The sequence below is a fragment of the Bacteroides parvus genome (genome assembly GCF_017309675.2).
Lineage (GTDB): Bacteria > Bacteroidota > Bacteroidia > Bacteroidales > Bacteroidaceae > Bacteroides > Bacteroides uniformis.
The window spans coordinates 3,690,979-3,806,321 of record NZ_CP084680.1 but is presented as its reverse complement, the minus strand read 5'-3'; the positions used below and the strand labels follow the sequence as shown (position 1 = coordinate 3,806,321).

Below are 115,343 nucleotides of genomic sequence, written 5' to 3'. Positions count from 1 at the left end.
AGACACCCATTGCCGAGATGCGAGAATTTTGAACAAGTTGGCGGTGTCCGCACCGCCAACACTTAAAACCCTAAAACAACGGATATGATAGCACAGACGATATTACAGCAGATAGGCGGAAGACGCTTCACCGCCATGACGGGAAGCCGTGACTTCATAGATATGGGCAACGGCTTACGGATGAGCCTTGCAAGGAACAAGACAAGTGCCAACCGCCTTGACATCATCTATGATGCAGGGGCAGACCTCTACAATATGCGTTTCTACCGCAGGACATTCAGCAAAAAGACATTCGAGAGCAGAACAAAGGACATTGCCATACACGAGGGCATCTATTTTGATATGTTGGAGGAAATGTTCACGATGGTGACGGGACTTTACACACGCTTTTGAGTGGAGGGGCGGCGAGAGCCGCCCTACTTTCTTTCAGTGAGCATGATGGCGGACAAAGAAAGTAGCAAAGAAACCTTTGTTTCAATCGCTTGTTAGCGATATATAAAATATTATGAGTATCTTTGTAAAAGTATTGATACTCATAATCATAGTAATATTATGTGTGAATTAACAATAAGTCAAAAGCACATCATAACAGAACGAAATAATAGTAAAGGTGAATATCAGCCGGCGTTTATGCAGATTCGTATTCACAATTCTTTTGATGGAAACATCGATGAACTTGATGTCCCAACATTAGGAACTCTTGTTCATGAATACATCCACTTTCTTCAAAATGTATCAACTCCGTGGGGACTATATGATAGTATGGTTCGATATAATATAATGGCGGAAACATATGCTTTTGTAGAAAATGCTACATCTACTATCACTCTCCCATTAAATATTGATTATTCTCAAGGATTGAAGAATAAAATGGATATTGTAGAATGTGGAACAGGATATTGCCCACTTTCAGATACACGGAGAAATAATTTTAAAATAGATGTAAGTGAACGGATTTGCATCCATAGAAACTATAAAAAGGTAAATAATAGAAATTTACCAATAATAACATTAGATATCAGTTTTACGGATGGTTCAAAACAAACCATTGTTTTGGGTGCTAACATTATTAAGGAGAGTATGGCAGCATTGTATCAAATGCTCATAGATGAAACTGCAACTCATGAAGAATTTGACCTCCCATATAATTTAATTAAGATTATTGCAGAACAACATTTTTCTGCAATAGCATCTGATAATATAAAACTGATAACTATTTGCTATATATCTTTGTTTAGCCTTTCTCCTGCTGAAGTTCTAATAGATAACTTAGCATACGCGAATGAAAATCCGGATTTATCTGCAATAGAATTGTTTGAACGGTTCGTCAATGAAGATAAAATATACATCAAGGGAAAAGCAATGTCAGTTTGTGACTTTTTTGATACTCTTATAGACACATTCAAACAAGTCTTTTTTAAAAGTGTCCGAGTCGGAATCGATTATATTGGCGAAGTTTTGGAACGAATTCGTCCTGCCAAAGGATTTGTTCCTATCTTAACTTTGATTACTGATTACCAACCCTTATCTAAGGAACGAATTAAAACGTTAATAGATTTTTTAGGAATGCCTTATAGCTATACAGACAGTGGCGATTTTAATCCACACCTTCATCCTCAATAGATTCCGAAAAATTATCTGATGATATGTTGGCACTAATAGGGCACAATGCATTATTTTCATATTTAACGAGATTGCACAAATATGGTTATGTATGCCCATTGCATTCGTTTTGTGAAAAAGAAAAGTATGATAAAGATGAATGTTATGATGAACCTTGGAATGGGAAAATGTGCCCTATGACGATTATGGGAGATGTGATACATATTAAAGAGAAAGAAGTAAAAATTCAATTTTAACAAACCGGAAAACCTCCGATGAAGTTGTGGTTTCATCGGAGGTTCTTTTGTCTATTTACATTTATGGGATATACAACAGCGCAAACTCCGCTTTTCTCCGTTTGAGCAGCATGGCGTGGCGTTTACCCTTGTAGTTGCAGAAGGCGATATACTCACGGTAAATGTTCCTGTCGCCAGCTTCCAATTTCTTGATTAAGGTACTTTTGGGGAGTGTCTTGCTGCCTAACAGCTTCGCCGGTCCCACATTGTAAGCTAACGTGCCAAGCAAAGTCGAATCAACTCCGAATTTACGGAACATGGCGACAAATTTGCGCAGGTCTTTCCGCAAAAGTTCATCCGCGTCCCATTTTGTCATGGTTCGTGCTGAATACTTCTCGTTTGGCAAAAGTTTGTGACCCCAACCCACGTATGGATGGTGTTTTTCTGAGTGCCAGCCCTCAAAATAGCGACAGCATAAAAAAGCCCGTTCCATAAGTGGCAGACGGTAGATTGCCGCCTGCCCGTCCGTTTCCTCTTGGCGGCTGGTCCGTGCAGATACGGAACAGACCGCCAGAAGCGAACAGAGCATTATCATGAATACACGCATCATTTCAACAAGGGGCTGAAGTTGCCGATGGGAACGATGGTCAAACCGTCATCCTTTACATTCCGGTTGTTGAAGTCAAATTCCAACTCGAAGGAGTTGCCGAAGTTGTCCTCCACCACCACGATGAAGTTGTGTGCTTCTTCACCCTCCGCCGTGTAGTACAGACGGAACTTCCCGTTCTCCAGCAGGTAGCGGTCGTTGGGCAGGAAGGTGATGCCGTTGTCCATTTTCAACTTTCCTTCTCCCTCAAACTGAAAATAGCGGATAGTGTAAAGCGTGTTAGCGAAGTCGCCCTTCTTTTTCAGCTCACAGCGGATTTCCACCGTCTGCCCCTTTGTCACCTTGTTCGGCACGGGCATGACCTCCACCGTGAAGGGATAGGACTGTTGAATGTCCATGTCGTCGTCGCACGATACGAGGGTGAATGACACGGCGGCTATCAGGCATAACGCCACCGCCTTGAAGATGGATGTTCTCTTGTTTCTGTTGTTCAGTATGTTCATTGTTCTTCGATTTTTAGATGGTTGTTTTTTAATTTTTCGTTGTCAGTTGCAGGTACTTGTTCAAGTCCTTGCAACCGTCATAGAGGGAGGAACGGTCGGTGACACGCTCCCCGTATCGCCCCACAAGTGCGGCAAGCGTCCGCCGTCCGGCTTCGTCACGGTCAAGGAAACAGTCGATGCGCCCGTAGCCGTCCAGCAATCCCGCCGCCTTCTCCACGTTGGCGACGGAGTTCAGCACAAGGCAGTCAGCGTTACCGGTTACGCCAAGCGTCACCGCAGAAAGGAAGTCCATGAAGCCCTCGAACACGAGGCATTCGTCAGCCGGAATTTCTTTAGCCATTACCAAAGACATATCTTTTGGCGGGATGCAACCCTTGAAATATCGGCTTCTGACTTCATAGCCACCTGCCATGTTCGGGAAGCCGACGGCAAAATACCGTTTCCCACGAACGCCGTAGTTAAGACGGCAACAGTGACGGGATGCGATGGCGTAAGGGATGCCCCGTTCTGCCAGATACTCCGTCAGCGGTGAACGAAACAACGGAACTGCCTCCACATCCTCAAAGACGGGTTCAATCGGCTTCGGGAGATAGGCGGGTTTTTCCCATCCGGTCACCGTCATGTTGGCGGCTTCCGCTATGAACTTCGCCTGCGTCCTAAAGTCATCGCTTTGCAGAAACTCCCCGGCAAGCGTGAAGATGTCGCCGCCCTTGCCCAAACCGAAGTCGTACCAGAGCTGTTTCGCCACGTTCACACGGAAAGAGGGTGTGCGCTCGCCCCTGTACGGGGCAAGATACCACAGCTCGTTACCGCTCCTTCTAACAGGCTCATGCCCCAGCCGTGCGAGAAAATCCGCAAGCGGCATCCTTCTGACAGCATCTATTTCCGTCCTTTCCATGCCCGTGTCAGTTGATGATGAACTTGATACCGACCCCGAACTGCGTGTGAAACTTCCGCGTGTCGCCACCCCAAAGGCAACGCTCCCGCAGATTGGCAAGCAGGGCTATACGGTCTGCCACGTAGCATTCCACATCGAGCGTCAGCGCGCCGCCGTAGATGAAGGCGTCCCGGTCGTGCAGCGTGGAGCCGTCATGCAGCATTTTCTTCCCCCAATTCACAGACTCATATCCGGCGAGAGCCGAAGCCCCAGCATAGACGAACACGATTTTTCGGGCGTCCGACAGTATCTTGAAGTAATATCCGCCATCCGCCGTGAACTGCGCCACGGGTATCTTGGTGTCCTTATAGGGGTTGTTCTTCAGGAGGTATTCGCCACCGAACACCCACTTGTTCCCCTTCTTCGTGTAAGTGGAGAGTGCCGCCCCGAAACTGTACCCGCCATCCTTGCCGCCGGGATTAAAGCCATCCGCCATATCCGCCCTCACCTCGATACCCTGCATTTTCGGCAGGCATCGCTGGGCGTGCGCCTGCCCCGTGAAAAGGGCAAGCGACGCGATGATTATTGCGATGTACTTTCTCATGGTCAGCGTACTTGAAGTTCGTTGATGGTACCCGCGCGTACCAAATCCTCGTTCTCAATCACGAAGGACTGGTGACGGCCGCCGTTCTTCTCGTTCAGTTCCACCACAAGGCATTTGTCGTCGGGGATGGTGAACTTAGCCATCGTGAAGACCGTGCGTTCACTTTTCTTGCCCGGCACGAGGGTGGCGTAGTTCTGCGCTCGGAGCGGCAGGATGATCTGCTCCTGCATGGCGGTACGCTTCGCCACCTTCTTGTCCACGATTTTCCATGTGATATAGTCCACATCGAAAGGCACGTTGCTCTGGTTCTTTATCTCCGTGTGGAAATAGAGCAATCCGTTATGCGTGTAGATGCCTTTGAGAAGATACTGGATGCCGAAACGCTTGCAGCCGATATGCTTCACCTCCCGTTTGTTCTGTTTGTGGATGGACTTCATGATAAGGCGCACCAGCATCGGGCTTTCGCTGCCCAGCTCTTTCAGATAGATTTCCTGCGCGTTGTTCGGGCGGTTCACCGTGCTGCCGTCATGGATGAAGTCGCACATCTCCACGTTGAGCAACAGCGGTTCGGCGGCGTACTTCACGTTGAAGGTGTAGAAACTGCCGTCTTCCGTGATGACGGACATATTCGTTTCGTTGGGAAAATTTCTCACGGTAGCCTTCACGCGGATGACGTTCTCCGCTCCGTCGGCTTTCCCGGCAATCAGGTCGGGCGAGCCTAAATCGACATAGCGCACCTCCGCCGGAAAGATGACGTGGACAGTCTTGTCGTAGGTCACTTCCAGACCGTGCGGCGGTATCATGCGGTCGAAGGTCAGCTTGCGTGACAGCCCGTGATACAGGTCGCCGTCCGCCTCCTTCTGCGGATAGACCTCCTTTGTCAAGGTCGGCTGTTCATTACTTCCGTTGGTTGTTTCAACGGTTACATTCTCCTGCGCGTGGGCAGATGCGATGCCCATAGCGAGGGCAAACATGATGATTACTTTTCTCATTACTTTTGGATTTTTAGTGGTAAATGTTTTTTTGATTGATTATTGTTTTCAGTCCTTTTCCTGATAGAGCATAACCCTGTACCCGGCTTTCAGATGCACCTTTACGGTTCGCATTTTCTTGGCTATGTACTGGCTTGTGCCTTGTATCAGCCCCTTGCCCAAGTCGGAGGCGAGCTGCGCCCCGGCATTGGTGGAGATGTTGATGCTGCTACCCAACGAACCTCCCATGTTGGCGGCGACCTCCCTGACGGCGTTCATCTCCATCGAGTTCGGGATGAAGATGCCGGGCTGTCCGTCCGTGTCATAGACCGCAAGCTCCACGGGGATAATCGTACCGTCATATTCCAGCGAGGTAATCTCGATGTCGAGCCGTTCCCCCTGTATCTTGCCCGTGCCGACCACCACCGCATTGCGGGGGATTGTCCTGCCCGCCACCGCCATAGGCTCCAGCAGGCGAAGCCTTACTGTCTGCCCATCCGTCACGCTCTGCGCCCCATGCACACACGCCGGTATGGTGTTCCGGTCCGATACCTCTGTAGTGCCGACAGCCGTGTTGAACCCCCGGTTGCGTTCCTGCGAGAAGGTGGCGACAAACTCCGCGTTGCTCATGGGCTGTGCAAGGAAGGAAACGATTTGGCGGGTCACTTGCCTTACGGGTGTCGCCGTGTTCTTCTTTCCCTTCTGCACGGTGGAAGGCTCTGCCGCCTGTTCCGGCTTTCCTCCGTTCTGACCGCCCATGTACTTTGCCGCCAGCTCATAGGACTTCTCCATAAGTGCCACCTGTTCGTCCATAGATGAAGTCCTGCCTTTTTCGCTTTCCAGTTCCGATTCCAGCGAGGCGATGCGCTCCAACAGCTCATCCATCTCGGCATTGTCGTTCTTCGGCTGTTCGTAGAAGTTGCCGAGGGTGGCGTTCAGGTCACGGTAGGCGGCAGCGGAGGATTGGATAGTCTGCGGTGCGGCAGGCTGTGCCTTTTCCTCCTTGCCGCCCGGATTGGCGAGGTCGAAGTTCGTTCCGTCCTCCGTTCCCGCTATCTCGCGGTCGAACATGTCGCTCAACTGCCCGATGGTACGGTTGCGGCTCTCCTGACGCTCTTCCATCTCCCCATGCTCGTAGGCTTTCAACTTGTCGCCGATAATCTGCTTGTTCGCCTTGTCAGCGTCGGGCATTTCGGTGTTGTATCCGTCCGTTCCCGGCGGTTGTTCCTTGCCGGAGGACGGGGCGAATATCAGCCACATCGCCCCAATGAAGACCAGCACCATAGCGGGCAACACGATCATCTTCTGCCGTTTCAGCCGCTGAGCCTCTGTCAGCGGTTCGCGCCCCTTTTTCGGCTTTCCCGTGTCGGGAGCGGCTTTGTTCTCTTTCGTCGGTTCATTCTTCGTCTGTTCCATATGAATAAGGTGTTAAGTGATTGTCTGTTTCCACCGGGGTCGGCAGTTCCACCCGTCCGGCGTGTCCCGTTTCCATGCGTGAGCCGTCGTTTCTGCCGATGTCATAGACGGCTCTGCCGAAGGTATAGAGGGCAAGCACCGCGAAGGCGGCGAGCATCCCCAGCATGATGCGGCGGCGTGTTTCCGGCGGCAAACCGTCCAAATACCCTTTGAGCCTTGCCACCAGCCGTTTCCGTTTGTCGTGGAGCTTCCAGTATGCGCCCCACATTGTTTTTCTGATACTTTTTACTTTCCGTTTCATAATCCGTTACCGTTTGATTGTCTGTAAATCCTTGTTCTCGATGATGGTGAAGCCCTCGATGGTGAAGCCATTGGGGTTGTCGTCCGACCGCGATGCGTTCAGCAGGCGGCAGGTAGTCACGAGGCTGCGCTCGGTGACGTTGCTCTGCCGGATGATTTTCTGCGTGGCGTAAGTCACGGCACGGTAGGGATAGGCGTTGAAGTCACACACCACGCTGTCCACCTTCAACACTTGGTTGATGTTCCCGGCGATGATGCGGTTGTAGTACCCCTTCTCGGCGAAGTCCGAATAATAGTGGTACACGCTCTTGTCTGCCAGCAGCAAGGCACGTTTTACGTTGTGTTCAATCGCGCTTTTTTCAGGTGACAGCGTGAAGAAAAGCTCGTGGAAGCGGCGCACATGCTCCCGTGCCTCCGCTGGACGGTTCTGCGACAGATCCTGCGACAGCGCAAGCATCAGCGATTTGCCGTTGTCCAACACATAGATTTTCTCCCGTTGCTTCTCCGCGAAACGGTAGGAGTTCCACACGCTCCACACCGTCACCACGGCGCACAGCGAGAGGAAGACGATACCGAACAGGCGTATCTGCCTGAACGATGATTCGATGTTTTTAAGTGACTTAAATTCCATTGTTGTTTATTCGTTTTTAATTGTCAGTTGATTATTTCAGCAGTTTCCCGGCACGTCCGACCACGTTTCCTGCGGCTGCACCCGCCACGCTGCCCGCCATGCTTCCGGCTCGTCCCGCCATCTGGTTCACGTTGCGACCGTAACCGCCCATGCCTCCGGCTTGGATAATCCAGCCGGCAACGGTGGGAATGGTGAAGTAGCCGATGATGCCGATGCAGAGGAACACGATATACACCCCGTCGCTCGAATCCAGCGAGAAGTTCGGGTCTGCCTGCATCCGCTCGATGTCGCTTTGCAGCATCAGCACCTGTATCTTCGCCAGTATGGTGCTGAACATGTCCGACACCGGAAGCCACAGATAGACCTGTATGTAGCGGCATATCCACTGCGTGAGCGTGCTTTGGAAACCGTCCCATACCGACAGGGCGAAGGCTATCGGACCGAGTATCGCCAGCACCACGAGAAAGAAGGTGCGGACGGTGTCTATCACGAGGGCGGCGGCTTGGAACAGCAGTTCCAGTATCTCGCGGAAGAAGTCGCGGATGCTCTTCTTCATATTGTACATTCCCCGGTCGATATACATTCCCGCCATCGTCACCATGTCGGAGGGCGACCAGCCGAGTTCCTCCAGTTGCTTGTCAAATTCCTCGTTGGACACGAGGTAGGCGGTTTCGGGGTTGCGCACCATCGCCTCGTATTCCAGCTTGTCCTTCTGCTCCCTGTATCGGTTCATGTCCAGCGTTTCCGCCTCCAGCATCTTTGCCGTGCCCTGTACAACGGGTGAGAGGATGCTGTTTATCGTGCCCAGCACCACAGTCGGGAAGAACATGATGCACAGACCGATGGCAAAAGGACGGAGCATCGGGAATACGTCTATCGGTTCGGCTCTCGCCAGCGACTGCCATACCCGGTAGGCGACGTAGAACAGCGCACCCAGCCCGGCGATGCCTTTCGCCACACCCGCCATGTCCCCACATAGCGGCATCATCTGCTCATAAAGTGAGCGTAAAATCTGATGAAGGTTATCGAACTCCATAGGCTTACCAGTATCTTTCGTTCATGTTCCCGTACAGCCCCATGATGCGGTCGAGGTCGTTCTTTTTCTTTGCACGCAGATAACTCACGGAGATGTTCTTGTTGGTGTAATAGCTCACAAGGTTGCGGTAACGCTTCATTTTGGAGTAGCAGCGTTCCACCACGTCCATGCGCTCCTTGTCGGTCATGGAGAGCGTGGTGATGTTCACCACATTCTTCAGTTCCGTCAACACTTCGTTGCTCTCTTCCAGCAGTTTCGTGTAACCGAAAGCGATTGCCGACAGCTCTTCTGGTCTGAAATTTCCATCACGGAGCATCCTTTGGAAACTGTTTACATAAATGTCGGTGATGTCGCCTACCATCAGGATGGTCTGCTGCACCTTGCGGGCGTCCTTGACGAGATTGTTCACCGATTTGAGGGCATCGTAATACTTTTTGCCCTGCTGATAGATTTTCACCGTTTCCTGAAAGTTGCTCACCATGTTCGTGGCAGTCTTGGAGGTATGGATGATGTTTTTGGAGGCATTGATGATACCCTGCGCCAGATTGCCCGGATCGCTTACGACCCACTGTGCGCTTGCCCTGCCTGCGAAAAGCAGGCACAGGCAGATAATCATTGTTATTCTTGTTCTCATGTTACTTTGGATTTTAGTGGTTGTTATTCTTCTGTCGGGTGTCCCGGCTGCGGTTTCACCCGCACATAGTCGCCGCCCGGCGAGAAGGTCAGCACGTCCGTGGCCTCGTTGTAGGACACGTCGATGCGGAAGCCGGTGTTCATGAACAGGTTGCCGTTTTCCTCCTGCAAGAGATAGGTTTCCGGTTTCAGCTTGCGGCGCAGACCGCTCCGGCGGAACACCGTCACCTTGTAGGCTTCGCCCTCCTTGTAGATAAGCACATCGGGCTTCCCCTCCACGCTCTCCCAGTTCCCGCACAGCATATCACGGAGGTTGTCGGCCACGTCGCAGGATTGCAGCATCATGACCGCCAATCCGATCAGACACTTGCTGACTTGCAGCATTTTCACTGTCTGTAAATTCATACGCATTTTTCTTTTTTCGTTGATAAATTCATTTTTAATTGTTGGTTGTTTCCTTGTTTCTCCGCTTCTCGGCAAGTTGCCGGATGGCGGCTTCGATGTCGCCGCCCAACTTCTCCGCCAGATGGTAAACCTCCACTTTCTCCGTTTCCTCGGTGGTGTACGCCAGATACTCTTCTGCACTGACCTCGGTGGCATAGACCGCCGATTGTGTGCCACCCAAGCCTATCCACACCTCTTTGTAGAGCCGTGAAGGGTTGTTCGCCATGTTGATGGAGAGTATCTGCGACTTCTCCTTTTCCGTCAGTCCGAGCAACGCCTGTATCTGGTCGAACTTGTTCATATATTTCCTTTGGTCAAGCAGGATTTTACAATCCGAGTTGTTGATGATGCTCTCTTTGACCACCGGAGAACTGATGATGTCGTCCACCTCCTGCGTCACCACGATTGCCTCGCCGTAATATTTTCTGACTGTCTTGTACATATAGCGCAGATATTCAGCCATGTTCGCTGAAGAGAGAGCCTTCCAAGCCTCTTCCACAATAAGCTGTTTCCGTACCCCTTTCAGTCGCCGCATCTTGTTGATGAAGGCTTCCATGATGATGATGGTCACGACGGGGAACAGTTCGCGGTTTTCCTTAATCGAATCTATCTCGAAGACAATGAACCGCTTGCCGAGCAGGTCGATGTTCTCCGTGGAGTTGAGCAGGAAGTCGTAGCGTCCGCCCCGGTAATACTGCCGCATGGTGGTGAGCATGTTGTCGATGTTGAAGTCGGACTTCTCCACCTTGATGTCACGCTGTGCCAGTTCCTTGCGGTAGTCGTCACGCATATACTCGTAGAAGGTGTTGAACGACGGCACGATGCTACGGTCGGATTGGATGCGCTCAATATAGGCACTCACGGCACTGCCCAGCTCGCCGCTCTCCGTCTTTGTCACCTTGTCGTCCTCCGACTTCCAGAGCGTCAGCAGCAGGGTCTTGATGCTGTCCTTCTTCTCCACGTCGAAGATGTAATCGTCGGTGTAGAACGGGTTGAAGCTGATGGGCTTATCTTCCGTGTAGGTGAAATACACACCGTCCGCTCCGCCTGTCTTGCGTCGGATCATGCCGCACAAGCCCTGATAGGAGTTTCCCGTGTCCACCAATACCACATGTGCGCCTTGCTCATAATATTGGCGCACGAGGTGGTTCATGAAGAAAGACTTGCCGCTGCCCGAAGGACCCAGCACGAACTTGTTGCGGTTGGTCGTGATACCCCGCTTCATCGGAAGGTCGCTGATGTCGAGGTGCAGCGGTTTCCCCGTGAGCCTGTCCACCATCTTGATGCCGAAGGGCGAGAGCGAGCTGCGGTAGTTGGTTTCCTCTGTGAACAGGCACACCGCCTGTTCGATGAAGGTGTGGAAACTCTCTTCCGCCGGGAAGTCCGCCGCATTGCCGGGTATCGCCGCCCAGTAGAGTGTCGGGCAGTCGATGGTGTTGTGGCGCGGCACGCATTCCATGCTTGCCAACTGGCTGCCCACGTCGTTCTTGATATGCTTCAGTTCCTCCGCATCGTCGCTCCACGCCATGACGTTGAAGTGTGCCCGTACCGAGGTCAGTCCGTAGGAATGGGCTTCGTTCAGGTATTGGTCTATCCACTCGCGGTTGATGCTGTTGCTCCTTGAATAGCGAGATAGCGACTGCATGTTACGGGCGGACTTCTCGAACTTCTGCAAGGTTTCCTCACTGTTGTCTATCAGCACATACTGGTTGTAGATATGGTTGCAGGAGAGCAGAAGCCCCACCGGGGAGGCGAATGACAGTCGGCAGTCACTCCGGTCGGTGGAGAGCTTCTCGTAACGGGTGTCGGTAGCCACCTTGCCCGGCAGGTCTTCCGCGTCGGAGAGGGTGTGCAGACACAGGCGGTTGTCGCCGATGCGCATCTCCCTTGCCGAAAGCTCGATGTCCTGCAAGGTGGTGTCACCTTCTGGCATGAGCGAGAAGTAGCGTTCAATAAGTCCCGCCTTACCCTCCGTCCCCACGATCTCGTCGGTGGAGAAGCGGCGCAGCCTGACAAGCCCGCTGTCGTTCATGATACGCTCGAACTGTTCGCAGGTTTCCAAGAACTTGGTCGTGGTTTCCCTGTCCAGCTCCATCGGGATGATATGTCCCCGGCACAGCGTGCTGAAATTGCTCTGCATCCGGTTACGCTCCTTTGTTGTCTTGGTCAGGTAGAGGTAGCAGGTGTGTTTCAGGTACGGACGCTCGTTGAAGTGACGCTCGAAAGAGCGGCTTAAAAAGCTCATGTCGTCCTTCTGAAGCTCCGGTTTGTAGCGTTCCTTGATGAACCAGTCCTGTTTGTGTACGACGGAGTAGTCCGGCAGCACCTTGATAGCCTTGCACCAGCAACTGTGTATCGCCTCGTACTCCGCACCCGTCACGGTGTAAAGTTCCGGTAGTTCCACCTCGAAAGCCACCGTGATGTCGGCGTCCTTTGAGATGATGCAGCCATGCTCCACCGCTAAAAGTGGGAACCTGTTTTCCAGTGTTGTCATTTTCGATGTATTCCTCATTGTCTTTCTTCCTTTCGTTGTCGTTTGAACAGACGGGTTATCCGCCGCCGGTTGATAAGGTATCGGGGATGGCTCCGTGCCGCTCCTAATTTCATCAGCCCGTGTTCGCCGTACCGGGCGTTCAGCGCGAAGGTCTGCCATACAAGGAGGGAGGACGATGCCGCGCCGAAGCCGATACATATCCACTGGTCGATACCGACCATGTAGAGGATGACGAACAGGACGAAGAGAGCCAGCAGACCTCCGCAGAAGATGAAGAGGTACTGTGCCTTCAAGCCCTTGAACTCTACCGGACGGCCGATACCCTTGTTGATTGGGTATTCAGCCATACATTATTTATTAAAGGAAGAATGAGCGCAGGATGGTGGCGGCAACAATCAGGAAGATGCACGCGCCGAACCACGAGGCGGCTGTCTTGCTGGTGTCGGGGTCGCCCGATGAAAACTTGCCGTACACTTTTACGCCCCCGATAAGCCCGACGACTGCACCGATGGCGTATATCAGTTTAGTTCCGGGGTCGAAATAAGAACTCACCATAGAGGTGGCTTCGTTGATGCCCGCGATGCCGTTTCCCTGCGCGAAAGCGGAGGCGGTTGCGGCGATGACAAGTGCCGCGGAGAGGATTGCTTTTCTGTTTTTCAAGATGTTCTTGTTCATAAACTGTTCTTGTTTTTTGCCGTCAAAAGGGTGGATGGTCCTTTGTCGGGCGGTTGATACTTTGTTTCTTTACTTTGGTTTTAGTGGATGCCCGTTTGTTTCCACGGACGTGGGCGTGTCCGTTGCGGATGGGGATGCGCCTTGCGTTTCCTCGCCGCGTGGGTTGATGTCATTCTTTCATGTTCATTTCTTTTATTGTTGTCATACATAGTTGCGAATGTCGAACTCCTCGATGTTGTCCGGCACGACGAACTCCTTTTCAGATTTCTTCAGCCGAATCTCGATAAGCCCCTTGATGCGGATGCCTATCTCCGAAGAGCCTTCCATCATTTTCTCGTACAACTCCGTGCCCTCCATGTCGGTGAACACCTTCGCCGCCTTTTCACGTTCCGCCTGTGTCGCGTCCGGGTTTTTGGCGGTCTTGCAGGCGTCGTCAATCTCGTCAAAGCTGCTGCCCGAAGCCCGTGGCGTGTCCGAGGCGTCCTCTTCCGGTTCGTCGTCCCCGTATCCCAGTTCCTCCGGCGGTATGCTCGTGAAGGTCTCATCGAGTTTTTCCTCCGGGACTTGTGCCGGGCGGGATGCGTTTCCCGTTTTTCCGTCGTCAAAAGTAGCCTCTTCCTCCGACAGCTCAATGCCTTTTTCCGAAGTGGCGGCTTCTTGCGTCGGTATGGCAGCGGTTGTCCGGGTGGATGCCATCCTGAAACGGCTCTCGCCGATGATGTCCGCCTTTTCCGCAGGGACTTCCTCGTGTGCCGCTATGCGTTTAGCCTCATTCCCGTCCAGTGACCGCCATAATCCGGCAATGCCCTTGAAGAAGCGGACAATCCGCGTGTCCATGATGCGCTCGTAAAGGAGCAGGAACAGGAACCAGAGGTTGCAGCCGACCGATACCGCCAGCAGAATGTCTGTCATGCTAATTGTGTAATTCATATCCTTCCGTTTTGGTTAGAATACTGAATTGTAATTTCGGGCATAAAGGCTCTTTATCGCATCCTCGCACTGGTTGAAATGGTACGTCAGCACATGGTCGATATAGGCGGACAGCGTAAGCCGGTCATGCCCGATTACACGGGTGATGCGCATGATACGCTCGTGGTACTCCGGGCGCACATACGCCATTTTCCCCTCACGTGCCTTTACTTCCGGGTCGCGGATGAACAGACGTTCATAGTCCTTCTCGCAGCATTTGTCGGTTACCGGGACAGGCGACAGTATTTCCACACTCGCCTGCACTTGGGCAAACATACCTCCGCAGTCTTGCTGTGGTCTTTTTTCATTCGGTGTCATTTCTTTTTCCATTTTCAAATCAGATCTTCACGTTGTTTCTTGTACAGTTCGTTGATTCTCTCCTTGTGCTGTTCCAGATGCTGGCGCAGCACGGTATCCACATATCCGCCTACTGAGATTTCCCCTCCGGCGATGTCGTTCACGATTCTGAGGATCTTGCCGTGGACGTCACGGCTGATATAGACACATTGGCGGGTCTTTATCTCGTTGCGGCGCAGGAACAGCTCGTTGTAGTCCTCGTCCTGCCTTTTCCGGCGTCCACTTTCCCTCTGCGCTTTTTCCCGTGTTACGGGTTGCACAGGAGATGGTTCCGGTGCGGCGGTGTCCTCTTCGGTCGGTGCAGCTGCGGGTACTTCCTGTGCGGGGCGCAGTGTCCCGTCCTGTGTGCGCCGCCCGATGGAGGCTAACAGCAGTTCCTCGTCGATGCCTTCCGTGTTCACTTTCCTGCTGCCCATGCTCACTGCGGTCTGATGATGTCGCTTATCTCTTCGGAAAACTCCCGGATGCCACTCCCTTTCAGCAGTGCCGTGTCCATCGGGAAGATGGTGGAGCGGAAAACGCTCTTGCGCTCTTCCGAAAGGTCACGGCGGAACTTCTTGCTGTCGGGCAAGCGGGTGGAAAGTACCGGAAAGCCCATTTCGGCTATCACTTCCTCGTAGATGCCGTACAAGTCGTTCCTCTCCCTGCCGTCCACCATCGTCCAGAACAGATGCAGCCCCTTTGTTTTCGCCTGTCCGGTAGTCATCAGCCTGTCGCGGAACATCGTGACGAATTTCAGGGTACTCTCCACGACAAAGCGGTCGGCACTCAGCGGAGTGAAGATGTAGTCCATCTGCGAGAGCGTCTTTATCACGCCGTTACTACGGAGCGTGCCGGGCATGTCGAAGAACACCACGTCGGGTTTCATGTCCTCAGTGGCAATCATCCTCTCGGCATCGTCGAGGGCGTTCACCGCATTGCTCTTGACGATGGTGTAGGCGTTCTTTTTGATCCGGCGGAAATGGTCGCAAGCGAGAGCCTTGAAGTAGGTGCTGCTGTCGATAAGCCCCATTTCGTGTTCGCGCAGCCCGTGGATGCTGTGCTGCGGGTCGTCGCAGTCCACGACGGCGACATTGTAGCCTTTCACGTTGTGCAGGTAGCTGGCGGCAAGTGCCGTGACAGTGGATTTGCCGATGCCACCTTTCTGTGTTGCGAATGCAACGAAGATTTCCTTACTCATAGTTCCATTTATTTTAATTGTTGAAGATTTCTTTTTCTATTTATATGCGGATTTGGTTGCTACATTATCCGCTTCAGTGAACAGACACACGGGCGGGTCATCGCGTATCCGGTTCTGTGGTGAAGCGGTGCGGCGAACAAGTGATGAATGACGACACTGCGTCATGAAGTCATTGAATCCGTACTTCACCGGATTGTCGGATAACCGGGGTTCCGACGGTTCGGGTATCCGCTTCGGCAAGTGTCCGAAGAAGCGGTTTTCCGGGTATTTGAATGTTCCGTTTCTCATATCTTCAAATCGTTGGTTCCTTGAATCATGCTGCAAATAAACAAGTATATTTTGGAACTTGTATCACTTCCCAAGCAATTGGCAGCACGTTGCGCCGGTTGGCAGTCATTGACCGGGTCAAGCGTCTGTCCGATACCGCTTTAAGGACGTAACTTTGCCCCCGGACAGCAGGGTTCGCCGATGGTGGCACAGCCGGAGTCCTGAAAGGTATCTTCCCATCCGTCCCCTGACGGATTTTTATGTTCACCTGAACATAGCAAGGTATGTTTTCAGCCGCTCAAAATATTTTGAGCATCCCGGAAAACGCCTTGCCCTTGCAGGGGGCGGGCTTTCCCTCCGAAGTCGGGAAGCCTTTCAAAACTGCGGTGCTGTAATCCGAAGCGGCGGCTTATGCCGTCAATCCGCTAAATCCAAAGTAATATGAAAGAGAAAAGGAAAAGCAAATCAGGGAGAAATCCCAAACTTGATCCGGCGGTGTACCGTTACACCGTCCGTTTCAATGAGGAGGAACACAACCGTTTCCTCGCCATGTTCGGAAAATCGGGTGTCTATGCACGGTCGGTTTTCCTCAAGGCGCACTTCTTCGGACAGCCGTTCAAGGTGCTTAAGGTGGACAAGACGCTGGTGGACTATTACACCAAACTGTCGGATTTTCATGCACAGTTCCGTGCCGTGGGTACGAATTACAACCAAGTCGTGAAGGAACTGAGGCTGCATTTTTCAGAGAAAAAGGCGATGGCGTTGCTCTACAAATTAGAGCAACACACCGTCGAACTCGTGAAACTGAGCCGCCGGATTGTGGAACTTTCAAGGGAAATGGAGGCGAAATGGTCGCAAAAATCAGTGTAGGAAACTCGTTGTACGGCGCGATTGCCTATAACGGGGAGAAGATTAACGAGGCGCAGGGGCGGTTGCTTACGACCAACCGCATCTACAATGACGGTTCGGGAAAGGTGGACATCAACAAGGCGATGGAGGGTTTTCTCACCTTCATGCCGCCACAGATGAAGGTGGAGAAGCCGGTGGTGCATATTTCGCTCAACCCGCATCCGGAGGATGCGTTGACCGATGCGGAATTGCAGGATATAGCCCGCGAGTATCTGGAAAAACTCGGTTTCGGCAACCAGCCTTATCTTGTTTTCAAGCACGAGGACATCGACCGCCACCACCTGCACATCGTGACGGTTCGGGTGGACGAGAACGGGAAATGTATCAGCGACAAGAACAACTACTATCGTAGCAAACAAATCACCCGTGAGCTGGAGAAGAAATACGGGCTGCACGATGCGGAGCGCAGGAACCGCCGTCTTGACACGCCGCTAAGCAAGGTGGACGCATCGGCAGGCGATGTGAAGAAACAGGTAGGCAACACCGTGAAAGCTCTGAACGGGCAGTACCGTTTCCAGACGATGGGCGAATACCGTGCGCTCCTTTCCATCTATAACCTGACGGTGGAGGAAGCGAGGGGTAACGTGCGCGGACGGGAATATCACGGGCTGGTCTATTCCGTCACGGACGGCAGGGGCAACAAGGTGGGCAACCCGTTCAAGTCCTCGCTCTTCGGGAAGTCCGCAGGCTATGAAGCCATGCAGAAGAAGTTTGTACGTTCCAGATCGGAGATTAAGGACAGGAAACTGGCAGACATGACGAAACGTACCGTTCTTTCCGTGCTGCAAGGCACTTATGACAAGGATAGGTTTGTTTCCCAACTTAAAGAGAAGGGCATCGACACCGTACTGCGCTACACGGAGGAAGGGCGCATCTACGGGGCTACCTTCATCGACCACCGCACGGGGAGTGTGCTGAACGGTTCGCGCATGGGCAAGGAGCTTTCGGCGAATGCCTTGCAGGAACACTTCACCCTGCCATACGCCGGACAACCGCCGATACCGTTATCCATCCCTATGGATGCTGCGGACAAGGCACACGGACAGACCGCATACGACCGTGAAGACGTATCGGGCGGAATGGGCTTGCTCACTCCCGAAGGTCCGGCGGTAGATGCCGAGGAAGAGGCTTTCATCCGGGCGATGAAGCGCAAAAAGAAGAAAAAGCGCAAGGGCTTGGGTTTGTAATCGGAGTATCAACAATTAAAAAATCAATGTATGTCACAACAAGAAGACGATTTGAGGGCATTGGCGAAAATCATGGATTTTCTGCGTGCCGTGAGTATCATTTTAGTGGTCATGAACGTGTACTGGTTCTGCTACGAAGCCATCCGGCTATGGGGCGTGAACATCGGTGTGGTGGACAAAATCCTTCTGAACTTCGACCGCACGGCGGGGCTGTTCCATTCCATTCTGTACACGAAACTGTTTGCCGTCCTGCTGCTTGCCCTGTCCTGTCTGGGTACGAAAGGGGTCAAGGGCGAGAAAATCACTTGGGGAAGAATATGGACGGCACTCGCCGCCGGATTCGTGCTGTTTTTCCTCAACTGGTGGATACTGGCTCTGCCGCTGCCGGTTGAAGCGGTGACGGGCTTGTATATCCTTACCATCGGCACGGGCTATGTCTGTCTTTTGATGGGCGGGCTGTGGATGAGCCGCCTGTTGAAACACAATCTGATGGAGGATGTTTTCAACAACGAGAATGAGAGTTTCATGCAGGAAACGAGGCTCATCGAAAGCGAGTATTCGGTCAATCTGCCCACACGCTTCTATTACAAAAAGCGTTGGAACAATGGCTGGATCAATGTGGTGAATCCCTTCCGTGCGTCCATCGTGTTGGGTACGCCGGGCAGCGGCAAGTCATACGCCGTGGTAAACAATTTTATCAAGCAACAGATTGAAAAGGGCTTCTCGATGTATGTATATGACTTCAAATTCAGTGACTTGTCCACCATAGCCTACAACCATTTGCTGAACCACCCGGAGGGCTACAAGGTGAAGCCGAAATTCTATGTGATCAATTTCGACGACCCGCGACGCTCACACCGTTGCAATCCCATACACCCGGATTTCATGGAGGATATTACGGACGCTTACGAGAGTGCCTACACGATAATGCTTAACCTCAATAAAACTTGGGTGCAAAAGCAGGGCGACTTCTTCGTGGAGTCACCTATCATTTTGTTTGCCAGCATTATCTGGTATCTCAAAATCTATCAGAACGGGAAGTATTGCACGTTTCCCCATGCCATCGAGTTTTTGAACCGCCGCTACGAGGATATTTTCCCGATACTGACCTCTTACCCGGAGCTGGAAAACTACCTTTCCCCGTTCATGGATGCTTGGCTCGGAGGGGCTGCGGAGCAGCTCATGGGGCAGATAGCGTCGGCGAAAATCCCGCTTTCGAGGATGATTTCCCCGCAGCTCTATTGGGTGATGTCGGACAGCGAGTTTACGCTGGACATCAACAATCCCGAAGAGCCGAAAATCCTATGCGTGGGCAACAATCCCGACCGTCAGAACATCTACGGGGCGGCTCTCGGATTGTATAACTCCCGTATCGTGAAACTCATCAACAAGAAGGGAATGCTGAAGTCATCGGTCATCATCGACGAGCTGCCCACGATATACTTCAAGGGGTTGGACAACCTTATAGCCACCGCCCGAAGCAACAAGGTTGCCGTGTGTCTGGGATTTCAGGATTTCAGCCAGCTGGTGCGCGACTACGGTGATAAGGAGGCGAAAGTGGTGATGAATACGGTCGGTAACATTTTCTCCGGGCAGGTGGTAGGTGAAACGGCAAAGACACTATCGGAACGGTTCGGTAAGGTGTTGCAGAAACGGCAGTCTATCTCCATCAACCGGCAGGATGTTTCCACCTCCATCAACACGCAGATGGATGCGCTCATTCCGCCGAGCAAGATTTCCGGTCTGACGCAGGGAATGTTTGTCGGTTCGGTGTCCGACAACTTCAACGAACGTATCGAACAGAAAATTTTTCACTGCGAGATTGTGGTGGATGCCGAGAAGGTGAAGCGGGAGGAACGTGCCTACAAGAAAATTCCGGTCATTACCGATTTCACGGACGAGGACGGCAACGACCGCATGAAAGAAACGGTGCAGGCGAACTACCGGCGTATCAAGGAAGAGGTGAAGCAGATTGTGCAGGAGGAACTGGAGCGCATCGCGGGCGATGATAACCTGAAATATCTGTTGCAGCAGAAGTAAATAAAAAAATGAAGAAAGGCTTACCATAAACCTTTCTTCATTTTTTTAGAACTTAAGCATTATCCATACTTACTAAGATTCCGTTTTCCAAAATTTTTTGCAATGGAATTTTCTTTAAGATTTCTTGATAAGTGCTATAGAAGTCATTATCAAGTCCTATATAAACAATATTGTCATGTAATTCTTCTATAACACTAATATGTGAATGCAATTTGCACTTTTTATCAGAACAATCTGATACGATACTTTTAATTCGTTCCAACTTATTTAATAAATCATCATATTGAGATAACCCTTTTGTAGTTGGTTGTATTTGATAATTAGTTTTCTTTGCCGGTTGTATATTATGTTCAGGATCTAATAATACTATGTGAAATATAGAAGAATCCCGATCAAAATAACCTACAATACGCCCCGTACTTTTTGTTATCGAAAATTGCATTATTGGAAAATCTGTCTCATTGTCCAATATTTCTTTTGGTAGCCAATCTAAATCTTTTCGTTGAATAGGAATGTTTTTAGCACTCCAATCTATTGGATGACATCTTAATGCAATACTACCTCTATTTTCTTCTAATACTTCTTGCGGTGTCATAGTACCCAAAGCACCTAATCTTTCAAGAAGCCCAATATGCCATCCCTTAGAACACTCTCCAATCTGAAAATTAGGTATCTGCTTAAAGTAAGAGAAGGAAAAAGTTATCTTCCTTCTCTTTAACTCATTTTCTTGTTCTTTGGTAACTAATGATTTGTTTCCGTATTTAGGAGAATCTGAATTAAGATTTAATAGTTTCCCATTTTTTCCCATAATACTCAATCATTAGTTCTGGAGTAATAACCTTGTCACAACGCTCATTTACATTTAAATCTCCACGTGTTTCAATCCAAGGCATCTCATTGTGGGACAATCGTTCTAATTCAGCACCGCTATATTTAAGATAATTCTCCAATATAAAGTCAATGAATTCAGCGTCTTCTGATGATAAACTCACATTGTGATTCATGCAATCATCAATATTGATTTCTGAATAGAGATATTTTGTAGAATTAAATCGATTGTAGATTTCTCGATTTACCGGACCATGAATCCATGCTTCAAACTCGCCGTCAAACATAGGTTTTTTATTGATACCATAAGACCATGCTTGAACATAATACAATAACTTCTGCAACTTTAAATTTATTAAAGACGCAAATCTATCTTCCGATTTTACTCGTAAGATAATGTAGTCTGTTATATCGTGTATTGAGTTCATCTGAATTATGACTATATCAATTTCAATGCAAAGTTAATATCTTTTTCTAATATAACAAAATAATGAATTGAATTGATGTGATTTATTCTAATGAATTTGTTTTTTATCTCCTCATACGATCCAACTCATCATCGCGCAGCATCCTCTCGTTCAATTTCTCCTGCATTCTGTCAAGGAAGTAGGTGCGGCTTTCGTTCTTCCGGCGTTTGATATCGGTGTAGAAACGGTAGCAGTCCTTCGACTCAACCCCGAATATCTTGTAAAGGAGCGGGGCAAGCTGTTTGAGCGGCATGTTGCCGTTGTTGATGCAGCCCATCTCGTCGATGCCGTAGATAAGTTCCACGAGGTCGATGGCATTGCCCGTCCATTGCAGGAGGCTGGTGGCGGTTTCTGTTGTGTTGTTGGCGGATATCAGTGGCGGCACTTGGGGCGTGGCAAGGAATTTCTGCATCTTCCTCACGAAAGACAGGGCCTTGCTGACATAGGCGGCAATCTCTCTCTTTTCTTCTGACAGGTTGCGCACGGGATGGTGCTGCAACTCGATTTCGATGTAGGCAAGCGCGATGACGGTAAGGTTCGCGTCCATGCTACCGTTACACAGTTCGATCACTTGGGTGGCAAAAGCCGTGTATGCCGTTTCCATATTGCAGTCACCGGCTTCGTTTATCAGGCGGAAAAAGTCGGTTTCCGCCAGCAAGAAATAATTCATGGTTCTGTCAATTTTGAAAATTACACTTTGTTTTCTGCGTGCGCACATGAATATAATTGGCAAAAAACGCGGCAGAAAATAAAAAATCCAACACTCAATTTTACAAAGTACTGGATTTCAGAGGTATAAAATTCAATATTTTTTCACAAGGACAAATTATCTCCGACTTAAATTGTTTGTAATCAGAACATTTATTCTATTCCTGAAAATAGAAATGTATGCTTGCCGCACATTTTGGCTATCTTGCTTTTTTATCAAGGATATAGATAATGCGACATACACCGTTGGAATAGCTTTTCAAGGAGGAAAGCGTCCAGTGTTGCTCTGGCAGAGCCGACTTAAAAAAATGTCGTCCGCTTCCGGATATGAAAGGAACGGTGTATAGTATGATTTCATCCACAGCGTGCATACGCAGTAGTCCGTTTATATAATCTGCCGTATCCAGTGTGGCTTCCGCGAGGTAACGGATGTTTGTGCCGTCTTTTCTCCATTCGTGCAGCATTGAAATGGAATAGTCCGGTGTCACACGGTAAAGGGCTTTCTTCCTGATTTCATCAAGACCGCAACGGTCAAGGCACAAATCCTGATGTGCTTTATCATATAACTCTGAAGAAAGACATCCGTCCATCGTCAGTACGGCGAGAATCTGAACTTTACCCATAATCGTTTCCTTTCGTTAGGCAAGGGTAAAAAAGTAGCGTGCAATTCACACTACCTTCAAGCGATGGCTCTGGTAAAGCCTTTACGGAGAGTACGTGAATGCACGCTATGCGTAAGCATAGCATAAGCATCACGCAATCGTCTCCGTAGTTCCAATTTACCAGATTTTCGCTTGAAACGCCTTGCGGTCTTATCCTATATGTTGGCGGCGAAAAGCTCCTGCCAATCGCCGTTTTTCTCAAATGTTATGCAAAGATAGCCAAATTCAGTGAATTACGGGCTATGATTGCTTGAATTTATATTTAAGTCCATACTCTTCAAGTTTGCTGTATAGTGTTGTCCTGCCTATGCCGAGCAGTTCTGCGGCGACACTCCGGTTGCCGTTTGCCTGTTTCAACGCACGCAATATCCGCTCCTTATCCTCCGCGTCATTGCGCAAGGCGAAGCTGACAGTAGAGGTCGGTTTCGTCACGGCAAGTTCCAGATGCTCTTTCATGACAACACCTTCCTGCGCCTGCAATACAGCACCCATAACTTTCTGCCGAAGTTCCCGCACGTTGCCCGGCCATGCGTGTGTCAGCAACGCTTTACGTGCTTCGGAACTGAACCCGCTCACGCTACACTCCAGCTCTCTGTTTGCCATATCACGGAAGAACTCTGCCAGCGGCATGATGTCTTCCTGACAGTCACGCAACGGAGGAACGGTTATCCCGAAGTCGTGCAGGCGGTACAGAAGATCCTGCCGAAAACGCTTTTCATTCACCGCTACTTCCAAATCTTCATTGGTAGCAGCGATGATGCGGACATTGAAATTCCGGTCTGCCTTGTCTCCGACCGGGCGATACCGCCTCTCCTGTATGGCGCGGAGCAACATCTGTTGGGTTTCCAACGCGAGGTTTCCTACCTCGTCCAGAAAAAGCGTGCCGCCTTCCGCCTCATGGAAATATCCTTTCTTGGCATTGTCCGCACCTGTAAACGCTCCCTTGACGTGTCCGAAGAAAGCCGACGGTGCAAGCTCTTTGGAGAGTGAACCGCAGTCCACCGCCACAAATGGCTTGCCTGCACGTTTGCTCTTGTCATGCAACAGATGGGCAATATGCTCCTTACCCGTGCCGTTCTCACCAAATATCATCACGCTCATGTCGGTGGCGGCTACCAGCCTTATCCGGTGCATGATTTTCTGAAAAGCGGAACCTTCACGGGCGAATACAGGCATACGGCGTTGTCCTGCCTGACGTTCTTTCAGTATGGAACGGATCAGGGGGACAAGTTTATCCTCCACAAGCTGTTTGGGAATATAGTCTATCGAGCCGAGTTTCATGCTTTCCACGGCGGTATTAACTTCGGCGTAGTCGGTCATAATGATGAAGGGCTGCATCTTTCCCTCCTTTCGCATCCAGCACAAAAGGTCTATGCCACTGCCGTCAGGCAGACGCAGGTCGGCAACCACGATATCATTATCTGTTGCCTGTTGCAGATGTTTCTTCGCGGTTGAGAGGTGGTAAGCCTTCATATTGCGGTAGCCCTCCCGTGACAGCATATTGCAGACATATTCGCAATACACGATGTTGTCTTCCACCACAATTATTTTTGTCTTATCCATCTTCGTATTTTCTCCTTTCCTCTTCTGCCAACCGTATTATTTCCACTCCCTTATCCAGCACAGCAGTCACGGCATGGCTTAACGCTTCACCATCCGGGAGAGCATCGCCACGAAGCAATCCGTAAAGTACATTCAGCGGTTGGTCGGCACGGAGCACCTCCCACGAACTGCGCAGGTGGTGGATCAGGGAATCCAGCTTTTGCAGGTCTTTTTCTTTTGCTGCATCCCGTACCGCCTGCATTTCCTTTTCTGTTTCAGTTATCAACTTTTCCAGCATGACGGCTTCATTGCCATAGGACAATAAGGCGGAAAAGTCCGGTTTCCCGTCCGGTGTCGCTTTTATGGCACACCTGTCGGAAACCTCCATCAGTTCCGATATGGAGAACGGCTTGAACAGGCATCCGGCAAAGCCTTTTGCCAATAGTTCCCCTTTGTTACAACTGCCCGAAGCGGTTGCCACAACCACCGGGATTGTTGGTGAATTGCCCACGTTGGACGAACGCAACAGTTCCAGCAATTCGAAACCGTTTATACCAGGCATATTCAAGTCTGTCAGCAACAGGCTGTATTCTTTCTGGCGTATCATTTCCATCAGTGCCGCAGCATCGGTGCAAGTGTCGCAGTGTATTCCTTCTTGGGAATACATCTCTTTCAGCATTAGAAGTAATACCTCATCATTGTCAATGGCGACAACATCATGGAATTTATTGTTATGATAAACAGGTGTATTGCTTGTATATCCAAGCTGTTCTTCAGCTTCCTGCATAGAAATTTCAACTGTGAAACGACTGCCTTTCCCTTTCTTGCTGTCCAAACGGATTGTTCCGCCAAGCATCGACACAATATTACGCATTATGGCAAGCCCAAGCCCGAAACCCTCCTTTGCAGCGGCATTTGATAGACGTTCAAACGCACCGAACGCTTGTTTCTGTTCCTCTTCTGTCATGCCTGTACCTGTATCTTCAATGACCAGTGTCAGAACTCCATTATCATATTCAGTAATCAAAGAAACACCGCCTTCTTCTGTGAACTTGACAGCGTTTGACAGCAGGTTATTCCCGATTTGTATTATTCGCTCTTTGTCGGTCAATACAATGGCATCGTGTCCAGTCTTCACGGACAAGGACAACCCTTTGTTCACGGCAACAGGCATGAACTCCGTTTCAAGTGTGTGCGTGATTGCAGAAATCCGGCAGGGTGACAGACGGGGCTGTTCCTTGCCGTTGTCCAGGCGGAAGAAGTCAAGCAAAGTGTTGAGCATATCCCGCATACGGTCGGAGGATTGCAGTATATTTTGGATATATTGCCCATTATTACCGCTATTGCATTCTTTCCGCAAAAGTTCGGTATAGCCGGTTATTGCCGTCAGTGGTGTACGCAACTCATGGGTAATAGTATATACCGCTTTCTTTCGGGAGGTTATGAGTATCTCATTTTGTTGCACGGACTGTTCCAATTGCTCGATCAAATCCGTTGTCTTGCGTTTGTATCGTTTAATGTTCTTTGCATCACGGTGTATGATGATATAGGAAATGACCAACAGCAAAAGAACAAATCCCATCAAGCCGCCTATCTGCATAAATGATTTTTTACGCATGGCTGTTATCTCGCTTTCTCTATTTTGTAAATCAGATTGCACCTTCTTTTCGATTTGGCAAATCAATCCTTGCAGTTGTCTGTTAAGTTCTGCATTACGGGCAGCAAGACTATCGGCTTGTTCTGACAATCGACGGCTCTGCGCATTCTGTTCGTTGACCATGTTTCTATTGGATGAACGGAGCGTAGTCGTTGTTGTCGTTGGCTTCGTTCCCTCTTTTTTGCCGAAGATGCTCAAGAAACCTTTTCGTTTTGGCTTTTTGGACTGTTCCTGCACACTTTTCTGCACAATAACCGGAATTTGATTGGCTATCTTCTTGTTAATAGATTGTTGTTCATCCATTAACCGGACTATCTGGAACATCTGTCGTTCCTTATCCTCTAAAAGACTGCGCACACTATCGATGCGCTCTGCTGGATAGGTGGCCTTGAAACGGCAAAGCATACTGTCCATTGCCATACGCCGTGCATGGTAATGCTCGATATCTTTATCGTTCCATTCCAGTATTGTTTCACCCAATAGAGAAAATTTTATCATTTGAATATTGATATTGTTTATTTCTTTTCGGAGCTCGTCTATTTTTTTATTGCCAAGTTCTAATGCTTCTATCTCCTGCCATTCATAGAGGCTATTATATGCCATACATCCGATAAGAATGGAGATAAGTATATATCCCAACTGTATTGCCTTATAGAAATTTCCTGACCGCTCCATTATTTTGATGACATTGATTTTTGGAACATGAATAAAAGTTTATCTTTTTCGTTCATGCGGATATTATCAGAATAACCGCCTTTTGTTATTTGATACCCGCATGGCTTAACCATAAAAATGCCTAAGCCCTTAGTGTATGAACTTACTTCTGATGCATAGTCTTTACTTGTATTTAATGGAACTTTCCCTTTAATATGACACCACTCATTATTGCAACTGATGTCTTCAATCTCAGACATCATTTTTTGCAAATCTGTAATAGCTTTGGAACTTGCCGCTTGGGGTATCTGCAACTCAAAATAGAGCATCGGTTCGAGAATGTCCACACCTGACTGTTGCAAGGCCAGCCTGAAGACATAAGGGGTCAGCTGTCTGAAATCAGCAGGTGTACTTACCGGGCTATAATACTCGGCTTGAGTAAAAGTTACTTTCAGATCAGTCACTTCCCATCCATGTAACCCGGATTGGCAAGACATACGAATCCCTTCAAAAACGGCATTTTGAAAAGAATGGTTCAGATAACCATAGGAGATGTCACTTTCGATTTGCAACCCTGTCCCTAACGGTAAGGGTTCAAGAGTCAGCCCTATTGTGGCCCAATAAGGGTTGGGCGGCACTTCGATCTGAATAATCTTATTGACCTTTTTTACAGGTCGTTCTTTGTATATAGTCTTGATCTCATCAAAATGGACCTTTACGGAAAATCGTTCTTCCAGCAATGTCTGTATGATTTCCTTTTGGGTTAAACCATATAACGAGATTTCCAATTCATCACTATATGAGTTTATGGAAAAGGACAAAGACGGGTCTTCAATCCACAATGTATTCAGAGCGGATATCACCTTGCTTCTCTCTTCGGGCCTGTCTGGCCGGACGGAGGATTTGAGAGCGGGATGCTGATGCGATAATCCTTGAATCAAACAAGGTTCAGCACCTAAATAATTTCCGATTCGAAAATCATCCATATCCTCTACAATCGCGATATCATTGGCGCCCACTTCATCAACATTTATCTCTCTGCCCTGATTGATAGTTTTTAGATTTTTAATCTTGATGAATTTTTCCGAATCGTTGATTCTTACAACGTCTCGAAGTCTCAGACTTCCGTCAATTATTTTTAGAAAACTTCTTTTATGTCCTTTGGGGTCATGCTCTATCTTATAAAGATAAGATGAAAGTCTGTTTGAGACCGATGCCGGAGGAAGTATAAAAGAAGTGATGGCGTCCAACAACTCATTGATACCGATATTGAACATTGCTGATCCATGTAGCACCGGATAGACTTTGGCTTTTGCCACAAGAGCGATTATCGTATTCCAATAATCAGCCGGTGAAATTTCGCTATCCGCCAAATATCGTTCTAATATATTGTCGTCATGGTTGCATACAAATTCTTTGTATTCTTCCTTTATATATGTTTGGGAGCAAACCGGATAAACCGATCCATCGACAACATTTTGCATAAACAGGACATCTTGAGACAGATTTGCTTTTATATCCAGATACAAACGCTCCAAATTCACACCGGCTCGGTCAATCTTATTGATAAATATAATTGTCGGGATTTGCAGCTTCTGTAAAGTATTGAACAGCAACTTTGTCTGCGCTTGTATGCCTTCCTTTGCGGATAAGATGAGGACTGCTCCATCAAGCATTTTGAATGTCCGCTCCACTTCCGCAATAAAATCCATGTGTCCCGGAGTGTCAATGATATTGCATTTCACACCATTCCAGATAATAGATGTCGTAGAAGCCCGAACAGTAATTCCTCTACGTTTCTCTATATCCATAGAGTCCGTTATGGTGTCACCATTATCCACACAGCCGCACTTTTCCGTTGCTCCACTGGCAAACAGCAGATTCTCGGTTACGGAAGTTTTTCCTGCATCAATGTGAGCAAGAATTCCTAAATTTATAATATTCATTTGGATTAAGCAATAATATACTACAATAGATGCATTGTCGAAACGCACCTTTTAATACCTCCTCGTAGCATATGAGAACTACAGGATTCCTAACTCGTATTAATATGTATATTATTACTGCCGCATAACGATTACAAAATTACACAAAAAAATATATCTAACAAAAGTAGGAGGATTTTTTAACTTTTTACCATAGACATTTTATTAGGGAAACGTAGGTTCAACTGGTAAGTACAAATAAGTAGAAATGTTTGAACAACACTGTTTTAGGAAGTTGAAAAATCAAGTTTCTCTCTCGGTATAGCGTTTATTTTGGCCAATATCTTCTTTAGTTTGGCATTTGAGTATTTCCCATTCGTGTTCTATTTAGCTCCTTATTATGAGTATGTAGCAAGTTGCTTATCAAATTCAGCCTCTTTGAGGGTCAAATATGGTTTTGCAAATGGTGACTGACAAGACATAAACAAGGTCAGCAGGATTTTTTACATAAATGGACATGAATGTATATAACCTAAAATAAGAATAAATTTTAATAAGGGCTGCCCAAAAAGAAAAAAATGCAGTTGCCATCCTACAGATACTTGCAGAAAGGATAAAATTTACTTTTAGACCTTTTGGGATAGCCCTTATTAATACTTCAGATAAAATTCCTAAGGTTATATTTTCAATCCTTTGAACCGGGTTTCCTCCTTGGCATACAGTCCCGGACGCCCGATTATGACATGGTTGGCAACGATACTATCCGCCGGACTGCGTATCTGCGGCGGTGCATTTTCGGGATATTGCGCCTGCCTGTTCCTCACATCTTCCGCTTCCGGCTTGACCTGTTGCCCTTCTTTCTCCTTTTCGGCGACTTCGGGCGTGGGCGGCGCAAGTTCCAGCTGTATTTTTCGGTCAAGGGCGGCAAGTTCGGATTTCAGCTGCTTCAGCTCGTCCTCCTTCTTCCACACCTTGCCCGCTATCTCCTGCAACTGCGGTATCTCCCTCTCCAGCACCTCGTTCTTCGCCTTGTACTGGTCGATAATGGAGGGTATCCTCTCCATCGCGTTCAGGAAGTTTCGGGCGGCAGCCATCGGATCAGCCATTGCCAGATGTCCGTTGTTATAGGTGTACTTGTAGTTCCCCTCTACCACGAAGCGGTTGTCGGTAAACTCCAATCCCTCTTTGAGTATCCTCTCGCTCACCACCTTTATCGGAAAACCGTACAGTTCTCCGACCTGTGTGTAAAGCCCGCCCGTAGTGGCGTTTTTCGCTATCTCCTGCAAACGCTTTCCGATAACCTTCTCATCGGCGGAATCCACACCGTCCACCTTTATTATATTAAGGCGGTTGCCCTCCCTGTCGGTCTGCGCCACCGAAAGGAAGCGGTTCCAGTCCTCCGTCATGGCATCTATGAAAGCCGTGTTGTTACGCAACTCGCCCGTCTTCGACTCTAACTTGAACTCCGAATCACGCTTGCCCTTGTTAAACGACTTGCGTTCCCCTTCGAGCGAGGCGATGCGCTTTTCAAGTTTCGCCTTGTCCAGCAGGTCGGTGTTGCCGGATAGCAACGCCATATATTCCGAAAAGTTCATGCCCGATTTCTCGTCCACTGCCCCCTCGTCGATGGTACGCGCCCCCATAGCACCGCTTTTGAGCTGGCTGATGAAAGTCTGCTTGCAGTGCAGGAGGTTGAACTTGTAGCTGTCCAGTGACTTCTCCACCGCGTAGATGATTACGTCCACGTTGTTCCCGGCGAAATGCTTGGCAATTTCGTTTCCGGCTCTAACTCCGCGTCCGTCACGCTGTTGCAGGTCGGACGGTCGCCACGGCGTATCGAGATGATGAATTGCCACACACCTTTTCTGTGCGTTCACACCCGTTCCGAGCATGGAGGTGGAGCCGAACAGAACACGCACCGTTCCGGCATTCATGGCGTCTATCACCGCCTTCCGAGCCTTGTCGGTCTTGCACTCCTGAATGAAGCGCACCTCGCTTGGCGGTATGCCGTAATCCTCCGTCAGCTTGCGCTTGATTTCCGAATAGACGTTCCACCCGTCGCCCGGCTGATATGTCCCCAAGTCCGAGAAAACGAACTGCGTGCCTTTCTGCGCGTCGTATTTTTGGTAATACTCCGCGATCATCTTGGCACAGTGGCTCGCCTTGTTATCGGGGTGGTCTTCATAATGCGGGTCTATCATGCGCATGTCGAGTGCCATCTTGCGGGCGTAGTCGGTGGCGATAAGCATCTTCGCCTTTTCCTCCGTTTCCGAAAGCGGCAGCCTGCCCAGAAGTGTGGCATCGCCAGTCTTGGCGAACTGCATCAGCTTCTGTATGAAGTCCTCCTGCTCCGGCGTGGGCGGTATGTGGTGCAGTATCTCATTCTTGTTGGGACGATCTACGCCCACGTCCTCTGCCGTGCGGTAGTCCGTGATTTCATTATAGAAGGCGGCAAGTTCCGGCACCTTGATGAAGTAGCGGAAACGCTCCTTTTGAACCACGTTGTTCGTCACGTTAAATTCAAAATCCGTCGTCTTCTTGGCGAATATCGCCGCCCAAGCGTCGAAACATCGGATGTCCTGCCGTTCCAGCTCCTTCGGACGCAAATACTTGAACAGCAGATACAACTCCGTCAGCGAGTTGCTGATGGTAGTACCCGAAAGGAAGGTCGCTCCCAAGTCTCTGCCCGTGCGCTCCTGTATGGTGCGTATGGCAAAGAGCATGTTCAGTGCCTTCTGGCTTCCCTCGCTGTTGCCCAGTCCCGCCACACGGTCATGGCGCGTGTTGAACGTCAGATTTTTGAACTGGTGGCTCTCATCTATGAAGATGTGGTCGATGCCCATCTGCTTGAAATCCACCACGTCGTCCGTGCGTGACTTTATGGCATGTTCCACCTTCTCCAGCTTCGCTTCAAGGTTGTGTTTGCGCTTCTCCAGACCTTTCAGCATAGCCCGCGACACGTTCTTTCCCTGCTGCCGCAGCACTTCGAGGTTTTCCTCCACCGTGTCAAGCTCCGCTTGCAGGATGCGCTGCTGCAACTCCGGCGACTGCGGTATCTTGCCGAACTGGTCGTGCGACATGATGACACAATCGTAGTCGTTGTTCTTTATATTATTGAAGAAGCGCACACGGTTGGCGGTCGAAAAGTCCTTCTCCGAAGCGTACAGAATACGTGCGTTGGGATATGCCGCCTGATAGGTGGCGGCAATCTCCGCAACGTTGGCTTTCAGCCCGATAATCATCGGCTTATGTGCCAATTTCAGACGCTTCATCTCATGCGCGGCGATGCACATTATCAGCGTCTTGCCGGTTCCCACCTCGTGGTCGCAAATTCCGCCGCCGTTCTGTTTCAGCATCCAGACGCAATCCATCTGCGAGGGATAGACGCTCTTGATACCCCGGCTTGCCAAGCCTTTCAGATTGAGGTCGGGGAAGGTCTGGTGCGAGCCGTCATACTTCGGGCGCACGAAACAGTTGAACTTGCGGTTATACATTGTCGTCAGCCGTTCCTTGAACTGCGGCGACTGTTCTTCGAGCCATTCGGAGAAACCGTTGCGGATTTCATCAATCTTGGCGTTGGCGAGCTGTATGCCCTCGCTGTCGCGCACCTTGATGTCGTTGCCATGCTCGTCCTTGCCGATGGACTTCATCATGTCGGGGCAGGTGTTGTGCAGGGCGTGTTTCAAGAGGTGCATACCGTCATAGTTCCGGTAATACCCCTTTACCAGAAACTCGTCCGTGATTTTCATGGTGCGGTAGCCGCACGCAACCGAAAACTCGTCCATGCTTGCGGAATAGGCGATTTTCACCTCCGTGTCGAACAGCCGGCTCATGTAGGCGGCATAGACACCCGTCGGAATCCAGCGTTCCCCGAAATTGAAGTCCAGATCCTCGAAGGCGATACGCGGCGGTTCGGCATCTTTCAGAGCCTCCAACGCCTGTTTCACTTCCGGCATACGCTCACTTTCGGGGTTTTCGCCCATCCAAGCCTCTATGCGTTCCGCCTTCTCTATCACGTTCCCGGCTATGAAGCGGTCTTTGATTTCGTAACCGGTCACGAGCGGATTGTAATAGATGCGTCCTTGCAGGGCTGTGAGCAACTCCTCCGCCGTGCTGTCGGTTATCTCCCGCATATAGTCGAGATTGACCGTGCCATATTTGTTGAGCGACGCGGACAGGGCTTCTTCGGGAGAGCCTACGTTGGCATGGCTCTCCACGGAGAAGGAAACGGGATGCTCGAAGATGTCCGCCTTGACGAACTTTCCGTTCTCCACCCGTTCCAGCGAAAGGATGTCACGCCCGCCCGCGTCCATCATCACTAACTTCACGTTCTGCTTGGCGTTGAGGTTGCCGTAGCGCATGACAAACTCATCGTAACAGGTATTCAGATGCTCTCGCCACGGAACATTTGCCTCGCGCCGGAGCGATTCATAACGGTACAGACGCTCGTAGGCGTCACGCAGCGACACATACAACAACGCCTTTTCCTTCTGGTATCCTTTCAGGTCGAGCGGCTGGAATGTAGCCCCGTATGGCGTGATGTCCTTCAGATAGCCGATGTTATGACGCCCCCGGTCAGCCACCAGCGAGCCTTCGCGCAGGTGCATCTCCGGCGTGCGATGGTAGGCACGCGGCGTAAGGTCCGCGACTTCCTCCTTCGGCTTTTCCGGTTCGATGTCGGGAAAAAGGGAAGTAGCCACCGTTTCCGGTGGAGCATCGGTAACAGCAGGTGCGGCGACTGCTTCCGGCTGTGTTTCCTCCTGCCGGGGTTGTTCACGTGGTACTTCCGGCGTGATCGTCGCAACCGTTCTGTTTTCATGTTTTTCATTATGCTGCCTTGCCAGCTCCCGAAGTTCCTTCCTGCGCTCCGGCGTGAGTTCCATCATCATCTCGTAGAAGCCGTTGATGGGAGGATTGGTTTCCCAGTCCAGCTTTGCATAGATGTCGTCCGGGTCGGCAGGCTTGGCGGTGTTCTCCGCTTTCACCTCCTTATTCTCCATAGCGGGTTTTGCAGTTGGAGCTGTCGGTGTAACCGTGACTTTCGGTTTGGGCGGAGTGGACTTTGCCGTAACTGCCTTTTTCACCGTCTTTTTCTTTTTGGAGGTTTTCGGTTGGCTGACCTCTTCCGTCATCCCCCAGAGGTTGAGCAAGGAGAGCTGCACCCCGTCAGAATATTTCGGACGTGGCTCTATCTCCGGTTTTTCCTCAACGGGTTGCGGTTTTTCCGTCGGAGTTTCCACCGTCTGCGCCGAAGATACCGTTTCCAATTTTATAGCAGGACGCTCCGCCTCCTTTTGAACGGTAACCTTTTCTTCCGTTCCCGACTGCCAGATTGTTCCCGAATACAGACGCATGGCGAGCCTGTAATGGAAATCCTCGTTGAGCATCCGGCGCAAGTCCCCGGCGATACCTGCGGTCTTGCCCTCGTGCAGATAAACCATAGCGGGCTTCCCGTAGGGGTCAGTGTCAAGTTTCGACGTCGTATGCACGATGCGTTCCGGGTGGTGGATGAAATAGGCGTTGTCGGTCAGGTCGGTTTTCGTGTCCGTCTGTATCACGGTCATCAGCCGCTCGTCCTGCGACATTTCCTTCTTGCTGAGGTTCTTTTGCAGGACAATCAGGTCGCTGCCCACCTCCGTCCCCGCGTTGTCCGTGAACAGGTTGTTGGGCAGGCGTATCGCGGATACCAGATTGGCCTGACTGAACAGCTCGTTACGCACGGAGGTCTTGGTGCTATTCAATACCCCTTGCGAGGTGATGAACGCCACGATACCGCCGTCACGCACGGCATCCAGTCCTTTGAGAAAGAAATAGTTGTGGATGGTTTTCTGGGCGGAGCGTCTGCCGAAAGAGTCGCTCCGCTGAAACTCCGCGTCGAACACGGCAATGTCACCGAACGGAATGTTGGACACCGCCAAGTCGAAATAATTGTTGAACGGTCTTTCGATTTTCTCAAAACCGCAGGTGCGCATTTTCTGGTCGGGATAGAGATGCCTCAAGATTGTACCCGTGAGCAGATCCTTCTCGAAAGCCATCACATCCGCATTGGGGCTGTGCCGTAGCATGGAATCCACGAACACGCCGACACCTGCCGACGGTTCGAGCATACGGGCGGGGCGGACGCTGTAATCTGCCAGCACGTCCGCGATGGTGTCGGTTATCTCTTTGGGGGTGTAGAAAGCGGTCAGCACGGACGCTTTCAGCGAATCCACAAACCGCTTGTACTCTGTTTCGTCCTTGCTGTTCTCACGGATAAGCCTGTGCAGCTCCACCGTCGGGGCGAACAGTTCGAGGTCGGATTTCGCCCACCGGACGGCATCCGTCAGTTCCTTTGCAGGGTTGAGGATACATTTCAGACCGCCGAAACCGCAGTACCTTTGAAGTATGGCACGCTCTTCGGTTGTCGCTGTCCTGTTTTCCCTGTCAAGGATGAATGCCGTCCGTATCGCCTCGATGTTGTCCCGCAGTTTCTGTTTGCGGTTAAACGCCATATTCGTCTAAGTAAAGGACGGTTGCTCCCGTCAGCTCCGTGTAGAGCAGGTCGTAATCGGAAGACAGGGCGAAATTGTCATCCGAGAGGTCATAGACGGAGAACACGTTGCCGACAAGCGGCAGCAGTTTCAGGACAAAGGCTTCACGCTTCTCTTCCGGCACTTCATCGGCAAACTCGTTTTCCACGACTTCGCGGAGGATGGCGTAACGGGAATAATGCAGCCCGCGCAGCAGCGTGTCCATCGCCAGTTCCTGCGCACCATCGGCGGGATAGCCTTCAAGCCGTGCCCTCTCATACGTTTCGGCGGCACGGTCGGCCCGTTCCCGTATGAAAGCGGTGTCGTCAGCCTGTTCAAACTTGTTCGTGCGGAGATAGTCCAGCAGGTACAGACCGTAATAGGAAAAGTCGGTCTGACCCTCGTTTTTCTTCTTGTTGTTCATTACTTTGGATTTAGCGGATTGATAATTAACGGGATAATCGGTTGGAAAAAGGAAGAAAAAGGCACTCGGTATCCCTCCGAGTGCCACCACTAAATCCAAAGTATGAGTGTAATCCGGTATCGAAGAACAATTCATTACTCTGAACAAGTGGCAAAGTTAATACTATTTCTTCCGTCCTGAAAATTTCTTGCCCTTTTTAGCCTCCGGGAACACAAAAGTCGTGTTATATTCCCCGTCAAAGGCGACAACAGCATCGAAACTCTTGCCCTGTTTGCTCTTGAACCCTTTGAGCAGCTTGGTATGCCCTTCGGTGAGCAGGTCTTTGATTTCATCGTCGGACAGGGTGCGTCCCGCTTTCAGCCGGAACACGGGCAGTCCGCACTCCGTGTTGTCGCAGCGTACCACCTTGCCGTAGAACCGCATCCTGCCCGTGCCACACTTGGGACACGCGCAGCCGGAGTCACGGCTGCCGAAGAGCTTGTCGCACGAGAGCAGTTCGGAGGTTATCTCACGTGTGTACGCCTCTATCTCCTTGCGGAAGGTGTCGGCGGACAGTTCCCCGCGCTCGATACGCGCCAGCTCCTTTTCCCATTCGCCCGTCATGGCAACATCGGCGATGCGCATCGTCTTGACGACGGAATTGAGGGCAAGTCCTTTTTCGGTGGGAACAAGCGACTTCTTGCAGCGTTCCATGTAACCGCGCTTGAAAAGCGTTTCGATGATGGAGGCGCGTGTGGCGGGAGTACCGATGCCACAGTCCTTCATCGCCTGCCGCAGTGCGTCGTCCTCAATTTCCTTGCCCGCCGTTTCCATTGCCGAGAGCAGGGTGGCTTCGGTATGCAGCGGCTTGGGTTTGGTCTTTCCTTCGGTAATGGACGAGCCTTTCGGTGTCAGCGTGTCGCCTTCCTGCCAGCCGGGGATGGTAATTTCCTCTTTTTCCTCGCCATAGACGGCACGCCATCCGGTTTGCTTCACGACGCTGCCTTTTACGGTAAACTCCACTCCGGCACATTCCGCCGTGACAGTGGTCACATCCTTGACGCATTTCTCAGAGAATGCCTCGACCATGCGCCCGGCAATCATCTGATAGATGGTATTGTCCTCTTTGGAGAGGAAGAGCGGTTTCTCACCCGTGACGAGCAGGGCATGGTGGTCTGTCACCTTGCCGTCGTCCACGCTGCGGCGTGTCGGGGCGGCTTTTGCCCGCACCTTGTCTTTCCATTCGGGCTGTGTGCCGATGAAAGCGAGCAGTTTGGGAATTTCGGCAAACACGTCTTCGGGGATGTAGCGGCTTCCCGTTCTCGGATAGGTTATCAACTTCTTTTCGTAGAGTTTCTGCGCGATTTCAAGCGTCTGTTCCGCCGTGAAGCCGTGCTTGGCGTTGGCTTCTTTCTGGAGCGTGGTCAGGTCGTAGAGCAAGGGAGTTTCCTCCGTCTTCTCCTTGCGCTCGGCTTTCGTGACAGTGGCGCAACCTGCCGCCTTTACCTTATTATATAGTTCCATCGCCGGTTCTTTCTCTTTCCATTTCTCGGAGGATGAGAATTTCACGACTTCGCCGTCGCAACCGTCCGTTGCGATATGGAGCAGCCAGAATGCTTCGGACGTAAAGCGGCGGTTCTCCCAGTAGCGTTCACATACCATAGCCAACGTTGGTGTCTGCACCCGCCCCACGGAATACGTGCCGTGTCCGGCGGCGATGGATAACGCCTGTGTGCCGTTGATGCCCACGAGCCAGTCGGATTCGCTCCGCGCTTTGGCGGCGAGGTAGAGGTTGTCGTATTTGCTGCCGTCTTCGAGTTTCCGCAGTCCCTCACGGATAGCTTTGTCGGTGAGAGAGCTGATCCACAGGCGCACGAAAGGAGTGGTGCAACCCGTATAGTGGTAGAGGTAGCGGAAGATAAGCTCTCCCTCGCGTCCGGCATCGGTCGCCACGATGATATGTTCGCTTGTGTCGAACAGTCTTTTGATGACTTTTATCTGCGACACCACGCCGCTGTCGGGCTTGTAACCTTTCTCCGTCCTGACCTGACGGGGGACGAGCGTGAATGTGTCGGGAATAATCGGGAGGTTGTCACGGACAAATCCGCGCACGCCGTAGCCGTCGGGCATGGCAAGCTGAACGAGGTGTCCGAATGCCCATGTCACGGCATAGCCGCCTCCCTCGAAATATCCTTCCTCTCTCTTTGTCGCGCCCACGATGCGGGCGATTTCACGTGCCACGGAGGGCTTTTCTGCAATGATTGTCTTCATGTTTTCTTGCTTTTTTGTTGATACTTTGGATTTTATTTTGGATTCAGTGGCGGACACGGGATTACATTTTCATGCCTTTGTTGTTCTTCTTTTTCGGCTTCTCCTGCTGCTGTTGCTGGCGGTCGTCCTTCGGGGCGGTCTGACCTTTCTGCAAAGGCTCTTTCAGGTTCTTTGTCGCCTCGTTGGTTTTGCCCTCGTTGTTCACCGCCACCTGTGTGCGGCTCTCGTTGGACGGGGCGACCTGCTGGGCGTTGTCGGGGTTCGTTTCGTAGCGGTACGGGCGGCCCTTCTCCGGGTTGAACTTGATATACATCGTGGCATGGAAGCCCTGCTTGTCGGTCACGTTCTCCAGTTTCACGGCTTTACCCGCCACGTAGTCGGCTTTCTGCTTGTCGGTGAAGTTCACGCCGCTCCATTTGCTGATGGGGCGGATGCTGCCGTCCTCGTTCATCCACGTGTTGCGGCGTTGCTCCTTCTTGGTCTGTGCGGCATTTTCCCCGCCTTGCGCCTGACTTTTCGAGGTGTCACCTTTGGCTTCCTGCGTCTGTGCGGTACGGGGCGACCTTCCGGTTCCCGGCACGAACTCCACGCCGCGCTGCTCCACGTTCACTTGAAGGGTGGTGACGAACTTCCTGCCGTCGTTGCGCTCGATGAGCTTGTCGCGCACGGGCAGTCCGGCGCGGAGCATGTCCTGCTCCTGTTTGGTGATTTCCGTCTTGCCGATGCGCTCCGGGATGCGCACCTTGTTTGCCGGAATGTCCGTGATTTCATTCGTCTTGCGGTCGATGCTGATGTAGGAGGGGATGATTTCGCCCGTTTCCCTGTCCTCAATGTCCACGACCCTGCCGAGGTTGCCCGTTTCGCGCAGGTTCTTCCGGTCATCGTCGGAGAATTTGTGTTCCTTGTACTCATCTAACTTCTGCTCCTTGCGGATGAAGTGCGGCACGAGGCTGACATTTCCCTCACCGTCCTTCTTGAAGGAGAGGCGGGCGTCCAGCTCGAATGATTCGCCGCCGAAGGTGGGCTTGACCTTTACCAAGTCGGACTTGCCGTAGTGGAGCATCTTCGTAAGGTCTCCGGACTTTTCAAGGTCGTCACGCTTCACGCCCCATCTGTCCTCCAGCTCCTGCCAGTTGATTTTGCTCTCGTTGATGGGTTGGTAGCCCTGTCTGCCCTGCGTCTGTTGCGGGCTTTCCTGCTGTTCTTTCTGTTGTTCCATGTTTTCCTGTTTTTGAGGTTCTTGTTTCTCTGTCTTTTGTGCCGCCATCTCTTCCTGCACCTGCTGTTGATAAGGGAAGGTGTCGATTTTGTGCGGTGCAAGGATTTGTTTGTTCTGGTACGGATGCTGAAGCAGGTCTTTCATCACGCCAAGCATGGAATCCACTTGGTCTGCCGCGATGCGGTAGAAACCGAAGCGGCTGGGTTCCTTGCACTGCCGGAAGAAGTTCTTGAAGAAGTTGTCCAGCACGTCGCCTTGTCGGTCGAATTGCAGGAAACTCTGCGCGTTCTCAGCTTTCGCAGGGGTACGCTTAGGTGTGCCGTCTGCATTCAGCCCGGCTACCACGCTGATCTCGCCCGTCTTCTCATCACGGACTACCAGCACGTCCTTTTCGTCTTTTTTCTTTGCCATTTGAAAAATGTTTTAATGGGTTATTTATGAAAGAAATTATGGATACGAGCCTTGTAGAAGGCTATATCTTCTTTTTTGAAGTCCTTGATATGGTTGGAAAGGAATGTCAGCACATCCTCCTCGCTGTAATAGGTTTTCTTGCCCAGTGTCTTGTAGGGCAATGCGCCGACACTGCGGTAGCGTTGCAGTGTGCGCTTGCTTATCTGGAGCAGCATGCACAAATCCTGATTGTCGAAAAGGCGGATGCTTTCCGTGATAGTAGGCTGTTTCCCCTCAGCCTTCATCGCCAGCAGCAGTTCGTCCTGACGGTCGAGCCGTTCCATCAGCTTCTGCATCCAGCCCTCGAAGTTGTTTCGTGTGAGCAGTTCCATGACCTATGTCCTCCTTCCTTTTGGTTTGCCGCCAGTGCGCAGCGTGTGGTTGCGTTTCAATTCCTGCGGTGTCGCCGCGTCCTCGTTGACGGCACACGCTTCAAGCAGGCGGTCTATTTCCGACTGCCGGTAGCGGCATTTACCGCGAAGCACGACATAACCGATGCGTTGCTCGCTGCGCATACGCTGGAGGGTGCGGGTACTCACGTTAAGCAGGTGCGCCGCCTCGCGTGTGGTGAGCAACCTGTCGGGCGATGCCGCTTTCTTGTCGCCGGAGGCGGCACGGACGTGTGCCGCAATCTCCGCTATCTGTTCCGTCAATGACCGGAAGGCGGAACTTTCCATCGTTATCACTTTCATATTCAGTCCTTTCTTTTTGTTTCTGCAGCAAAAATCGGCAATAAACAAAAGGGGCTTTAACAACTCACTACGTGACTCACGTAAGATTTTTACGGAAGATGGCTCCGTAACCCGGTCAAACGGCGCAACAGGCAGCCTTTCAGCGGAAAACGGCACGTGTTCAGGACCGTACCGTTACCTTTGCGGGCAAACCGATAATTGCATGAATATGGAAATAGTATCTATCGAGAAAAAGACTTTCGAGATGATGGTGGCGGCATTCGGCGCACTCTCGGAGAAGGTCGCCGCCCTGAGGCGCAAAAGCGACACGAGGCGCATGGAAAGATGGCTCACGGGCGAGGAAGTCTGTAGGCAGTTGAGAATAAGTTCGCGCACGTTGCAGACGCTGCGCGACAGGCGGCTTATCGGCTACTCGCAGATAAACCGCAGGTTTTATTACAAGCCGGAGGAGGTGAAGCGGCTGATACCGCTTATCGGCACGCTCTATCCGCACGGCAGATGATTTGATTTATTCACCCACTGAATCCGAAGTTATGATGAACGAGAACAACGATGTTTTTACGATGGAAGACGAGCCGATAGCCTCTGTGGTGCAGGATATGCGCAAAGGCTCGAAATGGCTGTCCGCCTTTCTGGAAAGTTACCGTCCTCTGCTGGACGGGGAACGTTACCTGACGGACGGCGAGGTGGCGGAACTGCTCCGCGTAAGCCGACGCACATTGCAGGAATACCGCAACAACCGCGTGTTGCCCTTCATACTTTTGGGAGGGAAGGTGCTTTACCCGGAAACGGGGCTGCGTGAAGTGCTGGAAGCAAATTACCGCAAGCCGCTGGAGTGAGCGCGGTTGGCAAGAAAAAAGGAAACGGGCGACACTTTTTGTGGTGCTGCCCGTTTCCTTGTCTTATGTGGTATGCGCAATCAGCAGTACCCGGCTTTTCCGTTCTGTATGAACATCACGTATGCCTGCCGTTTCTCTTTGGCGAGAGCTTTTCCCACCAGCCATGTGCGGAACAGGTGGGTGTTGTAGGTGTTCAGCCGGAAGGCGACGGGGATGATGATTTCAAGCGCGTACACATCTGCGTACAGTCCGTTTTCAAGTTGCATGTAGCGGCACACCTCGTAGTCGTTAAGCACGTCCGACTTGCGGATGGCTTTGATGGCGGCGTTCACTGCCGGGACGGTCGTATGGAACAGTCCGGCGATTTCGGTGGCGGTCATCCACACGTCGTTACCGGTTACGCTGACCGCCTTGTCCTCTATGATGATTATGTCACGTTTCATGGCTTCTCTTTTTTAGATGGTGCAACCTGCAAATTCCTCAACACTGTTCAACCTTGCGGCAAGGTTCTTCATGTCCTGATTGAGTTTTTCTTTGGTTATCTTCGCGTAAATCTGCGTCGTCTTTATGCTCTTGTGTCCGAGCATGGAGCTGACGGTTTCGATAGGTACGCCATTAGAGAGAAATACCGTCGTGGCTGCCGTGTGGCGGCTCTGATGCCACGTGATATGCTTGGTGATGCCGCAACGCTTGGCGACGGCACGGATACCGGCAAGGCACGTGTTATAATGCGGGACGGGGAATATCTTGCCGTTCTCGCACAGCCCACGGTATTTGCCGATTATGCGGTTGGCGATGTCAAGCAGGCGGATGTTGGACACCACGCCCGTTTTCTGGCGGTTGATGTTTATCCACTCGTGTTCGTCGAAGTAGGTGCGGATATTCTCTTCCGTGAGGTTGCGCATATCCGAGAACGACAACCCGGTGAAAGCGCAGAACAGGTAGAGGTCACGGTACAGTTCCTGTTTGGCGTTTTTCAGTTTCCCGTCCATCAGCAGGCGTATTTCCTCTTTGGTCAGAAAACTGCGTGTTGTTTCCTCCTTCTTGATTTCATACTCGCGGAACGGGTCGCGTGTCAGCCACTCGTTGTTGATGGCGATGAACACCATCGTCCGTAGCGGGCAGACGTACAGCCACACGGTATTGGTGCAGCAGTGTTTGTCCGTGCGCAGGAACATCTCGAAGTCGGAGATGAAAGCGGGGGTAAGCTCTTTCAGTGCGATGTCCTTCACATGGTAGCGGATGTCGAGGAACTCTTGCAGGTGCTTGTAAACGATACGGTACTTTTCCAGTGTACCTTTTGCTTTCATGCCTGCTTCCACCTGTTTCTCATAGTCCTCATTGTGACGACGGTACACCTGCATCAGCGTGTGGTAGCGGTGTTCCAGTCCGAGAAAAGCGTTCTTCACCTTCTCAGCCGTGACGAAGTTGTCACGTTCCATGATTTCCTGATAGTGCCTATTGATGCGCACCCGCATCTTGTCAAGCATACGGTTCGTTTCGAGTGCCGCCGCGCTTCTGCCTGTGACACGTCCACCTTTGGTGTCCCACAGTTTCGGATCGACTGTCAGCTTGCAGCTGAACTGCGTCTGGCTGCCGTCCACCGTGATGCGTCCCATGACGGGTACTGTCCCGTCCTTTTTCACTACCTGACGCTTGAGGTAATAGATTACTGAAAATGTACTCTTCATCGTCCTTAATTTTTTGGTTTCAAAATTAGTTGGTGAAGAGTCCGGTGTCGGTACGCAAAACGGGGAGGAACGGAGCAATCTTTTTCCGTAACCGAAATTTTTGCGTGAGTTATCGGTAACTCACTATTCCTTAACGTATTGTTTCGCTATCCGTACCCGTTTGTCGCATTTTCGGGCATGGTTACGAACAAGTAACGTTGCGGCGTCAGGATTTGGCTTCGGCAGGGATTGTAATGGCTTCACGAATTATCGCCACTTCAACTAAAACCCTTGTAACTCAATTCTATCACTATAACTTTCCGCATTTCACTTTTTTGTAGTAACTTTGTATGACAATATAGAGGTAATTCCATTCGGCAAAATAGAGAGATTCTTCAATGAACATCTTCGATGACCGCCTTTAATGTGTTAGGAACCAGACATACCTTTCTTTAGCCTGGTTCAGCAATTCCTCTTTCAGGCAGATATCTTTCCGGAAAAGCGAAAGCTCCGGGAAGATTTCTTTTTTCTTGGACGCCTTGTTCCAATTTCCTACTACATGCCCCTTATAGAGAAGTACCGGAAAGAACAATCCGTTGTTGGTGAAAGCTTTGGAATAGTCTTCTTTGGGTAGGACGTTCGTCCGGTCCTTGTAGCCTATCAGGTATTCATCGTAGGAGGGAAGAAGGTGCAGGCTGTCGGTCGCCTTTCCTAATGTCCGGCAGGAGTCATGGATGTACCATGTCTGGCTGTGCCATTGTTCGGACATCAGTTCCGGTTCTATCAGAGAAATGGCTTGCCTTGCTTCCGTTAAAGGCAAACCGGACCACCAGGAGAAGTCTTGCAGGGTAGCGGGGGCATGGCTGCGGAAATAGGCTGTAGCCAGGCGGGCCAACGCTTCTTCTTTCGTTAGTTCGGGGGTAGGTGGAACTCTTTCGTCCAGAAGGGCATAGGTGTGTTGCCGTCCACGGCATTCTCCGCTGCACACAATGCCTTCGACTTCGGCACGCGACATGAAGCGGGTCATGTGGTAGTTGTCTGCAAGCAGTCCCGAATGTTCAAAATGTTCCGCAATCTCTTGTTTCGTCAGGCTTCGCTTCCCGCTGAGGATATTCCCAAGTATGGTGTAGCTTCTTTCATATTGCTGTTCCGTGATTTCCAGACCATGCCCTTTTGCATAGGAATCATTGGCAGATTTGATGCGTTGTGCAGAGAGTTTCAGCATCCAACGAATGTCTTCTGCTGCTACCAGGTGCCATGTGGGGCGCATTACGTGGGTTCTCAGTATTTCCCCTTGATGCAGGGCTTTTTCCACAGCTTGAATTCCCGGTGACTTCAGCCTTATACCTACGGCCCATTTCACCATTGTATAGTCTTGTGCCTGCATGGCGCCCATCCAGGAGACCAGTTCTTTCGGGTGGCGGAAGAGTGGAGTGGACAGTTGCTGGTTCTGTAAGCGTATTTCAGGGATTCTCATGTCGGTATGGTATTCGTTTGTATCAATAGGAATCGCAAAGATAAGAAAAGCAGGTCATTGTAGGGTATATCGTGTCCGCAATTATATTCTTTTGTTTCTTTTAACACCAGCTAATATAGCTATCTTTTATTTTTGTAACGCACAAATTGGGAAAATATTCATAATAAAACAACCATAAGAACTTTTTTATGACTATGAGAACAAATTGTATTTTATTGTTAGCTATTTTGTTGGGAGCTTTTCCCTTAAATCGTGTACATGCCGATGAATCTGGAAGCATTATTCTGTACACTCCTTACACAAAAATTTCCGTGACGCCCGGAGCGTCCATTGATTACAGCATTGATTTGATTAACAATACGGACGGGATTACAAATGCAAATCTCTCGGTCAATGGATTGCCGGGCAGTTGGAAGCATGAAATCAAGTCAGGCGGCTGGACCCTCAGCCAGCTTTCTGTACTGCCCCAGGAAAAGAAAACGTTCAATTTGAAAGTGGAAGTTCCTCTAAAAGTAAATAAAGGAAGTTATCATTTCACAGTATTTGCCGGAGAAACCAAACTGCCGCTGGAGGTGGTCGTGGCCCAGAAAGGAACTTACCAGACCGAGTTCACTACCGACCAGCCCAATATGCAGGGCAATTCCAAGTCCACCTTTACCTTCAATGCCACTTTGAAAAACCAGACGGCCGACCAGCAGCTGTATGCGCTGATGGCCAATGCCCCCAGAGGCTGGAGTGTCGTGTTCAAGCCCAACTATAAGCAGGCCACTTCTGCCCAGGTGGAAGCGAACAGCAGCCAGAATGTGAGTATAGAGATTGTCCCTCCCGCCAATGTGGAAGCCGGCAATTACAAGATTCCGGTACGTGCGGCTACCGGTACGACTTCTGCCGACTTGGAGCTGGAAGTTGTTGTCACGGGTTCCTACGAGATGGAATTGTCCACGCCCAGAGGATTGTTGAGTACCGAAATCACAGCGGGAGATGTGAAGCGTATCGAGTTGGTGGTCCGGAATACCGGCTCTTCATTGTTGAAAGATATCCAGCTTTCTGCCAATAAGCCCGTGGACTGGGAAGTGTCTTTTGAGCCTTCGAAGATTGATATGCTGAAGGCGGGGGAAACGGCCAATGTCGTAGCTACCATGAAAGCATCCAAAAAGGCATTGCCCGGAGATTATGTGGCTACCATGACGGCCAAAACTCCTGAAGTGAATACAGACGCCCAATTCCGCATTGCCGTGAAAACCCCGATGATATGGGGATGGGTGGGCGTTTTGATAATAATCGTTGCCATAGGTGCCGTATGCTATCTGTTCCGTAAATATGGAAGGAGGTGAGCATGGACGAGCGAGTGATTGCATTGACAGACTTGACCAAGCAGTATGGGCGCTTCACTGCCGTAGACCGCATTTGCTTGACTATCCGTAAAGGGGAGATTTTCGGATTATTGGGGCCAAACGGCGCCGGCAAGTCAACTACCATCCTGATGATGCTGGGACTGACGGAACCCACTTCCGGCTCTGTGGAGATTTGCGGTATCGACTCTACCAGGCATCCTATCGAGGTAAAGCGGAAGATAGGCTATCTGCCCGAAGATGTGGGGTTTTATGATGACATGACCGGTCCGGAAAACCTTATATATACTGCGCGTCTCAATGGCATTTCGGATGCCGAAGCGAAAGTCAGGGCGCTGGAGCTGATGGAGCATGTGGGGCTTGCCGGACAGATGAAAAAGAAGACCGGGAAATATTCGCGCGGTATGCGCCAGCGATTGGGACTGGCGGACGTGCTTATCAAAAATCCGGAAATTATAATCCTGGATGAACCTACTTCGGGAATAGATCCTGCCGGTGTTCAGGAGTTCATCGAGCTCATTAGGCAGTTGAGCCGGAAGGAGGGACTGACCGTCTTGTTCTCTTCCCACCACCTGGACCAGGTGCAGAAAGTTTGCGACCGCGTGGGACTGTTCAACAGTGGGAAGCTGGTCACCTTGATTGATATGTCTGATTTGAAGGACAAGCATCAGGAATTGTCTGATATTTATAGCCATTATATGGAGGAAGGAGGGGAAAGGCATGAATAAAGTCAATTATCCTTTTTGGGTAGTCGTTAACAAGGAAATATCCGACCATGTGAAAAGTTGGCGGTTCATTATCTTGATGGGAATCATTTTGCTTACGTGCATGGGCTCACTCTATACCTCGCTTACCAACATAGGTGCCGCCATCAAGCCCAATGACCCGGACGGTTCGTTCCTTTTCTTGAAGTTGTTCACAGCCTCGGACGGCACATTGCCTTCTTTTGTGCAGTTTATCAACTTTCTGGGGCCGTTGTTGGGGATTGCGCTGGGATTCGATGCTATAAATTCGGAACAGAACAAGGGGACGTTGAGCCGTATGCTGTCACAGCCCGTTCATCGTGATTGCATTATCAATGCCAAGTTCGTGGCTGCATTGATTGTGATAGGTATAATGCTGTTTGTACTGGGATTCCTCGTAATGGGCTGCGGGTTGATAGCGATAGGCATTCCTCCCACAGCAGAAGAATTTTGGAGGATTGTATTCTTTCTCATAATCAGTGTATTCTATGTGGCATTCTGGCTGAATCTGGCCATTCTGTTTTCGCTTTGCTTCCGTCAGGCGGCCACCTCGGCATTGGCTTCGGTGGCGGTATGGTTGTTTTTCAGCGTGTTCTATACGATGATTGTCAACCTGGTTGCCAAGGCGTTGAGCCCCTCGCAGCTGGCATCTCCTTATCAGATAGTCAGTTACCAGAAATTTATTCTCGGTCTGATGCGTCTGGCACCTAGCGAACTGTTCAATGAGGCGACTACAACACTGCTGATGCCTTCCGTCAGAAGTTTGGGGCCGCTCACTATGGAGCAGGTTCAGGGGGCCATTCCCAGCCCGCTGCCATTGGGACAGAGTCTTTTGGTGGTGTGGCCGCAGCTCACCGGACTGATTGCAGCTACTGTTATCTGTTTTGCCCTTTCGTATGTCATATTCATGAGACGGGAAGTCAGATCACGGTAATGATAAGTATGTTTTATTGAGTGTTGAAAGTCCGTTCCGGCATTGGTTGCTTGAACGGACTTTTAATATTATTTGCCCGAACATTTGGTAATTCCAAAAACTTCCCTTACTTTTGCGCCCCGAACAAGGAGAGGTGCTCGAGTGGTTGAAGAGGCACGCCTGGAAAGCGTGTATACCCCTAAAGGGTATCGGGGGTTCGAATCCCCCTCTCTCCGCAACAGTTCTGAATAAGATGAAAAACTAGCGGGTAAAGGTCTACAAATCTATGATTTGTAGACCTTTTTTGCTTGTCCTCCGTTTGCTTTGAAAGACTTGGAAACTACGCCTTTGTAAATTAATTATAGATAATGAAAGCTGGATGACATCTCCTTTCATAATAAGGCGATGGGATAATGCATTGCCACTGCAAAGCAAGTGCATGCTTTTTACAGTGCTACTGCATTCAGCTTTGCAGTGGCGCTGCAACACATATGCAGTGTCACTGCAGCATATATGCAGTAGCGCTGCAACACGTTTGCAGTCACACTGCAGCAGATGTGCAGCGACGCTGACCCGGTAGGTGTGTACGGGATTGTATCATGTTTCGTTAAGAAGATATTATAAACTATCCTTTGAATGTCGTATTTTTGTCTATCCGTAATTTAGAGTAGTCAAAGAAAGCTATGAAACACACTCGTATGAAACTAAAAACAGTGGTAAAGAACCTTCATGAAGGCTGGAAATTCCGGCAGGCGAGACTGACCAATTGGTATCCGGCTACAGTTCCGGGAGTAGTCCACACGGACTTACTGCAGAACAAGATTATTGAAGACCCGTTTTTCCGGTTGAACGAACGAGGATTGCAATGGATTGACAAGGAAGACTGGGTTTATGAAACTTGCTTTACTCTTGCTGCCGGCATGATGCGGAAAGAGAATATGGAGCTTGTGTTCGAGGGGCTGGATACTTACGCTGACGTTTATTTGAATGATGAATGTATACTGAAAGCGGACAATATGTTTCGCCGCTGGTCTATCCCCATCAGGCAGTACATCAGGGAGGAGAATAATATACTGAAGGTGTACTTCCATTCGCCGATAAAGATAGACGTCCCCAAATGGGATGCACTTCCCTACCAGTATCCGGCATCCAATGACCAGTCTGAAAACGGGGGCTTGTTCAACAAGAAGATAAGCATTTTTGCCCGTAAGGCGGGTTATCATTATGGCTGGGACTGGGGCCCACGTCTGGTTACCTCCGGCATCTGGCGTCCGGTGTATATCAGGGCTTGGAGCGATTTGAGAATCAACGATGTGTTTATCGAGCAGAAGGAAGTCGGTGCAGGCAGGGCCGTGATTGCCGGACATGTGGAGCTGGATGCCGATAAGGATATGGACGGAGTGCTGGTCACGATAACAGACGAGGCTACCGGAAGAGTGCTTGGCGAGTGGCAAGCGGATTTGAAGCGAGGCACCAATCGGGTGACCGTTGATTTTGTCCTTCACAAGCCGAAGCTGTGGTGGAGTAATGGACTGGGGGAGCCTTTCCTTTATCGTTTCCGTACGGATATCATTGCAGGTGGGGAATTGTTGGACTCTAAAACCGAAAGGGTGGGCATACGCTCTTTGAAGGTGGTACATCAGCCGGATAAGGACGGGCATACTTTCTATATAGAGCTGAACGGGCGTCCGGTTTTTGCCAAAGGAGCCAATTACATCCCTTCGGATAACTTCCTGCCGCGCGTCACTCCCGAGAATTATAAAAAGACGATTCTCGATGCCGCCGGTGTAAACATGAATATGTTACGCGTCTGGGGTGGAGGTATCTATGAGAACGATGTTTTCTATGATTTGTGTGATGAGTATGGAATCATGATTTGGCAGGACTTTATGTTTGCCTGCAGCATGTATCCGGCAGAAGGCGCCCTGCTCGATAATATCCATCAGGAGGCGGTGGACAATGTGAAACGTTTGCGCAATCATGCTTGCATTGCTTTGTGGTGTGGAAATAATGAATGCCAGGATGCCTGGCTGGGCTGGGGCTGGAAGCGTGAGATAGAACGGCAGAACAAGGAATATGCCGACAAGATTTGGGCACAGTACCGGCAGCAGTATCATGTCACCTTACCCGGGGTGGTCAGGGAGTATGCACCCGGAACCTTCTATTGGCCTTCTTCTCCGTTCGCATTCGAGGGAGAGATGTCCGGTACTACTGACGGGGACCGCCACTATTGGAGTGTCTGGCATGGTAAAGCACCCATTTCTGATTATGACAGCGAGAAATCCCGCTTTTTCAGCGAGTACGGCTTTCAGTCTTTTCCAGAGTTCGACTCCGTCAAGCGCTATGCTCCTTACCCCGAAGACTGGGATATACGTTCCGAGGTGATGATGTCCCATCAGCGTGGTGGCGACCATGCCAACGGGCTGATTGAGACTTACCTGTTGAATGAATATAAAAAACCGCGTGATTTCCGGGCATTCCTTTATATGAACCATGTGCTGCAGGGAGATGCCATCAAGACGGCCATCGAGTCGCACCGCCGCCAAATGCCGTATAATATGGGGACGCTTTTCTGGCAGCACAACGACTGTTGGCCCGTAGCTTCCTGGGCGAGCCGTGACTATTACGGACGCTGGAAGGCGCAGCACTATTATACTCGCAAGGTCTATGATGACATCCTGATTTCTCCGGTAGTGGAGGGGGATGATTTGAAAGTATATGCAGTGTCCGACCGCTTGGAGAATACTTCCGGCCGGCTGCAGCTCCAGGTCTGCCGGTTCGACGGAACCGTGGTTTATCACTGGGACAAATCTGTCGGCATTTCCGGTAATGACAGCCGTGTCTGTTTTTCCGCACCGTTTGCCAAGCTGCTGGAGGGGGCAGGTAGAGGAATGGTATATGTCCGCGTAGACTATACGGACAAATCGGGCAGGGTGTACCATAACAACTACTGTCTGGACAAGCAGAAGAATATGAATTATCCGAAAGTGGATTTGCAGGTCGAAGTCCGTTCCATTGAAGGCGGATATGAAGTGACGGTTTCGGCAGACAAGTTTGCCCGTGCCGTATGCTTGTCCGTTGCTGACAATGAAAGTGTATATAGCGACAATTATTTTGATGTCCAGCCGAAGAGCAGCGTGCAGGTACAGGTCAGGACGCGATTGTCTGCCGAAGCGTTCAACGCTTCGTTGAGGCTGACTTGCTTGAACAATGAATTCTGATAAGTTATGGAAAACAAAGCGGAGCAACATATTGAAATGTTACTCCGCTTCTCATTGAGATGTTGAAAAATGTGTTTTCAGGAGATTTAGTTGTTTTCTTTTTTAATGTCTATGGTCATGAACCGTTCACCGTCATATAGACTTTTGACGCGGATGTTCAGTCCTTTTTTCTCTTTTAGTTGTTCCGCTATATTGTCCAGCTTGAAGGAGGCCAGTCCGGTGCCCAGTGTGAGCTGGCTATCATTGTAGGCATTGTGGCGGAATTCGAGATTGACGTAATCCGGTTTGTCGTTCTCGCCGGTGGATGCTTCGTTGATGACCAGGTTCAGCATGTGCTTCTTATCTTCGTTGTTACTGTGGTAGAATTGATACTTGATGTTCAGATACTCACCCGTAATCCATAAATCCGTGGCGTTGATGTTGTCGTCTCCGATACTGTCCGCCTTTTCGGCAGGCATGGAGTAGATGTCTTTGGTCAGAATATTTTCGATGTGCTTTATTTGGGCATTGTATTCGTAGCCTGGAAGTTTCTCTTCCAGTTCGCGGAAGTAGATGAAAGCCCTCTGGCCGTCTATTACGGCATAGTTGTGAACATAGGTTGTGTCACTGGGATATAGTTTACTGCCTTCGTCCAGTGAGAAATAGTAGTCTTTTCCTTCGATGACCTTCACCGTACCTACGGCGAACAAAGTGTCATATTCGTCATCCCAATCGTCCAGGCATGATTGCAATACAATGGCAGTCAGGAATAAAAGCATGGATGCTGCCAATGTCATTCTCAGTTTCTTCATAAGTGGTAGGTTTTAGCTCTTTTTCTGTTTAAAACTTATTTTTGCATTCAGAAAATGCGGTGAAAAGCTAAATACTGCGTAGTATACTGTTAAAGAAATAAAAGTGTGATTTTCTTCTCTGCCTGATGCAGTATTTTTGCGCCAGTTGCATTTTTAAGGTAAACACGTGTTAAAAGAGAGAATGGAAGAACAGGAATTGGCAGAACGCTGTAGGCAAGGGGACAACCTTGCCCGCAAAGAACTGTATGAGCGCTATGCGGGACGCATGCTCAGCGTATGCCTCCGTTATGCAGGTGACCGGGAGACTGCCCAAGACCTGATGCATGACGGTTTTCTGAAACTTTTTGATTCTTTCGATAAGTTCACTTGGCGGGGAGAGGGCTCTCTGCGGGCATGGATGGAACGCGTAATGGTGAATACGGTATTGCAGTATTTGCGGAAAAATGATGTGATGAATCAGTCATCGGCCTTGGAGAATGCACCCGAAGCTTATGAAGAACCGGAAGGTTCGTCGATAGATGTCATTCCTCAAAAGGTGCTGATGCAGTTTATCAGTGAATTGCCTGCCGGTTATCGTACTGTATTCAACTTATATATTTTTGAAGAGAAATCCCATAAGGAGATTGCTCGACTATTGGGAATTAATGAAAAATCCTCTGCCTCGCAGTTGACGCGTGCTAAGGCGACTTTAGCGGCAAAAGTACGTGAGTGGATGAAAAGAAATGATTAAATGAAGGAACGTATGGAAGATGAATTGTGGTTGAAAAAGATAAAGGATAAGCTGGAAGACTATTCCGAACCGTTGCCGGTTGCCGGATGGGAGCGGTTGGAAAAGGAATTGTCCCTTTCCGGAACTCCGATAACCGGATCGCATAGGATGATGCCTTTCCGTCGCTGGGCGGTGGCTGCGGCAGCTGTGCTGCTGGTGGCAGTATCGTCCGTCAGTCTGTGGCTGTTGCAGAGTCCGGTAGGGAATGAAATGCGGCATACGTCAGTGCCTGCTTTGGCTGTGGCTCCGGATGTCTTGCCGGAACAGACGGTACCTGCCGTACGGACTAATCCCATAGAGCCTGCCTATCGGGCACATGGAAATGCATCGGCACCCAATAGGGAGGCAAGTCGCCCTTTGGTTGCACAACATATCAGAATATCGGTTGACGATGAGCGGCAGGAGGAAATGTTGCCGGTTGAAACTGCAGATGAGGCTGTCGGTATTGGGCAGCAGGCGGAAGAGCCGGTAGTGGAAGATACGGACCATGAGACCACAATGCAGGCAGAGGAACCGGAGAGAACAAGGAAAGACCGCTATCGTCCGTCAGGCCGAGACAAACTGCATCTTCCGGAAAGAAACAGTTCTGGTAGGGATGCTAAAGGATGGGCGGTTGGCTTGTCCGTAGGAAATACGGGAGGTTTTTCATTGGCGAATGAAGGGGAAGCGAATGTCATGTCGGACTACATGCCTGGAAGTCCTATTTATGGCGGTAACGTAGATTTATCCTCTACGGCCAATGGTATTGTCACCATTCCCGACGGGCAGGAACTGGTTTTCAAGGATGGTATGCCCTATCTGCAAAGACGCGAAAAGGAGATTGCGGATATAGACCATAAACAACCGCTCAGTTTCGGTGTTTCGGTGCGGAAAAACTTGGCGAAGGGTTTCTCTGTGGAAAGTGGGCTGACGTATACCTATCTTGCTTCTGACGTAAGGTATGAGGGCAGCTCGGAAAAGATAAGCCAGAAGCTGCATTATATTGGTATTCCGGTACGGGCCAACTGGAACTTTGTGGATACAAAGAACTTTACGATGTATGTTTCGGCGGGGGGGGCCATTGAAAAATGTGTGTATGGCAAGATTGGTACTGAGAGTGAGACTGTGAAACCGGTACAGCTTTCTGTCATGGGTGCTGTCGGTGCCCAGTATAACATAAGCAATAGGGTTGGCTTGTATGTGGAACCGGGAGTATCCTATTTCTTTGATGACGGTTCGTCGATACAGACTATACGCAAGGAGAACCCGTGTAACTTTACGTTGCAGGCCGGCATACGTCTTACTTATTGATGGCAGGACAGACATGTTTTTGTCCACTTTCTTGTAGATTCTGAATTTTCTTAATAACTTTCGGCCGTGTTTCTTCGTTGGTGGATGAAGGGACACGGTTTTTTATTGATTGAGAAGAAAGAAAGTAGGTCGGGACATGCCCGGCAATATAACAAACACGTAGTAAAATAGACAAAATGAAGATTAAAAAGAAAGTAGCCTTAAGCGGGCTATTGCTTTGTTGTGCAATCACGGCAAAAGCACAAGTGTGTATTACTCCCCAGGCGGAACAACGTGCCAGGGAGTTGGTTTCTCAAATGACTCTGGAAGAAAAAATCGATTACATTTCCGGTCCCAAATCTTTTTATATCCGTGCTGTGCCCCGGCTTGGTATACCCGAAATCAGGATGGCCGATGGTCCGCAAGGCATACGTAACAATACTCAAAGTACCTTGTATCCTTGTGGCATCTTGTCGGCTTCGACATGGAACCGTAAGTTGGCCAGAGAACTGGGACATGGTTTGGCCCGGGATGCAAAGGCCCGTGGGGTAAGTATTCTGTTAGGGCCCGGAGTCAATATCTACCGTTCTCCTCTATGCGGGCGAAACTATGAGTATTTTGGTGAAGACCCTTATCTGACGGGCGAAACAGCTAAAGAATATATCTTGGGAGTGCAGGAAGAGGGAGTCATGGCTACGGTGAAGCATTTTGCAGCCAATAACCAGGAGTGGAGCAGACATCATGCCAGCTCGGATGTGGATGAACGCACGTTGCAGGAAATTTATTTTCCCGCGTTCCGAAAAGCTGTGCAGGAAGCAGGAGTAGGAGCGGTCATGGATAGCTATAATCCGCTGAACGGGGTGCATGCCACCGAAAACAGCTGGCTGAACATTGATGTATTACGCAAACAGTGGGGATTTAAAGGTATCCTGATGTCCGACTGGACATCTGTATATTCCGGTGTGGGAGCCGCTAATGGAGGGTTGGATTTGGAAATGCCCGTCGGTAAATTCATGACCAGGGAAATTCTTATTCCGGCAATAGAGAATGGTATCGTGAAGGAAGAGACCATTGACGCCAAAGTCCAGCATATACTCCAGACATTGATTGCTTTTGGAGCACTTGATACTCCGAGAGAAGATAAATCTATCGATAAAGACAATGCACAGTCTAAGGAAATTGCACTTGACTTGGCGAGGGAAGGAGTAGTGTTATTGAAAAATGACAACGGTACGTTGCCTTACCGGAACGGTAGAACATTGGTAATCGGGCCTAATGCCGATATTATTCCCACAGGAGGGGGAAGCGGATTTGTCACCCCTTATTCGGTAGTGTCGCTCTATGACGGTATGGTTCAGTTGAAGGGCGGCAGACAGATAGAGCTGCTGTCTGACAGCCTTCTTTATAAGGATATGTCCCAACAGATTTATACGGATGACAGTTTTACGCAAAACGGTTTTAAGAGCGAATATTATAATACTCGTAATCTTACCGGAGAGCTCTTTCAGGCTGCCATAGAGCCTGCCATAGACTATGCCTGGAAATACGGTGCACCGTTCGACGGCATGCCGGTAGATCAGTTTTCTGCCCGTTGGACGGGAGTTTACAAGGCTGACAAGGATGGAACTGTCAAGTTCCAGCTGGCTGGCGATGATGGATACCGTCTGTTTGTAAACGATAAGCTGATTACCGGAGATTGGGGGAACCATTCATTCAGTACCCGCAGTGCATTTATGCAGGTCAGTGCAGGGGAGATATACCAGTTGCGTATTGAATATTTTGATAATGTGGGTGAGGCGACTGTCAGTTTCCAGGCAGGAATGATGGATGAGGAGCGTTTGGCCTCTTCACTGAAGCATGCCAGGAATGTTGTTGTATGTGCCGGGTTCAACAGCAGTACAGAAGGTGAAGGGTTCGACCGTCCGTTTGCATTGTCATACGGGCAGGAATATCTCATTAATAAAGTGGCTTCACTTCATGATAATGTGACTGTGGTGGTGAATGCCGGAGGTGGAATAGATTTCCGCAATTGGGGGCAGAATGTACAAGCTATTTTGATGGCATGGTATCCGGGGCAGGAGGGTGGAAAGGCCCTTGCCGAAATCATTACGGGCAAGCTTTCGCCAAGTGGCAAACTGCCGGTCAGCATCGAGGAAAAATGGGAAGATAATCCGGTATATGGTAATTATTATGACAATCGCAATGTACCTCATAAACGGGTGCAGTATGCCGAAGGTGTTTTCGTAGGTTATAGGGGATATGACCGGAATGGAAAACAGCCGCTCTATCCTTTCGGGTATGGACTGTCATACAGTAGTTTTGAATACAGTAATCTGAGTGTTGAGAAGACGGGGGGAAACCGGGTTACAGTAAGCTTTGACATCAAGAATACCGGAAAGATGGATGCTGCGGAAGCGGCTCAGGTATATGTGCGGGATGTGGAATGTTCTGTTCCGCGTCCATTGAAGGAGTTGAAAGGCTACGATAAGGTTTACTTGAAGAAGGGGGAAACCAAGCGCGTTCGGATATTGCTGGATGAGGAAGCCTTTGCCTACTATGATGTGGAATCACATCGGTTTGTAGTGGAAAAGGGGACTTTTGAGATTCTGGCAGGTCCTTCTTCAGCTGATTTGCCGTTGAAGGCAACTGTTGTTTTATGATAAAATAAATATCAAAACAAGAATGGCGGTATGAAAAAGATAATAATACTGATGGTTTGTCTGTGGGGATTTGGTAACAGCTTTACCTCGGCACAAACTACGGAGAAGGAGAAATTTATCTCCGATTTGATGAAACAGATGACGCTGGACGAAAAGATAGGCCAGCTTGCACAATGCACCTACCGGGGGAATTTTACCGGACCCGACGGTGGAAATATTCCTAAAGAAGAGTATGTCCGGCAAGGCAGAATAGGCTCTATGCTGAATGTGATAGGAGTAAAGGACATACGCCGTTATCAAGAACTTGCTCTGCAGTCGCGTTTGCGCATTCCTTTAATTTTCGGACTGGATGTTATCCACGGCTATCGTACCGGGTTTCCGCTTCCGCTTGCCGAGGCTGCAAGTTTTGATTTGGCCATGATTGAGGAAGCTGCACGCTACAATGCTTTGGAAAGTGCCGCCGATGGTTTGAACTGGGTTTTTGCCCCGATGGTGGATATTTCGTGGGACGCACGTTGGGGACGCGTCATGGAAGGGGCCGGTGAGGACCCTTATTATGGTTCTCGGGTAGCGGAGGCGCGTGTCAGAGGCTTGCAAGGAGACGATTTGGCGGACACGACGACTGTCATGGCATGTATGAAACATTTTGCCGGATATGGTGCACCGATAGCAGGAAAGGAGTATAATAGTGTGGATATGTCAATGGGCCACTTTGCCAATTTTTATATGCCTCCCTATAAGGCGGCCATAAAGGCAGGAGCAGCTACCGTGATGAGTGCTTTCAATGATTTTAATAATATTCCTTGTACTGCCAATGATTTCTTGCTCAATCGGCTATTGAAAGAGCAGTGGGGATTTAAGGGATTTGTTGTGTCTGATTATAATTCGGTAGAGGAATTGGTGAACCACCGTTATGCTGCTGACAAGAAAGATGCCGCAGCCAAAGCGCTGAATGCTGGTCTGGACATGGAGATGGTAAGTACCTGCTACTTGACTTATCTGAAGGAGCTTGTTCAAGAAGGGAAAGTAAAGGAGAGTGTGCTTGATGATGCAGTACGGCGTATTTTGGAGAAGAAATATGAGTTGGGATTGTTTGAGGACCCTTTTCGCTACTGTAATCCGGAAAGAGCAGCCAAAATACTCAATGCACCCGAAGTCCGCAATGCTTCGCTCCGTATGGCCGAGCGTTCCGTTGTATTGCTGGAGAATAGGGAATCCGTGCTTCCGTTGACGGCACAGACGAGGAAGATAGCCTTGATAGGAGGACTCTCAAAATCCCAATACGATATGGCAGGCGCTTGGGCCGCCACTACGGACCGGAGCAAAGTGGTGACCTTGTATGATGCACTGGTCCGGAAAGGACTGGAGGTGAACTATGCTGAAGGCTATGATATGAAGAGCAATCAATTGACCGGATTGCAGGAAGCATTGCAGGCTGCTGAGGCTTCGGATGTCATTGTTGTGGCGGTAGGCGAGAGATTCGGTCAGAGTGGCGAGAAGGCTTCCAAAGTGAATATAGCCATACCCGAGGGGCAGCAGAAGCTGGTGTCGGAACTGGCAAAGACTGGAAAACCTGTCATTGCTCTTGTCATGTGTGGGCGTCCGGTAATCTTCAATGAGATAAGGGAACATGCTGATGCGGTACTGTGTACTTGGTGGCTGGGAAGTGAGGCCGGCAATGCCATATGCAATGTGTTGTGGGGAGAGTATAATCCTTCGGCTAAATTGCCCATAACATTTCCTGCACACGTAGGACAGATTCCCATTTATTATCAGAATAAGAGCACCGGCCGCCCTACCGCATTGAAACAGACCTATAAGGCATCTTATATCGATGCTTCCACTGAGCCTGCCTATCCTTTCGGATATGGGCTTTCGTACACGGATTTTGGATATTCTGATTTGAAACTGCTGCCGGGCAAGGCTGCAGGCGTCCATACGGAGGTATCGGTAAAAGTGACTAATACCGGTAAGTGTGCAGGAGAGGAAGTAGTCCAGTTGTATGTGCAAGATAAGGTAGCGTCTGTTACGCGCCCGATAAAGGAATTGAAGGGCTTCAGGAAAATTCATCTGAATGCGGGTGAAAGCAAAACTGTAGTTTTTCAGATAACTGACGATGCACTGGGATTCTATGACAATGAGATGAATTATATGGTAGAACCTGGTGATTTCGTCTTTATGGTGGGTGGCAGTAGTGATGATGTACAGCAGATTACCTATAACTTGGAAGAATAGGGTTCTTGTCCTATAAATGAAAAGCAAGGCTGTCCGGATATGATTCCAGACAGCCTTGCTTTTCTGTTTTAGTTGGTTATCACATTCGTGAAATACTCTTTGAACAGTTTTTCTGCCCGTTCCAGTTGTTCCGGAGTATTTTCCTTTACTTCTTTCAATTTGTAATCCCATCCCATGGCTTCGTATTTGTGAACGCCCAGACGGTGATAAGGAAGTATTTCCACCCGTTGTATTTGCCGGTATTTGCCGAAACTTTCACCCAGTAGGCGGATGTCTTCTTCCGAATCGCTGTAACCGGGAACCAGTACGTAGCGCAACCAGGAGGGGCGCCCATGTTCTTCGAGCCAGGCAGCGGTGCGGAGTGTCTGTTCGTTGCTCCGTCCCGTTAGCGTGCGGTGGCGTTCGGGATTGAATTGCTTGATGTCCAGCAGCACGAGGTCAGTCAGACTAAAGAGCTCTTCCACCTTTTCATTCCAGATGCCTCCGTTACTGTCCAGACAGATATGGATGCCGTTCGCCTTCAGCTCCTTGAAAAGAGGAATCAGCGCTTCTGCTTGCAGGGTAGGCTCACCGCCGGAGAAAGTAATACCTCCTTTCTTCCCGAAGAATGCCTTTTGGCTGATAGCCATTTGCAGAATCTCTTCCGGAGTGGTGGGAGTGCCTCCTTTTACATCAATCGTATCCGGATTGGCACAATACAGACAACGGAACGGACATCCTTGCAGGAAAACGACGAGCCGGAGACCCGGCCCGTCGAATGTTCCCATACTTTCGTAGGAGTGTACATTTATCATATTACATTCTTTCGTGGAATGAACGGCTGATGACTTCCAACTGATGCTCGCGGCTCAACTTCACGAAGTTCACGGCATAGCCGGAAACGCGGATGGTGAGTTGCGGATACTTTTCAGGATGTTCCATGGCATCTTCCAGCATTTCGCGGTTCAGTACGTTTACGTTCAAATGGTGGGCACCTTTGGTGAAGTAGCCGTCCATCATGGTTACCAGGTTCTCTACACGTTCTTCCGGTGTCGGGCCCAGTGATTTGGGAACAATGGAGAACGTATTGCTGATGCCGTCCTGCGAGTCGCGGTAGCGCAATTTGGCTACGGAGCTCAAGGAAGCGATGGCACCGTTCTTGTCACGTCCGTGCATTGGGTTGGCACCCGGAGCAAAGGCAACACCTTTGGCGCGTCCGTCCGGAGTGGCACCGGTCTTCTTGCCGTACATCACGTTGGAGGTGATAGTCAGCAAGGAAAGGGTGGGACGGGCATTCTTGTAGACAGGCAGCTTTTTCAGTTCTTCGCTGAAATAGTAAACGAGGTCTACTCCCAGGTGGTCCACACGGTCGTCATTATTGCCGAAGCAGGGGAATGAGCCTTCGGTGTCGAAACCTTCGGTCAGGCCGATTTCGTTGCGGCGTGCAGTGACTTTGGCATATTTGATGGCGGACAGTGAGTCTATGGCGATGGAAAGGCCGGCGACACCGTATGCCAGATTGATGCGTGGGTCGGTATCGATGAATGCCATCTGGGCTTTCTCATAATAATACTTATCATGCATGTAGTGGATGATATTCATGGCCTCGTTGTAGACACGGGCTATTTCAGTCAGTACCTTCTTGTAGTTGGCCATAACTTCCTCAAACTTCAGTGTTTCGCCGGTCAATACGGGAATACCTTTCACCATGACAGTTCCGGTGTTTTCGCAACGGCCACCGTTGATGGCAAGCAGCAGGGCCTTGGCAAGGTTGGCACGTGCACCGAAGAACTGGATTTGTTTGCCGATGGCTTGGTAGGATACACAGCAGGCGATGCCGTAGTCGTCGCAGTTGCGCACTTCACGCATCAGGTTGTCGTTTTCGTACTGAATGGAGCTGGTATCTACAGAAACTTTGGCGCAGAAATCCTTGAAACCTTCCGGCAGTTCGGGACTCCACAATACGGTCAAGTTCGGTTCCGGAGAAGGACCGAGGTTGTATAGCGTCTGCAAAAAGCGGAAAGAAGTCTTGGTGACTTTCACGCGTCCGTCGTTGAAACGGCCGCCAATGGCTTCGGTCACCCAAGTCGGGTCACCGGCAAAGATATCATTGTATGATTGCATACGCAGATGGCGTACCATGCGCAGCTTGATGACGAACTGGTCTATCAGTTCTTGCGCAAACGTCTCGTCAATCTTTCCATGAGCCAAATCGTATTCGATGAAAATATCGAGGAAAGAAGATACGTTACCCAGTGACATGGCAGCACCGTCCTGCTCTTTGATGGCAGCAAGATATGCCATGTATACCCATTGCACGGCTTCTTGGGCAGATGTAGCCGGGTGGCTGAGGTCAAGCCCATAATATTCACCCATTACTTTGATATCTTTCAAGGCTCTGATTTGTTCTGCCACTTCTTCGCGCAGGCGGATACGTGCTTCGGTCATCGGGCCTGTAAGGTTACGCAAGTCCTCCTGCTTGGCTTCGATAAGTCGGTCGATGCCGTAGAGTGCCAGACGCCGGTAGTCACCGATGATACGTCCGCGGGCATAGTTGTCGGGAAGACCGGTCAGAAATCCCAATGAGCGGAAGGAACGGATTTCTTCGGTATATACATCGAATACGCCGTCGTTATGTGTTTTGCGGTAATGGGTGAAGATGTCTTTTACTTTATCGTCCACTTCCACTCCGTTTTCACGGCATGCTTTTGCTACCACGTTGATGCCTCCGAAAGGTTTGATGGAACGTTTCAACAGTTCATCGGTCTGCAAACCGACAATGAGTTCATTGTCCTTATCAATATATCCGGCTTTATGAGAAGTAATGGTAGATACGGTGCTATTGTCCAGTGAACGGACGCCATTGTTGTTTCTTTCTTCTTCGAGAGCTTTCAGACAGATGTCCCAGATACGTTTGGTACGTTCGGTAGGTCCCTGCAGAAAAGATGCATCTCCGGTATAGGGTGCGATGTTTTTACTGACGAAATCACTGACATTGATTTCTTTGCTCCAAAGCCCATTGGTAAAGGTTTTGTTCAATTCCATAAAATTTGTTTTTGTTAGTAGGTTAGATAATGTTATCCTTTAGAGCGCGCAAAAATACTGAATAAATTCCGTAATTTTATAAGAGAGATTCCCCTTTTTATGTTGAACAGCATAAAATAACTATTATTAGGTAGTGAATGTCCGGGGGAGTAGAGATGCTAATACTTTCTTTATATGTGGTTTACGAACAGAAACAAGAATCGGATAATAATCTGCATTATTTACAAATAATGTAGGTTTAAGAACAGTCGTATTCTGAACCTAATTCAGTCGTATAGTGAATGCCATTCAGTCGTATACTGAATAGGGTTCAATCGTATACTGAATGTGACTCTTTGTAAGCATACTGATATTCAGTAAGTTATAAAATATTATCTTGCCATTGATAAATTTTAACAAACAGCCTAAATGCCGTTATGTTCGTTCCGTAGTGGGTATAAACAAGAATTTTGGTATAATTGCTCTGTTTTTGTGCAGAAAAGTTTGTAGAATAAAAAATGATTTGTATCTTTGCACCGCTTTAAAAGAAAAGCACTTCTGAAAAAGAAGTTTTGGAGAGGTGGCAGAGTGGTCGATTGCGGCGGTCTTGAAAACCGTTGTGCTGCGAGGCACCCGGGGTTCGAATCCCTGTCTCTCCGCAATAAATGCTGAAAATCAGCAAATTGCAAAATAAACACCCAGTTTTACACCCAAGAATGTAAAACTGGGTGTTTTTGTATTATTTAAGAAATGGATTTTTGCTGGGGTTTATTAAACAAGATACTATTTCTTCTTAAAATAAAAAGATACATCAAAGGTTGCCTATGTACATGCGAATGCATTAGATAGGCAACCTTTAGTTATTTAAGTGGCATTGCATTACTTAGGAAATGTGGCTTCAATTTGTTTGGCAACACGTTTTATAGCACCTCTAATGTCTGCAGATACGCTCAATCCTAATGTACTGTATGCACCACGACATGAAGCTATCGGGCGACCCGTGAGGAAATCTATGAAATTCACAGTTACAATGGATTCTTCTTCTAAAATATCTACCCCATATTTTACCATAAGCAGTTTTGACTGTTGTGTTGCAGTCATTTCATTTATACGCATATCACTGACCAACGTAAGTCGAGAGCCTTCTACTGCATCAAACAACTGTATTTCGTATTCCATCAGTTGGGCAGGAATGTGATAGGTGTCATTGTTGATGATTGAGGCATATTCATATTTAGACAAATCTGCATTTTGCGACACAACGCTTTTAGAGGTTGTGCAAGATGATACGGCTATTCCGATAAAAAATAGGAATGTGATAATTACTCTATTCATAAATACTTATTTAGGTTCGATATGCAAATAATAGCTTTCTTCTGCCGATTCCTCCTCATCAGGAAGCTGATGCAACATCAGCATGCGGGTGGTTTCGTTTTCCCAATACCTTTCAGCCACTACACCTTTTTCAGGCAGACATTTGAATAGACTTTCTTTGCCGTTGGCATTTTCTCCAGTACCAATACTGTTTTCCATCAGTATCATGACTGCCTTTTTAGTTGTCGGCAGAAAGTCTGCATCCGGCAGCAATTTATGGTTTACTGGGACAAATAGAGAATAAGGATTATAGCCCTTGGCAACAATGTCATACAACTTGTACTCATAATTTCGATCCAACAGACAATAGGCCGTCAGATTCGTAGGCTTCTGTAGATTAATTGCGCCCCATTCAAGTCCCAAAAAATCGCGGTCATAAAGCGTGATGCGATGCGAAGTTTCATATTCCACTTTTCCATCGCGGTAGCCTTTCAGATGGCTCTTTACCGTACCGCTCTTGAAGAAGTGCGAACTCCATTGTGTAGTGATATGTGTTTCTGCGCTTTCTGCAGAAACTTTGTTTTCAGCCACTTTGAATGTGTGAGGAAAATCATCTGCGCTCCACACAATAGAATCATAATAGTGTGTGAACTCAGGGATGTCTATGGGTGAATATTCACCGTTTATATCCGTGATTCGAAAGGTAATCAAATCGAGAGGCGCCGGCAGCGGACTTTCAATCCTCATAAAGGGAGTATATTCGGACATTATCATCTTGAACTTCGCTTCTTCTGGTATAGGTTCTTGTTCTGGATCTGTTGGTCCATCATTGTTAATAGCTCTGGATAAACAGATAAGCGTATAAACCTTTCTTTCTCCATCATTGGCTGAAATCTGAATCTCTTCGTGTGCAACATCATTAGAAGTCGATGGAGGAAAGTGAATTTTCACCTGATTGCCTTCTATCTTGAGGGTGGCCCATCCACAATCGTATACGTAAGAATCTCCTGATATGGGGTTGAGCACATCATAATTCTCGCAAGTCATTACCATATTGCCTCCCTTGCCATTCGTCTCAAAAAAATAGGACGGAGAAACGTCTGTGGTTGATTTTAAAAATTGGACGTTTGCAGGCGTAATGATTTCATATGACCACTCCATGGGTCTTGCTGGTAAAACATCATCCTTGTCGCAAGCCGTTAAGAGCAGGCAGACAAGCACCATAAAAGGCATGAACATTTTATTCATATTCGTATCATATACTCTATTGGCCCCATTCGAGTGGCTAAATGGATGATGAGAAACGTGAGCCAATTATGTGAATTAGTCAAGACTTAATCTGACAGTTACGTATAAAAAGAATAAATTTGTAACAGAAAACAGATTAAGTTATGACAACATCAGAAAAGGTCATCAAGAACAAACTGGGATTGCTTGAACTCTCCCAACAGTTAGGAAACGTATCACGTGCTTGTAAGGTTATGGGCTACAGTCGTGACAGTTTTTATCGTTTCAAAGAGTTGTATGAACAAGGCGGTGAAGTCGCCTTGCAGGAGATTTCTCGCCGTAAGCCTGTCATAAAGAACCGTGTGGAAGAACACATCGAGCAGGCAGTCGTACAGATGGCGATAGACAATCCTGCATTGGGGCAAGTCCGTGTATCCAATGAGCTACGTAAGAAAGGTATTCTTATTTCGCCGGGCGGAGTGCGTTCCATTTGGCTACGGCACGATATGGAGACCTTCCAGAAACGCCTGAAAGCATTGTCAGCCAAAGTGGAACAAGAGGGCATTATCCTTGATGAGAACCAAGTGGCGGCATTGGAAAAAGCAAAAGAAGAAAAGCAGGCTCATGGAGAGATAGAAACTTATTATCCCGGTTTTCTACTTGCCCAAGACACTTATTATGTAGGATATATCAAAGGTGTGGGACACATTTATCAGCAGACCGTCATTGATACTTACTCCAAAATCGGATTTGCCAAGTTGTATGACAGAAAGAATGCGCTTGTTGCTGCCGATATGCTTAACGATAGGGTTATTCCTTTTTTCGAGCAGCATGACTTGAAACTGATGCGTATGCTAACAGATAGAGGAACAGAATACTGCGGAAACAGAGAAAATCATGAGTATGAATTGTATTTGGCTGTGGAAGACATTGATCATTCTAAGATTAAGGCGAAAAGCCCTCAGACAAACGGTATATGTGAGCGATTTAACAGAACCGTGCAGAATGAGTTCTATGCTATTGCATTCAGAAAGAAAATCTATACCTCTATCGAACAGCTGCAAGCAGACCTTGATATGTGGATGAACTCCTACAATACCCAAAGAACACACTCTGGAAAGTACTGTTTCGGGAAAACGCCCATGCAAACTTTTATCGAAGGAATCGCTGTGGCAAGAAAGTATCAACTGCAAAATCAGGAAATGATAAAACCGAATGAGCAGGATAAAATCTCATTCGGTTGTGAGGATGATGAAACTTGTGTAACTTCGCAACAAACATCTGACAGTTTTTTTGTCCGATAGTAAAACAAATGTCAGAACAAGTCTTGACTATTACAAATTATGCTTCATCCTAAGCAATCAGATGAACATACCGTTTCTTTGATTTTTTATTCTTGGGTAGATGATTCTACACAAATGTAAAATTAGTCATTTAATCGAGATTTTGCTTTATGTTGAACGAATTTATAATTTGAATCCTCTGTTTTTTTGTTCTCTCTGCACCGAATTACGCAGATTCTGCTCTAACTTTTCCCATTGTTCCTTAAACCATTGTACTATGGGCTGTCGGTTTATGGTCAGCACCAACTTATGTTCTTCGGTCAAATCGTCCTCAATCTTGCAGACCGCATCCTTTATTTTGAATGACTGTCTATGCTGTGTGGAGTACAGCTTGCCACTGCAAACGATGGGCTTCCTTTTAGCCAAAAGTACGTCTATCATTTCCTGTGTAAATCCAGCTGACTTGCAGAACTTCTCCATTTGCAGCATTTCTCTCATAATGGGGAACCATTTGAACGCTTTGCCGATGATTTCATTCAGCTCTTCTATTTTCTTCACCTTCATGTTCAGCTCCTGTCGGTGTACCTCCTGCTGGCAGTGTTTCTCTGTGCTGTGACGCTCTTCCTGCATCCTCATGTGGTCGTTCAGCAGACGAATCTGATTGTTACGTTTGTCTATTTCACCCTGTAGCTTTCCGTTGGCTTGTTCCAGCTCCTTCAGCTTACCGCTACCGAAAAGAGAACCGACACCGCTGGCAATGGCTGTCATGGCATCCGTAGCCTTGTTTTTCAACTGCTCGGTTCTGGCTTCACTTTTGATTTTAGCCAGCTCGCTTTCCGCCCGTTCCTTTTCGGCAAGCAACAGACCGATGTTTTCCTGTATGTCCTCTGTCTGGTTCAGCAGGTCACGGTAGTATTGGGCGGTGGTGGTATGCCGGGCTTCCGAGCCGACAATGCCTCGCTTCAATCCGTATTTGGCCATAGCCAGTGCATACCCGTCCTGATAGGCTTTCAGTTTATGCCGGGTCATGATGTCATTGGCTGACAGCCGTGCTGCACCGCTCGGTTTCTTGCGGTAGTTTTTCTTCACCAGCTTTTCTGACTTCTTCTTTCTGCGTTCAGTCTGGACGATAGGGATGAGGGTGGCATGGATATGGGGTGTTTCCTCGTCCATGTGCAGCACGGCCGAAACCACGTTCTCGCTGCCGTAGGTACGTTTCATCCATTCCACGCTGTCCCTGCACCATTCATCCAGCTTGCCTGCCTGCTCTATCTGCTTCATGTCCTTGGGGCTTCCCGATAGGATGAAGCGGATGGCACGTACCTGGTTGGTGCCTATCTTGCGTGTCAGTCCGGCACTTTTCAGCCTGTGGCTGATGGCTTCGTTGCGGTTGGTTACTCCACTGGGGAACTCAATCAGCTCACGGTTGAGATGCGTCCGTGTCGGATCTGCGTTCTTCGGGGTGGTCTTTCTTTCGATGTGGTCGGACATCTTGCTGTCCGACCCGTGCGCTTTGTCAAGATGCAATACTGCGAATCCCATGTTCTTCCTTTCTTTCTGATTCGTTAGACATTTGTTTTCTTACCCCTCTTGGGGGCGGCATAGCCGTTCATCGGGGGTGTCCAGAGGGGTGGAACCCCGTTGGCTCATTGGGGGATTTTTAGCGTTACTTGTAATGCGGCTCGAAAAATCCCCTAATGAGCTACGACTTTTTCAGCATGGAAAAGTCCACGCGCCCGTCCCTACATGCTGAGCCCTCTGCCCCGTTTGGTTGGTTCCTCCCCGGTGGCTTCTTTTCCCTTTTGTCGGCTTGCTGTTTCAGCTTTCATCCGGATGGCTTCCGCCTGCTTTCCGGCTCTCTGCTGTTGTAAGTATTCGTTCAAGTCCTTGCATCCTCTGTAAATCTGCGAAGCGTCCCGGATGTATCGGTCTCTGCCGTATTCCATGCGGATTTGCCGGAGTGCTTCCAGTCCTGCATGGTCGTTGTCGAAAAAGCAGTGGATGCGCTCATAGCTGCCCAGCGGATAGAGAGCCTTGTTCACGTTCGATACGGAGTTCAATACAATGTAGTCCTGCCCGTCCAATTCCGGATAATCCGGGCAGCTCTCCTTTCTCAATGTCAGAAAGGAAAGATAGTCCATGAATCCCTCGAACACATAGCAGGAAGTCCTTGCTTTCCCCGATTGTTTGATGTGGGAGATTTCCTTGGGCGCGATGCAGCCCTTGAAATAGGGGTTACGAACCTCAAACCCACCCGAGCCGTTAGGGAAGGCGATGGCAAAGTAACGCTTGCCGTTGTGGGTGTAACGGGCTTCGCTACATTCTCTTTTTGCCAGCTCCAGATTTATTCCTCTTTTCTGCAGGTATGCAAGCAGGGCAGGAGATGATAACGGTACTATCTCCAGCTGCTGGAAGCTCGGACCGAAAGAGTCCTGCTTGCCAAAAGAGAAAGATACCGGGTGTACATGCGGTGTCTGTTCCGCAATCCGCTCCAGCAGGTAAGGTACATGGTCGGTAGCATACAGGTGTGCAGCCAGTTCAATGATGCCGCCCCCTTTCCCTAAACGTAGGCTCGGTACAGAACGCCTTACTGCCTTTCGGCAGTAGGTTTTCCCGTACCTGCCCCCAAACCGTACTTGCATGTCTCCACGCATACGGCTCTCCGTTGATAACATGACTTTATTTAGCATGGCTGTGTATTTTGGCATAACACTTTTCACAGACAACCAATGTCTTCCTATGCTTTTCAAGCATCAGCCTGTCACATTCAGTTTTTCCTTTAAGCTGATTTAGCTTTCTGACATGACGCATGACTACAGGTCCGACTTTTCCACATAATTCACATGTTCTCGCATCCAATCGCTCAGTAAGTGTCGGCTGTGGAATTGCGATTGTGTAGGATAAGTCGTTTACCTCCGTATAGTACATTGGTGGTTTACGTTTGAATCCCTCATTATAGAATTTCCTGTACCGTAATTTACCTTTTGCATCCTGATATGGCACTATAATGTCATTCCCAACCTTATATTTGTCAATGACTTTGCTTACAGTGCTATTGGTTTTTCCTGCAATGGTATGGTACATACTGTACTCCATGATGTATCCAAACTTTGAGAGCGCGTATGCCACGTTGTTGGCAATGCAGTAGTAGTTGTAGAACCCTCTGATTTCAGAGTTATATGCCGCCACTATGTCCTCGATTTTCTTCTTCATAAGATTGCCTCTGAACTTTGCAAACCAAACTTGTCGGCCATTTTCTACCTTGTATCTGATGGCGCTGTATTCTTCCAGTTTGTTCCGCACCGTTTCTATGGCGACCTTTAGGACTATCTTACCGTTGTAATAACGGGCTGGCACATTGTTCTTGTCCCGCTTGATAGCATCAGACTTACGGACTGAAACATCGAAGCCAAGAAATTTCGCGGGCTTTTGTGCGTTTGTTATCAATGTCTTTTCCTGTGACAGTTCCAGCTTGAGGTTTTCTTCCATATACTTGGTAATGTCCGACTTGATTTTAACGCACTCTGCCTTGCTTCCGATAACACCAATGAGGAAATCATCTGCGTATCTTACGTATCGAAGCCTTCTGTATGTTTCATCCATACTGTCTCTGCTCTCAATCTTTTGCCTTTCACGTCTCAGTTTCTCATACTCATCCCTAAGCTGTAATCTGACATCTGCATCCTGTATGTTCTTGATGCTTTTAAGGATGCGTTGCATCTTATCGCTAAGTTGCTTGTATTCTTTGGTGATGTGTCTTTCTTTTCCCTTATTGAAGCGTAGGGCGTATTCTTCCATATACTTGTCAAAATTATCAAGATAAATGTTTGCCAGTATAGGACTGATATTACCGCCTTGTGGAGTTCCCTTGTTTGTATTATGAAACTTCCAGTCTTCAATATATCCCGCATTCAACAACTTGCGGATAAGCCTTAGAAATCTATCATCGGCAATCCGTTTCCGCAAAGTTGCAATCAATACATTGTGGTCTATGTTGTCGAAGAATCCTTTAATGTCTCCTTCCACAAACCATTTTGTACCTGTAAATGTCTTTTGGATATGGGTCAATGCGGTATGGCAGCTTCTGTTTGGTCTGAATCCATGTGAGGTGTTTGCAAACACCTCTTCATAGACGGCTTCAAGAATCATGCGCACCACCTCCTGTACAAGTTTGTCCTCAAAGGAAGGAATTCCAAGCGGTCTTTTCTTACCGTTTTTCTTGGGTATGTATATCCTTTTTGCCGGATTAGGCTTGTAAGACTCATCTCTCAAAGATGCAATGACTTTGTTTATTCTTTGAAGACTCATCCGATTGATGGTTTTCCCATCCGTACCGGGTGTCATATTGCCTGGTTTGGCGTAAATACGCTGGTAAGCAACATGAAACATCTCCTCATTGAATAAGATACGGTACAGCCTTTCGAACTTGTAATCCGAAACTTTACCATGCTTGTTTAAAGCTTTTAATACTTGCTCAGGACTTCTCATAATGTCTCACACATTTTCCATTATTTGTATTAAGTTATCTAACTGCTTCCCTTCGCCATGTACAAGGCTTTCCCTTGCTCGGACTACTACGGAAGCTCCGTTCCCATGTCAGATATTCAGGGTCCTATGCCCATAGCCTTACGGCATTCTGATTTAGGGAATCCCCATTTGCTTTCACAATAACTGTTTGGCTCGGCAGACTGTCGGATGCGACTTACGTTCCTATTCCACTTATTGTGGTTGCTCTGAAGCCAGCTCCTGCTCCATTGTAATTTCGGTTTACATGGGGTGCTTCAGCCCGACGTGAATCAAATACCTTTCGTCGGGGCTGGTACGTGTGCAGCAGAACTATCGTTCAACCAATCAGGCTTCATCCTTGTGTCTGTCTTTTCCTCTCGCCATGCAGTCGCAGCTTGGTATTTAGCTGACTAATGACTTTACCGACATGCTTTTGTCACCTTTGGATTTCTCCTCCAGCTAAGTCGTTGAGGATAGGTCTGTTGAACTCTAACCTAATCTCTTGCCATAGAGATATTTATTGTGTAGCCTATATGGGCGCATCGAAGTCGTACCACTGGTTGCGTTCGGTGTTCACTTTGAAGGAAGCCTCTGTTTCTTCCCTCAAGGGAGATTTGTACCAAAGGTTGATACCCTGCTGTTTGACGGGTGAATACCCCAGGCTGTGCAGGTAGTCAGCCAGATTGATTTGTTTTGCAGTCTCGATGTTCATAAGGAAATCGTTTTTAGTGAGTGCTTTGATTATTTCTCTTTTTGCCCGCAACTCTTAAAAGTATGCGGTCAGTACAATCACTTCACTAAACTCCTAATATATAGACCCTCGGAATAAAGTGAAGTGATTTGTCTGTTTCTGAAATCACTTCACTAAATTGTCGTATATATAGGATACGGGAATAAAGTGAAGCGATTTTCGGGATTGTCGGCTAATAGTGGTAATCGGGCTTGAAGGAATACTTCCTGCCGTTTTCCTGCACTATCATCCGTTTGTTGCGCAGCATGGTGATAAGCGCCACTGCATTCTGGTGATTCAGTCTAACCCCTTCTGCCAGATAAGTCCTGATTAAGGTGTCTTCCAGCTCCTTGTAGCCGTATTCCTCTTTCAGTGCAAAAGCGGCTTCCAGTGCGGCACGGTGCTGCGGTTCTGAAATATCCTTGTAAGGGTCAAACTTTTCCACCGAGGGTCTTCCCGGCTTCCTTGCTTCCGGCTTGTAGCCTTCCGCAAGTTCGGGCAGGGCTCTGTCGTTGATGCAGAATGCAAAAGGCTCGAAATCCATCGCCCGGATGTGCATGGCGGAAACATGGCTGATGTCGCTGTTCCCCTTGTCCTTTTCCACCAGCAGGACTGTTTCCGCCTTGTTGTTCAGTTCCGTACCAATGTGCCCTCTTGCGTTCTCATCCCCCTTGTTCTGATGCAGTATCGTATGGATATGAATCTGCCTGTCGTCCGTCCACTGCATCAGCTTGGATATGATGCGGGTGGATTCACCGGGGCTGTTGATGTCGTACACCATATCCCGGATGCCGTCTATGATGACCAGCCCAATATCCGGTGAGTGGTAGATAGCCTGTTCTACAATGCTGATGCGCTGTTCCGGGGTGTATTTTCTCAAAGCGAGAAACTCCAGATAACCGCTGTCCCTGTCGTCGGGCAATCCTGCCATCCGCAGGATCCGCTTCATCACTTTCAGGCAGTGGTAGGGGCTTTGCTCCGTATCTATATAAAGCACTTTCCGCTTTTCCTCGGGCAGTTCAGCTGCATATCGTAACACAGTACCGTTCTTCAATGCAGCAGCTACGATAGCCGATACATTGAAGGTCTTCTTGCTCTTGGCTTTGCCGATGGATGTACTGAAATTGCCCAGCGTCCCGATGACAGAGCCGTGTACTTTCAGAATTTCGGGGGCTTTTTCGTAACATCTTGACAGACTTAGCCGGGATTCCTGCCAGAGGATAACGGCTTGTTCGGGTGATATTTCTTTTATATAGTCCATAATCACCTCCTTTATCTGCGTCCTCCGGTTTTCTTGCCAGCCAGTTCCAGCGCCAGTTCCGCATCCACGATAATCTTGCGTCCAATCTGGGTAATGGCTTTGTCTATCTTTCCGCTTTTCTTGATGCGGTTGGCTGTGGGCAGGCTGCACCCGAAAAGCTTGGCTATGCCGAGTATGCCGTACACGTACTTTCTTTCCGTGTCGGTGGTCGGCTGTGTTTGCGCTTCTGCCTGTACCGAAGCGTGTCTGCTTAGAAAAAGGAACTCTTCGCCTGTCATCTGCCAGACGGGTTTCACTAACAGTTCTTTGAGGTTGTTCATCGTCCGTATGATTAGTTGTTTGACAATAGCCCTGCGCACAGGCTGTTTTTTCTGTTCTCGAACGATGCAAAATTAGGTAGGGTTTTGAGTGGTAAGTATGTGGATGATAGATACGGATTGTTCTGTTATATCGCTGAATATCAAGAAATAAAAATACCACTCAAAAATTATTTTGAGTGGTATAAGTGGTCATGTCGTAAAATATATTGGAATATCACGGGTTATCGGAATATTCCGCCCATTTCTTTGACGAACTTTTGATTGGGAATGCTGGGTAAATCGGAGACGGGTTCCCTGTACTTGGACTTGTAATAGTTTTCATCAATATTTAGGTGTTTCAGGATGGCTTCCTTCCATTTGTCCTTATCCTGCCCCGGCAACTGCTCCCTCATCAGGGAAATCAGATAGCATACCCGTATCTTTTCCCTTGGCTTTATTTTCAATACGCATTGGCAGGGATGCAGATTCATGCAGGCATAGAAATCCGGTGCGGTAATGTCTTCAAACTGTTCCCCTGCACAAACTTCATGAATGAGGGAAATCAGTTTCATGCTGAAATATTCAGGCAATCCGGCTGTTGTAGCCGTAGCCGATGCGGTTGCCGTTTCAGTTTCCGGCTGGCTGTCTGTACGGCTCTGCCTGTTTGCTTCGTTCGGTTGGCTTTCTTCGTCCGGTACATATTTGGTCAGGATGCCCATGAAGTGTACGCTAAGCAGGTAGATGTCATCGCAACGGTTTTTCATGTATTGCCGGGCCTCTTTCCAGAGAAGGGTTTGCTGCTCATAAAGATGGTCCAGCTGGGCTTTCCCCTTTTCATATTCAGCCTTGCAACGCTCATATTCTCTTTCCGCCAGCTTTTCTTCTTCGGGTGTATGCTCTCGGTAGCCGATGGAATCATAGCGGTTGTTGGCTTCGTTCATCGGTTTGCGCAGCCTGTTCACCACTTCCATCTCTTCCTTGATGGCTTCTTTGTAGCTGTCTGCGTATTGGTTGCATACACGCATAATCACCTCATCATGGGGAAGGCGGTAAGCTTCATAAAGCCGTGTGTATTCTCTGACTTCCTTTTTCAGGCTTTTCAGCAGCAGGGCACATGGTTCTGGCGGTGTATGAAGCACCAGTTCAAGGATAGCTCGCTCAAAAGCCTTTATATCGCTCCATTCCGAGTAGAAATCAACGATGAATTTCTGCTTTTCAAAAGAGAAAGTATGGCTTACAATCCAGTCTTTGCAGATTCTGTTCAGTTCTCCGTATTGAGGAATGAGGGTTATTATCGTTTTCTGCATGGCATACTCTTATTATTGGGGGTCTTTGTCAAGGAAAGAAGCCAGTTCTTCTTCCACTTCTTCTACGCTGGGCAACGCTGATTTCAATTTCTCGGGAATTGCCTTGCTCAATTGGTAATCGCTGATGCCGATGGGCTGGTCATAGCCGGAAAGGGCATACTGGGCAACCACTTCGTCCTTCCCTCTGCACAACAAAAGACCGATGGTCTTGTTGTCGTGTTCCCCTCTCAACTTATCATCCACCACGTTGATGTAAAAGTTGAGTTGTCCGGCATATTCCGGCTTGAAAGGAGTGGCTTTCAATTCTATGACAATATATGCGTGCAACGGAATGGAATATAAAATCAGGTCGGCAAAGAAATCGCTGTTTCCTACTTGGAAGTGCTTCTGCCGGGCAACGAAGGCAAAACCGTTGCCCATTTCCAACAGGTAGCGGGTAACGTGTTTCACCAGCTGTTCTTCAATATCCCTTTCGTCTGCTTTTTCTTTGGCTCCTGCCAAATCAAAGATGTACGGGTCTTTGAGCAGGTAATTGGCAAGGTCGCTTTGTGGAGCCGGAAGTGTGGTCGTGAAATTGTTAACCTTGTTGTTGCTGATTTGTCGGCTATACAAATCACTGTCAATCTGTAATTTCAATACATTACTGCTCCATCCCATTTCCACAGACTGCTTCATGTACCAGTAGCTTAGACCCAATGGAAGTGAACTGTTAAGCATAATCACATGGCTTGCCCAATTAGTTCTTGCAACAGGTGATGTCATGAATACGCTTTCTATATCCTTAATTTCCATTTGGTAAATATCAGATACAGTTTTGGTAACATTGTGGATTTGTGCAAGAGGTTCTTGCGTGATTATCATTTCTTTGTTATCAGCAGATTGAATTTGCGCAAGAGGCTCTTGCGTAAATTGAAAATCGTTTAAGAAGTGTACTTCATCCTCAATTTTCTTCACGTTTGGTGCTATCAGTCTTGCATCTGTTTCTATGAAACTTTGCAACGCTCTTAAAGGATATGCTTTTGCAAACTGACACATATAGGTAAGGTTACGTTCCGAATAGCCTTTCTTCTCAGGGTAATGCAGTCGGATAGCCTTTGCCAACTGCTTGATGATTTTGCTTCCCCATCCGTGTAGCTGCTGGTGATAAAGGATGTAATTGCCTACCTTCCAGTAATGGAACAGCATTTGTGCATTGGCTGCAACAATCAGCCTTACTTGTGCCTGTTCTATTTCCGAACCGACCGCTTGAATGAATGCATCAAAATTCGTTTTTTCTATGTTGGATTCCTTGTTGCTCATAATGTGATGATAATTTCTACAAATATAGTCATTGGTAACTATCTATGAAACTGTTTGATACTTTTATAGTTGATTAAACTTGTTCATGGCGTTCGCCTTAATATCATCCGCTATGTCAATGTAGGGTTTCATAGCCTTGTAGTCGCTGTGCCCCGTCCATTTCATGACCACCTGTGCCGGGATTCCGAGAGCCAGCGCATTGCAGATGAATGTCCTTCTTCCTGCATGGGTACTGAGCAAAGCGTATTTGGGTGTGACTTCATCAATACGTTCATTTCCCTTGTAGTAGGTTTCGCGTACAGGCTCGTTGATTTCTGCCAGTTCGCCCAGCTCTTTCAGGTAATCGTTCATCTTCTGGTTGCTGATGACGGGTAGAGCCATGTAATTCTCGAAATGGATGTCCTTGTATTTGTCCAGTATGGCTTTACTGTATTTGTTCAGTTCAATCGTCAGGCTGTCGGCAGTCTTGACTGTGGTTATTTCGATGTGGTCGGATTTCACATCGCTTCTTTTCAGATTGCGAACATCCGAATACCGCAAACTCGTAAAGCAGCAGAACAGGAAAACGTCACGCACACGTTCCAGGTATTGCTTATCCTTGGGTATCTGGTAGTCTTTCAGCTTGTTCAGTTCATCCCAAGTCAGGAAGATTACTTTTTTCGAGGTGGTTTTCAGTTTCGGTTTGAATGTATCGTATGCAATGTTCTGATGATGTCCTTTCTTGAAACTCCAGCGCAGGAACCATTTGAGGAATCCCATTTGCTTGCCGATGGTGCTGTTTCTCATATCCTTAGTGTCACGCAGGAAGTTGACGTATTCGTTCAATCCAAACTCGTTGAAATAGTTAAACGTTGCATCCTCCTTGAACTCTTTGAGGTGGTTCCTCACTGCTGCAAATTTTTCATAGGTGGATGCCGTCCAGTTATTCTGGTTACCTCACTCTTTTACAAACTCATCGAACACCTCCCAAAAGCTGACAGGGGCTTCTTCCGGCTGTTCTTCGCTGGTGTCTTTCATTCTCATGTTGAAAGCTTCCTTCAACTGTTGGGTCGTTGGCATAACCTCCTGCACCTCAAATTCCTTGAAAATATTCTGGATTTCGGCATAGTATTTCAGCAAGTCCGTATTGATTTCGGCTGCACTCTGCTTTAGCTTGTTGGTACATCCGTTCTTTACCCGCTGCTTGTCTGCATCCCATTTGGCTACGTCAATCCGGTAGCCCGTTGTAAACTCGATGTGTTGGCTGGCAAAGATGACACGCATACGGATGGGTACGTTCTCTACGATTGGCACACCGTTCTTTTTCCGGCTCTCCAATGCAAAAATGATGTTACGCTTGATATTCATAATTGGGTGCGTTTGAAATTCTACACCCAAATATACACCCAATTATTGAGATAGCAAAAGACATTTAGAAACATTTAGTTTTACTCTATATTGTAATTTGCACTTGATTATCAGTTGTTTGCGGTTTTATGAGATTCTGTGAAAGTATAAGTTCGAGAGCCTGTCTCTCCGCTGAATTAACCGGAAAAAACGGACAGTAAACACACAAGTCCCACAAATCCAATGATTTGTGGGACTTTTTTTATCCCCTTGTGCCTGCCTTAAAGTATTTATCTATTAAAAACTTAATCCTACGAAGCAGGTCAGAAAACAACATAAAAAAGGCCATCTATCCCAGACAGCCAATCTTTTGTTAACCTTAAATCTAATACTATGAAAAACACATTACAAATGTACATGTTTTCCGCTAACCTCCAAACCGGCAGCGGTTAATATTATATTATATAACAACCCTTAATGCTCATTAAGGCTTTATCAGCGAAAACGCAACGTGCATTTGCTCCCAACGCATCATCCGTTTGCCCGGTGTGCATTATGCATCCGGCACAGATGGATGATGCGTTTTGCAAATCCGTCACATCAACAGTCAATTCTAAAATAACCATTACAATGAAAGCAACCCCAAACAAAGGAATGAAACTCTCCGCTGAAGATGTCAGAGCCTGCCTTCAGCACCGCTTGCACCGTAGCTTGAACTATATACCTCATGCTGCGCTCCCGCTACATCTTTCAGAGCCGCTTGAAAAGCGTGGAACGCTGCCGTCTCACGCCAGCCAAGGTGCTGGGCTACTTCAAGGAGGAAGGGGAGGAGTTGGGGGTAGGAAGTAAATTGGTTAGTTCGGATGGAAAAATTCGTATATAATGCATAAGCCGCATCCGTCGAATATAATGAAAGGAGATGTGATGAACAATTACTAACTTATATTCGTGAGAATAGACTGATTGAGAAATATTAATAAAGTAAAGAACAAAAGATAACAAAATAGTATAGGACAGTTAAAGTACAAAGGACATTTCGGTAGCGTGGAATACGGTGAAGAAGACAATTGCTTGTTTGGCAAAGTTCTTGGTCTTAAAAAGGATTGTATTACCTATAAAGGTGAAATCATTAGTGAATTGAAAAGTAACTTTGAGGGTGCTATCCTTCATGGCATGGCAGCCGCCAACGTCTCTCCCATTCTAACTTTGCAACATGTTTTATTAATAAAAATATGCAAAATAGAGAATGTATTTCTAATACATTCTGATTATTTTAGTATATTATTATATAGGGTGGTGGAGGATGAGGTGAGTCCCTCTTCCGCCATCTTATTTATTTCATTAATTTTTAGCCGATTCTAACTGTTTATTTGTATCCCCTTGGCTGGTCCCTTACCTTTGTCATGTTATCGAATTAAGAATAGACAAAGATGGAAAAAGAAATGAGCCCCATGACAACGGAGATACTGAAGAAAGGTTATCTCCTCTTCCCCATTCCCCGCCGGTATACACGGTTTGGTGTTTCTTTGTGGGATATGCCAGACCCGGATAATGGGAATGTAGACACGCATTGGACGTATGGCGGTTATGAGTATGTGAGTAATCAAAACTTCCATCCAACCGCCTGCGATGCTCCATTCGCTGGAAAAGGAAATGTGCCCGGTTGTGCGGCCAATCGTGCGTCATCGTTGCAGGTAGCGGATTTTTTGTTCTTTATTTGCAGAAAGGTTATGCGGAAGTATTCCTGCAGGGCTCGGATAGTAGTGAATCCCGTTGTGTTTTAAAGTGTTATTATTTGTAGACAGTTAATGTCTTTTGTTGTCAGATTCATTGATTTTTATTCTCTTTTCGTATATTTGCGCCCATTAATTAAAGATTGTCACACGACTATTCTGAAAAAAGTGTGATATTCTGATAGCATATTTATAATAGGGTTATTCCTGATTTTACACTAAACTGGATAGGATTAATGGAGAATTTGAATGCAGTGATTACGGGAGTTGGAGGATATGTTCCGGACTATGTCTTGACTAATGATGAAATATCTAAAATGGTGGATACCAATGATGAATGGATTATGGGGCGCATTGGTATAAAGGAAAGACGCATTTTGCATGAGGAGGGGCTTGGAACTTCATATATGGCTCGTAAGGCTGTGAAACAACTGATGCAGCGCACAAAGACCAGCCCGAATGACATTGACTTGGTTATCGTAGCTACTACCACTCCCGATTATCACTTTCCTTCTACCGCGTCCATCTTATGTGACAAATTGGGCCTGAACAATGCTTTTGCTTTTGACATGCAGGCTGTTTGCAGTGGATTTCTGTATGCAATGGAGGCGGGGGCGAATTTCATACGTTCCGGAAAATATAAGAAGGTTGTCATAGTAGGAGCTGATAAGATGTCATCGGTGATTGATTATACAGACCGCGCTACCTGTCCTATTTTTGGTGACGGTGCTGCTGCTTTCATGCTGGAACCCACCCGGGAGGATATGGGAGTAATGGATGCCGTATTGAGAACAGACGGGAAAGGTCTGCCTTTTTTACATATCAAAGCGGGAGGCTCCGTATGTGCTCCATCTTACTATACACTGGACAATCGGATGCATTATATTTATCAGGAAGGACGTACAGTCTTTAAATATGCTGTGGCCAATATGGCGGATGCTTGTGAGGCGGTCATGGAGAGGAATCACTTGACGAAGGAGGACATTGACTGGGTGATTCCCCATCAGGCAAACATGCGTATAATTACTGCTGTTTCGCAACGCTTGGGAGTATCTCCCGAAAAGGTAATGGTCAATATAGAACGGTATGGAAATACAAGTGCCGGCACGCTTCCATTGTGTGTATGGGATTTCGAGGATAAGCTGAAAAAGGGGGATAAACTGATTTTTACAGCATTCGGAGCAGGATTTGCTTGGGGGGCTATTTACGTGAAGTGGGGATACGACGGAAAAGGTTGAGGCTCTCTGATAAGATTTAGGTTGTTTGTTTTTTTTCTGATACAACTTTTAGTATCTTTGCGAAACAGCAGTTTTTTATTGTGACAGAAAATTGCATGTGTTTTGTTAACCATATAGAAAACTAAAAACAATCAGCGTATTATGAACCAGGAATTATCCATGAGCCCCAATCTATTGGTGGCTGCCCTTCAAAAACCGGCTTCCGAATTTACGAAAGCAGACATTGTTTCCTATATAAAGGAGAACGACATTCGTATGGTGAACTTCATGTATCCTGCGGCAGACGGGAGACTGAAGACACTGAACTTTGTCATCAATAATGAGGCATACCTTGATGCCATACTTACATGTGGTGAACGCGTAGACGGTTCCAGCTTGTTTCCGTTTATAGAGGCCGGTAGCAGTGATTTGTATGTAGTGCCGCGTTTCCGGACCGCTTTTATAGATCCTTTTTCTGAATTGCCCACGTTGTCAATGCTCTGTTCTTATTTTAATAAGGATGGTGAACCGTTGGAAAGTTCTCCGGAATATACCCTGCGTAAGGCATGTCAGGCATTTACTGAGGTTACGGGGATGGAATTTCAGGCTATGGGAGAATTGGAATATTATGTAATTTCTGAAAATGACGGATTGTTCCCGGCTACCGACCAACGTGGTTATCATGAATCGGCCCCTTATGCCAAGTTCAATGATTTCCGTACGGAATGTATGTCATATATTGCGCAGGCAGGCGGACAGATAAAGTATGGGCATTCTGAAGTCGGTAATTTTACGCTGGACGATAAGATTTATGAGCAGAATGAAATAGAATTCCTGCCGGTGCGTGCCGAGGAGGCTGCTGACCAATTGGTGATAGCAAAATGGGTTATCCGTAATCTGGCTAGCCAGTATGGATATAACATTACTTTTGCACCGAAAATCACGGCAGGAAAAGCCGGTTCCGGATTGCATATACATATGCGTATCATGAAGGACGGGCAGAACCAGATGCTGAAAGATGGGGTACTCTCTGAAACAGCCCGTAAGGCCATTGCGGGCATGATGAAGCTGGCTTCTTCCATTACGGCTTTCGGTAATACAAATCCTACTTCCTATTTTCGTCTGGTTCCTCATCAGGAAGCACCGACCAACATTTGCTGGGGCGACCGCAACCGTTCGGTATTGGTACGCGTTCCGTTGGGCTGGTCGGCAAAAACGGATATGTGCATGTTGGCAAATCCGTTGGAGACCCCAAGTCATTATGATACTACACAGAAACAGACGGTGGAAATGCGTTCGCCTGACGGTTCGGCCGATTTGTATCAATTGATTGCCGGACTTGCTGTAGCTTGCCGTTATGGATTTGAGATAGACGATGCTTTAGGAATTGCAGAAAAAACATATGTCAATGTAAATATCCACAAGAAAGAAAATGAAGATAAGTTGAAACAACTGGAACAGCTTCCTGATAGTTGTGCCGCTTCTGCCGATTGCTTGGAAAGACAGCGTGCTGTCTTTGAACAATACCATGTGTTCAGTCCTGCAATGGTTGATGGGGTTATCTCTAAACTGCGTTCTTACGAGGATAGAACCTTGCGTGCAGAGATACAAGACAGTCCGGAGGAGATGCTGAAACTGGTCGAGAAGTATTTCCACTGCGGATAGGAGAAGAAATGAGGGCATAACTCGCCGCAGGTTACACAGATTGCTATAGAATTTCTGATAATCAGGAACTTTTATCTGTGTTAATCTGCGGTGATTGTGTATTTTGACACCTCTCCATTATTCCTTTGGCTTTGAATACTGGTTCTGCTTTTTGTATTTCCGATTCGAAGCCGAACCAATAACCATTTTGGGTATTGTCGTCAATGGGTAGAAAACATAAGCGGAGGCTTTCTTTGTAGTTTCCATAGATGACTTCCCAATATTCCGGTGGCATCTGGCGCTTGGTCTTGACTTTCTCTGCTGGTTTTTTCTTTAATGACATGCCAGCCTCTATCCAGGCAATGGTGACCATGATTTTATAGGCCGGATAATGCATACTGCAGAATTCATAGAGTACGAGACCTCGCTTTTCCAGGCTCATGGGCTGGTCTATAAGATTTTTATCGATTAAAAATTCCAGAAAGCGACGTAGGAAGTCGTTGTCATCCAGAATCAGCTTGCGGGTGATGGCTTGCCAAGCAGTTGTGTTATAGAATCCATCCAGAAGACGTGACAGTTGCCGGGCTGTTTGAAGCTCGTTGACACTGATTTCATTTGTTTGAAGCACTTCATAAGGGGGGAGAGGAGAATATCGGATGCCCAGTTCTTCCGCTCTTCTTCTCATTTCTGTGCCGGGAAGTAACTTCAGGGATTCAAGCTGTATCTCGCCGGCATTGTATCCGGCAAGTGTACGCACATCTTCAAATATTTCGGATAGGCGGTATAGAGGCAAGCCGGCAATGAGGTCGGCGTGTGTTTCCATATTGGGTAGGGAACATAGGAAACGAAGACCTTGCAGTGAGTCCTCCAGGCTTCCCATCCGACGGCTTTTTTGGAGGACCGGTTCGCGCAGGCTTTGAATACCGGCCTCGAGATGGAGCAATCCTTTAGGTAGCTTTTTCAATTCATTTTTCAGCTCTTCGGATAATAGTGCAGGGTGTATTTCTAAGTGAAAGCATATGTCCGGGTTGAATTCCAGGAAAAGTTGCAGTAATTCTTTAGCACGGCGCGGATTATAATTAAAGGTCCGGTCGAGGACGCGTACGTTTTTTATTCCATGGCTGTGGATAATTTGAAGGCGTTCACGGATACTTTCAATGGACAGTGTGCGCACCGGTTTTTCTTCACCGCTGACGCAGAATGCGCATGTGTTGAAACAGCCTCGGGTAGTCTCCAGTTGTACGAATGGTTTGCTCCAGTTGAAGAAACTGCTGTTTTCCGGCGGTACGAGTCGGGAAAAGTTGAGTACACGGGCTATGCCGTTGTCTATATATTGCTTTTGAGGATTCATATAGCAAAGCCCCGGAATGCTGTCCCATTTTTCCGGCTGGTTCCAGCAAGACAGCCATTGGGGGAATGCTTCTTCTCCCTCTCCCCTGAATACACAGTCGATGAAAGGGTTTTTATGCAGAAAGTCTTCATTGTTTCCTAAGAATTCAGGTCCGCCCAAAATGAAGCAGCTATTGGGAAGCAATGCTTTTAATCTCGCCGTGATGTGCAACAGTTGTTCGTGGTTGAACAACCATGTCGTTGCGGCAATGATGTCGGGTTGGTGCCGGTATATTTCGTCGACAATCATTCCTACGTTTTCATTGATGGTGGCAGATACGATTTCCCATTTTACGGAATTGTTCTTTGCTATTTGTGCGTGCAGTGCAGGGAGTGCCAACGAAGAGTGTGCATACGAGCTATTGAGGTCTATCCAAAGAATTTTCATGTTTAATTGAGTTTCATCTTTGCAAAGATAACTGATTTTGCTTTTCGTATAAACAAAAAGGGTTATATTTGCATGACGGAAATCGAAAATAGTAGAGTGTTGGTATAGAATGTTTTTTGAAAGATGAAATATTTCTTTTGTATTCTTATTTCTATGAGGTGATAAAGGGTTATCTTATCACTGGCTTGATAAAGTAAGGAAGGAAGTGCTATTAAGTGTGATTGATACAGAATGCAAAATATCGGAATAAGTTTCCAGCTATTTTGAACATTTTGAGAAAGTAAACTCTTTTGTACAAGAACTGGTTTAGGTAATTGATTCCTTCCTATGATGTAGGGATACTCTGTGAGGAGTATCCCTACAATTTTTTACATTGATTCCACGTTGCCTCCCTTTGAGGGGAATTGTTTGGACAATAACAAAAAAGAGGAATATTCTTTCGAATTTCCTCTTCTTTGCGGGTGGCAGATGGGACTCGAACCCACGACATTCAGAACCACAATCTGACGCTCTAACCAACTGAACTACAGCCACCATGTTAGTGCATTTCTTAAATGCGGTGCAAAGATAGGGATAATCTTTAATATTGCAAAGAATGAGACGAAATTTTTTGAGATTTCTGCATTATTTTTTCTTCTCGTAGATATCTATATTGTGCTGCTGGAGCAGCTTTCGAGAGCTTTTGACGAAGATTCCCAGGTGTTTACGAGCTTCCGGAGTTAAATGTTCTGTAGGAAAACTGGCAGGATAAAGAATGTAATTTTTTTCTTTAGTAAGTTCCGGCCGGCCGGTCCAGACCAGATTATATCCACAATAGGAAACACGACAGTATGGAAAAGGCAGAGGATTGGAGTCTGGCAGGGGCGTCTGACTCTGACCGATGTAAGAGGGACGGATGGGTTGGGGGAGAGGATGTTTCTCCAACTGCAAAGTGAAGATGAGGCCGCCGTCAGTGTTGGCCTTGCTCATATTGGAAATGAAGTTTCCCAAGGAATAGACTATGATGTGCTGTTCGGTACCGTTGGTACGTAGTTCCATTGGTTGAATGACGTGAGGGTGTGAACCGATAATATGTGTTACGCCTTGTTGGAGCAACCAGTTGGCCAGTTCGCGTTGCTCACGGTTGGGAAGGGACTGATATTCCTCTCCCCAATGCATACAGGCAATAATGGCATCCGGTTGGCGTGCCTTGGCACTTTGGATATCTTGCAGGATGGTATTCTTATCAATATAGTTTACGATATTGGGAGAGGTAGCCTTGATACCATTGGTGCCGTAAGTATAGTTGAGTAGGGCAATGCGAAAGCCGTTTCTGTTGATGAACAGGGGATAGCGTTGCCTGCGCTCCGACAGATTCTTGTAGGTGCCTGCGTAACGAATACCGGAGGAGTCGAGCAATTGTATGGTACGCTCCATCCCCTTTTTCCCACGGTCCAGACAGTGGTTGTTGGCTGTCAGTAAAATATCGAATCCGGCGTCCTTTATGGCTTGAAGATATTCATCGGGGGCGCTGAACATAGGATAGCCCCGATAGGGCTTGCCCCCCAATGTGACTTCCAGATTTCCTATGGCGAGGTCTGCCTGGGATATTTGCTCTTTTATGAGGGAGAAGCAGGAGGAGTAGTCATATTTTCCTTCAGATACATGTGCTGCGTCTATTTGTGCCTGGTGCTGCATCAGGTCACCGACAAATAATAGCGTAATCCTTTCCTGGGAGGAAAGGGTTACGCTATACAGTAAGACAGTCATGAAGACGACGAGCGTTTTCATGACGTTGTTATTGGTAGATTGCTTTCTTGCCGGCAAGCAATGTATTCTTCATAAGGGAAACGATGGTCATCGGACCTACGCCTCCCGGTACGGGGGTAATGAATGAACATTTAGGAGCTACTTCATCGAATTTCACATCACCGGTCAACTTGAACCCGGATTTCTTGGAGGCATCGGGCACACGGGTAGTACCTACATCAATAACGACAGCACCTTCCTTGACCATTTCCGCCTTAACAAAGTTCGGTTGTCCCAACGCAGCAATGATGATGTCCGCTTCCTGGCATTCCTTTACCAGGTCTTTGCTGCGGCTGTGGCATACGGTTACTGTGGCGTCGCCGGGATAAGCTTTCTGCATCATCAGGGCAGCCATGGGTTTGCCGACAATGTTACTGCGTCCCAATACCACGCATTTCTTGCCTGAAGTTTCTATCTGATAGCGCTTCAGCAGTTCAAGGATACCGTTGGGGGTAGCGGATACATAGCAGGGAAGACCAATGGACATCCGTCCCACATTGATGGGATGGAAACCGTCCACATCCTTACGGTAGTCGATGGTTTCAATCACCTTTTGCTCAGAGATATGTTTGGGCAAGGGAAGCTGTACAATGAAACCGTCCACATCTGCATCCTCGTTCAATTCGCGTACTTTGGCAAGCAGTTCCTCTTCGGTAACGTCTGCCTCGTAACGGATAAGGGAGGACTTGAATCCGCAAACTTCGCATGCTTTTACTTTGGCGGCAACGTAGGTTTCGCTACCTCCATCGTGTCCTACAAGAATGGCGGCCAGATGCGGGCGTTTACCCCCACGAGCCACTATTTCGGCTACTTCTGCTGCAATCTCTTGCTTTACTTGCTCTGAAATTGCTTTTCCATCAATCAGTGTCATAGGCTATTATCTTATCTTTTTAATTTCGGCATCATCTTGCCCATCTTGCTGCCAGTTACCATCTTCATCATCTTGCGGGTCTGGTCAAACTGTTTCAGCAGGCGGTTTACTTCCTGAATATTCGTACCGCTACCTTTGGCAATGCGCTGGCGGCGTGAACCGTTCAGAATGGCCGGATTACTGCGTTCTTCCGGAGTCATGGAGTAAATAATGGCTTCAATGCTCTTGAAGGCATTGTCGTCAATGTCTATATCCTTGATGGCTTTGCCTACGCCCGGTATCATGGAGGCAAGTTCCTTCAAGTTACCCATTTTCTTGATTTGTGCAATCTGGCTCAGGAAGTCGTTGAAGTCGAACTGGTTCTTGGCAATCTTCTTTTGCAGGCGTTTGGCTTCTTCCTCGTCATATTGTTCCTGTGCACGTTCCACCAAAGATACGATGTCACCCATACCGAGGATACGGTCGGCCATACGTGAGGGATGGAATTGGTCTATGGCATCCAGCTTTTCACCGGTACCTACAAACTTGATGGGCTTGTTTACCACCGAACGGATAGAAAGGGCGGCACCACCGCGGGTATCACCATCCAGTTTGGTCAATACTACACCATTGAAGTCGAGCCGTTCGTTGAATTCCTTAGCGGTGTTCACTGCATCCTGACCGGTCATTGAATCCACTACGAACAGAATTTCGTCCGGATTGATGGCCTTCTTGATGGCGGCAATCTCGTTCATCATCTCCTCATCCACTGCCAAACGACCGGCTGTATCGACAATTACAAGGTCGTAGCCTTTGGCTTTGGCTTCTTGGATGGCATTTTGGGCAATGGCTACCGGATTCTTGCTGTCCGGTTCCGAGTACATAGGTACGCCAATCTGTTCAGCCAGTACGCGTAACTGCTCGATGGCAGCAGGACGGTATACGTCACAAGCCACCAATAACGGCTTTTTGTTCTTCTTGCTCTTCAGCATGCGGGCCAGCTTTCCGGAGAAAGTTGTCTTACCGGAGCCTTGCAAACCGGACATTAGGATAATGGCAGGCTTGGAGTCGAGGTTTATTTCAGAAGTCTCGCCGCCCATGAGCTGGGTCAGTTCATCGTGCACGATTTTTACCATCAGCTGGCTGGGCTTAACGGCTGTCAGCACGTTTTGTCCCAAGGCTTTTTCCTTAACGGTATCGGTGAAGTTTTTGGCTACCTTATAGTTCACATCGGCATCCAAAAGTGCCTTACGTACGTCTTTCAGGGTTTCCGCAACATTGATTTCGGTGATTTTGCCCTCACCTTTCAAAATTTTAAACGACCTTTCAAGTCTCTCGCTTAAATTATCGAACATAGTATCTAATTACAATTACTAAATTACAAATTACTCTTATTGAGGCGCAAAAGTACAAAAAATCCCTTTAACTGCCTTCTTTTGAAGCAGAATATTATTGAAGACTTGCAGTGGATGGGCGAAAAGAATGGAAGTGCCGGTCAGGGCACTGATAATTATCTATATTATTCTGTTTTTTGAGGGCTTTTTACTTATTTTCTATGTATGAAAAAACGGATATAAAAAAGCTTCCACCTACGTTTATGGACGTAAATGGAAGCTTTTGTACAATATCTGTATGCAGTTATTGTTAACTGTTCATGCTCATCAGGAATTCGTCGTTGTCTTTGGTCTTCTCCAGACGGTCTTTTACGAAGTCCATGGCTTCTATCGGATTCATGTCGGCAAGGTACTTGCGGAGAATCCACATGCGGTCCAGTGTCTGCTTGTCTTGCAGCAGGTCATCGCGGCGGGTGCTGGAGGCAACGATGTTGACAGCCGGGAAGATACGCTTGTTGGACAAGTTGCGGTCGAGCTGCAACTCCATATTACCCGTACCCTTGAATTCTTCGAAGATAACCTCGTCCATCTTCGAGCCGGTGTCAATCAAGGCAGTGGCAAGGATGGTCAGTGAACCGCCGCCCTCGATGTTACGTGCTGCACCGAAGAAGCGTTTGGGCTTATGCAATGCGTTGGCATCCACACCACCGGAAAGCACTTTGCCGGAAGCCGGGGATACGGTGTTGTAGGCACGTGCCAGGCGGGTGATGGAGTCGAGGAAGATGACAACATCGTGTCCGCATTCCACCATGCGTTTTGCTTTTTCAAGGACGATGCCGGCAATCTTCACGTGGCGTTCTGCCGGTTCGTCGAAGGTAGAGGCGATTACTTCCGCATTGACGGTACGCGCCATGTCGGTAACTTCCTCCGGGCGTTCGTCGATGAGCAGCATAATCATGTAGACTTCCGGATGATTGGCGGCAATGGCGTTGGCAATGTCTTTCATCAAGATGGTCTTACCGGTTTTGGGCTGTGCCACAATCAAGGCACGCTGGCCCTTACCGATGGGGGCAAACAAGTCTACGACACGGGCCGACATAGAGTCGGAGTATCCACCTTTGCAAAGCTTGAACTTCTCGTCCGGGAAGAGGGGGGTGAGGTGCTCGAACGGTACGCGGTCGCGTACGAAAGCCGGGTCACGTCCGTTTATTTTGGATACTTTTACCAGCGGGAAGTACTTTTCGCCTTCTTTCGGGGGACGGATTACGCCTTCTACCACATCACCGGTTTTCAGGCCGAACAATTTGATTTGTGATTGTGATACGTAAATATCGTCCGGTGAGGACAAATAGTTGTAATCGGAGGAACGGAGGAAGCCGTAGCCATCCTGCATGATTTCCAGTACACCGGTTCCGGTGAGGATGTCATCGAATTCGTACGTCTTCTCGCGTTCTATTACGGGTTTGCGTTCCGGAGCGGCGGGATAGTTCTCTCCGTTGTTATACGGTTGTGCAGGGCGCTGCTGCACGGGGCGCTGTTGGTTATAGCCACCGGTACGGTTATTATTGTTGTTATTATTATATGGGTTGTTGTTGTCACGGGGACGGAGGCGTGGGCGTTGTGGCTGTTGCGGTTGCAGTTCGGCAGGGGCAACGGCAGGAGTGGGAGTTGCGGGAGTTTCTGCTTTGGTCGCTTCGAATTTACCGATAAGTTCGGAAGGCAACTCTATCTTTTCTGTGGGGAGGTCTTCAATGGGGATGAAGTCATCTGCCGCCTCGGCCAGAATAGGGCTTTCGTCCGGTACGATATTCTTCACGGCTTTTTTAGCTTCCACTTTTTTAGCTTCCGCTTGGGGTTCCGTTTTCGGAGCTTTAGCCTCGAAGTTCAATTCCGGTTCGGCAACCTTCGGGGTTTCCGTTGCTTGGGGTGCGGCAGTCTCTTCCTTTACCTTGCGGGGGCGTCCCGGTTTGCGTTTGGGTGCGGCGGCTTCTTTGGCTGGCGCCGGCGTTGCAGCTTCTAGGGTCGGTTCTTGGGGTGCTTCCACAGTTTTGGGTTGTTCTTTCGCAGCCGGTGCTTCCTCTGTTTTGGCTTTGGTGAGGTCTCCGTTTTTATTGGCTGAGAACACTTTGTCGGCACCTTCCTTTTTTACGGTCTTGACAGTGACGCGCGAGCGTTTTTGCTTTTCCCCTTTACGCTCTTCCTTCAGCTTGTCGGCGGCAACTTTCTTGGTAGCGCCTGCGATAGCTTGTTCGTCAAGTATCTTGTAAACAAGTTCTTCTTTTTTGAGTGAGTCTGTTTTTTTTATACCCAGTTCTTGGGCAATAGTTTGTAGTTCCGACAAATTTTTGTCGTTCAGTTGAATGATGTTATACATACAGTATATATGTGAATGGTTTAAAATTTACTTTTATTGAAAGGCATAAGTGCACAGTTGCAGTTGTTGTAGGAAGCAACTTGGGCAAGTTTACCTTGTGATATATGATTTATATGGGATATTTATTATTGAACCGGAAATCTGATAAACAATTCTCGCCACAGCAAGAAGTCGCAGAATGTTTCAACGGTGCAAAGGTAATAAATATTTTTGGTTTCATAAACAAATCATCTTTTTTTTAAATTTAAAACTTTATCTTTGCTGTATTAACAACAACATGAAGGATTGGTTTATGAATATAGATGAAGTACAGTTGATAACTTTTTCACCTACTTGTACCTCTAAACAAGTGGGAGAGGCAATTGTTCACGGAACGGGAATTTCGTCTGTCTCCAAAGTGGACCTCACCTTGGAGGCGGCGGGTAAAAGGGAGGTACCTTCCCATGCTTTGGCGGTCATCACGGTGCCCGTATATGGCGGCCATGTGGCTCCTTTGGCATTGGAGCGGATGAAGGAGCTTCATGCTGACGGTGCACCTGCCGTGGTTGTGGTGGTGTACGGCAACCGGGCCTATGAGAAGGCTTTGGTGGAATTGGATGCTTTTGTCACGAAGTTGGGCTTCAAGGTAATTGCAGGTGCTACGTTTGTAGGAGAGCACTCTTATAGCAGTGAGAAATATCCGGTGGCAGCCGGACGTCCGGATGCGGACGACTTGGAGTATGCAAAGCTTTTTGGTGAAAAGATACGTGCTAAAATTGCGGCGGCCGAAGATATGGAGAAACTGTATGGGGTGGATGTGACCCGTATCCAGCGTCCGCGCCAGCCTTTCTTCCCGTTGCTCCGCTTTTTGCGCAGAGTCGTCAAGTTGCGTAAGAGTGGGGTGCCTATGCCCCGTACTCCGCAAGTGGATGCGGAACGTTGTACGCATTGCGGATATTGCGTGAAGCATTGTCCTGCAGGAGCCATTATAAAAGGAGACGAGTGCAATACGGTTGCAGAGAAATGCATCAAATGTTGTGCTTGTGTGAAAGGCTGTCCGCAGAAGGCGCGCACGTATGACACGCCGTTTGCCGTATTGCTTTCCGATTGCTTCAAGAAACAGAAGGAGGACAGAATTATTCTGTGATGGCTACTGGTCGATGGTTGATACAACCAGCACTTTCCGGGTTTTTTCGTCTATTCTGAAACGGTTGTCCGCCCGTTCTCCCACCAGCCAGATGATGTCATCTCCGCAGCAAAGTACCCATTGCCGTTCTTTGCGCAGAAGGGAGAACTTGCGGTCGGTCAGGTAGTCGCTTACCTTCTTCCGTCCTTTCATGCCGAAGGGCACGAAACTGTCTCCCTGCTTGCAAAGGCGCAGCGAGAGGGGATGCTTGAGTTTGTCGGCATCAAAGCAGGCGGTGGCTTTGTCGCGTGGAATAATGAAATCCGGTGTATAGGGATGCTCTTTTATTTCCAGTAGCGGCTTTACGGCTTCTTGTACGGGTTCTATCAACAACGAGCCGCGGTCTTTGATGACACGCCAGCCGGGGGTAGTAAAGACTTTGCCGGGCTGTCCGTCCAATGTCCGGCAGATGTCCCTTACTTGTGCGGCGTTGAATCCAAGCGGATGCAAGATCTCAAATAAGACCGTTTCCGATGCCGCTTCTTGCTTCAGGGCGTTGATACTTATGCCTTCCGATGTCTTGACCCGCAGTTTGGCTTCTTCTATACCTATATTATATATAGAGGCCGCATCGTCCAGATGCTCTGCCGTTTTGAGGATGCTTTCCTTGACGGAGGGGTTTATCTCCTGCATCATGGGAAGCAGGTTCAAGCGTATTTTGTTGCGGGTATATTCGTCCTGCAGATTGGTGCTGTCTGTCACGTAGGCTTGCCCGATACTTTCCAGATAATCGGTGATTTCCTTTCTGTCCAGGCAGAGCAAGGGACGGACTATATGTCCGTTTCGGGGGCGTATGCCCCGCAATCCGTTGATGCCGGTACCGCGAATCAGATTGAGCAGCAATGTCTCCACACTGTCATCCTGATGGTGGGCGACGGCAATGACGGTTGCACTGCATGCTTCCCTTGTTTTTTCAAACCACGCGTAGCGCAATTCCCTTGCAGCCATTTCGATGGAGATATGCCGTTCCTTTGCTTCCCGCTCTGTGTTGAAATGGACGGTGTGCAGCGTCACCCGGTGCTCCAGGCAGAGCTGGCGTACAAAGTGCTCGTCGCGGTCGGATTCCGCTCCGCGCAGATGGAAGTTGCAATGGGCGGCTTCGCATGTGTATCCCAGGCTGAGGAGCAGGCGCAGCAACGCCACGGAGTCCGCCCCGCCACTCAGTGCCACAAGTATCTTGTCGTCCGGCGAGAAGAGTTTGTGGCGTTCGATGTATTGTACTACCTTCTGCATATTCAACTTATTCGACTATAGAGTAGTGCAAAGATAGTGCAAACGATTTTTATTGCCACATCTGCAAGTATCTATTTTCAGAATCTTTATCGGCTAAGGTCGTATTTGCTAAAAGCTAATCTTACCACAGCTGTGTTTTATGCATACCACATCTTTGTTCTTTTCTTACCACAAGTGGTAAGAAAAGAACAAAGATGTGGTGATGTTACGATTTAGTATCTCTGGAAATAGTGTTCTGCCTTTTGGGCATTGTTGTTTAGTATCTTTTGGGGGAATTAAATGATGGTTCAATCTTTTCTCTTTCGCTTATCACGGCTCTTTCATTTATAGGAGTTAAGGGGGGTAAAACCTTTAAAGGAAAGAACTGTGTCTGCTTATTTAAAAACATTCTAAATTATTTGTGCCTTGCGGACATAAGTATTATCTTTGCCCCTAAAATAGAAAAGAAAGGCAGAAAGACTATGCGTTTGTCCGAATTGAATACCGGTGAAAAAGGTGTAATCGTAAAAGTGCTGGGACACGGTGGTTTCCGCAAACGGATTGTGGAAATGGGATTTATTAAAGGTAAAACAGTGGAGGTCTTGCTGAATGCTCCGTTACGTGACCCTATCAAATACAAAGTAATGGGATATGAGATTTCTCTTCGTTGGCAGGAGGCTGAGATGATAGAGATTATCAGTGAGCAGGAAGCCAAGGAGCAGGCTGTGCAGCCCGATTACCACGAGGGGCTGGGCGAAAACATGCATTTGGGCGAAGATGAGCTGAAGCAACTGGCCCTCGGCAAACGCCGCACCATAAATGTGGCTTTGGTGGGAAATCCCAACTGTGGTAAAACTTCTCTTTTCAACATCGCTTCTGGTTCGCACGAGCATGTGGGCAATTACAGTGGCGTTACGGTAGATGCCAAGGAGGGGTATTTTGACTTCCAGGGCTACCATTTCCGTATTGTCGACCTTCCCGGAACCTATTCCCTCTCGGCCTACTCCCCTGAAGAAATCTATGTTCGTCGGCACATCATTAATGAAACACCGGATATCATTATCAATGTTGTGGACTCTTCCAATCTGGAACGCAATCTTTATCTCACCACCCAGCTGATTGACATGAACGTGCGCATGGTGATTGCACTGAACATGTACGATGAGCTGGAAGCTAGTGGAAACACGCTGGATTATGTAAAGCTCAGCCAGTTGTTCGGAGTCCCGATGTTGCCTACGGTCAGCCGTAGCGGGAAGGGCATCGAACAGCTGTTTCATGTGATTATCAATATTTACGAAGGGTGCGATTTCCTCGACCATAAAGGAAGGATACGCAGCGAGATATTGAATGACCTTCGCAGCTGGCATCAGGAGTATGTTCCCGACCATGATTTCGGCAGCCATAAAGAAGAGGTGGAACAGCCGCGCGGCTTTTTCCGCCATATCCACATCAATCACGGTCCAGAGTTGGAGCGTAGCATTGAGGAGGTGAAGCGCGTCATCAGCGTCAATGAGAACATCCGTCACAAATATTCCACGCGTTTCCTTGCCATCAAGCTGCTGGAGAACGACGGAGACTTGAAAAAGATTGTGGAGGAGCTGCCCAACGGAAAGGAAATTCTTGCCGTCCGCGACCGGGAAGAGGCACGGATTGCCGAGGTGATGAACGAGGAGAGCGAGCAGGCCATCACCGACGCCAAGTATGGTTTTATAGCCGGTGCCCTGCGCGAGACCTATGTGGACAATCATCAGGATACGTCGCGTACCACTCAAATCATAGACTCAATCGTTACCCACCGCGTATGGGGCTATCCCATTTTCTTCCTTTTCCTTTATCTGATGTTCGAAGGCACCTTTGTGCTGGGCGACTATCCTATGCAGGGGATTGAGTGGCTGGTAGGCGAATTGGGTGACCTGATACGCGACAACATGTCCGAAGGACCGCTGAAAGACCTTCTGGTGGATGGCATTGTCGGGGGTGTGGGAGGTGTCATTGTATTCCTGCCGAATATTCTGTTGCTCTATTTCTTCATCTCCTTGATGGAGGACTCAGGCTATATGGCACGTGCCGCTTTCATTATGGATAAGATTATGCATAAAATGGGGCTGCATGGAAAGTCCTTCATTCCGCTGATTATGGGCTTTGGCTGCAATGTTCCCGCTATCATGGCTTCGCGCACCATCGAGAACCGCAAGAGCCGTCTGGTGACGATGCTCATCAACCCGCTGATGTCGTGCAGCGCCCGTCTGCCCATCTATTTATTGCTGGTAGGCGCCTTCTTCCCGAACAATGCGAGCTTTGTGCTGTTGGTAATCTATGCCATCGGTATTCTGTTGGCAGTGCTCATGGCACGCATTTTCTGCCGCTTCCTGGTGAAAGGGGACGATACACCGTTCGTCATGGAGCTGCCGCCTTATCGTATGCCGACGTCCAAGGCCATCTTCCGCCATACGTGGGAGAAGGGAGCGCAGTATCTCCGCAAGATGGGAGGTATCATTATGGTGGCATCCATCGTTATCTGGGCATTGGGATATTATCCCAACCACGATGAATATGAAAGTGTGACGGAACAGCAGGAAAATTCCTACATCGGTCGGATTGGTAAAGCCATGGAACCGGTCATCGAACCGTTAGGATTCGACTGGAAACTGGGTATTGGCATCCTTTCCGGCGTGGGTGCCAAGGAACTGGTGGTAAGCACGCTCGGAGTGCTTTATGCCGACGATGCCGAGGCAGATGCCGTAAGCTTGAGCGAACGCATTCCAATAACGCCCCTGGTGGCTTTCGGCTACATGGTGTTTGTGCTGATTTATTTTCCGTGCATCGCCACGTTGGCAGCCATTAAAGGGGAGTCGGGCAGTTGGAAGTGGGCCGTGTTTGCGGGGCTTTATACTACTGCGCTGGCCTGGCTGATGTCTTTTGCAATTTATCAGATAGGAGGTCTGTTTTTATGATGAATAGTTGGCAGGAGTGGGTAGTAGCCTTATTGTTGTTGCTCTGCGCTGTGCGGATTGGCATGAGTATTTATTCTTTTTTTCATCGGGTCAAAGAAAATGGTAATCCGTGTGATAGCTGTGCAAGTGGCTGTGAACTAAAGAATTTGTATGATAAGAAGCGTGCGGAGTGCAGTGGAGTGACGAAAAAAAAGAAGAAAAGTTGTTGCGGATAGTTGGTAGTTTCAAAAAAAGTGCTACCTTTGCATCCGCAAACAAGAAATAAAGAGTTCTTGTAAGAACCGGTACCTTGGATGAGTGGCTTAGTCAGCGGTCTGCAAAACCGTGTACGGCAGTTCGAATCTGCCAGGTACCTCGAAGAATAAAACTCCGAAACTGCTTTTTAAAAGTGTTTCGGAGTTTTTTGTTATAGGGAATTGTTTGCCCATTCTATAAAATATCATTCGCTGAATAGTTACAGCTTACTTATTAAAGATTGAATAAAATGAAAAAAGTAGGATTTCTGATTTTCTGTCTGTTTGCTATGTGCAGCATGGCAGGCAAGGCACAGGATGTAGTGGCGGACAGTACCGGCTACATCGTTAAGGTAGGGGAGATGGCTCCTGATTTTACAGTGAAGCTGACGGATGGGAAAAGCATTACCCTTTCGGAACTTCGTGGGAAGGTGGTCATGTTGCAGTTTACCGCAAGCTGGTGTGGAGTGTGCCGTAAGGAGATGCCTTTCATTGAGAAGGATATTTGGCTGAAGCATAAGTCGAATCCGGATTTTATGCTGATTGGCATTGACCGTGACGAGCCGTTGGAGAAAGTGATTGCTTTTGGTAAGTCAACCGGAGTGACCTATCCTTTGGGTCTGGACCCGGGAGCGGATATATTTGCGAAGTATGCGCTCCGCAAGGCAGGCATCACACGCAATGTCCTAATTGATAAGGAAGGGCGTATTGTGAAGCTGACACGTTTGTATAACCCTGAAGAATTTGCTTCTCTGGTGAAGGAGATTGACGGGATGCTTTCTGAATAGCAGGCATAGGCAAGATATAAAAAAACGAAGTGCCCCCTAAAAGTTTTTGTCTAACCTTTAGGGGGCACTTCATTTTATGCTTGTCGGGATAGTTTGGCAAGATAGTCATAATGTGTACCCTCTTTCACCAGTTCTGCAGTAAAGCCGTTTTCGGCAGCATAAAGGCTCAGGGTTTGGAAGTCGATGTAGAGCCAGTCAAAGGAGTCTCCTTTGACATTCTTGTATTGCATCTGGAAGTCTACCTCTCCGTAGTAATCACCGGCAAGGTCGATAACAATACTGCCATCTTCCTCTTCGAACAGATAGCTCAGGTTGCTGGAATCCATTAAAACGCAGCCTCCAGGCCGGAGCAGCAGCTTCATCTTCCGGAAAAAATCAAGCAGATTCTCCAACTTTCCGATAATGCCGGAACCATTCATCAGCATCAGGATAGTGTCGTATTCATCGGCAAAGTGTTCATTGAACAGATTGGTTTGTGACACGCTACGCACACCTCGCTGCTTCATCACTTCCACGGAAAGCGGGGAAATGTCGATGGCATGGACCTCTTTTCCGGCTTCTTGCAGGGCAAGGCTATGGCAACCGCTGCCGGCACCCACATCCAGAATCCTTCCGGTTGCCATTTGCAGAGCAGTACGCTCCAGCAAGGGCATTTGCTTTTCTGTGCGGAATAGCTCTTCGACGGGAATTTCGTCCTCATCGAATTGTGAAGAGAACACGCGTAGGCGGTCGGCTTTATGCCGTTTGAAGTAATCGGCTATGGCTGCGCCCATCGGGTCCTTGTCGGCAGGCAATAAGGCTGTATTTATCATTTCTTATGTCTGTTAGCGCGTTTGCGGCGGATTTCTGCTTTCATTTTGGCTGAGGCGGAACCGTGTTGCCCGGTAATGTAGGTTTTCTTCTTGGCTTTGGTCTTTATCTTGTTTTCTTCTTTAGGTTTGTCCTTTTTGCCTTTGAAGACAATACCACCCATCATCGCTTCTTCTATACTCATATATTTCGTTGTTTTAATAAAGTAGAATATCATTTCTCCGGCAATACCTCAATCCAATAGTCATCCGGGTCATTGATAAAGTACAGTCCCATTGCTGTGTTTTCGAAACATACCCATCCGTTTTCCTTATGGTATTGGCGTATGGCGTCGTAATCGCCGGATACGCGGAAGCAGAGGTGACTCTCGTTCTCTCCTAATTCGTAGGCTTGTGGGTGATCCTTCAAGCAGGTCAGTTCCAGCAGAAAGCCGGTACTGCCGTCGGTCAGATAGACCAGAGTGAAAGAGCCGTCGGACGACTCTTTCCTATGATGTTCTTTCAGCCCCAGTGCCTTTTCGTAGAATGCGATGCTACGTTCCAGGTTGGTGACATTGATATTAAAATGGTCGAATTTACTTTTTATTTCCATTTGTTTATTTCTGATTTGATTATTTACAATTTATAGTCTGCGTGTGCGGTCATTTGACCATTGCTTTCAGAATTTCGCCTACATACGTGCGTGGCATACCTTCCATCGTTGCCGGTGAGGGCAGCTTCTTACATTCCAGAATGACCGTAGGCTCTGTCTGTCCCGTAGGATAGAAACGGATGGTATAGCTTTCTGCTTTTTCCATTTGTTCATACGGCTGGTCGGGCGATAGTATGCTGAATACAACTGGTTTGCCGTTGACTTTGCCCAAAGAACCTCCGGAGTTTGCTGTCATCATGGTCATGTTGAAAGGCTCTTGGCCGATGACGATAACCAATTTGCCTGCTCCGGTCTGGATGGCATCGGCTGACAATTGCTCGGGGGCTATGGTCGTATATTCTTGTTGCTGGTTCTTTTGGGCAGGAACCAGTGCGGCAGGTTTCTTGACTTGGGGCACTTCGATGACTTGGGCATCTTTCACGACGCCTTCGGATGCCTTTTCAGTAGCCTGGGCGGGTTCCACGGTAACTTGTTTCTTCGGGGTGATTACTGTCGGACCGGAATTGACGACAGCCTTCACCTCTTTCTTTTCTTCCTTCTTTTCTTCTACCGGAGTTTTGGCAGTGGTGGCGCTCAATGCTTCTGCTGCTCCCAGGCAAAGGTCATCAACGAAGTCTACGGTTTTTCTGCGCCACTTGGCAAGTCCGCGTACCAGTTTGGTCTTCGCCTTGTTCAAGGCATACTTGTCTACAATCCACTCTTCGGCGGTATATTTTTCTTTTCCTTCGCGGTAGTTAAACCGTATCTTCTCTACTTCGAGCACGCTCTTTTCGGGTTGGCAGGTCACAGTCAGCTGGTAAAGGATTTTGGTACGGTCTAATGACAGAGCCGTAGAACTGAATACAATCCATTCATCCCCGATACCTACAATCTGTCCTTTCTCTTTGTCTGAGAATACTACACGGCTGTTATTTTCATTCTCTTTCAGACGGGCATCCATCCAGCCGAGCAGACGTTCGTAGATTTCATCCTGAGACATGCCGGGGATGCTGAATTCTTTGGTGAATACCACTTTACCGTCCACCTCGGGAACGGCACCGGCCAGATATTTACTGTCGTCCCTATCCTGCGCCTGCAGCATGGTCGGCAGACACAGGCAAAACAGTGTAAAAAGAAGTTGTGTCAAATTTTTCATAATAGTATGTGTTTTAATTATTAATTTACGAATTATGGGCTACAAGTTGGGGAGTTCGAAACTTTCACCACGGTGTGCGATGCTCAGAAAGTGGCATCCCTTGCTCTCGGCAAACTGCCGGAAGGCGTTGCCTCCCTGATAATCTTCGCTGAAGTGCATCGGTACAAATATAGTGATTTTTATTCGTTCCACGAATTGTTCTGCTCCACGCATATAATCTTTTCCGATACGGCTGTCTACCGGAAACATGGCTACATCTATGGCAGGTGCAGTTTGCTGCAGAGCTCTCACTTCGGCCAGAAAGTCACCTTCGGCCTTGCGTATTTCCTGCGGAGTAGATTCCTCGCTCCAGTGCCAGTTGTTTAGGTCACCGGCATGGAACAGTCGCCTGCCCTGCAGGTCTATCAGGAAGGAGATACCCACATCGGTGGAACCGAAGGCTTGGATACGGATATGTTCGTCTTCGTAGGTGTCGCCCTTATTGATATAGGTGGCATCTTCCGCTGAGGCGCGGCGGTGCTTCAGGATGTCTTTGGAGAATATGTAGCGGATGTCGGGCCGCTGTTTTTTCCATGAAAGAACTTCGCGATTGAAGTGGTCGGGATGGAAATGCGAGCATAGTACGTAGAGTACGCCCGGCTTTTCCAAGAGATAGTCGTGCACGATACCTTTATTGAAAACCTCTTCCGAGGAATCTTTATAGTAATCGATAATGACCGTCACTCCGTCCGCTTCAATCGCGAAGCCGCTATGGTAGATGTAATCAAGTTTCATTTACGGATTGAATTATAGCGCAATATTACAAAAAACGCTACACAAACTTCCGGTTTAAGCTGTTATTTTATGCAAAAGTACGCTACATCGGTACTTCTATGAAGAGAATGTGAGAGTCTTTCAGTGTTTCCAGCTCAAAACTGCCGGTTTCGTACACTCCCATTCCGTCACGACGTGAGAGCACTGTGCCGTCCACTTTGACTTCACCCTCCATTACGAAGATGTAGACACCGGAATGCGATTGGTGCATGTGGTAGTCAATCTTCTTTCCAGCTTCTATTTCACCGATAGAGAACCAGGTCTGTTGTAGCAATCTGGCAGGAGCATCGCCGTCAGGGGATACTATTAGCGCCATTTCATTTTTGCGCAGAAGTGGACGTACGTCGAAGTCCTGGTATGCGGGTGGTGTGTTCAGCTTTTCGGGCATCACCCAGATTTGCAGGAATTCTACCGCTTCAGTGTCACTGCCGTTCATTTCGCTGTGGTAGATGCCGGTGCCGGCACTCATGGTTTGTATATCTCCCGGAGTGATGACGCGGCTGTTCTGATGACTGTCCCCATGTTTCAGTTTCCCTTTCAAGGGAATGGAGATGATTTCCATATTTTTATGAGGATGTGTGCCGAAGCCCTTTCCCGGAGCCACACGGTCGTCGTTCAGTACACGCAAGGCGCCGAAATTCATCCGGCGGGGATTGTAATACTCGTCAAAACTGAAGGTGTGGTGGCTGTCAAGCCAATCATATAGGGAATGACCTCTGCTATCTGATTTGTCTATAACTTTTTTCATAATTTATTCCTTTTCCTAAAATGGTTTATATACTAGTAACGCTTTGGAAAGTTATAAAGTTTTAAAACCGATGTCTAATAATTTGTAAATGAGTGGGAACTATGCTTTGACCTCATTTTCCAGTGGCTTATGGTTCATAAAATCTTTGATGTTCTGTAACGTTGTCGAAGCAATGTTTGCCAGTGCCTCGCGTGTGAAAAAGGCCTGGTGCGAAGTGACGATGACATTATTGAAGGACAGTAGCCGCGCCAGGGTATCGTCATCAATGATTTTGTCCGATTGGTCTTCATAGAAATATTCGCTTTCCTCTTCGTACACATCCAGGCCGGCAGAGCCGATTTTCTTGTTTTTCAGTCCTTCAATCAGGGCGTTGGTATGGATGAGTTGTCCACGTCCGGTATTGATAATCATTACTCCGTCCTTCATTTTACTGATGGAATAGTCGTTGATGAGATATTTGGTCTGCTCAGTCAGCGGGCAGTGCAGGGAGATGATATCCGAATTGTGATAAAGCTCATCCAGGCTGGTATATACCACTTGATGTTCACGGGCAAAATTATAGTCGGGATAGAGGTCGTAGGCAAGGATATTCATGCCGAATCCGCGCAGGATACATATCAGTTTTTTGGCAATTTTTCCCGTACCGATGATGCCTGCTGTCTTTCCGTACATGTCGAAGCCCAGAAGTCCGTGCAGCGAGAAGTTTCCGTCCCGTGTCCGCCAGGTGGCGCGTGGAATTTTACGGTTGAGGGATAACATCAGGGCAACGGTATACTCTGCCACGGCATAAGGGGAATAGGCAGGGACGCGCACTACGGTAATGCCACAGTCGGTAGCTGCTTTCAAATCTACATTGTTGTAGCCGGCGCAGCGCAACGCCAATAATTTCACACCATTGTCCGCCATCAGACGAATAACTTCGGCATCGGCCGTGTCGTTCACGAAGATACAGACTGCATCTACGCCTTGGGTTAAAATAACATTGTGCTTGTTGAGATGCCCTTTATAGTAGCGGAGCTCAAAACTATATTCCTTGTTCTTTTCATTGAAAGATGCTTCATCATAAGGTTTGCTGCCAAAAAATGCAATAGTGTATGCCATGGGATTTGTTGTTTTTTAAATGTTATATAATAATAGGGAGATAACAAGTGGAAAGTTGATATGGTTCAGTGGCCGGAAGGATCCATAAAATGATAATTATTTCCATTTGTTTCATTAGAAACTATTTGGTATTTCAATGAAAGTATTATATTAGGATAACTTTATGCACAAAACTATTTTTTATGTGCAATATTATTGTACCTTTGCGCCCGAAAACAATTAAAAAAGATTTAGATGAGAAAAATTTCGTTGATTAGCATTGTGATGTTAATCGTTTCAATTCCAACTTTTGCGGGTGGTATCCTGACAAATACAAATCAGCATGTATCTTTTCTTAGAATGTTAGCGCGTGGTGCTTCCATTGATATTGACGGTGTCTATTCTAATCCGGCCGGTTTGGCCTTCTTGCCGGAAGATGGTCTCTATTTGTCTTTGAATGGACAAAGTGCTTATCAGACCCGTAACATAAAGGCGACATTTCCCTTGTTTATTGAAGATGGGAATACACGTTATTATAAAGGAAAAGCTTCTGCTCCTTTCATTCCTAGTTTTCAAGGTGCATATAAAAAAGGAGACTGGACTATTTCCGGTAGCTTTGCTGTTGTAGGTGGTGGTGGTAAGGCATCGTTTGATGATGGTTTGGGTATGTTCGATTCAATGGTGATGGGACAAGTCCATACTATTTCGGGTGGTCAAATCACTCCCAATATGTATTCTATCAATAGTGCAATGGATGGAAGCCAGTTTATTTATGGTGTGCAATTGGGGTTGTCGTATCAAGTTAATGATTGGTTAGGTGTGTTTGCCGGTGGACGTATGAATTATTTTACCGGTGGGTATGAAGGATTTCTGACTGCAACCGCACACAGTAATATTCCTACTTATGGTGGCATGGAATTGGTTGGTATCGATTTAGACTGCGACCAGACCGGCTGGGGATTGACCCCTATCTTGGGAGCTGATGTGAAGTTGGGCAAATGGAATATTGGGTTGAAGTACGAGTTTATGACAAGTCTTAATCTCGAAAATAAAACCAAAAAAGCTGAAGTGCGTGCAATGGGAACTGCTATGGGAGATGAAGGGAACCCTTTGGCTGACTATAAGGATGGTGTGAATACTCCGAGTGATATCCCTGCATTATTGACTGCAGCTGTTGGTTATGAATTCCTTCCTACGCTTCGTGCAACGCTGGAATATCACCATTTTTTTGATAAAGCGGCAGGGATGGCCAATGATAAGCAGAAAGCGTTGAAGCATGGCACACATGAAATTTTGATTGGTGCAGAATGGGATATAGCTAAACAGCTGACCATCAGTGGTGGTTATCAGCGTACAGATTATGGCTTGGCTGATGATTTTCAGAGTGATATAAGTTTTTCATGTGATTCTTATTCACTGGGGTTTGGTGCTGCCATCAAAATGACAAAGCATTTGACTATGAATATAGCCTATTTTTGGACAAACTATGATGATTATACAAAGAAGATAAGTGAAACCACCAAGAATGTTTATAGCCGTACTAATAAAGTGTTTGGTCTTGGTGTTGACTATAAGTTCTGATTTCACAATCCTACCTTTATATATTAAGAAGCCGTCTCAAATATCGATTTGAGGCGGCTTCTTTCTTATTTTATATTGGATTAGAAAGAATACTGTACAAGCAGGTTCATACGGTTGGCATGGTTGGTGGAATTGTCGAAGTTGGTGCGCCAGCCACGCAGATATTCAGCGCCTACCTGCATGTTCGGGGTTACGTTCCAGAATACGTTGGCTACGAAATATTGCCCGTAGCGGTAGGTACTTGGCAGGTCGTTGGGATAACCGTCTTCAGAATAAAGGCGGGACATGCTGTAAGTACTTGAGAGGAATATCTTCGGAGATATGTTATATTGCAGACCTGCATACCAGCCCAGCATGGGCAATGCCTGCATTTTGCCTTCCTTTTCGGGATTGGGGACAATATCGACGTTCAGATTACTGATGTCGTTCAGGTATTGCCCGATACCTTTTCCATAGTTGACTTGCCCGAATGCCTGCCATTTTTTACCGAGGTTGAAGGTCGTTGAGGCTTGTACACCGTATCCGGTGACGCTGGAAGCCTTGTCCCTTTCCGTGCTGGTATATGTCATGCTGCGGATGATACCTCCTACACGCAGATGACTGCTGCTGTTCCAGCTGTATTGTGCCGAAGCCGTGAAGTCCGGCATGCGTTGCTGGGCAATCTCGAATTGGCTGCTTGTTGTGCCGTCAACGGCAGGCGCCTCGATGGAAGCTTGGAAGCGAAAGTCTTTCAGCCCTTTATAAGTATATGACAATTGTGTGGCGCGGTAGAATGTGGCACCGTTGGGACCTTGAAAGTCAATGGTGGAAGGGAGGGCGCCTAAGTCCATGAAACCGCCATAATTGTATCCTATTGTTATATTGCGGAATGAAAGATAGGCATTGCGCAGTTGGAATGTCTTGTCTCCACCACGGAAATTTCCAGCAGTATAGACTGTGAAGTCACCCAATAGCCGGGTGTGTCCGACCAATTTCAGAAAGATAGTAGCCGTACTGGCATCCATCTGAAATTGATTTTTGATTTTACTACTGCTTGGAATGTTGGCAGGAACAAAGTCGATGTCATCCACGATACCTCCAAAATCATACTCGCCGGTGGCACGGACATACCCTCCGATACCCAGGGCGAATTTGCCTTGTTTGTCCATCAATAAGAAGCGGGGAGCTTTCGGGTCATGGATGTAAGGCAATTGTGACTCATTCATGATGCGGATAATCTCGTCGCCCGCTTTGTCGATGGTAACTATGACAATGCCGTTTGGAGCTTCGTCATCGATAATCTCTTTTTTTTGTGCATGGATAGTGGACAAGGGAAGTCCGGTTACGCACAACAGACACATTGCTTTTAAGATTGTTTTCATTTAAGTTAGGTTTTGATGAATGTGCTTTCAACAACTTAAATGAAAAAAGGTTTTGTAGTCTTGGAGGAAGAAAGGAGGTTATTCCGTCAGTATTCTTGCCTTGAATGAAGATCGTATGCAAAATTACCCTTACCCTAATTTCCGGAATAACCTCCTGAGGATGTGTGTTAAGTTACTTATTTTTTCATGACGGCATTCCATAGCGCTTTGCGTAGGGTTCCCATGGTGTCGTCACCTTCATAATCCCAGAACATCATGCCTTTCATGCCGTTTTTTAATATCCATTCACCTTTGGCGGCAATACTGCGGGGATTGTCGTAACCACAGTAGAAACTGCCGTTTTTGGTGACATAGGGGACATTGCCTTCTGCATCCCAATTTTCGATAACATAGCCGTCATCCTTACTCAGGTTGAGAATATCCCGATAATTGATGCTGCCGCCGGCATTGAAATCGGCTCTTCCGTAGAACGGAATTCCCAACACTAATTTGTCGGCAGATACACCTGCATTCAGGTATTCGTCTACGGAACGCTGGCAGTCCCAGTAATTACTAGGCTTGTTCAATGCTGATTGATGCTGGGGGGCACCAACCAGATCATAGGCCATGATATTGACGAAATCTACATACGGGTCTACAGCCTTTACATCAATATATTTGTAGCCTTCGCCTTGGGGACGCTTGTCCATGCAATAACCTGCATAGGTCAATAGGGTGGACTGCCCCAACTCTGCACGCAAGTCTTTCATCAATAGGGTGAAGTTCTCCACATCTACCAACTCGTCATAGGCATTGCTGCTGAAAGTCATACCGGGAAATTCCCAGTCAATGTCAATACCGTCTATGCCCTCACTCAGAACAAAGGCTCTGCAGTCTTGTGCGAATTGCTTGCGCATTTCCGGACTCTTCGCCAGGGCGGAGAAGCCTCCGTCTTGGGAATTGTCAGAATTGGAAACGCTATTGGTAAAAGAGAGTAATATCTTCACATGTGGATACTGGCTCTTTATTTTCTTTACCTTATCAAAACGGGATTTATCACCTTGCAGGCCAAACTTTTCATAAATTCCGTTTTTAACATATAATTCTGCAAAAGCGTAGTTTATGTGGGTCAGGTATTTGGCATCGGGTATGGATGTGCCATAATAAGTGACGTAGCCCAATGCAACCCGGCCTGCAACCTGCTCGGCCATTTCGGTCTCGTTGTCTTCATTTCCCGGAGCTGGCAGTCCGGGAATGTAGTCGTCATTGTGACATGCGGCTACTAGAAAGACAGTAGCTATTATAAATAGCAGTTTCTTTTTCATAGAGAGTGCATATTATTCAGAATCGGTTCCTGCTTCAGTCTTGAAGTAAGCATACCAGCCGCTGTCGTCCCAATCCACACCACCGCTATACTTGCCGGGATGATAGATTGTGATATAGTTCTCATCCAGTGTCAGCAGCCAGAATTTGTTGCTGCCTACGCTTTGTCCGTTGTCGTCATAATTCCCTCCGATGGTGGGGATGCTCGTTATCAGTTCACCCAGTACTCCGTCTTCCGGTTTTTCGTGTGTGAAGGAGAAAGTACCTTCTGCCTTTAGGTTTCCGCTGGCATCATAGGTTTTCATCTTGTTTCCGTCGAATTCGAATACCATGGACTGGTCTCCGGCTTCGGCGGCAGTGACATTGGCCCACCAGGCAAAATTTGATTCGGGAGTATAGCCTGCACTGGTATATTTCCAGCCTCCATGAGCCCCCATATTGCAGACGGAACCCCAGCTGACTTCACGGAACTTCCAGGTTTTCTTGGCAGATTTGTCACTCTTGTCGGTTGCACCGGTGAAGTAAGTGGACCAATCGTCGAATACATTGGTCACAGTCACTACAACCGGCTCTGTCTTGATAATTTGATTGGCGGAAATACCCATATAGTAGATGGAATAGTCTGCATTGGATTCCATGATGACCGTAGCGTTGTCCGTGACCAGTGTCTTACTTTGTTTACTTCCTTCGTCCCCCCATTCTATGTGCCATGAACCGCCAATGTCCGGGCGGGAGTTTTTCAGGGCGATATACTGGTCGCCTTCCACTACTCCGTCTTGGTTGGGGAAGGGTTGGGTAATGGATATGGCGGCTTGTAATGCCTCCTTGGTTATGGGTGTACCGGCATCAGTCACATATTTGTCTCGCAAGTCTTCGTCTTCGATAGGATCGCATGCAGTAACGATGAAGGCTGAAGCAAGCATTGCTATCAATATTTTTGTTACTTTCATATTGTCTTTATTTATAGGTTAATACTCTTACATATTGTTCCAATCCGAGAACTGGGCAGATGCATCCCAGCCTGGATTCTGCTCAAGGACTCCATTGGAGATGTCGATTTCGTCTTGCGGAATGGGCCAGTAGCCTTGGGTTGCTTGTAGGCGTTTCTTATAGTCGAATTTTACCATCGGTACCACCGTAGCGGCATTTATTATATTGAACCCGGTCTGTTTGTTGAGTATGTCACCGGCTTCCTCAAGCGAAGGACCCGACCAGCGAAGGATATCCCACCAGCGGATGGACTCGAATGCAAGTTCCCAGCGGCGTTCCTGCTTGATGGCTTCCAGGGAGTAGGCCACCGGAGCCAAGTGGGAGCGGGCACGTACCTTGTTCAGACCCGTAGCGTCTTGTTTCAGCTCGGACTGCATGAGCAGAACGTCGGCAAAACGGATATGAATCAAGTCGGCAATTTGGAGTAGCTGTTGGGATGTCTGCGAAGATATTCCGGGGAACATCTGCTTGCCGAAAGGTTCGATTTTGCCTTCATTGTAGGAATTGATATTGATGTATTTTTTCTGGAAATAGCCGGTTTGTTCATAGTAACGATAGGATACGGTATATTCCGGTTCACCCTCGTCCATGGTGCAGTCCATCAGCACATTGCCGGCAACATTCGGATCAAGTGCTTTGTACGACCATATGGAACCGGTCAGACGGGGATCCTCCTTGTAACCGTCCGTATAGGTCTGCTTGGCGGCCCAGTCTTTCCATTCGTTGACCATAGCCGGAGATACGGGGCCAGCTCCCCAACCGGTGCCGAAGGGATAACTGTCTTTGTTGGAATAGTTGTCGGCAGACGGTGAATAGAATTGCGCGCATGTGTTGGAGAACCAGGTATAGGTCCAGTCGGATTTCAGGTTATGCTTGTTGGCGAATAAAGTTTCGTCGGAACTGTTTCCTTCCCATTTCAGGTTATGGTTGATGACGTATTGGTAACGGAACCCTTCGGTATTGTCTTCGGTAGCATCGTTGGTATAGGCCCAAATGTTGCGTTGGTCGGACACCAGTTTATGACCGGAGTTGTTAACACAGTCATCTATCCAAGAGATGACCTCCTCTTTGGTAGTTCCGTTGGGAAGCTCGGTTTTTTCGTAGCGTCCGGTATAGAAAAGGAATACACGTGCCATCATGGCTTCGGCGGCATATTTTGTAGCGTGTCCGGTCATGTCTGAGCCTTTCGGATAAATCTTTGCGGGCATCATTTCGATAGCATTTTTCAAGTCTGCTGCAATCTGGGCGTAGATTTCGTCTACGGATGCACGCGGCAGGTTGGTGCTTTCCAGTGTGGTGCGTAAAGGAACTCCGCCAAAAACTTGTGCCAGTTCATAATAAGCCATGGCACGCAGGAAATAGGATTCACCGAAAAGCCGGTTGCGTTCGCTCTCGCTGGACCATGATTTCACGTTCTCCATTGTGTTGATGGCATTGTTGGCACGGTTGATAAGGGTGTAGCAACGGTCCCAGATGCCGGCAAATGTATTCAGATTGCCACTGTACATAAGGAAGTTGGTGGCACAGTTGTTGGAGTAGGAGAGGTTGCCTCCCAGACAGTCGTCACCTGCCAACTGGGCAATGTAATACTGGGAAGAGGTTTCAGGACTTTCAAACAACAGATGGGCGTATATGGCCGTCACCATCTCTTGGGCATCCTTTTCTGTCTCCGGGAAGTTGGCGGTTGTCTTTTCGGTCAAAAGTTCCGAATCGAGGAAGTTTTCGCATCCTGAAAGAAAAATCAGTATTGCTGATGCTATGAATAATATCTTTTTCATAATTTCTTCGGTTAATTAGAATTTTACATTTAAGCCTATCATATAGGTACGTGCACTGGGATAGTAGCCCAGGTCGATGCCTGATGCCCAACCATAATCGTCGCCGCCGTAACCGATTTCCGGGTCCATACCGGAATAGCCGGTGAAGGTAAAGAGGTTCTGTGCGGTCAGATACAGACGCAGCTGTTGTACCGGTAACTTTTTGAATGCTTTCTTGAAGTCGAACCCCACAGTGATGTTCTTTATCTTGAGATAGTCTCCATCTTCGATATAAATGTCTGATACTCTGTTCCAGTTGGAGCTGGAAGCGCTGGACAGTCTCGGGAACTTGTCGGATGTACCTTCGCCGTGCCAGCGTTGGAATATCTCTGCTGTATAGTTATTCAAGGGTGAGGAGGAGAAGTCACGATAACACTTCAGAATCTGCTGGCCGAATGCGCCGTAAGTAGTGATTGAGAAGTCAATGGCCTTCCAGCTGGCATTCAGGGAAAGTCCCATTGTCAGGTCGGGATTCGGGTTACCTATCATAGTACGGTCATTGGCATCGAGCGTACCGCTATTGTCGGTGTCTGCCCAGATTACGTCACCCGGCTGTGTCTTGTCGCCATTCAGTTTCGGACCTTTGTAGTTGTCTATCTGTTCCTGGTTCTGGAATATGCCGTTACTCTTGTAGCCGTAGAAGTAGCCGATGGGTTTGCCTACTTCAGCACGGAAGCACTCTTCGGCTCCTTCCCACAGAACGCTGCCGCTACCGTGGATGATTCCGTCTTTGTTGGCAATCTTGGTCACTTCATTCTTGTTGTGAGCAAGGGTCAGGTTGGCTCCATATTGGAAATCCTTTCCGATGTTGTCGTTCCAGTGGAGTCCTACTTCAATACCCGTGTTTTTTACATTACCGCCATTGACGGACACTGCATTGGCACCGAAGGAAGAGAGTACCGGAGCCGTAACCAGCCAGTCTCTGGTATTTTTGTTATACCAGTCGAATTCAAAGCCCAGGCGGTTGTTCAAGAAGCGTGCATCGATACCGAAATTCAATTGCTCCTGTGTTTCCCAGGTAAGGTCCGGGTTGGTCAGTCGGTAGGCGTATGAACCGGTACTGATGAGGTCCATGGAGTCGCCGAACGTATAACCGCCATATCCATTGTTGGAAGTTATCAGTGAAAGATATTGGAAAGTAGATACATTACAGTTACCATTTTGCCCCCAGGAAGCGCGTAGCTTTAAGAAGTCCAGCCATTTGATTCCTGACATGAAGGACTCGTTGCTGATAACCCATCCGGCGGATACTGAAGGGAAGTATCCCCAGCGGTGTCCGCGGGCAAAAGTGGAGGAACCGTCCGCACGCATGATGACAGAAGCCATGTATTTCTCCTGGTAGTTGTAGTTGACGCGTCCGAAGAAGGAAGCGATGGAACCTTCCCCGTTAGGCTTGCCAGTCAAGGAGGACACACTGTTGGCGGTCAATGGAACATTGGATAAATAAGCGTGCTTGAAGTCATAGAAGTTTGAGCCTATGGCTGAACCGCTCATTTCTTCTCCCATACCCCATTTTTCCATACTCTGACCTACCAGGACGTCGATGTTATGGTCATCGATATTGAAGATGTAGTTGGCTGTATTGTCCCATGACCAACGGTTATACATAGACATGGATTGGGTAACCTTGTCTTCTGCGTTGTTGAGTGACGCACTCAGATAATCGAATCTCGGCAAATAGGAACGATAACTGGAGGCTCCCATGATGTAGCCGAACTGGCTCTTGATACGCAGGTTCTTGATGGGTTGCAGTTCTGCATAGAAGCTGCTCTGCATGTAATGGGACTTGCTTAGGTTCTGGTTCATATAGTAGTCCAGATAAGCTATCGGGTTTTTATTGGCTTCGTTGGAGATATCCCATTTGTAGTTGTCCTTTTCCTGGTCTGCGTAGAGGTAGTAGTCTCCATCTGAATTGTAAGGGTGCATCAACGGGCTCATGATGAGCATATTGTGCACTCCGTTCCAATAAATGCCGCCGGTTCCGAATGAACCTTGCGTTTGCGAATATTTGTAGTTGATGGTTTCGCCCACTTTCAGGAAGTCAAGATTGCCTTTTTTCATGACTACGTGGTCCGAGTTGACGCGGAAGTTGTAGCGGTTCATTTCAGGAAATTCGCCGGGAACTCCCATGGTGGCTTCTTGGTTGGTGTATGAAATACCTATGGCATATCTGGAACGGTCTGTTCCTCCGGTGATGTTGACTGCGTGGTTCTGTACCAATGCATCTTCATTCAGCACTTCCTTCAGCCAGTTTGTCCCTTTCCATGTTCCGTTCTGTATGGCCTGCAAATCCCTTTCCGGAATATAGGTCGCCCAGTTGTACGGACTCAATCCGTCCATTACACGGCCTTCATCCTGCATCATCATGTACTCTTGGGCATTGAGGATAGTAGGGATTTTGTAGAGGTTCTGCACGCCGACATAGCCGTCGTAACTGACTTCGGCAACGCCGGTTTTACCTCGTTTGGTGGTAATCAAGATAACGCCGTTGGCAGCACGCGCACCATAGATGGCGGCGGAAGCGGCATCCTTCAAGATGTCCAAAGATTCAATGTCACTCGGGTTCAGCCCGTCGATGCTACCGTTGGCAACTCCATCTACCACATAAAGCGGGGAGAAGGTTCCGGTAGTACCGATACCGCGGATATTTACCTTGAAGCCCGAACCCAGGAAGCCGTTGTTCTGCGTGATGTTGACACCCGGTGACTGGCTCTGCAAAGCGCCCAGGGCATCCACAGTGTTCAGCTTGGCTATGTCTTCTCCTTTCACTTGTACAGTGGCGCCGGTGACAAGTTTCTTTTTCTGTACACCGTAACCGACAACAACTACTTCATCCAGTAGTTCGGAATCTTCTGCAAGGGTGATTTTCATGTTGGCATCTGCTTTGGCTTCCTGCGTCTTATAGCCGATGTAGGAAATGACCAGGGTGGCACCTCTTTTTACGTTTAGCGAGAATTTACCGTATAAGTCGGTAGTAACTCCATTGGTAGTACCTTTTTCCAAGATACTTGCTCCGATGATAGGCTCTCCATTCTGGTCGACAACAATACCGCGGGCTGTTTGTGCCTGCATCTGTTCTGTCACTCCGAATGAATTTTCCGAATAGGTCTCTATTGCCATGATTCTGCTGCTTCCTATAAATAGGGAGGTGATGGCAATTGCTGTGAGGATTTTGTTGTTCGATGTTCCTCGTTTACGATTTTCATTCATAATAGATGTTTTTTGTTTAAGCTAATGGATCTCAAAATAAATAGGTTGAATAGAAGATGACACTAATAGTGTTTTGGGGCTTTCGGGTAAATCATAGGCATTCATTGTTTTTCTAAGGTTACTATATATAATATGGTATATTCTTGGTTAATATATGTTGTTTGTTCATTTGCAAAACTTGTTGTATCTTTGCAACCGGATTTAAAATGTATGATGCCGTGAATAACGGTCGTGTATTCTAGAACACCACGTAAAAAACAGGAGTATGAAACAAAAAGTATCTGTACCTTTTATGTTGCTGGGCATTCTGTTCAATGTATGCTTGATTGCAGCCAATCTTCTTGAGACTAAAGTTATCCAGTTTTTGGGTATTACCGTAACAGCCGGATTGCTGGTCTTTCCTGTTTCTTATATTATCAACGATTGCATTGCCGAGGTTTGGGGCTTTCGTAAAGCTCGTCTGATAATCTGGAGCGGTTTTGCCATGAACTTTTTTGTGGTAATGCTGGGGCTGATAGCCGTGGCATTGCCTGCCGCCCCTTTCTGGGATGGTGCCGCGCATTTCAATTTTGTCTTTGGAATGGCTCCCCGTATTGTCATAGCTAGTCTGACGGCATTCTTGGTGGGCTCTTTTCTGAATGCCTACGTAATGAGCCGCATGAAACTGGCAAGCAACGGGTGTAATTTCTCCGCACGTGCCATTTGGTCGACGGTGGTTGGTGAGACGGCAGACTCGTTGATTTTCTTTCCGGTGGCGTTCGGAGGAATCATTGCATGGCGGGAGTTGCTGGTGATGATGTGTATCCAGATTCTGCTGAAGTCCATGTACGAGGTATTGATACTGCCTGTGACTATCCGTGTGGTAAAAGCTATTAAGCGGATAGACGGTAGTGATGTCTATGATGAAGGCATCTCCTATAAAGTATGGAAAATAGGCGATATTTAAAGCCCCTTACCCGTAGTGAGGGGAAATCAGTTATTATGTCAAACAAATAATAAGCAATGCCCTCTCTGTTTCCCTCCCTACGGGGGAGGGAAACAGAGAGGCTTTTAACAAGATGAATAGGGACACTGCTTTGGTGGTATTCAGTGGCGGGCAGGACTCGACCACTTGCCTCTTTTGGGCAAAACGTGAATTTAAGAAAGTGTATGCGCTGAGTTTTCTGTATGGACAGAAGCATCAGAAGGAAGTGGACTTGGCGAGGGCCATTGCCCGTAAGGCAGGTGTGGAGTTCGAAGTAATGGATGTTTCCTTTATCGGCCGGCTGGGACATAACTCATTGACAGATGCCGGCATGGAGATGGACCAGGAGAAGCCGGCAGACAGCTTTCCGAATACTTTTGTGCCGGGACGCAATCTGTTTTTCCTGAGTATAGCCGCCGTCTACGCCCGCGAGCGGGGAATTAATCATATTGTGACGGGGGTGTCGCAGACCGATTTCAGCGGTTATCCCGATTGCCGGGATGCTTTCATCAAGTCGCTTAACGTGACGCTGAACCTGGCTATGGACGAGCAATTCGTACTGCACACACCACTGATGTGGATTGACAAAGCGGAGACCTGGGCACTGGCAGACGAGCTTGGAGTGCTCGAACTTATACGCCACGAAACGCTGACTTGTTATAACGGTATCCCGGGAGATGGTTGTGGACACTGCCCGGCATGCACGTTGCGCAGAGAAGGATTGGAAAAGTTTTTGGCTTCTACTAAATGAGGCACACTTGTATCACTAAAAATATATGGCTATGACAGAATTGAAAGACCAACTTTCCCTTTTGGGGAGAAAGACAGCATACCGTCAGGACTATGCTCCCGAAGTATTAGAGGCATTTGATAACAAGCATCCCGGCAATGACTACTGGGTGCGTTTCAACTGCCCCGAATTCACCAGTCTTTGTCCCATCACGGGACAACCGGACTTTGCGGAAATCCGTATTTGCTATATCCCCGATGTCAAGATGGTGGAGAGCAAGAGCCTGAAGCTCTATCTGTTCAGTTTCCGCAATCACGGAGCTTTCCACGAAGATTGCGTGAACATCATAATGAAAGACCTCATTCATTTGATGAATCCTAAGTATATCGAGGTGACGGGTATCTTTACCCCGCGTGGCGGCATCTCTATCTACCCGTATGCCAATTACGGACGTCCCGGCACGAAGTTCGAGCAGATGGCGGAGCATCGTTTGATGAACCGTGAATAAGATGCTGTATCTGATGGCTCCTATAAATAGAAGGGGGGCTGTTAGGACAGGTAATTTTTGCATCACTATATTCTATATCCTTGTCTACTGACCTTTAGTTTCTTGTTTGCTAATTTTTATTCGTCCGACAGTTGTTGCATTATCGTCCAACAGCTGTCGGACGATAATTAAACAGCCGTCGGACGATAATGTAACGGTTGTCGGACGAATAGTTTTTAGTAAATGAGAAGTTAGTCTGTCTTTATTCATCGGCTAATATAAGGCTTCTCTATCATTAGTTTTGCTACATCTTTATTTTCTCTTTTACGATTATCCGCATAAATGCCGCTGACGAATAAGAAACTGTTTTGATTTTATTATTTAAGAGATTTCCTCAGCACCTTCCGAGCTCGTTTTCATTTTTTTTATCTGTTTTATTATTGATAATACCTATCAATGGTGATTGCATGGTATGATATATACGATAAATCCACTCCATATAATTACCTACAATAAGCGATTGCACAGCTGGATGTTAATAATGACCTTTGCACCGGTTTACTAACAACATTATAATTATTATAAAATTGAAAGCATATACATTTAAATTCTCGCTGCTGTTTCTCCTTCTGTTGGCTTCTCTGTCTGTACATGCGCAGAGGAGAGGAGGGATGATTTCTGGTAGAATCATTTCTACGGAAAAAGAAACGGTGGATTTTGCGACTGTTTATCTGAAAGGGACGAGTTATGGAGGAACCACGAATCAGGAAGGCCTCTATCACATCAAGGCGCCTGCCGGCGACTATACGCTGGTGGTGTCTGCCGTAGGTTATACAAAGGTGGAGAAAAAGGTGAAACTGGTCAATGATGAGCGGATGAAGCTGAACATAACCATCGCTCCCGAAACGCAACAGCTGGACGAGGTGACTATCGTTTCTACCGGAGTAAGCCGGGTGAAGAGGTCGGCATTCAATGCTGTGGCAGTCGATACAAAGGAACTCCAGAACACCACGAAGAATCTGAGCGATGCCTTGACCAAGGCTCCGGGCATGAAACTCCGTGAGTCGGGTGGGGTAGGTTCGGATATGCAGTTGATGCTGGACGGTTTTAGCGGAAAGCACGTCAAGGTGTTCATTGACGGTGTGCCGCAGGAAGGTGTGGGAAGCTCCTTCAGCCTGAACAATATTCCGGTGAGCTTTGCCGACCGTATAGAGGTATATAAGGGTGTAGTTCCCGTGGGCTTCGGTACGGATGCCATTGGCGGTGTCATCAATATTGTTACCAACAAGAAACGCCGGAACTGGTTCCTGGATGCTTCTTATTCTTACGGCTCGTTCAATACCCACCGCTCATACGTTAACTTCGGACAGACTTTCAAGAACGGTTTCAGCTATGAAATCAATGCCTTTCAAAACTACTCGGACAACGATTATCATGTAGATGCGCCGGTAAAGGATTTTGAGACGGGCAGTTTCAACGAAAGTGAGAAGGTGCGCGTGAAGCGTTTCAATGATACTTACCACAACGAAGCCATTGTGGCCAAAGCGGGTATTGTGGACAAAAGTTGGGCAGACCGGCTGATGTTCGGTTTCACCTATTCGCACATGTACAAGGACATACAGACCGGTGTACGCCAGAAGACAGTCTTCGGGGAAAAGCACCGCTTTGGCCATTCACTGATGCCTTCGATGGAATACAGCAAACGCAACCTGATAATCAAGGGGCTGGATATGGTGCTGACAGCCAACTACAATCGCAATGCCACTACGAATGTGGATACTGCCCGCTACGAATACAACTGGCTTGGTGAGAAACATCCGCTGAACAGCCCCGGCGAACAGTCCCGCCAGTATTCCCGTGCCGATAATGACAATTGGAACGGTACATTGACCTTGAATTACCGCATTGCGAGGGTCCACATGCTGACTTTCAATCATGTGTTGAGTGCATTCCAGCGTGATAATACTTCACTGTTGGCGGTGGAAGAACAGACGGATGCCATTGCCAAGCAGACCCGCAAGAATATCTCCGGTTTGTCATACCGCCTGATGCCTTCCGAAAAGTGGAACTTCTCGGCATTCGGCAAATACTACCGCCAGTATGTGGCAGGACCTATGGCCGAGGATGATACCGGTAGTAATTATGTACGCACCAGCCGTACGGTAGACTCTTGGGGATATGGTGCTGCCGGAACCTACTTCATCCTGCCCGGTTTGCAGGCGAAGCTCTCTTATGAAAAAGCTTACCGTCTGCCCACTATCGAAGAGATGTTTGGTGACGAAGATCTGGAGAGTGGAGACATCGGCATCCGTCCCGAGAAAAGTGACAACATCAACTTGAACCTGAGTTATTCCCGGAGTTTTGGAAAACATTCCGTCTACGTGGAAGGCGGTGTGGTATACCGCAATACGAAGGATTATATCCAGCGCAATATCCAGGACTTGAGCGGAGGAAAAGAAGGGGCCACTTATACCAACTACGGCAAGGTGCTGACGAAGGGATACAATGTATCGGCACGCTATGGCTTCGGACGCTGGCTGAGTGTGGGCGGCAACTTCACGCAGATGAATGTGCGTGACAATGAGAAGATGCAAATCGGCAGTACCGGCAACTCTGTGGAAAATCTCGGTTACAAGGCACGCATTCCCAATGTGCCCTATCAGTTTGCTGATTTTGACGTAAACTTCTATTGGCGCGACCTCTGGAAGAAAGGGAATATGCTGTCCGTGACTTACGACAACCAGTACATGCACAGCTTCTCCTACTATTCGCAGGCCATCGGTAGCAAGAACAAGGATTTCATGGTACCCGACCAGTTCTCCCATAACCTGACATTGAGCTATAGTCTGAAGAATGGCCGCTATAATATCTCGTTTGAATGCCGCAACTTCACGAACGAGGATTTGTACGACAATTTCAGTCTTCAGAAAGCCGGGCGTGCGTTCTATGGCAAGGTACGTGTACATTTTGGTGATTAATAAATATAATGGTTTTAATAGGTGTAATTAATAAGAAGAACAAATGAAGAAGAATTATCTTTTGTCCGGCCTCTTGGCAATGGCAATGACCGGAATGGCTTTAATTTCTTGTACAGACACAGACGAACCGGGTTCCGGCTCCGGTTCCGGTTCAAAGGGTAACTATGTGATAGCTGCCACGGCTACAGTTTCAGGTAG

General features: G+C 48.0%; 98 protein-coding genes, 4 tRNA genes and 2 pseudogenes (2 of these 104 only partly in view). 36 read left to right on the top strand and 68 right to left on the bottom strand.

The features are described from left to right. The 4 genes from JXR92_RS15620 to JXR92_RS15605 form a co-directional block, all read left to right on the top strand. Window positions 1–32: the 3' end of a DUF6956 domain-containing protein gene (locus tag JXR92_RS15620; RefSeq protein WP_004348437.1), read on the top strand. 214 nt of this gene lie to the left of the window's left edge; 32 of the gene's 246 nt are visible here — the last part of the coding sequence; its start codon lies off the left edge, out of view; its stop codon occupies window positions 30–32. A gap of 52 nt (window positions 33–84) precedes the next feature. Continuing rightward, the gene (locus tag JXR92_RS15615; protein WP_004348438.1) at window positions 85–393 is read left to right on the top strand and encodes a hypothetical protein; all 309 of its coding nucleotides are present in this window, start codon (window positions 85–87) and stop codon (window positions 391–393) included. A 159-nt stretch (window positions 394–552) separates the two neighbouring features. After that, window positions 553–1,623: a hypothetical protein gene (locus JXR92_RS15610; protein ID WP_004348439.1), complete on the top strand. Its 1,071-nt coding sequence runs from the start codon at window positions 553–555 to the stop codon at window positions 1,621–1,623. A gap of 23 nt (window positions 1,624–1,646) precedes the next feature. Then, window positions 1,647–1,859: a hypothetical protein gene (locus JXR92_RS15605; protein ID WP_007487609.1), complete on the top strand. Its 213-nt coding sequence runs from the start codon at window positions 1,647–1,649 to the stop codon at window positions 1,857–1,859. 61 nt (window positions 1,860–1,920) lie between these two features. On the opposite strand, the gene JXR92_RS15600 is transcribed toward JXR92_RS15605, so the two are convergent. From JXR92_RS15600 to JXR92_RS15510, 19 genes are all read right to left on the bottom strand, one after another. Continuing rightward, complete coding sequence (locus tag JXR92_RS15600; RefSeq protein WP_004348440.1) at window positions 1,921–2,448, bottom strand: glycoside hydrolase family protein; 528 nt, start codon at window positions 2,446–2,448, stop codon at window positions 1,921–1,923. Then, entirely contained in the window at window positions 2,445–2,948 is a 504-nt protein-coding gene (locus JXR92_RS15595; protein WP_004348441.1) for a DUF3872 domain-containing protein, read from the bottom strand. The genes JXR92_RS15600 and JXR92_RS15595 overlap by 4 nt, the downstream gene beginning before the upstream one ends. A 28-nt stretch (window positions 2,949–2,976) precedes the next feature. Next, window positions 2,977–3,846, bottom strand: coding sequence for a toprim domain-containing protein (locus tag JXR92_RS15590; protein WP_004348442.1), 870 nt, complete (start codon window positions 3,844–3,846; stop codon window positions 2,977–2,979). Window positions 3,847–3,853: 7 nt separating this feature from the next. After that, on the bottom strand, window positions 3,854–4,429 hold the full coding sequence (locus JXR92_RS15585; RefSeq protein WP_004348443.1) for a conjugal transfer protein TraO: 576 nt from the start codon (window positions 4,427–4,429) through the stop codon (window positions 3,854–3,856). A gap of 2 nt (window positions 4,430–4,431) precedes the next feature. After that, window positions 4,432–5,421: a conjugative transposon protein TraN gene (traN, locus tag JXR92_RS15580; protein ID WP_004348444.1), complete on the bottom strand. Its 990-nt coding sequence runs from the start codon at window positions 5,419–5,421 to the stop codon at window positions 4,432–4,434. A 48-nt stretch (window positions 5,422–5,469) separates the two neighbouring features. Then, complete coding sequence (gene traM / locus JXR92_RS15575) at window positions 5,470–6,816, bottom strand: conjugative transposon protein TraM (RefSeq protein WP_004348445.1); 1,347 nt, start codon at window positions 6,814–6,816, stop codon at window positions 5,470–5,472. Continuing rightward, window positions 6,797–7,084, bottom strand: a complete 288-nt coding sequence (locus JXR92_RS15570) for a TraL conjugative transposon family protein (RefSeq protein WP_004348446.1) — start codon at window positions 7,082–7,084, stop codon at window positions 6,797–6,799. The genes traM and JXR92_RS15570 overlap by 20 nt, the downstream gene beginning before the upstream one ends. Before the next feature lie 39 nt (window positions 7,085–7,123). Next, entirely contained in the window at window positions 7,124–7,747 is a 624-nt protein-coding gene (gene traK, locus JXR92_RS15565; protein WP_004348447.1) for a conjugative transposon protein TraK, read from the bottom strand. A gap of 31 nt (window positions 7,748–7,778) precedes the next feature. After that, complete coding sequence (gene traJ / locus JXR92_RS15560; protein ID WP_002560977.1) at window positions 7,779–8,783, bottom strand: conjugative transposon protein TraJ; 1,005 nt, start codon at window positions 8,781–8,783, stop codon at window positions 7,779–7,781. Between the two features lie 4 nt (window positions 8,784–8,787). Then, window positions 8,788–9,417 (bottom strand): DUF4141 domain-containing protein, encoded by a 630-nt coding sequence (locus JXR92_RS15555; protein WP_002560978.1) that lies wholly within the window; start codon window positions 9,415–9,417, stop codon window positions 8,788–8,790. Between the two features lie 23 nt (window positions 9,418–9,440). Continuing rightward, the gene (locus tag JXR92_RS15550; protein ID WP_004348448.1) at window positions 9,441–9,821 is read right to left on the bottom strand and encodes a DUF3876 domain-containing protein; all 381 of its coding nucleotides are present in this window, start codon (window positions 9,819–9,821) and stop codon (window positions 9,441–9,443) included. Window positions 9,822–9,855: 34 nt separating this feature from the next. Beyond that, the gene (locus JXR92_RS15545) at window positions 9,856–12,372 is read right to left on the bottom strand and encodes a TraG family conjugative transposon ATPase (RefSeq protein WP_007487620.1); all 2,517 of its coding nucleotides are present in this window, start codon (window positions 12,370–12,372) and stop codon (window positions 9,856–9,858) included. After that, window positions 12,369–12,701 carry a DUF4133 domain-containing protein gene (locus tag JXR92_RS15540; RefSeq protein ID WP_004291514.1) on the bottom strand — a complete coding sequence of 111 codons (333 nt, stop codon included), beginning with the start codon at window positions 12,699–12,701 and terminating at the stop codon, window positions 12,369–12,371. Before JXR92_RS15540 ends, JXR92_RS15545 begins: the two co-directional genes overlap by 4 nt. Before the next feature lie 10 nt (window positions 12,702–12,711). Further along, window positions 12,712–13,029 (bottom strand): DUF4134 domain-containing protein, encoded by a 318-nt coding sequence (locus tag JXR92_RS15535; protein ID WP_002560983.1) that lies wholly within the window; start codon window positions 13,027–13,029, stop codon window positions 12,712–12,714. 201 nt (window positions 13,030–13,230) lie between these two features. Beyond that, a complete protein-coding gene (locus tag JXR92_RS15530; protein WP_007487622.1) occupies window positions 13,231–13,959 on the bottom strand; it encodes a hypothetical protein in 729 nt (242 codons plus the stop codon). A 15-nt stretch (window positions 13,960–13,974) separates the two neighbouring features. Beyond that, window positions 13,975–14,328, bottom strand: coding sequence for a DUF3408 domain-containing protein (locus tag JXR92_RS15525; protein ID WP_004348451.1), 354 nt, complete (start codon window positions 14,326–14,328; stop codon window positions 13,975–13,977). Between the two features lie 2 nt (window positions 14,329–14,330). Beyond that, on the bottom strand, window positions 14,331–14,771 hold the full coding sequence (locus JXR92_RS15520) for a DUF3408 domain-containing protein (protein WP_004291503.1): 441 nt from the start codon (window positions 14,769–14,771) through the stop codon (window positions 14,331–14,333). A 2-nt stretch (window positions 14,772–14,773) separates the two neighbouring features. Continuing rightward, window positions 14,774–15,535: a ParA family protein gene (locus tag JXR92_RS15515; protein ID WP_004348452.1), complete on the bottom strand. Its 762-nt coding sequence runs from the start codon at window positions 15,533–15,535 to the stop codon at window positions 14,774–14,776. 36 nt (window positions 15,536–15,571) lie between these two features. Further along, window positions 15,572–15,823 (bottom strand): hypothetical protein, encoded by a 252-nt coding sequence (locus JXR92_RS15510; RefSeq protein ID WP_009037593.1) that lies wholly within the window; start codon window positions 15,821–15,823, stop codon window positions 15,572–15,574. 420 nt (window positions 15,824–16,243) lie between these two features. On the opposite strand from JXR92_RS15510, the gene mobA reads away from it, so the two are divergent. From mobA to mobC, 3 genes are read left to right on the top strand one after another with little or no spacing between them, the layout of a single operon-like run. Further along, window positions 16,244–16,672, top strand: a complete 429-nt coding sequence (gene mobA, locus JXR92_RS15505; RefSeq protein ID WP_004291488.1) for a conjugal transfer protein MobA — start codon at window positions 16,244–16,246, stop codon at window positions 16,670–16,672. Further along, window positions 16,651–17,898, top strand: a complete 1,248-nt coding sequence (mobB, locus tag JXR92_RS15500) for a conjugal transfer protein MobB (protein ID WP_004348454.1) — start codon at window positions 16,651–16,653, stop codon at window positions 17,896–17,898. Before mobA ends, mobB begins: the two co-directional genes overlap by 22 nt. A gap of 30 nt (window positions 17,899–17,928) precedes the next feature. Beyond that, window positions 17,929–19,938, top strand: a complete 2,010-nt coding sequence (gene mobC, locus JXR92_RS15495) for a conjugal transfer protein MobC (protein ID WP_004348455.1) — start codon at window positions 17,929–17,931, stop codon at window positions 19,936–19,938. A gap of 52 nt (window positions 19,939–19,990) precedes the next feature. On the opposite strand, the gene JXR92_RS15490 is transcribed toward mobC, so the two are convergent. The 13 genes from JXR92_RS15490 to JXR92_RS15430 all read right to left on the bottom strand — a co-directional run bounded on the left by JXR92_RS15490 (window position 19,991) and on the right by JXR92_RS15430 (window position 39,925). Beyond that, window positions 19,991–20,746, bottom strand: a complete 756-nt coding sequence (locus JXR92_RS15490; RefSeq protein WP_004293874.1) for a hypothetical protein — start codon at window positions 20,744–20,746, stop codon at window positions 19,991–19,993. Further along, window positions 20,715–21,194 carry a Panacea domain-containing protein gene (locus JXR92_RS15485; protein WP_004293873.1) on the bottom strand — a complete coding sequence of 160 codons (480 nt, stop codon included), beginning with the start codon at window positions 21,192–21,194 and terminating at the stop codon, window positions 20,715–20,717. The genes JXR92_RS15490 and JXR92_RS15485 overlap by 32 nt, the downstream gene beginning before the upstream one ends. A 103-nt stretch (window positions 21,195–21,297) precedes the next feature. Then, on the bottom strand, window positions 21,298–21,903 hold the full coding sequence (locus JXR92_RS15480) for an RteC domain-containing protein (RefSeq protein ID WP_004293872.1): 606 nt from the start codon (window positions 21,901–21,903) through the stop codon (window positions 21,298–21,300). A 238-nt stretch (window positions 21,904–22,141) separates the two neighbouring features. Further along, window positions 22,142–22,564: a dihydrofolate reductase family protein gene (locus JXR92_RS15475; protein WP_004293871.1), complete on the bottom strand. Its 423-nt coding sequence runs from the start codon at window positions 22,562–22,564 to the stop codon at window positions 22,142–22,144. 279 nt (window positions 22,565–22,843) lie between these two features. Next, on the bottom strand, window positions 22,844–24,166 hold the full coding sequence (locus tag JXR92_RS15470) for a sigma-54-dependent transcriptional regulator (RefSeq protein WP_004293870.1): 1,323 nt from the start codon (window positions 24,164–24,166) through the stop codon (window positions 22,844–22,846). Next, on the bottom strand, window positions 24,159–26,477 hold the full coding sequence (locus tag JXR92_RS15465; RefSeq protein ID WP_004348456.1) for a hybrid sensor histidine kinase/response regulator: 2,319 nt from the start codon (window positions 26,475–26,477) through the stop codon (window positions 24,159–24,161). Before JXR92_RS15465 ends, JXR92_RS15470 begins: the two co-directional genes overlap by 8 nt. Further along, entirely contained in the window at window positions 26,477–28,402 is a 1,926-nt protein-coding gene (gene tet(Q) / locus JXR92_RS15460; protein ID WP_004293868.1) for a tetracycline resistance ribosomal protection protein Tet(Q), read from the bottom strand. The genes JXR92_RS15465 and tet(Q) overlap by 1 nt, the downstream gene beginning before the upstream one ends. A gap of 656 nt (window positions 28,403–29,058) precedes the next feature. Further along, window positions 29,059–34,872 carry an N-6 DNA methylase gene (locus JXR92_RS15455; protein WP_005790817.1) on the bottom strand — a complete coding sequence of 1,938 codons (5,814 nt, stop codon included), beginning with the start codon at window positions 34,870–34,872 and terminating at the stop codon, window positions 29,059–29,061. Next, window positions 34,862–35,449, bottom strand: a complete 588-nt coding sequence (locus JXR92_RS15450; protein ID WP_004291461.1) for a DUF1896 domain-containing protein — start codon at window positions 35,447–35,449, stop codon at window positions 34,862–34,864. Before JXR92_RS15450 ends, JXR92_RS15455 begins: the two co-directional genes overlap by 11 nt. A 27-nt stretch (window positions 35,450–35,476) precedes the next feature. Then, window positions 35,477–37,564 (bottom strand): type IA DNA topoisomerase, encoded by a 2,088-nt coding sequence (locus JXR92_RS15445; RefSeq protein ID WP_005790822.1) that lies wholly within the window; start codon window positions 37,562–37,564, stop codon window positions 35,477–35,479. 61 nt (window positions 37,565–37,625) lie between these two features. Further along, window positions 37,626–39,194: a DUF3945 domain-containing protein gene (locus JXR92_RS15440; protein ID WP_004348473.1), complete on the bottom strand. Its 1,569-nt coding sequence runs from the start codon at window positions 39,192–39,194 to the stop codon at window positions 37,626–37,628. 20 nt (window positions 39,195–39,214) lie between these two features. Further along, complete coding sequence (locus tag JXR92_RS15435; RefSeq protein WP_004291454.1) at window positions 39,215–39,565, bottom strand: helix-turn-helix domain-containing protein; 351 nt, start codon at window positions 39,563–39,565, stop codon at window positions 39,215–39,217. Between the two features lie 3 nt (window positions 39,566–39,568). Beyond that, entirely contained in the window at window positions 39,569–39,925 is a 357-nt protein-coding gene (locus tag JXR92_RS15430; protein WP_002561004.1) for a helix-turn-helix domain-containing protein, read from the bottom strand. 202 nt (window positions 39,926–40,127) lie between these two features. On the opposite strand from JXR92_RS15430, the gene JXR92_RS15425 reads away from it, so the two are divergent. Beyond that, entirely contained in the window at window positions 40,128–40,427 is a 300-nt protein-coding gene (locus JXR92_RS15425) for a helix-turn-helix domain-containing protein (protein ID WP_004348475.1), read from the top strand. A gap of 31 nt (window positions 40,428–40,458) precedes the next feature. Next, on the top strand, window positions 40,459–40,764 hold the full coding sequence (locus tag JXR92_RS15420; protein ID WP_004348476.1) for a helix-turn-helix domain-containing protein: 306 nt from the start codon (window positions 40,459–40,461) through the stop codon (window positions 40,762–40,764). Between the two features lie 80 nt (window positions 40,765–40,844). Here the strand turns inward: JXR92_RS15420 and JXR92_RS15415 are convergent, their stop codons facing one another. From JXR92_RS15415 to JXR92_RS15405, 3 genes are all read right to left on the bottom strand, one after another. Continuing rightward, a complete protein-coding gene (locus JXR92_RS15415) occupies window positions 40,845–41,207 on the bottom strand; it encodes a hypothetical protein (protein WP_004348477.1) in 363 nt (120 codons plus the stop codon). A gap of 12 nt (window positions 41,208–41,219) precedes the next feature. Further along, the gene (locus tag JXR92_RS15410; RefSeq protein ID WP_004348478.1) at window positions 41,220–42,455 is read right to left on the bottom strand and encodes a site-specific integrase; all 1,236 of its coding nucleotides are present in this window, start codon (window positions 42,453–42,455) and stop codon (window positions 41,220–41,222) included. A gap of 400 nt (window positions 42,456–42,855) precedes the next feature. Next, window positions 42,856–43,911 carry a winged helix DNA-binding domain-containing protein gene (locus JXR92_RS15405; RefSeq protein ID WP_138345580.1) on the bottom strand — a complete coding sequence of 352 codons (1,056 nt, stop codon included), beginning with the start codon at window positions 43,909–43,911 and terminating at the stop codon, window positions 42,856–42,858. A 188-nt stretch (window positions 43,912–44,099) separates the two neighbouring features. Between JXR92_RS15405 and JXR92_RS15400 the strand changes: the two genes are divergently transcribed. The 5 genes from JXR92_RS15400 (at window position 44,100) to JXR92_RS15380 (ending at window position 50,140) form a co-directional block, all read left to right on the top strand. Continuing rightward, on the top strand, window positions 44,100–45,245 hold the full coding sequence (locus JXR92_RS15400) for a COG1470 family protein (RefSeq protein WP_117600372.1): 1,146 nt from the start codon (window positions 44,100–44,102) through the stop codon (window positions 45,243–45,245). A gap of 2 nt (window positions 45,246–45,247) precedes the next feature. Next, window positions 45,248–45,991, top strand: a complete 744-nt coding sequence (locus JXR92_RS15395; RefSeq protein ID WP_117600371.1) for an ABC transporter ATP-binding protein — start codon at window positions 45,248–45,250, stop codon at window positions 45,989–45,991. Continuing rightward, window positions 45,984–46,940 (top strand): ABC transporter permease, encoded by a 957-nt coding sequence (locus tag JXR92_RS15390; RefSeq protein WP_008664980.1) that lies wholly within the window; start codon window positions 45,984–45,986, stop codon window positions 46,938–46,940. Before JXR92_RS15395 ends, JXR92_RS15390 begins: the two co-directional genes overlap by 8 nt. A gap of 127 nt (window positions 46,941–47,067) precedes the next feature. Next, window positions 47,068–47,155, top strand: a tRNA-Ser gene (locus JXR92_RS15385). 447 nt (window positions 47,156–47,602) lie between these two features. Further along, entirely contained in the window at window positions 47,603–50,140 is a 2,538-nt protein-coding gene (locus tag JXR92_RS15380) for a beta-mannosidase (protein WP_138345578.1), read from the top strand. Window positions 50,141–50,226: 86 nt separating this feature from the next. Here the strand turns inward: JXR92_RS15380 and JXR92_RS15375 are convergent, their stop codons facing one another. Continuing rightward, entirely contained in the window at window positions 50,227–50,931 is a 705-nt protein-coding gene (locus JXR92_RS15375; RefSeq protein WP_138345576.1) for a NigD1/NigD2 family lipoprotein, read from the bottom strand. Between the two features lie 181 nt (window positions 50,932–51,112). Between JXR92_RS15375 and JXR92_RS15370 the strand changes: the two genes are divergently transcribed. The 4 genes from JXR92_RS15370 (at window position 51,113) to JXR92_RS15355 (ending at window position 57,864) form a co-directional block, all read left to right on the top strand. Beyond that, entirely contained in the window at window positions 51,113–51,661 is a 549-nt protein-coding gene (locus JXR92_RS15370) for an RNA polymerase sigma factor (RefSeq protein WP_005831669.1), read from the top strand. Next, the gene (locus tag JXR92_RS15365; RefSeq protein WP_138345574.1) at window positions 51,662–52,990 is read left to right on the top strand and encodes a porin family protein; all 1,329 of its coding nucleotides are present in this window, start codon (window positions 51,662–51,664) and stop codon (window positions 52,988–52,990) included. It abuts the gene before it with no gap. Window positions 52,991–53,166: 176 nt separating this feature from the next. Further along, window positions 53,167–55,629, top strand: a complete 2,463-nt coding sequence (locus JXR92_RS15360) for a beta-glucosidase (protein ID WP_138345571.1) — start codon at window positions 53,167–53,169, stop codon at window positions 55,627–55,629. Window positions 55,630–55,659: 30 nt separating this feature from the next. After that, a complete protein-coding gene (locus JXR92_RS15355; RefSeq protein ID WP_138345569.1) occupies window positions 55,660–57,864 on the top strand; it encodes a glycoside hydrolase family 3 N-terminal domain-containing protein in 2,205 nt (734 codons plus the stop codon). Window positions 57,865–57,932: 68 nt separating this feature from the next. Here the strand turns inward: JXR92_RS15355 and pflA are convergent, their stop codons facing one another. After that, complete coding sequence (gene pflA, locus JXR92_RS15350) at window positions 57,933–58,658, bottom strand: pyruvate formate-lyase-activating protein (protein WP_138345567.1); 726 nt, start codon at window positions 58,656–58,658, stop codon at window positions 57,933–57,935. 1 nt (window position 58,659) lies between these two features. Continuing rightward, window positions 58,660–60,888 (bottom strand): formate C-acetyltransferase, encoded by a 2,229-nt coding sequence (pflB, locus tag JXR92_RS15345; protein ID WP_117600363.1) that lies wholly within the window; start codon window positions 60,886–60,888, stop codon window positions 58,660–58,662. A 553-nt stretch (window positions 60,889–61,441) separates the two neighbouring features. Between pflB and JXR92_RS15340 the strand changes: the two genes are divergently transcribed. After that, window positions 61,442–61,526: transfer RNA gene (locus JXR92_RS15340), tRNA-Ser, on the top strand. 220 nt (window positions 61,527–61,746) lie between these two features. Here the strand turns inward: JXR92_RS15340 and JXR92_RS15335 are convergent. Together JXR92_RS15335 and JXR92_RS15330 are read right to left on the bottom strand one after the other, a co-directional pair. Then, the gene (locus JXR92_RS15335; RefSeq protein WP_131225330.1) at window positions 61,747–62,202 is read right to left on the bottom strand and encodes a hypothetical protein; all 456 of its coding nucleotides are present in this window, start codon (window positions 62,200–62,202) and stop codon (window positions 61,747–61,749) included. Between the two features lie 6 nt (window positions 62,203–62,208). Then, window positions 62,209–63,414 (bottom strand): hypothetical protein, encoded by a 1,206-nt coding sequence (locus tag JXR92_RS15330; RefSeq protein WP_131226407.1) that lies wholly within the window; start codon window positions 63,412–63,414, stop codon window positions 62,209–62,211. Window positions 63,415–63,572: 158 nt separating this feature from the next. Here JXR92_RS15330 and JXR92_RS15325 point away from each other — a divergent pair, with 158 nt between their 5' ends. Further along, entirely contained in the window at window positions 63,573–64,712 is a 1,140-nt protein-coding gene (locus JXR92_RS15325; RefSeq protein WP_094582489.1) for an IS481 family transposase, read from the top strand. Window positions 64,713–64,874: 162 nt separating this feature from the next. Here the strand turns inward: JXR92_RS15325 and mobV are convergent, their stop codons facing one another. The 9 genes and pseudogenes from mobV to JXR92_RS15280 all read right to left on the bottom strand — a co-directional run bounded on the left by mobV (window position 64,875) and on the right by JXR92_RS15280 (window position 75,440). Next, complete coding sequence (gene mobV, locus JXR92_RS15320) at window positions 64,875–66,233, bottom strand: MobV family relaxase (RefSeq protein WP_131225329.1); 1,359 nt, start codon at window positions 66,231–66,233, stop codon at window positions 64,875–64,877. A gap of 200 nt (window positions 66,234–66,433) precedes the next feature. Next, window positions 66,434–67,366, bottom strand: a complete 933-nt coding sequence (locus JXR92_RS15315; protein ID WP_226791199.1) for a toprim domain-containing protein — start codon at window positions 67,364–67,366, stop codon at window positions 66,434–66,436. A gap of 4 nt (window positions 67,367–67,370) precedes the next feature. After that, window positions 67,371–69,179 carry a reverse transcriptase/maturase family protein gene (locus tag JXR92_RS15310; protein WP_004308094.1) on the bottom strand — a complete coding sequence of 603 codons (1,809 nt, stop codon included), beginning with the start codon at window positions 69,177–69,179 and terminating at the stop codon, window positions 67,371–67,373. 562 nt (window positions 69,180–69,741) lie between these two features. Continuing rightward, window positions 69,742–69,909 (bottom strand): annotated as a pseudogene (locus JXR92_RS15305) (toprim domain-containing protein); the annotation flags it as partial. A 211-nt stretch (window positions 69,910–70,120) separates the two neighbouring features. Continuing rightward, window positions 70,121–71,188, bottom strand: a complete 1,068-nt coding sequence (locus JXR92_RS15300) for an AAA family ATPase (protein ID WP_206897523.1) — start codon at window positions 71,186–71,188, stop codon at window positions 70,121–70,123. 11 nt (window positions 71,189–71,199) lie between these two features. Beyond that, window positions 71,200–71,508: a DUF3853 family protein gene (locus JXR92_RS15295; protein WP_117701267.1), complete on the bottom strand. Its 309-nt coding sequence runs from the start codon at window positions 71,506–71,508 to the stop codon at window positions 71,200–71,202. Between the two features lie 221 nt (window positions 71,509–71,729). Then, window positions 71,730–72,794 carry a hypothetical protein gene (locus tag JXR92_RS15290; RefSeq protein ID WP_131225326.1) on the bottom strand — a complete coding sequence of 355 codons (1,065 nt, stop codon included), beginning with the start codon at window positions 72,792–72,794 and terminating at the stop codon, window positions 71,730–71,732. A gap of 12 nt (window positions 72,795–72,806) precedes the next feature. Then, window positions 72,807–74,093: a PDDEXK nuclease domain-containing protein gene (locus JXR92_RS15285; protein WP_131225325.1), complete on the bottom strand. Its 1,287-nt coding sequence runs from the start codon at window positions 74,091–74,093 to the stop codon at window positions 72,807–72,809. Window positions 74,094–74,156: 63 nt separating this feature from the next. Further along, a pseudogene (locus JXR92_RS15280) lies at window positions 74,157–75,440 on the bottom strand (site-specific integrase). Window positions 75,441–76,146: 706 nt separating this feature from the next. Here JXR92_RS15280 and JXR92_RS15275 point away from each other — a divergent pair. The 5 genes from JXR92_RS15275 (at window position 76,147) to JXR92_RS15255 (ending at window position 80,034) form a co-directional block, all read left to right on the top strand. Beyond that, window positions 76,147–76,302 (top strand): hypothetical protein, encoded by a 156-nt coding sequence (locus JXR92_RS15275; RefSeq protein ID WP_226791197.1) that lies wholly within the window; start codon window positions 76,147–76,149, stop codon window positions 76,300–76,302. A gap of 161 nt (window positions 76,303–76,463) precedes the next feature. Further along, a complete protein-coding gene (locus tag JXR92_RS15270; RefSeq protein WP_174647008.1) occupies window positions 76,464–76,781 on the top strand; it encodes a hypothetical protein in 318 nt (105 codons plus the stop codon). Between the two features lie 68 nt (window positions 76,782–76,849). Beyond that, on the top strand, window positions 76,850–77,203 hold the full coding sequence (locus JXR92_RS15265; protein ID WP_117965358.1) for a hypothetical protein: 354 nt from the start codon (window positions 76,850–76,852) through the stop codon (window positions 77,201–77,203). Window positions 77,204–77,388: 185 nt separating this feature from the next. Continuing rightward, window positions 77,389–78,390 carry a beta-ketoacyl-ACP synthase III gene (locus tag JXR92_RS15260; protein WP_138345565.1) on the top strand — a complete coding sequence of 334 codons (1,002 nt, stop codon included), beginning with the start codon at window positions 77,389–77,391 and terminating at the stop codon, window positions 78,388–78,390. 141 nt (window positions 78,391–78,531) lie between these two features. Further along, complete coding sequence (locus JXR92_RS15255) at window positions 78,532–80,034, top strand: glutamine synthetase family protein (protein WP_138345563.1); 1,503 nt, start codon at window positions 78,532–78,534, stop codon at window positions 80,032–80,034. A gap of 61 nt (window positions 80,035–80,095) precedes the next feature. Here JXR92_RS15255 and JXR92_RS15250 read toward each other — a convergent pair whose 3' ends face one another. From JXR92_RS15250 to rho, 6 genes are all read right to left on the bottom strand, one after another. Next, entirely contained in the window at window positions 80,096–81,790 is a 1,695-nt protein-coding gene (locus tag JXR92_RS15250) for a B12-binding domain-containing radical SAM protein (RefSeq protein WP_138345561.1), read from the bottom strand. Between the two features lie 460 nt (window positions 81,791–82,250). After that, window positions 82,251–82,324, bottom strand: a tRNA-His gene (locus JXR92_RS15245). A 90-nt stretch (window positions 82,325–82,414) separates the two neighbouring features. Continuing rightward, the gene (locus tag JXR92_RS15240) at window positions 82,415–83,560 is read right to left on the bottom strand and encodes a CapA family protein (RefSeq protein WP_138345559.1); all 1,146 of its coding nucleotides are present in this window, start codon (window positions 83,558–83,560) and stop codon (window positions 82,415–82,417) included. A gap of 7 nt (window positions 83,561–83,567) precedes the next feature. Next, window positions 83,568–84,449 carry a bifunctional methylenetetrahydrofolate dehydrogenase/methenyltetrahydrofolate cyclohydrolase FolD gene (folD, locus tag JXR92_RS15235; protein WP_009038180.1) on the bottom strand — a complete coding sequence of 294 codons (882 nt, stop codon included), beginning with the start codon at window positions 84,447–84,449 and terminating at the stop codon, window positions 83,568–83,570. A gap of 11 nt (window positions 84,450–84,460) precedes the next feature. Further along, the gene (gene ffh, locus JXR92_RS15230) at window positions 84,461–85,783 is read right to left on the bottom strand and encodes a signal recognition particle protein (protein WP_117965352.1); all 1,323 of its coding nucleotides are present in this window, start codon (window positions 85,781–85,783) and stop codon (window positions 84,461–84,463) included. Between the two features lie 289 nt (window positions 85,784–86,072). Continuing rightward, entirely contained in the window at window positions 86,073–88,136 is a 2,064-nt protein-coding gene (gene rho, locus JXR92_RS15225; protein ID WP_138345558.1) for a transcription termination factor Rho, read from the bottom strand. 292 nt (window positions 88,137–88,428) lie between these two features. On the opposite strand from rho, the gene JXR92_RS15220 reads away from it, so the two are divergent. Then, window positions 88,429–89,262, top strand: coding sequence for a 4Fe-4S binding protein (locus JXR92_RS15220; RefSeq protein ID WP_057253123.1), 834 nt, complete (start codon window positions 88,429–88,431; stop codon window positions 89,260–89,262). Between the two features lie 3 nt (window positions 89,263–89,265). On the opposite strand, the gene tilS is transcribed toward JXR92_RS15220, so the two are convergent. After that, the gene (gene tilS / locus JXR92_RS15215) at window positions 89,266–90,534 is read right to left on the bottom strand and encodes a tRNA lysidine(34) synthetase TilS (protein ID WP_138345556.1); all 1,269 of its coding nucleotides are present in this window, start codon (window positions 90,532–90,534) and stop codon (window positions 89,266–89,268) included. Between the two features lie 461 nt (window positions 90,535–90,995). Here tilS and feoB point away from each other — a divergent pair, with 461 nt between their 5' ends. From feoB to JXR92_RS15195, 4 genes are all read left to right on the top strand, one after another. Then, window positions 90,996–93,467 (top strand): ferrous iron transport protein B, encoded by a 2,472-nt coding sequence (feoB, locus tag JXR92_RS15210; protein ID WP_138345554.1) that lies wholly within the window; start codon window positions 90,996–90,998, stop codon window positions 93,465–93,467. After that, window positions 93,467–93,682: a hypothetical protein gene (locus JXR92_RS15205; protein ID WP_370293441.1), complete on the top strand. Its 216-nt coding sequence runs from the start codon at window positions 93,467–93,469 to the stop codon at window positions 93,680–93,682. The genes feoB and JXR92_RS15205 overlap by 1 nt, the downstream gene beginning before the upstream one ends. Before the next feature lie 68 nt (window positions 93,683–93,750). Next, window positions 93,751–93,822, top strand: a tRNA-Cys gene (locus JXR92_RS15200). 129 nt (window positions 93,823–93,951) lie between these two features. Continuing rightward, window positions 93,952–94,488: a TlpA family protein disulfide reductase gene (locus JXR92_RS15195; RefSeq protein ID WP_016274283.1), complete on the top strand. Its 537-nt coding sequence runs from the start codon at window positions 93,952–93,954 to the stop codon at window positions 94,486–94,488. A gap of 74 nt (window positions 94,489–94,562) precedes the next feature. On the opposite strand, the gene JXR92_RS15190 is transcribed toward JXR92_RS15195, so the two are convergent. The 7 genes from JXR92_RS15190 to JXR92_RS15160 all read right to left on the bottom strand — a co-directional run bounded on the left by JXR92_RS15190 (window position 94,563) and on the right by JXR92_RS15160 (window position 99,746). After that, window positions 94,563–95,300: a class I SAM-dependent methyltransferase gene (locus JXR92_RS15190; RefSeq protein ID WP_138345361.1), complete on the bottom strand. Its 738-nt coding sequence runs from the start codon at window positions 95,298–95,300 to the stop codon at window positions 94,563–94,565. Next, complete coding sequence (locus tag JXR92_RS15185) at window positions 95,297–95,482, bottom strand: hypothetical protein (protein WP_008664928.1); 186 nt, start codon at window positions 95,480–95,482, stop codon at window positions 95,297–95,299. Before JXR92_RS15185 ends, JXR92_RS15190 begins: the two co-directional genes overlap by 4 nt. A gap of 29 nt (window positions 95,483–95,511) precedes the next feature. After that, complete coding sequence (locus JXR92_RS15180) at window positions 95,512–95,889, bottom strand: VOC family protein (RefSeq protein WP_117600350.1); 378 nt, start codon at window positions 95,887–95,889, stop codon at window positions 95,512–95,514. 49 nt (window positions 95,890–95,938) lie between these two features. Then, a complete protein-coding gene (locus JXR92_RS15175) occupies window positions 95,939–97,084 on the bottom strand; it encodes a DUF4468 domain-containing protein (RefSeq protein WP_138345362.1) in 1,146 nt (381 codons plus the stop codon). Window positions 97,085–97,123: 39 nt separating this feature from the next. Next, window positions 97,124–97,858 carry an MBL fold metallo-hydrolase gene (locus JXR92_RS15170; protein ID WP_138345365.1) on the bottom strand — a complete coding sequence of 245 codons (735 nt, stop codon included), beginning with the start codon at window positions 97,856–97,858 and terminating at the stop codon, window positions 97,124–97,126. Between the two features lie 82 nt (window positions 97,859–97,940). Then, the gene (locus tag JXR92_RS15165; RefSeq protein WP_057089062.1) at window positions 97,941–98,645 is read right to left on the bottom strand and encodes a pirin family protein; all 705 of its coding nucleotides are present in this window, start codon (window positions 98,643–98,645) and stop codon (window positions 97,941–97,943) included. Window positions 98,646–98,744: 99 nt separating this feature from the next. Then, window positions 98,745–99,746, bottom strand: a complete 1,002-nt coding sequence (locus JXR92_RS15160) for a 2-hydroxyacid dehydrogenase (protein WP_138345367.1) — start codon at window positions 99,744–99,746, stop codon at window positions 98,745–98,747. 234 nt (window positions 99,747–99,980) lie between these two features. On the opposite strand from JXR92_RS15160, the gene JXR92_RS15155 reads away from it, so the two are divergent. Next, window positions 99,981–101,306, top strand: coding sequence for an OmpP1/FadL family transporter (locus JXR92_RS15155; protein ID WP_138345369.1), 1,326 nt, complete (start codon window positions 99,981–99,983; stop codon window positions 101,304–101,306). Between the two features lie 80 nt (window positions 101,307–101,386). On the opposite strand, the gene JXR92_RS15150 is transcribed toward JXR92_RS15155, so the two are convergent. From JXR92_RS15150 to JXR92_RS15130, 5 genes are all read right to left on the bottom strand, one after another. Beyond that, entirely contained in the window at window positions 101,387–102,667 is a 1,281-nt protein-coding gene (locus JXR92_RS15150; protein WP_138345371.1) for a hypothetical protein, read from the bottom strand. Window positions 102,668–102,843: 176 nt separating this feature from the next. Then, on the bottom strand, window positions 102,844–103,971 hold the full coding sequence (locus JXR92_RS15145; protein ID WP_138345373.1) for a glycosyl hydrolase family 18 protein: 1,128 nt from the start codon (window positions 103,969–103,971) through the stop codon (window positions 102,844–102,846). 12 nt (window positions 103,972–103,983) lie between these two features. Next, the gene (locus tag JXR92_RS15140) at window positions 103,984–104,919 is read right to left on the bottom strand and encodes a hypothetical protein (RefSeq protein ID WP_117965334.1); all 936 of its coding nucleotides are present in this window, start codon (window positions 104,917–104,919) and stop codon (window positions 103,984–103,986) included. Window positions 104,920–104,946: 27 nt separating this feature from the next. Next, window positions 104,947–106,737, bottom strand: coding sequence for a RagB/SusD family nutrient uptake outer membrane protein (locus tag JXR92_RS15135; RefSeq protein WP_138345375.1), 1,791 nt, complete (start codon window positions 106,735–106,737; stop codon window positions 104,947–104,949). A gap of 15 nt (window positions 106,738–106,752) precedes the next feature. Beyond that, window positions 106,753–109,986 (bottom strand): SusC/RagA family TonB-linked outer membrane protein, encoded by a 3,234-nt coding sequence (locus tag JXR92_RS15130; protein ID WP_138345377.1) that lies wholly within the window; start codon window positions 109,984–109,986, stop codon window positions 106,753–106,755. 265 nt (window positions 109,987–110,251) lie between these two features. Here JXR92_RS15130 and JXR92_RS15125 point away from each other — a divergent pair, with 265 nt between their 5' ends. The 5 genes from JXR92_RS15125 to JXR92_RS15105 form a co-directional block, all read left to right on the top strand. After that, the gene (locus tag JXR92_RS15125) at window positions 110,252–110,932 is read left to right on the top strand and encodes a queuosine precursor transporter (RefSeq protein WP_138345379.1); all 681 of its coding nucleotides are present in this window, start codon (window positions 110,252–110,254) and stop codon (window positions 110,930–110,932) included. Window positions 110,933–111,044: 112 nt separating this feature from the next. Then, the gene (gene queC, locus JXR92_RS15120; RefSeq protein WP_005831503.1) at window positions 111,045–111,701 is read left to right on the top strand and encodes a 7-cyano-7-deazaguanine synthase QueC; all 657 of its coding nucleotides are present in this window, start codon (window positions 111,045–111,047) and stop codon (window positions 111,699–111,701) included. 31 nt (window positions 111,702–111,732) lie between these two features. Beyond that, a complete protein-coding gene (gene queF, locus JXR92_RS15115; protein ID WP_117965416.1) occupies window positions 111,733–112,188 on the top strand; it encodes a preQ(1) synthase in 456 nt (151 codons plus the stop codon). A 650-nt stretch (window positions 112,189–112,838) separates the two neighbouring features. Next, complete coding sequence (locus tag JXR92_RS15110; RefSeq protein ID WP_009038190.1) at window positions 112,839–115,145, top strand: TonB-dependent receptor; 2,307 nt, start codon at window positions 112,839–112,841, stop codon at window positions 115,143–115,145. 43 nt (window positions 115,146–115,188) lie between these two features. Next, window positions 115,189–115,343, top strand: the start of a protein-coding gene (locus tag JXR92_RS15105) for a DUF4374 domain-containing protein (RefSeq protein WP_119962075.1). 1,249 nt of this gene lie beyond the right edge of the window; 155 of the gene's 1,404 nt are visible here — the first part of the coding sequence; the start codon lies at window positions 115,189–115,191; the stop codon falls past the right edge of the window.

Coding starts and splice junctions, on each gene's coding strand:
- JXR92_RS15285 (WP_131225325.1), bottom strand. CDS start 74,093: ATGAGCAACAAGGAATCCAACATAGAAAAAACGAATTTTGATGCATTC.
- JXR92_RS15330 (WP_131226407.1), bottom strand. CDS start 63,414: ATGCCTTTTATGGTGCTTGTCTGCCTGCTCTTAACGGCTTGCGACAAG.
- JXR92_RS15550 (WP_004348448.1), bottom strand. CDS start 9,821: ATGAATTTACAGACAGTGAAAATGCTGCAAGTCAGCAAGTGTCTGATC.
- JXR92_RS15130 (WP_138345377.1), bottom strand. CDS start 109,986: ATGAATGAAAATCGTAAACGAGGAACATCGAACAACAAAATCCTCACA.
- ffh (WP_117965352.1), bottom strand. CDS start 85,783: ATGTTCGATAATTTAAGCGAGAGACTTGAAAGGTCGTTTAAAATTTTG.
- JXR92_RS15290 (WP_131225326.1), bottom strand. CDS start 72,794: ATGCAGAAAACGATAATAACCCTCATTCCTCAATACGGAGAACTGAAC.
- JXR92_RS15590 (WP_004348442.1), bottom strand. CDS start 3,846: ATGGAAAGGACGGAAATAGATGCTGTCAGAAGGATGCCGCTTGCGGAT.
- JXR92_RS15375 (WP_138345576.1), bottom strand. CDS start 50,931: ATGAAGAAACTGAGAATGACATTGGCAGCATCCATGCTTTTATTCCTG.
- pflA (WP_138345567.1), bottom strand. CDS start 58,658: ATGATAAATGTACACTCCTACGAAAGTATGGGAACATTCGACGGGCCG.
- JXR92_RS15440 (WP_004348473.1), bottom strand. CDS start 39,194: ATGGCAAAGAAAAAAGACGAAAAGGACGTGCTGGTAGTCCGTGATGAG.
- JXR92_RS15475 (WP_004293871.1), bottom strand. CDS start 22,564: ATGGGTAAAGTTCAGATTCTCGCCGTACTGACGATGGACGGATGTCTT.
- JXR92_RS15415 (WP_004348477.1), bottom strand. CDS start 41,207: ATGAAACGTGACATAATCATCATAGAGGACAAGGCGGTCAGCGTAACC.
- JXR92_RS15480 (WP_004293872.1), bottom strand. CDS start 21,903: ATGAATTATTTCTTGCTGGCGGAAACCGACTTTTTCCGCCTGATAAAC.
- queF (WP_117965416.1), top strand. CDS start 111,733: ATGACAGAATTGAAAGACCAACTTTCCCTTTTGGGGAGAAAGACAGCA.
- pflB (WP_117600363.1), bottom strand. CDS start 60,888: ATGGAATTGAACAAAACCTTTACCAATGGGCTTTGGAGCAAAGAAATC.
- JXR92_RS15455 (WP_005790817.1), bottom strand. CDS start 34,872: ATGGCGTTTAACCGCAAACAGAAACTGCGGGACAACATCGAGGCGATA.
- JXR92_RS15595 (WP_004348441.1), bottom strand. CDS start 2,948: ATGAACATACTGAACAACAGAAACAAGAGAACATCCATCTTCAAGGCG.
- JXR92_RS15525 (WP_004348451.1), bottom strand. CDS start 14,328: ATGGAAAAAGAAATGACACCGAATGAAAAAAGACCACAGCAAGACTGC.
- folD (WP_009038180.1), bottom strand. CDS start 84,449: ATGACACTGATTGATGGAAAAGCAATTTCAGAGCAAGTAAAGCAAGAG.
- JXR92_RS15420 (WP_004348476.1), top strand. CDS start 40,459: ATGATGAACGAGAACAACGATGTTTTTACGATGGAAGACGAGCCGATA.
- JXR92_RS15300 (WP_206897523.1), bottom strand. CDS start 71,188: ATGGACTATATAAAAGAAATATCACCCGAACAAGCCGTTATCCTCTGG.
- JXR92_RS15585 (WP_004348443.1), bottom strand. CDS start 4,429: ATGAGAAAGTACATCGCAATAATCATCGCGTCGCTTGCCCTTTTCACG.
- JXR92_RS15470 (WP_004293870.1), bottom strand. CDS start 24,166: ATGGATAAGACAAAAATAATTGTGGTGGAAGACAACATCGTGTATTGC.
- JXR92_RS15540 (WP_004291514.1), bottom strand. CDS start 12,701: ATGGCTGAATACCCAATCAACAAGGGTATCGGCCGTCCGGTAGAGTTC.
- JXR92_RS15485 (WP_004293873.1), bottom strand. CDS start 21,194: ATGAACTCAATACACGATATAACAGACTACATTATCTTACGAGTAAAA.
- JXR92_RS15510 (WP_009037593.1), bottom strand. CDS start 15,823: ATGAGAAACGGAACATTCAAATACCCGGAAAACCGCTTCTTCGGACAC.
- JXR92_RS15610 (WP_004348439.1), top strand. CDS start 553: ATGTGTGAATTAACAATAAGTCAAAAGCACATCATAACAGAACGAAAT.
- JXR92_RS15190 (WP_138345361.1), bottom strand. CDS start 95,300: ATGATAAATACAGCCTTATTGCCTGCCGACAAGGACCCGATGGGCGCA.
- JXR92_RS15315 (WP_226791199.1), bottom strand. CDS start 67,366: ATGTTATCAACGGAGAGCCGTATGCGTGGAGACATGCAAGTACGGTTT.
- JXR92_RS15400 (WP_117600372.1), top strand. CDS start 44,100: ATGACTATGAGAACAAATTGTATTTTATTGTTAGCTATTTTGTTGGGA.
- JXR92_RS15160 (WP_138345367.1), bottom strand. CDS start 99,746: ATGGCATACACTATTGCATTTTTTGGCAGCAAACCTTATGATGAAGCA.
- JXR92_RS15140 (WP_117965334.1), bottom strand. CDS start 104,919: ATGAAAGTAACAAAAATATTGATAGCAATGCTTGCTTCAGCCTTCATC.
- JXR92_RS15515 (WP_004348452.1), bottom strand. CDS start 15,535: ATGAGTAAGGAAATCTTCGTTGCATTCGCAACACAGAAAGGTGGCATC.
- JXR92_RS15450 (WP_004291461.1), bottom strand. CDS start 35,449: ATGAATTGTTCTTCGATACCGGATTACACTCATACTTTGGATTTAGTG.
- JXR92_RS15125 (WP_138345379.1), top strand. CDS start 110,252: ATGAAACAAAAAGTATCTGTACCTTTTATGTTGCTGGGCATTCTGTTC.
- JXR92_RS15380 (WP_138345578.1), top strand. CDS start 47,603: ATGAAACACACTCGTATGAAACTAAAAACAGTGGTAAAGAACCTTCAT.
- JXR92_RS15370 (WP_005831669.1), top strand. CDS start 51,113: ATGGAAGAACAGGAATTGGCAGAACGCTGTAGGCAAGGGGACAACCTT.
- JXR92_RS15355 (WP_138345569.1), top strand. CDS start 55,660: ATGAAAAAGATAATAATACTGATGGTTTGTCTGTGGGGATTTGGTAAC.
- JXR92_RS15135 (WP_138345375.1), bottom strand. CDS start 106,737: ATGAAAAAGATATTATTCATAGCATCAGCAATACTGATTTTTCTTTCA.
- JXR92_RS15405 (WP_138345580.1), bottom strand. CDS start 43,911: ATGAGAATCCCTGAAATACGCTTACAGAACCAGCAACTGTCCACTCCA.
- JXR92_RS15110 (WP_009038190.1), top strand. CDS start 112,839: ATGATTTCTGGTAGAATCATTTCTACGGAAAAAGAAACGGTGGATTTT.
- JXR92_RS15145 (WP_138345373.1), bottom strand. CDS start 103,971: ATGAAAAAGAAACTGCTATTTATAATAGCTACTGTCTTTCTAGTAGCC.
- JXR92_RS15335 (WP_131225330.1), bottom strand. CDS start 62,202: ATGAATAGAGTAATTATCACATTCCTATTTTTTATCGGAATAGCCGTA.
- JXR92_RS15430 (WP_002561004.1), bottom strand. CDS start 39,925: ATGAAAGTGATAACGATGGAAAGTTCCGCCTTCCGGTCATTGACGGAA.
- JXR92_RS15180 (WP_117600350.1), bottom strand. CDS start 95,889: ATGGAAATAAAAAGTAAATTCGACCATTTTAATATCAATGTCACCAAC.
- JXR92_RS15175 (WP_138345362.1), bottom strand. CDS start 97,084: ATGAAAAATTTGACACAACTTCTTTTTACACTGTTTTGCCTGTGTCTG.
- JXR92_RS15170 (WP_138345365.1), bottom strand. CDS start 97,858: ATGAAACTTGATTACATCTACCATAGCGGCTTCGCGATTGAAGCGGAC.
- JXR92_RS15390 (WP_008664980.1), top strand. CDS start 45,984: ATGAATAAAGTCAATTATCCTTTTTGGGTAGTCGTTAACAAGGAAATA.
- traJ (WP_002560977.1), bottom strand. CDS start 8,783: ATGGAGTTCGATAACCTTCATCAGATTTTACGCTCACTTTATGAGCAG.
- JXR92_RS15520 (WP_004291503.1), bottom strand. CDS start 14,771: ATGGGCAGCAGGAAAGTGAACACGGAAGGCATCGACGAGGAACTGCTG.
- JXR92_RS15555 (WP_002560978.1), bottom strand. CDS start 9,417: ATGAGAACAAGAATAACAATGATTATCTGCCTGTGCCTGCTTTTCGCA.
- JXR92_RS15360 (WP_138345571.1), top strand. CDS start 53,167: ATGAAGATTAAAAAGAAAGTAGCCTTAAGCGGGCTATTGCTTTGTTGT.
- traN (WP_004348444.1), bottom strand. CDS start 5,421: ATGAGAAAAGTAATCATCATGTTTGCCCTCGCTATGGGCATCGCATCT.
- JXR92_RS15310 (WP_004308094.1), bottom strand. CDS start 69,179: ATGAGAAGTCCTGAGCAAGTATTAAAAGCTTTAAACAAGCATGGTAAA.
- JXR92_RS15435 (WP_004291454.1), bottom strand. CDS start 39,565: ATGGAACTGCTCACACGAAACAACTTCGAGGGCTGGATGCAGAAGCTG.
- mobA (WP_004291488.1), top strand. CDS start 16,244: ATGAAAGAGAAAAGGAAAAGCAAATCAGGGAGAAATCCCAAACTTGAT.
- rho (WP_138345558.1), bottom strand. CDS start 88,136: ATGTATAACATCATTCAACTGAACGACAAAAATTTGTCGGAACTACAA.
- JXR92_RS15150 (WP_138345371.1), bottom strand. CDS start 102,667: ATGAAAACAATCTTAAAAGCAATGTGTCTGTTGTGCGTAACCGGACTT.
- queC (WP_005831503.1), top strand. CDS start 111,045: ATGAATAGGGACACTGCTTTGGTGGTATTCAGTGGCGGGCAGGACTCG.
- JXR92_RS15535 (WP_002560983.1), bottom strand. CDS start 13,029: ATGAACAAGAACATCTTGAAAAACAGAAAAGCAATCCTCTCCGCGGCA.
- JXR92_RS15185 (WP_008664928.1), bottom strand. CDS start 95,482: ATGAGTATAGAAGAAGCGATGATGGGTGGTATTGTCTTCAAAGGCAAA.
- JXR92_RS15545 (WP_007487620.1), bottom strand. CDS start 12,372: ATGAGGAATACATCGAAAATGACAACACTGGAAAACAGGTTCCCACTT.
- JXR92_RS15195 (WP_016274283.1), top strand. CDS start 93,952: ATGAAAAAAGTAGGATTTCTGATTTTCTGTCTGTTTGCTATGTGCAGC.
- JXR92_RS15250 (WP_138345561.1), bottom strand. CDS start 81,790: ATGAAAATTCTTTGGATAGACCTCAATAGCTCGTATGCACACTCTTCG.
- mobB (WP_004348454.1), top strand. CDS start 16,651: ATGGTCGCAAAAATCAGTGTAGGAAACTCGTTGTACGGCGCGATTGCC.
- tilS (WP_138345556.1), bottom strand. CDS start 90,534: ATGCAGAAGGTAGTACAATACATCGAACGCCACAAACTCTTCTCGCCG.
- JXR92_RS15410 (WP_004348478.1), bottom strand. CDS start 42,455: ATGAAGAGTACATTTTCAGTAATCTATTACCTCAAGCGTCAGGTAGTG.
- feoB (WP_138345554.1), top strand. CDS start 90,996: ATGCGTTTGTCCGAATTGAATACCGGTGAAAAAGGTGTAATCGTAAAA.
- JXR92_RS15240 (WP_138345559.1), bottom strand. CDS start 83,560: ATGAAAACGCTCGTCGTCTTCATGACTGTCTTACTGTATAGCGTAACC.
- JXR92_RS15220 (WP_057253123.1), top strand. CDS start 88,429: ATGAATATAGATGAAGTACAGTTGATAACTTTTTCACCTACTTGTACC.
- traM (WP_004348445.1), bottom strand. CDS start 6,816: ATGGAACAGACGAAGAATGAACCGACGAAAGAGAACAAAGCCGCTCCC.
- JXR92_RS15570 (WP_004348446.1), bottom strand. CDS start 7,084: ATGTGGGGCGCATACTGGAAGCTCCACGACAAACGGAAACGGCTGGTG.
- JXR92_RS15445 (WP_005790822.1), bottom strand. CDS start 37,564: ATGAAGACAATCATTGCAGAAAAGCCCTCCGTGGCACGTGAAATCGCC.
- JXR92_RS15165 (WP_057089062.1), bottom strand. CDS start 98,645: ATGAAAAAAGTTATAGACAAATCAGATAGCAGAGGTCATTCCCTATAT.
- JXR92_RS15465 (WP_004348456.1), bottom strand. CDS start 26,477: ATGGAGCGGTCAGGAAATTTCTATAAGGCAATACAGTTGGGATATATA.
- JXR92_RS15365 (WP_138345574.1), top strand. CDS start 51,662: ATGAAGGAACGTATGGAAGATGAATTGTGGTTGAAAAAGATAAAGGAT.
- mobV (WP_131225329.1), bottom strand. CDS start 66,233: ATGGGATTCGCAGTATTGCATCTTGACAAAGCGCACGGGTCGGACAGC.
- JXR92_RS15395 (WP_117600371.1), top strand. CDS start 45,248: ATGGACGAGCGAGTGATTGCATTGACAGACTTGACCAAGCAGTATGGG.
- JXR92_RS15255 (WP_138345563.1), top strand. CDS start 78,532: ATGAACCAGGAATTATCCATGAGCCCCAATCTATTGGTGGCTGCCCTT.
- JXR92_RS15260 (WP_138345565.1), top strand. CDS start 77,389: ATGGAGAATTTGAATGCAGTGATTACGGGAGTTGGAGGATATGTTCCG.
- JXR92_RS15530 (WP_007487622.1), bottom strand. CDS start 13,959: ATGAATTACACAATTAGCATGACAGACATTCTGCTGGCGGTATCGGTC.
- JXR92_RS15275 (WP_226791197.1), top strand. CDS start 76,147: ATGCTGCGCTCCCGCTACATCTTTCAGAGCCGCTTGAAAAGCGTGGAA.
- JXR92_RS15325 (WP_094582489.1), top strand. CDS start 63,573: ATGACAACATCAGAAAAGGTCATCAAGAACAAACTGGGATTGCTTGAA.
- JXR92_RS15615 (WP_004348438.1), top strand. CDS start 85: ATGATAGCACAGACGATATTACAGCAGATAGGCGGAAGACGCTTCACC.
- JXR92_RS15600 (WP_004348440.1), bottom strand. CDS start 2,448: ATGATGCGTGTATTCATGATAATGCTCTGTTCGCTTCTGGCGGTCTGT.
- traK (WP_004348447.1), bottom strand. CDS start 7,747: ATGGAATTTAAGTCACTTAAAAACATCGAATCATCGTTCAGGCAGATA.
- JXR92_RS15490 (WP_004293874.1), bottom strand. CDS start 20,746: ATGGGAAAAAATGGGAAACTATTAAATCTTAATTCAGATTCTCCTAAA.
- mobC (WP_004348455.1), top strand. CDS start 17,929: ATGTCACAACAAGAAGACGATTTGAGGGCATTGGCGAAAATCATGGAT.
- JXR92_RS15425 (WP_004348475.1), top strand. CDS start 40,128: ATGAATATGGAAATAGTATCTATCGAGAAAAAGACTTTCGAGATGATG.
- JXR92_RS15205 (WP_370293441.1), top strand. CDS start 93,467: ATGAATAGTTGGCAGGAGTGGGTAGTAGCCTTATTGTTGTTGCTCTGC.
- JXR92_RS15605 (WP_007487609.1), top strand. CDS start 1,647: ATGTTGGCACTAATAGGGCACAATGCATTATTTTCATATTTAACGAGA.
- JXR92_RS15295 (WP_117701267.1), bottom strand. CDS start 71,508: ATGAACAACCTCAAAGAACTGTTAGTGAAACCCGTCTGGCAGATGACA.
- JXR92_RS15265 (WP_117965358.1), top strand. CDS start 76,850: ATGGAAAAAGAAATGAGCCCCATGACAACGGAGATACTGAAGAAAGGT.
- JXR92_RS15155 (WP_138345369.1), top strand. CDS start 99,981: ATGAGAAAAATTTCGTTGATTAGCATTGTGATGTTAATCGTTTCAATT.